This window comes from Streptomyces sp. NPDC026538, assembly GCF_055567535.1.
The window spans coordinates 219,181-329,557 of the sequence record NZ_JBVHQG010000008.1 but is presented as its reverse complement, the minus strand read 5'-3'; the positions used below and the strand labels follow the sequence as shown (position 1 = coordinate 329,557).

At 71.1% G+C, this 110,377-nt stretch carries 106 protein-coding genes and 6 pseudogenes; 50 read left to right on the top strand and 62 right to left on the bottom strand.

The window, feature by feature from the left end; translation table 11 throughout:
* Positions 1-264: 264 nt before the first annotated feature.
* Positions 265-1,938, top strand: coding sequence for an aa3-type cytochrome oxidase subunit I (gene ctaD / locus ACZ4N4_RS31090; protein WP_467594983.1), 1,674 nt, complete (start codon positions 265-267; stop codon positions 1,936-1,938).
* Entirely contained in the window at positions 1,935-2,339 is a 405-nt protein-coding gene (ctaF, locus tag ACZ4N4_RS31085) for an aa3-type cytochrome oxidase subunit IV (RefSeq protein WP_453564458.1), read from the top strand. The genes ctaD and ctaF overlap by 4 nt, the downstream gene beginning before the upstream one ends.
* Here the strand turns inward: ctaF and qcrB are convergent.
* On the bottom strand, positions 2,257-3,792 hold the full coding sequence (gene qcrB / locus ACZ4N4_RS31080) for a cytochrome bc1 complex cytochrome b subunit (RefSeq protein ID WP_467594980.1): 1,536 nt from the start codon (positions 3,790-3,792) through the stop codon (positions 2,257-2,259). The genes ctaF and qcrB overlap by 83 nt on opposite strands.
* On the opposite strand from qcrB, the gene ACZ4N4_RS31075 reads away from it, so the two are divergent.
* Both ACZ4N4_RS31075 and ACZ4N4_RS31070 read left to right on the top strand, forming a co-directional pair.
* Positions 3,791-4,453 (top strand): SpoIIE family protein phosphatase, encoded by a 663-nt coding sequence (locus ACZ4N4_RS31075; protein WP_467594977.1) that lies wholly within the window; start codon positions 3,791-3,793, stop codon positions 4,451-4,453. The two genes, qcrB and ACZ4N4_RS31075, sit on opposite strands and share 2 nt — an antisense overlap.
* The gene (locus tag ACZ4N4_RS31070; RefSeq protein ID WP_467594975.1) at positions 4,450-4,623 is read left to right on the top strand and encodes a hypothetical protein; all 174 of its coding nucleotides are present in this window, start codon (positions 4,450-4,452) and stop codon (positions 4,621-4,623) included. Before ACZ4N4_RS31075 ends, ACZ4N4_RS31070 begins: the two co-directional genes overlap by 4 nt.
* Positions 4,624-4,817: 194 nt before the next feature.
* Here ACZ4N4_RS31070 and ACZ4N4_RS31065 read toward each other — a convergent pair whose 3' ends face one another.
* Entirely contained in the window at positions 4,818-4,946 is a 129-nt protein-coding gene (locus ACZ4N4_RS31065) for a hypothetical protein (protein ID WP_467594972.1), read from the bottom strand.
* Positions 4,947-5,063: 117 nt separating this feature from the next.
* Here ACZ4N4_RS31065 and ACZ4N4_RS31060 point away from each other — a divergent pair, with 117 nt between their 5' ends.
* From ACZ4N4_RS31060 to ACZ4N4_RS31035, 6 genes are all read left to right on the top strand, one after another.
* Positions 5,064-5,297 (top strand): hypothetical protein, encoded by a 234-nt coding sequence (locus ACZ4N4_RS31060; protein WP_450764345.1) that lies wholly within the window; start codon positions 5,064-5,066, stop codon positions 5,295-5,297.
* Positions 5,298-5,500: 203 nt separating this feature from the next.
* Positions 5,501-6,691, top strand: coding sequence for a zinc-dependent alcohol dehydrogenase (locus ACZ4N4_RS31055; RefSeq protein ID WP_453564447.1), 1,191 nt, complete (start codon positions 5,501-5,503; stop codon positions 6,689-6,691).
* Positions 6,692-6,810: 119 nt separating this feature from the next.
* Positions 6,811-7,830, top strand: a complete 1,020-nt coding sequence (locus ACZ4N4_RS31050) for an SDR family NAD(P)-dependent oxidoreductase (RefSeq protein ID WP_467594968.1) — start codon at positions 6,811-6,813, stop codon at positions 7,828-7,830.
* A 722-nt stretch (positions 7,831-8,552) separates the two neighbouring features.
* Positions 8,553-9,545 carry a dihydroxyacetone kinase subunit DhaK gene (gene dhaK / locus ACZ4N4_RS31045; RefSeq protein ID WP_467594966.1) on the top strand — a complete coding sequence of 331 codons (993 nt, stop codon included), beginning with the start codon at positions 8,553-8,555 and terminating at the stop codon, positions 9,543-9,545.
* Between the two features lie 48 nt (positions 9,546-9,593).
* Positions 9,594-10,193 (top strand): dihydroxyacetone kinase subunit DhaL, encoded by a 600-nt coding sequence (gene dhaL / locus ACZ4N4_RS31040; RefSeq protein WP_362564837.1) that lies wholly within the window; start codon positions 9,594-9,596, stop codon positions 10,191-10,193.
* Positions 10,186-10,596 carry a PTS-dependent dihydroxyacetone kinase phosphotransferase subunit DhaM gene (locus tag ACZ4N4_RS31035; RefSeq protein ID WP_453564440.1) on the top strand — a complete coding sequence of 137 codons (411 nt, stop codon included), beginning with the start codon at positions 10,186-10,188 and terminating at the stop codon, positions 10,594-10,596. The genes dhaL and ACZ4N4_RS31035 overlap by 8 nt, the downstream gene beginning before the upstream one ends.
* 127 nt (positions 10,597-10,723) lie before the next feature.
* Here the strand turns inward: ACZ4N4_RS31035 and ACZ4N4_RS31030 are convergent.
* Positions 10,724-10,846, bottom strand: a pseudogene (locus tag ACZ4N4_RS31030) (SDR family NAD(P)-dependent oxidoreductase); the annotation flags it as partial.
* Between ACZ4N4_RS31030 and ACZ4N4_RS31025 the strand changes: the two are divergent.
* A pseudogene (locus ACZ4N4_RS31025) lies at positions 10,842-10,937 on the top strand (3-ketoacyl-ACP reductase); the annotation flags it as partial. The pseudogenes ACZ4N4_RS31030 and ACZ4N4_RS31025 sit on opposite strands and share 5 nt — an antisense overlap.
* A 22-nt stretch (positions 10,938-10,959) precedes the next feature.
* On the opposite strand, the gene ACZ4N4_RS31020 reads toward ACZ4N4_RS31025, so the two are convergent.
* Positions 10,960-11,655, bottom strand: a complete 696-nt coding sequence (locus ACZ4N4_RS31020) for a glycoside hydrolase family 75 protein (protein WP_467594962.1) — start codon at positions 11,653-11,655, stop codon at positions 10,960-10,962.
* A gap of 423 nt (positions 11,656-12,078) precedes the next feature.
* Between ACZ4N4_RS31020 and ACZ4N4_RS31015 the strand changes: the two genes are divergently transcribed.
* Positions 12,079-13,002 (top strand): fibronectin type III domain-containing protein, encoded by a 924-nt coding sequence (locus ACZ4N4_RS31015; protein WP_467595162.1) that lies wholly within the window; start codon positions 12,079-12,081, stop codon positions 13,000-13,002.
* A 167-nt stretch (positions 13,003-13,169) separates the two neighbouring features.
* Positions 13,170-13,724 (top strand): hypothetical protein, encoded by a 555-nt coding sequence (locus tag ACZ4N4_RS31010; RefSeq protein ID WP_453564435.1) that lies wholly within the window; start codon positions 13,170-13,172, stop codon positions 13,722-13,724.
* A gap of 6 nt (positions 13,725-13,730) precedes the next feature.
* Here the strand turns inward: ACZ4N4_RS31010 and ACZ4N4_RS31005 are convergent, their stop codons facing one another.
* The 4 genes from ACZ4N4_RS31005 to ACZ4N4_RS30990 all read right to left on the bottom strand — a co-directional run bounded on the left by ACZ4N4_RS31005 (position 13,731) and on the right by ACZ4N4_RS30990 (position 17,792).
* A complete protein-coding gene (locus ACZ4N4_RS31005) occupies positions 13,731-14,273 on the bottom strand; it encodes a PadR family transcriptional regulator (protein WP_467594959.1) in 543 nt (180 codons plus the stop codon).
* Positions 14,274-14,295: 22 nt separating this feature from the next.
* Positions 14,296-16,311 (bottom strand): FAD-dependent oxidoreductase, encoded by a 2,016-nt coding sequence (locus tag ACZ4N4_RS31000; protein WP_453564432.1) that lies wholly within the window; start codon positions 16,309-16,311, stop codon positions 14,296-14,298.
* A 117-nt stretch (positions 16,312-16,428) separates the two neighbouring features.
* Positions 16,429-16,797 carry a hypothetical protein gene (locus ACZ4N4_RS30995; RefSeq protein ID WP_453564430.1) on the bottom strand — a complete coding sequence of 123 codons (369 nt, stop codon included), beginning with the start codon at positions 16,795-16,797 and terminating at the stop codon, positions 16,429-16,431.
* A gap of 125 nt (positions 16,798-16,922) precedes the next feature.
* Positions 16,923-17,792, bottom strand: coding sequence for a hypothetical protein (locus ACZ4N4_RS30990; RefSeq protein ID WP_467594955.1), 870 nt, complete (start codon positions 17,790-17,792; stop codon positions 16,923-16,925).
* Positions 17,793-18,065: 273 nt separating this feature from the next.
* Between ACZ4N4_RS30990 and ACZ4N4_RS30985 the strand changes: the two genes are divergently transcribed.
* Complete coding sequence (locus ACZ4N4_RS30985) at positions 18,066-20,144, top strand: SpoIIE family protein phosphatase (protein ID WP_467594952.1); 2,079 nt, start codon at positions 18,066-18,068, stop codon at positions 20,142-20,144.
* 136 nt (positions 20,145-20,280) lie between these two features.
* Positions 20,281-21,009, top strand: a complete 729-nt coding sequence (locus ACZ4N4_RS30980) for a hypothetical protein (protein ID WP_467594950.1) — start codon at positions 20,281-20,283, stop codon at positions 21,007-21,009.
* Here the strand turns inward: ACZ4N4_RS30980 and ACZ4N4_RS30975 are convergent.
* Positions 21,006-21,791: a putative protein N(5)-glutamine methyltransferase gene (locus tag ACZ4N4_RS30975; RefSeq protein ID WP_467594947.1), complete on the bottom strand. Its 786-nt coding sequence runs from the start codon at positions 21,789-21,791 to the stop codon at positions 21,006-21,008. The two genes, ACZ4N4_RS30980 and ACZ4N4_RS30975, sit on opposite strands and share 4 nt — an antisense overlap.
* 33 nt (positions 21,792-21,824) lie before the next feature.
* On the bottom strand, positions 21,825-22,877 hold the full coding sequence (locus tag ACZ4N4_RS30970) for an ABC-2 transporter permease (protein ID WP_467594945.1): 1,053 nt from the start codon (positions 22,875-22,877) through the stop codon (positions 21,825-21,827).
* A gap of 167 nt (positions 22,878-23,044) precedes the next feature.
* Between ACZ4N4_RS30970 and ACZ4N4_RS30965 the strand changes: the two genes are divergently transcribed.
* Positions 23,045-23,488 (top strand): MarR family winged helix-turn-helix transcriptional regulator, encoded by a 444-nt coding sequence (locus ACZ4N4_RS30965; protein WP_467594943.1) that lies wholly within the window; start codon positions 23,045-23,047, stop codon positions 23,486-23,488.
* Here the strand turns inward: ACZ4N4_RS30965 and ACZ4N4_RS30960 are convergent.
* Both ACZ4N4_RS30960 and ACZ4N4_RS30955 read right to left on the bottom strand, forming a co-directional pair.
* Positions 23,449-24,198, bottom strand: a complete 750-nt coding sequence (locus ACZ4N4_RS30960) for a GNAT family N-acetyltransferase (RefSeq protein ID WP_467594940.1) — start codon at positions 24,196-24,198, stop codon at positions 23,449-23,451. The genes ACZ4N4_RS30965 and ACZ4N4_RS30960 overlap by 40 nt on opposite strands.
* Complete coding sequence (locus ACZ4N4_RS30955; protein WP_467594938.1) at positions 24,195-25,118, bottom strand: NADP-dependent oxidoreductase; 924 nt, start codon at positions 25,116-25,118, stop codon at positions 24,195-24,197. Before ACZ4N4_RS30955 ends, ACZ4N4_RS30960 begins: the two co-directional genes overlap by 4 nt.
* 416 nt (positions 25,119-25,534) lie before the next feature.
* Between ACZ4N4_RS30955 and ACZ4N4_RS30950 the strand changes: the two genes are divergently transcribed.
* The 5 genes from ACZ4N4_RS30950 (at position 25,535) to ACZ4N4_RS30930 (ending at position 29,959) form a co-directional block, all read left to right on the top strand.
* Positions 25,535-26,122, top strand: a complete 588-nt coding sequence (locus tag ACZ4N4_RS30950; protein WP_453564407.1) for an Rv1733c family protein — start codon at positions 25,535-25,537, stop codon at positions 26,120-26,122.
* A 322-nt stretch (positions 26,123-26,444) separates the two neighbouring features.
* Positions 26,445-27,413 (top strand): acetylxylan esterase, encoded by a 969-nt coding sequence (locus ACZ4N4_RS30945; protein WP_453380847.1) that lies wholly within the window; start codon positions 26,445-26,447, stop codon positions 27,411-27,413.
* A gap of 20 nt (positions 27,414-27,433) precedes the next feature.
* Positions 27,434-27,838 (top strand): nuclear transport factor 2 family protein, encoded by a 405-nt coding sequence (locus ACZ4N4_RS30940; RefSeq protein WP_467594933.1) that lies wholly within the window; start codon positions 27,434-27,436, stop codon positions 27,836-27,838.
* A 90-nt stretch (positions 27,839-27,928) separates the two neighbouring features.
* Positions 27,929-29,095, top strand: coding sequence for a serine hydrolase domain-containing protein (locus ACZ4N4_RS30935; RefSeq protein ID WP_467594931.1), 1,167 nt, complete (start codon positions 27,929-27,931; stop codon positions 29,093-29,095).
* Between the two features lie 120 nt (positions 29,096-29,215).
* Positions 29,216-29,959 carry a GntR family transcriptional regulator gene (locus ACZ4N4_RS30930; protein WP_453564397.1) on the top strand — a complete coding sequence of 248 codons (744 nt, stop codon included), beginning with the start codon at positions 29,216-29,218 and terminating at the stop codon, positions 29,957-29,959.
* On the opposite strand, the gene ACZ4N4_RS30925 is transcribed toward ACZ4N4_RS30930, so the two are convergent.
* Positions 29,929-30,687 carry a class I SAM-dependent methyltransferase gene (locus ACZ4N4_RS30925; protein WP_467594928.1) on the bottom strand — a complete coding sequence of 253 codons (759 nt, stop codon included), beginning with the start codon at positions 30,685-30,687 and terminating at the stop codon, positions 29,929-29,931. The genes ACZ4N4_RS30930 and ACZ4N4_RS30925 overlap by 31 nt on opposite strands.
* Positions 30,688-30,704: 17 nt before the next feature.
* On the opposite strand from ACZ4N4_RS30925, the gene ACZ4N4_RS30920 reads away from it, so the two are divergent.
* The gene (locus tag ACZ4N4_RS30920; RefSeq protein ID WP_467594925.1) at positions 30,705-30,983 is read left to right on the top strand and encodes a hypothetical protein; all 279 of its coding nucleotides are present in this window, start codon (positions 30,705-30,707) and stop codon (positions 30,981-30,983) included.
* A 3-nt stretch (positions 30,984-30,986) separates the two neighbouring features.
* Here ACZ4N4_RS30920 and ACZ4N4_RS30915 read toward each other — a convergent pair whose 3' ends face one another.
* Together ACZ4N4_RS30915 and ACZ4N4_RS30910 are read right to left on the bottom strand one after the other, a co-directional pair.
* Positions 30,987-31,934, bottom strand: a complete 948-nt coding sequence (locus tag ACZ4N4_RS30915; protein ID WP_467594922.1) for a hypothetical protein — start codon at positions 31,932-31,934, stop codon at positions 30,987-30,989.
* Positions 31,935-32,263: 329 nt separating this feature from the next.
* A complete protein-coding gene (locus ACZ4N4_RS30910) occupies positions 32,264-33,517 on the bottom strand; it encodes a cytochrome P450 family protein (protein ID WP_467594919.1) in 1,254 nt (417 codons plus the stop codon).
* Positions 33,518-33,944: 427 nt separating this feature from the next.
* Between ACZ4N4_RS30910 and rho the strand changes: the two genes are divergently transcribed.
* Positions 33,945-35,093 carry a transcription termination factor Rho gene (rho, locus tag ACZ4N4_RS30905; protein WP_467594916.1) on the top strand — a complete coding sequence of 383 codons (1,149 nt, stop codon included), beginning with the start codon at positions 33,945-33,947 and terminating at the stop codon, positions 35,091-35,093.
* Positions 35,094-35,215: 122 nt separating this feature from the next.
* Positions 35,216-36,061: pseudogene (locus ACZ4N4_RS30900) on the top strand (D-alanyl-D-alanine carboxypeptidase family protein); the annotation flags it as partial.
* An 89-nt stretch (positions 36,062-36,150) separates the two neighbouring features.
* On the opposite strand, the gene ACZ4N4_RS30895 reads toward ACZ4N4_RS30900, so the two are convergent.
* The 15 genes from ACZ4N4_RS30895 to ACZ4N4_RS30825 form a co-directional block, all read right to left on the bottom strand.
* Entirely contained in the window at positions 36,151-37,503 is a 1,353-nt protein-coding gene (locus ACZ4N4_RS30895) for a glycosyltransferase family 87 protein (protein WP_467594914.1), read from the bottom strand.
* Entirely contained in the window at positions 37,500-38,894 is a 1,395-nt protein-coding gene (gene mptB / locus ACZ4N4_RS30890; protein ID WP_467594911.1) for a polyprenol phosphomannose-dependent alpha 1,6 mannosyltransferase MptB, read from the bottom strand. Before mptB ends, ACZ4N4_RS30895 begins: the two co-directional genes overlap by 4 nt.
* Before the next feature lie 100 nt (positions 38,895-38,994).
* On the bottom strand, positions 38,995-39,132 hold the full coding sequence (locus ACZ4N4_RS30885; RefSeq protein WP_453564379.1) for a hypothetical protein: 138 nt from the start codon (positions 39,130-39,132) through the stop codon (positions 38,995-38,997).
* Between the two features lie 140 nt (positions 39,133-39,272).
* Positions 39,273-40,211: a glutaminase gene (locus tag ACZ4N4_RS30880; RefSeq protein ID WP_467594908.1), complete on the bottom strand. Its 939-nt coding sequence runs from the start codon at positions 40,209-40,211 to the stop codon at positions 39,273-39,275.
* Between the two features lie 36 nt (positions 40,212-40,247).
* Entirely contained in the window at positions 40,248-41,663 is a 1,416-nt protein-coding gene (aspA, locus tag ACZ4N4_RS30875; RefSeq protein ID WP_467594905.1) for an aspartate ammonia-lyase, read from the bottom strand.
* A 133-nt stretch (positions 41,664-41,796) separates the two neighbouring features.
* Positions 41,797-42,807 (bottom strand): asparaginase, encoded by a 1,011-nt coding sequence (locus ACZ4N4_RS30870; RefSeq protein ID WP_467594902.1) that lies wholly within the window; start codon positions 42,805-42,807, stop codon positions 41,797-41,799.
* A 43-nt stretch (positions 42,808-42,850) separates the two neighbouring features.
* Complete coding sequence (locus ACZ4N4_RS30865) at positions 42,851-44,290, bottom strand: amino acid permease (protein ID WP_467594900.1); 1,440 nt, start codon at positions 44,288-44,290, stop codon at positions 42,851-42,853.
* Positions 44,287-44,964 (bottom strand): FadR/GntR family transcriptional regulator, encoded by a 678-nt coding sequence (locus ACZ4N4_RS30860; RefSeq protein WP_453564540.1) that lies wholly within the window; start codon positions 44,962-44,964, stop codon positions 44,287-44,289. The genes ACZ4N4_RS30865 and ACZ4N4_RS30860 overlap by 4 nt, the downstream gene beginning before the upstream one ends.
* 171 nt (positions 44,965-45,135) lie before the next feature.
* Positions 45,136-45,972, bottom strand: coding sequence for an undecaprenyl-diphosphate phosphatase (locus tag ACZ4N4_RS30855; protein WP_467594897.1), 837 nt, complete (start codon positions 45,970-45,972; stop codon positions 45,136-45,138).
* 72 nt (positions 45,973-46,044) lie between these two features.
* Entirely contained in the window at positions 46,045-46,419 is a 375-nt protein-coding gene (crcB, locus tag ACZ4N4_RS30850; RefSeq protein WP_467594894.1) for a fluoride efflux transporter CrcB, read from the bottom strand.
* Positions 46,420-46,558: 139 nt separating this feature from the next.
* The gene (crcB, locus tag ACZ4N4_RS30845) at positions 46,559-47,020 is read right to left on the bottom strand and encodes a fluoride efflux transporter CrcB (RefSeq protein ID WP_467594891.1); all 462 of its coding nucleotides are present in this window, start codon (positions 47,018-47,020) and stop codon (positions 46,559-46,561) included.
* Between the two features lie 69 nt (positions 47,021-47,089).
* A complete protein-coding gene (locus ACZ4N4_RS30840) occupies positions 47,090-48,043 on the bottom strand; it encodes an SMP-30/gluconolactonase/LRE family protein (RefSeq protein ID WP_453564357.1) in 954 nt (317 codons plus the stop codon).
* A 29-nt stretch (positions 48,044-48,072) separates the two neighbouring features.
* Complete coding sequence (locus ACZ4N4_RS30835) at positions 48,073-48,360, bottom strand: ArsR/SmtB family transcription factor (protein ID WP_467594888.1); 288 nt, start codon at positions 48,358-48,360, stop codon at positions 48,073-48,075.
* 212 nt (positions 48,361-48,572) lie between these two features.
* Complete coding sequence (locus ACZ4N4_RS30830) at positions 48,573-50,132, bottom strand: glycosyl hydrolase 53 family protein (RefSeq protein WP_467594886.1); 1,560 nt, start codon at positions 50,130-50,132, stop codon at positions 48,573-48,575.
* A gap of 148 nt (positions 50,133-50,280) precedes the next feature.
* On the bottom strand, positions 50,281-52,302 hold the full coding sequence (locus ACZ4N4_RS30825) for a beta-galactosidase (RefSeq protein WP_467594883.1): 2,022 nt from the start codon (positions 52,300-52,302) through the stop codon (positions 50,281-50,283).
* Positions 52,303-52,540: 238 nt separating this feature from the next.
* Between ACZ4N4_RS30825 and ACZ4N4_RS30820 the strand changes: the two genes are divergently transcribed.
* The 6 genes from ACZ4N4_RS30820 to ACZ4N4_RS30795 all read left to right on the top strand — a co-directional run bounded on the left by ACZ4N4_RS30820 (position 52,541) and on the right by ACZ4N4_RS30795 (position 57,688).
* Entirely contained in the window at positions 52,541-53,860 is a 1,320-nt protein-coding gene (locus ACZ4N4_RS30820) for an ABC transporter substrate-binding protein (RefSeq protein ID WP_467594880.1), read from the top strand.
* Positions 53,857-54,783, top strand: coding sequence for a carbohydrate ABC transporter permease (locus ACZ4N4_RS30815; RefSeq protein WP_467594878.1), 927 nt, complete (start codon positions 53,857-53,859; stop codon positions 54,781-54,783). The genes ACZ4N4_RS30820 and ACZ4N4_RS30815 overlap by 4 nt, the downstream gene beginning before the upstream one ends.
* The gene (locus tag ACZ4N4_RS30810) at positions 54,780-55,685 is read left to right on the top strand and encodes a carbohydrate ABC transporter permease (protein ID WP_467594876.1); all 906 of its coding nucleotides are present in this window, start codon (positions 54,780-54,782) and stop codon (positions 55,683-55,685) included. Before ACZ4N4_RS30815 ends, ACZ4N4_RS30810 begins: the two co-directional genes overlap by 4 nt.
* Entirely contained in the window at positions 55,682-56,716 is a 1,035-nt protein-coding gene (locus tag ACZ4N4_RS30805) for a LacI family DNA-binding transcriptional regulator (protein WP_467594874.1), read from the top strand. Before ACZ4N4_RS30810 ends, ACZ4N4_RS30805 begins: the two co-directional genes overlap by 4 nt.
* A 122-nt stretch (positions 56,717-56,838) precedes the next feature.
* On the top strand, positions 56,839-57,189 hold the full coding sequence (locus ACZ4N4_RS30800; RefSeq protein ID WP_453564337.1) for a VOC family protein: 351 nt from the start codon (positions 56,839-56,841) through the stop codon (positions 57,187-57,189).
* 97 nt (positions 57,190-57,286) lie between these two features.
* Positions 57,287-57,688: a MarR family winged helix-turn-helix transcriptional regulator gene (locus ACZ4N4_RS30795; RefSeq protein ID WP_360491827.1), complete on the top strand. Its 402-nt coding sequence runs from the start codon at positions 57,287-57,289 to the stop codon at positions 57,686-57,688.
* Here ACZ4N4_RS30795 and pqqB read toward each other — a convergent pair.
* The 4 genes from pqqB to ACZ4N4_RS30775 form a co-directional block, all read right to left on the bottom strand.
* Positions 57,685-58,575, bottom strand: coding sequence for a pyrroloquinoline quinone biosynthesis protein PqqB (gene pqqB, locus ACZ4N4_RS30790; protein ID WP_467594870.1), 891 nt, complete (start codon positions 58,573-58,575; stop codon positions 57,685-57,687). The genes ACZ4N4_RS30795 and pqqB overlap by 4 nt on opposite strands.
* A 62-nt stretch (positions 58,576-58,637) precedes the next feature.
* Positions 58,638-59,750 (bottom strand): hypothetical protein, encoded by a 1,113-nt coding sequence (locus ACZ4N4_RS30785; RefSeq protein WP_453564331.1) that lies wholly within the window; start codon positions 59,748-59,750, stop codon positions 58,638-58,640.
* 49 nt (positions 59,751-59,799) lie between these two features.
* Entirely contained in the window at positions 59,800-60,201 is a 402-nt protein-coding gene (locus ACZ4N4_RS30780; RefSeq protein ID WP_360491821.1) for an SseB family protein, read from the bottom strand.
* 182 nt (positions 60,202-60,383) lie between these two features.
* Positions 60,384-61,859, bottom strand: a complete 1,476-nt coding sequence (locus tag ACZ4N4_RS30775) for a purine-cytosine permease family protein (RefSeq protein WP_467594866.1) — start codon at positions 61,857-61,859, stop codon at positions 60,384-60,386.
* A 190-nt stretch (positions 61,860-62,049) separates the two neighbouring features.
* Between ACZ4N4_RS30775 and ACZ4N4_RS30770 the strand changes: the two genes are divergently transcribed.
* Entirely contained in the window at positions 62,050-63,009 is a 960-nt protein-coding gene (locus tag ACZ4N4_RS30770; protein WP_467594863.1) for an ATP-binding protein, read from the top strand.
* Between the two features lie 52 nt (positions 63,010-63,061).
* Positions 63,062-63,454, top strand: a complete 393-nt coding sequence (locus ACZ4N4_RS30765; protein WP_453564323.1) for an SCO5389 family protein — start codon at positions 63,062-63,064, stop codon at positions 63,452-63,454.
* A 129-nt stretch (positions 63,455-63,583) separates the two neighbouring features.
* On the opposite strand, the gene ACZ4N4_RS30760 is transcribed toward ACZ4N4_RS30765, so the two are convergent.
* A complete protein-coding gene (locus ACZ4N4_RS30760; RefSeq protein ID WP_467594860.1) occupies positions 63,584-64,552 on the bottom strand; it encodes a threo-3-hydroxy-L-aspartate ammonia-lyase in 969 nt (322 codons plus the stop codon).
* A 140-nt stretch (positions 64,553-64,692) separates the two neighbouring features.
* Between ACZ4N4_RS30760 and ACZ4N4_RS30755 the strand changes: the two genes are divergently transcribed.
* Positions 64,693-65,373: a helix-turn-helix transcriptional regulator gene (locus tag ACZ4N4_RS30755; RefSeq protein ID WP_467594857.1), complete on the top strand. Its 681-nt coding sequence runs from the start codon at positions 64,693-64,695 to the stop codon at positions 65,371-65,373.
* Between the two features lie 14 nt (positions 65,374-65,387).
* On the opposite strand, the gene ACZ4N4_RS30750 is transcribed toward ACZ4N4_RS30755, so the two are convergent.
* From ACZ4N4_RS30750 to ACZ4N4_RS30740, 3 genes are read right to left on the bottom strand one after another with little or no spacing between them, the layout of a single operon-like run.
* Entirely contained in the window at positions 65,388-66,629 is a 1,242-nt protein-coding gene (locus ACZ4N4_RS30750) for a vWA domain-containing protein (protein WP_467594855.1), read from the bottom strand.
* Positions 66,626-67,843, bottom strand: coding sequence for an AAA family ATPase (locus ACZ4N4_RS30745; protein ID WP_467594852.1), 1,218 nt, complete (start codon positions 67,841-67,843; stop codon positions 66,626-66,628). The genes ACZ4N4_RS30750 and ACZ4N4_RS30745 overlap by 4 nt, the downstream gene beginning before the upstream one ends.
* Positions 67,844-67,884: 41 nt before the next feature.
* Positions 67,885-69,405, bottom strand: a complete 1,521-nt coding sequence (locus tag ACZ4N4_RS30740; protein ID WP_467594849.1) for a hypothetical protein — start codon at positions 69,403-69,405, stop codon at positions 67,885-67,887.
* Positions 69,406-69,608: 203 nt separating this feature from the next.
* On the opposite strand from ACZ4N4_RS30740, the gene ACZ4N4_RS30735 reads away from it, so the two are divergent.
* From ACZ4N4_RS30735 to ACZ4N4_RS30720, 4 genes are all read left to right on the top strand, one after another.
* Complete coding sequence (locus ACZ4N4_RS30735) at positions 69,609-70,130, top strand: SigE family RNA polymerase sigma factor (RefSeq protein WP_450763921.1); 522 nt, start codon at positions 69,609-69,611, stop codon at positions 70,128-70,130.
* A 10-nt stretch (positions 70,131-70,140) separates the two neighbouring features.
* Complete coding sequence (locus ACZ4N4_RS30730) at positions 70,141-70,686, top strand: hypothetical protein (RefSeq protein ID WP_467594845.1); 546 nt, start codon at positions 70,141-70,143, stop codon at positions 70,684-70,686.
* 102 nt (positions 70,687-70,788) lie between these two features.
* Complete coding sequence (locus ACZ4N4_RS30725) at positions 70,789-71,904, top strand: dolichyl-phosphate beta-glucosyltransferase (protein WP_467594842.1); 1,116 nt, start codon at positions 70,789-70,791, stop codon at positions 71,902-71,904.
* Between the two features lie 2 nt (positions 71,905-71,906).
* On the top strand, positions 71,907-73,166 hold the full coding sequence (locus tag ACZ4N4_RS30720) for a hypothetical protein (RefSeq protein ID WP_467594839.1): 1,260 nt from the start codon (positions 71,907-71,909) through the stop codon (positions 73,164-73,166).
* A 198-nt stretch (positions 73,167-73,364) separates the two neighbouring features.
* Here ACZ4N4_RS30720 and ACZ4N4_RS30715 read toward each other — a convergent pair whose 3' ends face one another.
* Positions 73,365-74,042 (bottom strand): TetR/AcrR family transcriptional regulator, encoded by a 678-nt coding sequence (locus ACZ4N4_RS30715; RefSeq protein WP_467594836.1) that lies wholly within the window; start codon positions 74,040-74,042, stop codon positions 73,365-73,367.
* A 252-nt stretch (positions 74,043-74,294) separates the two neighbouring features.
* Here ACZ4N4_RS30715 and ACZ4N4_RS30710 point away from each other — a divergent pair, with 252 nt between their 5' ends.
* On the top strand, positions 74,295-75,329 hold the full coding sequence (locus ACZ4N4_RS30710; RefSeq protein ID WP_467594833.1) for a type 1 glutamine amidotransferase family protein: 1,035 nt from the start codon (positions 74,295-74,297) through the stop codon (positions 75,327-75,329).
* Positions 75,330-75,617: 288 nt separating this feature from the next.
* On the opposite strand, the gene ACZ4N4_RS30705 is transcribed toward ACZ4N4_RS30710, so the two are convergent.
* Entirely contained in the window at positions 75,618-76,259 is a 642-nt protein-coding gene (locus ACZ4N4_RS30705) for a hypothetical protein (RefSeq protein ID WP_467594830.1), read from the bottom strand.
* Between the two features lie 149 nt (positions 76,260-76,408).
* Here ACZ4N4_RS30705 and ACZ4N4_RS30700 point away from each other — a divergent pair, with 149 nt between their 5' ends.
* The 3 genes from ACZ4N4_RS30700 (at position 76,409) to ACZ4N4_RS30690 (ending at position 80,026) form a co-directional block, all read left to right on the top strand.
* A complete protein-coding gene (locus ACZ4N4_RS30700; RefSeq protein ID WP_467594827.1) occupies positions 76,409-77,056 on the top strand; it encodes a hypothetical protein in 648 nt (215 codons plus the stop codon).
* Positions 77,057-78,070: 1,014 nt separating this feature from the next.
* Positions 78,071-79,636 (top strand): DUF7405 family protein, encoded by a 1,566-nt coding sequence (locus ACZ4N4_RS30695; protein ID WP_467594824.1) that lies wholly within the window; start codon positions 78,071-78,073, stop codon positions 79,634-79,636.
* Between the two features lie 63 nt (positions 79,637-79,699).
* Entirely contained in the window at positions 79,700-80,026 is a 327-nt protein-coding gene (locus ACZ4N4_RS30690) for an HXXEE domain-containing protein (protein ID WP_467594822.1), read from the top strand.
* A 150-nt stretch (positions 80,027-80,176) separates the two neighbouring features.
* Here the strand turns inward: ACZ4N4_RS30690 and ACZ4N4_RS30685 are convergent, their stop codons facing one another.
* Positions 80,177-80,977, bottom strand: coding sequence for an SAM-dependent methyltransferase (locus tag ACZ4N4_RS30685; RefSeq protein ID WP_467594820.1), 801 nt, complete (start codon positions 80,975-80,977; stop codon positions 80,177-80,179).
* Positions 80,978-81,238: 261 nt separating this feature from the next.
* Between ACZ4N4_RS30685 and ACZ4N4_RS30680 the strand changes: the two genes are divergently transcribed.
* The 3 genes and pseudogenes from ACZ4N4_RS30680 to ACZ4N4_RS30670 all read left to right on the top strand — a co-directional run.
* Entirely contained in the window at positions 81,239-81,628 is a 390-nt protein-coding gene (locus tag ACZ4N4_RS30680) for a cold-shock protein (protein ID WP_352221831.1), read from the top strand.
* 669 nt (positions 81,629-82,297) lie between these two features.
* On the top strand, positions 82,298-82,576 hold the full coding sequence (locus tag ACZ4N4_RS30675; protein WP_467594817.1) for a hypothetical protein: 279 nt from the start codon (positions 82,298-82,300) through the stop codon (positions 82,574-82,576).
* Positions 82,573-82,884: pseudogene (locus ACZ4N4_RS30670) on the top strand (RNA polymerase sigma factor); the annotation flags it as partial. The gene ACZ4N4_RS30675 and the pseudogene ACZ4N4_RS30670, both read left to right, overlap by 4 nt.
* A 50-nt stretch (positions 82,885-82,934) precedes the next feature.
* On the opposite strand, the pseudogene ACZ4N4_RS30665 reads toward ACZ4N4_RS30670, so the two are convergent.
* Positions 82,935-83,276: pseudogene (locus ACZ4N4_RS30665) on the bottom strand (UbiD family decarboxylase domain-containing protein); the annotation flags it as partial.
* Positions 83,277-83,359: 83 nt separating this feature from the next.
* The gene (locus tag ACZ4N4_RS30660; RefSeq protein ID WP_467594815.1) at positions 83,360-84,916 is read right to left on the bottom strand and encodes a long-chain-fatty-acid--CoA ligase; all 1,557 of its coding nucleotides are present in this window, start codon (positions 84,914-84,916) and stop codon (positions 83,360-83,362) included.
* 105 nt (positions 84,917-85,021) lie between these two features.
* Here ACZ4N4_RS30660 and ACZ4N4_RS30655 point away from each other — a divergent pair, with 105 nt between their 5' ends.
* The gene (locus ACZ4N4_RS30655; protein ID WP_467594812.1) at positions 85,022-86,284 is read left to right on the top strand and encodes a PucR family transcriptional regulator; all 1,263 of its coding nucleotides are present in this window, start codon (positions 85,022-85,024) and stop codon (positions 86,282-86,284) included.
* A 39-nt stretch (positions 86,285-86,323) separates the two neighbouring features.
* Here ACZ4N4_RS30655 and ACZ4N4_RS30650 read toward each other — a convergent pair whose 3' ends face one another.
* The 3 genes from ACZ4N4_RS30650 to ACZ4N4_RS30640 all read right to left on the bottom strand — a co-directional run bounded on the left by ACZ4N4_RS30650 (position 86,324) and on the right by ACZ4N4_RS30640 (position 89,191).
* Positions 86,324-87,103 (bottom strand): crotonase/enoyl-CoA hydratase family protein, encoded by a 780-nt coding sequence (locus tag ACZ4N4_RS30650; RefSeq protein ID WP_453564271.1) that lies wholly within the window; start codon positions 87,101-87,103, stop codon positions 86,324-86,326.
* Between the two features lie 67 nt (positions 87,104-87,170).
* Entirely contained in the window at positions 87,171-88,388 is a 1,218-nt protein-coding gene (locus tag ACZ4N4_RS30645; RefSeq protein WP_467594810.1) for a CaiB/BaiF CoA transferase family protein, read from the bottom strand.
* A 92-nt stretch (positions 88,389-88,480) separates the two neighbouring features.
* Entirely contained in the window at positions 88,481-89,191 is a 711-nt protein-coding gene (locus tag ACZ4N4_RS30640; protein WP_467594808.1) for an acyl-CoA dehydrogenase family protein, read from the bottom strand.
* A 261-nt stretch (positions 89,192-89,452) separates the two neighbouring features.
* On the opposite strand from ACZ4N4_RS30640, the gene ACZ4N4_RS30635 reads away from it, so the two are divergent.
* Together ACZ4N4_RS30635 and ACZ4N4_RS30630 are read left to right on the top strand one after the other, a co-directional pair.
* Positions 89,453-90,442, top strand: coding sequence for a 3-hydroxyacyl-CoA dehydrogenase NAD-binding domain-containing protein (locus tag ACZ4N4_RS30635; RefSeq protein ID WP_467594806.1), 990 nt, complete (start codon positions 89,453-89,455; stop codon positions 90,440-90,442).
* Entirely contained in the window at positions 90,442-91,362 is a 921-nt protein-coding gene (locus ACZ4N4_RS30630) for a 3-hydroxyacyl-CoA dehydrogenase (RefSeq protein WP_467594803.1), read from the top strand. The genes ACZ4N4_RS30635 and ACZ4N4_RS30630 overlap by 1 nt, the downstream gene beginning before the upstream one ends.
* 5 nt (positions 91,363-91,367) lie before the next feature.
* Here ACZ4N4_RS30630 and ACZ4N4_RS30625 read toward each other — a convergent pair whose 3' ends face one another.
* From ACZ4N4_RS30625 to ACZ4N4_RS30605, 5 genes are all read right to left on the bottom strand, one after another.
* The gene (locus ACZ4N4_RS30625) at positions 91,368-92,510 is read right to left on the bottom strand and encodes an LLM class flavin-dependent oxidoreductase (RefSeq protein ID WP_467594800.1); all 1,143 of its coding nucleotides are present in this window, start codon (positions 92,508-92,510) and stop codon (positions 91,368-91,370) included.
* Positions 92,511-92,550: 40 nt separating this feature from the next.
* Positions 92,551-93,735: an SfnB family sulfur acquisition oxidoreductase gene (locus ACZ4N4_RS30620; RefSeq protein ID WP_467594797.1), complete on the bottom strand. Its 1,185-nt coding sequence runs from the start codon at positions 93,733-93,735 to the stop codon at positions 92,551-92,553.
* Between the two features lie 4 nt (positions 93,736-93,739).
* Positions 93,740-94,294, bottom strand: coding sequence for an NADPH-dependent FMN reductase (ssuE, locus tag ACZ4N4_RS30615; RefSeq protein ID WP_453564255.1), 555 nt, complete (start codon positions 94,292-94,294; stop codon positions 93,740-93,742).
* A 59-nt stretch (positions 94,295-94,353) separates the two neighbouring features.
* Positions 94,354-95,475, bottom strand: a complete 1,122-nt coding sequence (gene sfnG / locus ACZ4N4_RS30610) for a dimethylsulfone monooxygenase SfnG (protein WP_467594794.1) — start codon at positions 95,473-95,475, stop codon at positions 94,354-94,356.
* A 148-nt stretch (positions 95,476-95,623) separates the two neighbouring features.
* A complete protein-coding gene (locus ACZ4N4_RS30605) occupies positions 95,624-95,701 on the bottom strand; it encodes a putative leader peptide (protein ID WP_350786652.1) in 78 nt (25 codons plus the stop codon).
* A gap of 143 nt (positions 95,702-95,844) precedes the next feature.
* Between ACZ4N4_RS30605 and ACZ4N4_RS30600 the strand changes: the two genes are divergently transcribed.
* On the top strand, positions 95,845-96,765 hold the full coding sequence (locus ACZ4N4_RS30600) for a LysR family transcriptional regulator (RefSeq protein ID WP_467595159.1): 921 nt from the start codon (positions 95,845-95,847) through the stop codon (positions 96,763-96,765).
* 469 nt (positions 96,766-97,234) lie between these two features.
* Here ACZ4N4_RS30600 and ACZ4N4_RS30595 read toward each other — a convergent pair whose 3' ends face one another.
* From ACZ4N4_RS30595 to ACZ4N4_RS30560, 8 genes are all read right to left on the bottom strand, one after another.
* Complete coding sequence (locus ACZ4N4_RS30595) at positions 97,235-97,906, bottom strand: enoyl-CoA hydratase-related protein (protein WP_467594791.1); 672 nt, start codon at positions 97,904-97,906, stop codon at positions 97,235-97,237.
* 358 nt (positions 97,907-98,264) lie between these two features.
* Positions 98,265-99,494 (bottom strand): CaiB/BaiF CoA transferase family protein, encoded by a 1,230-nt coding sequence (locus ACZ4N4_RS30590; RefSeq protein WP_467594788.1) that lies wholly within the window; start codon positions 99,492-99,494, stop codon positions 98,265-98,267.
* A gap of 5 nt (positions 99,495-99,499) precedes the next feature.
* Positions 99,500-100,714: an acyl-CoA dehydrogenase family protein gene (locus ACZ4N4_RS30585; protein WP_453564245.1), complete on the bottom strand. Its 1,215-nt coding sequence runs from the start codon at positions 100,712-100,714 to the stop codon at positions 99,500-99,502.
* A 1-nt stretch (position 100,715) separates the two neighbouring features.
* Positions 100,716-100,982: a hypothetical protein gene (locus tag ACZ4N4_RS30580; RefSeq protein ID WP_467594785.1), complete on the bottom strand. Its 267-nt coding sequence runs from the start codon at positions 100,980-100,982 to the stop codon at positions 100,716-100,718.
* A 1-nt stretch (position 100,983) separates the two neighbouring features.
* Complete coding sequence (locus tag ACZ4N4_RS30575) at positions 100,984-101,751, bottom strand: crotonase/enoyl-CoA hydratase family protein (protein ID WP_467594782.1); 768 nt, start codon at positions 101,749-101,751, stop codon at positions 100,984-100,986.
* A gap of 30 nt (positions 101,752-101,781) precedes the next feature.
* On the bottom strand, positions 101,782-102,942 hold the full coding sequence (locus tag ACZ4N4_RS30570) for a CaiB/BaiF CoA transferase family protein (RefSeq protein ID WP_453564238.1): 1,161 nt from the start codon (positions 102,940-102,942) through the stop codon (positions 101,782-101,784).
* A 257-nt stretch (positions 102,943-103,199) separates the two neighbouring features.
* Positions 103,200-104,102 carry a LysR family transcriptional regulator gene (locus tag ACZ4N4_RS30565; protein ID WP_467595157.1) on the bottom strand — a complete coding sequence of 301 codons (903 nt, stop codon included), beginning with the start codon at positions 104,100-104,102 and terminating at the stop codon, positions 103,200-103,202.
* 842 nt (positions 104,103-104,944) lie between these two features.
* Complete coding sequence (locus ACZ4N4_RS30560) at positions 104,945-105,544, bottom strand: beta/gamma crystallin domain-containing protein (protein ID WP_467594779.1); 600 nt, start codon at positions 105,542-105,544, stop codon at positions 104,945-104,947.
* A gap of 410 nt (positions 105,545-105,954) precedes the next feature.
* On the opposite strand from ACZ4N4_RS30560, the gene ACZ4N4_RS30555 reads away from it, so the two are divergent.
* Positions 105,955-106,116, top strand: a complete 162-nt coding sequence (locus ACZ4N4_RS30555) for a hypothetical protein (RefSeq protein WP_467594777.1) — start codon at positions 105,955-105,957, stop codon at positions 106,114-106,116.
* A gap of 142 nt (positions 106,117-106,258) precedes the next feature.
* Here ACZ4N4_RS30555 and uppS read toward each other — a convergent pair whose 3' ends face one another.
* The 3 genes from uppS to ACZ4N4_RS30540 all read right to left on the bottom strand — a co-directional run bounded on the left by uppS (position 106,259) and on the right by ACZ4N4_RS30540 (position 109,608).
* Positions 106,259-108,037 carry a polyprenyl diphosphate synthase gene (gene uppS / locus ACZ4N4_RS30550; protein ID WP_467594774.1) on the bottom strand — a complete coding sequence of 593 codons (1,779 nt, stop codon included), beginning with the start codon at positions 108,035-108,037 and terminating at the stop codon, positions 106,259-106,261.
* Positions 108,038-108,136: 99 nt separating this feature from the next.
* Positions 108,137-109,006 (bottom strand): ABC transporter permease, encoded by an 870-nt coding sequence (locus ACZ4N4_RS30545; RefSeq protein ID WP_467594771.1) that lies wholly within the window; start codon positions 109,004-109,006, stop codon positions 108,137-108,139.
* The gene (locus ACZ4N4_RS30540; RefSeq protein ID WP_467594768.1) at positions 109,003-109,608 is read right to left on the bottom strand and encodes an ATP-binding cassette domain-containing protein; all 606 of its coding nucleotides are present in this window, start codon (positions 109,606-109,608) and stop codon (positions 109,003-109,005) included. The genes ACZ4N4_RS30545 and ACZ4N4_RS30540 overlap by 4 nt, the downstream gene beginning before the upstream one ends.
* Before the next feature lie 98 nt (positions 109,609-109,706).
* On the opposite strand from ACZ4N4_RS30540, the pseudogene ACZ4N4_RS30535 reads away from it, so the two are divergent.
* A pseudogene (locus ACZ4N4_RS30535) lies at positions 109,707-109,928 on the top strand (IS5/IS1182 family transposase); the annotation flags it as partial.
* Positions 109,929-110,377 lie beyond the last annotated feature (449 nt).

Sequence of the window (110,377 nt, the reverse complement as noted above, 5' to 3'; positions counted from 1 at the left end):
GGGGGTGGTCCCCGCGGCGTGAGGGTGGGGACTCCTCGTGTGCATGGCGCCGGCCACCCACCACCCGGCAGCGAATCCCAGGCCCACGGGGCGTGGCTGACGTGGCCCGTGCCTGGTCACCGGTAGCGTCGCGACGGAGCGGGCAGACACCGCGTATCGGTCATTCCGGCGAGTGTCACCCCTCCGCGGGAGCCGGCGGTTTCCCGGGCGGCGGGCAGGGCGCCCGCGAGGCGCTTTCCGCGCTCGGCCCGGCTGAGGAGGACCATGACCGAACTGTCGCAGCGGGTCGGCGGGAAGGCCGGGGCCTCCGCCGCTCCGGCGCCGCTCGGGCGCAGACTGCTGGGCTGGGCCACCACCACCGACCACAAGGTGATCGGTCGGCTGTACATGGTGACGTCCTTCTGCTTCTTCCTCCTGGCCGGCCTGCTCGCCCTCGGCATGCGTGCGGAACTGGCCCGCCCCGGGCTTCAGCTGATGAACCAGGACGTCTACAACCAGCTCTTCACCATCCACGGCACGATCATGATGCTGCTGTTCGCGACCCCGATGTTCGCGGGGTTCGCCAACGCGGTGATGCCCCTGCAGATCGGTGCCCCGGACGTGGCGTTCCCGCGGCTGAACGCGCTGTCGTACTGGATGTACCTGTTCGGCGGGCTGATGGTGGTCTCCGGGTTTCTGGTGCCGGGGGGCGCGGCGTCGTTCGGGTGGTTCGCGTACGCGCCGCTCAACAGCGCGTACTACTCCCCGGGCGCGGGCGCCGACCTCTGGGTGATGGGGCTGGTGGTCACCGGCGTGTCGACCACGCTGGGCGCGGTCAACTTCGTCACGACGATCCTGTGTCTGCGCGCCCCGGGCCTGACCATGTTCCGGATGCCGATGTTCACCTGGAACGTGCTGTTCACGTCGATCCTGGTGCTGCCGGCGTTCCCGGTGCTCACGGCCGCGCTGCTGGCGCTGGAGTGCGACCGGAAGTTCGGCTCGCACGTCTTCGACGCCCACAACGGCGGGGCGTTGCTGTGGCAGCACCTGTTCTGGTTCTTCGGGCATCCGGAGGTGTACATCGTGGCGCTGCCGTTCTTCGGGATCGTCTCGGAGATCATCCCGGTGTTCTCGCGCAAGCCGCTCTTCGGCTATCTGCCGATGATCGGGGCCACGACCTCCATCACCATGCTGTCCGCGGTGGTGTGGGCGCATCACATGTTCGCGACCGGGGCGGTGTTGCTGCCGTTCTTCTCGGTGATGTCGTTCCTGATCGCGGTGCCGACCGGGATCAAGTTCTTCGCGTGGATCGGGACGATGCACCGGGGTTCGCTCTCGTTCGAGACGCCGATGCTGTGGTCGGTGGGTTTTCTGGTGTCGTTCCTGCTGGGCGGGTTGAGCGGGGTGCTCCTCGCGTCGCCCCCGCTCGACTTCCATGTCACCGACTCGTACTTCGTGGTGGCGCATCTGCACTATGTGCTGTTCGGTACGGTCGTGTTCGCGATGTTCGCCGGGTTCTACTTCTGGTGGCCGAAGTTCACCGGGAAGATGCTCGACGAACGGCTCGGCAAGGCGCACTTCTGGCTGCTCTTCCCGGGGTTCCAGCTGACGTTCCTGGTGCAGCACTGGCTCGGCGAGGCGGGGATGCCGAGACGGATCGCCGACTATCTGCCGGCGGACGGGTTCACCCTGCTCAACACCCTGTCCTCGGCGGGCGCGTTCCTGCTCGGGATCTCCACACTGCCGTTCCTCTACAACGTCTGGCGTACGGCCCAACGCGGGCGGCGGGTCGAGGAGGACGATCCCTGGGGATACGGACGCAGCCTGGAGTGGGCCACCTCCTGCCCGCCGCCCCGGCACAACTTCGTGGCGCTGCCCCGGGTGCGGTCGGAGTCCCCGGCGTTCGACCTGCACCACCCGGAGATCGCGCGGCAGACGGCGCAGGAGGGTCCCCGGTGAAGGTCGAGGCACTGCTCTTCGGCGGGGTGGCCGTCTTCTTCGGTGCGGCCGCCGCGCTCTACGGCGTGTGGTCCGACGCCGATCCGGCCGGTACGGCGGCGCTGATCGTGGCGTTCGGGATGGCCGCGCTGGTGTCGTTCTTCTGCGCCACCCACTACGTCCGGCGCGGTCCGCGCCCGCAGGACCGCACGGACGCGGAGGTGGCGGACTCCGCCGGGCCGCTGGAGTTCTTCCCGCCGCACAGCTCCTGGCCGATCGTCACCGCGTTCGGGTTCGCCGTCGCGGCGGTGGGGGTGGTGTTCGGTCTGTGGCTGTTCCTCATCGGCTTCGGCGTTCTGGCTCGGGGTGTTGCGGGGCTGGTGTTCCAGTACGCGAGCCGGGGGGCCGGTCAGGAGGACTGACCGGCCGGCGCGGGGCGCCCGGCCGGAACGACGTGACCGGGCGGTGGCCGCTCTCGTAACCACCGGCCAGGGTCTGCCGTACCTCCCCCGTCTCCTCGCCCTCGGTCAGCAGGTCCTGCTCGGCGTGCAGCAGTGCGCGGCACACCGTGCGGGTCACGAAGAAGGCGGCGACCGGGGCCGCGATCAGGGCGACCCGGAAGATCCACGTCAGGGCGTTCACCGAGATCCGGAAGCTCTGGGCGATGATGTCGTTGCCGCCGGCCAGCAGCAGCACGGCGTAGAAGGTGGCGCCCGCGGCACCGAGGCCGCTACGCACGGGCCGGTCGCGTGGCCGGTCGCTGAAGTGCTGCTCCTGGCCGTCCTCCCCGGTGAGCCGTTGCTCGACGAAGGGGTAGGCGTACAGGACGAGGAAGAGCAGCGCGGGCAGCACGACGGCAGGCAGCAGGACGTTCCACATGAGGGTGTGCCCGGCGAAGTTCGTCTCCCAGGGCGGGACGAGGCGCAGCGAGCCTTCGAGGAAGCCGACGTACCAGTCCGGCTGGGAGCCGGTCGACACCTGGTCCGGCCGGTAGGGGCCGTACACCCACACCGGGTTGATCTGCGCGACACCGGCGAGCACCACCAGCAGCCCGGATACGGCGAGGGACAGACCGATCGAGGAGGCCGCGAACTGGGGGTAGAGCGGCTTGCCGGTCACGTTCTCGTTCGTGTGTCCGGGGCCGCGCCACTGGGTGTGCTTCAGGTGGAAGACCAGGATCAGGTGCACGGTGACCAGGGCGATCAGCGCGCCCGGCAGCAGCAGGATGTGCAGGCTGTACAGCTCGGGAACGATGTCGTGGCCGGGAAACTCGGAGCCGAACGCGAACATGGCGAGGTACGTCCCGACGACCGGGATCGACAGCATGATGCCCTGGGCGATTCGCAGACCGGTGCCGGAGAGCAGGTCGTCCGGGAGCGAGTAGCCGGCGAAGCCCTCGGCGAGGGAGAGTGAGAAGAGGGTGACGCCGATGGCCCAGTTCAGCTCGCGCGGCCTACGGAAGGCGCCGGTGAAGAAGACCCGCAGCAGGTGCAGGCCGATCGCGGCGACGAAGACCAGCGCGGCCCAGTGGTGGGTCTGCCGCATCAGCAGGCCGCCGCGGACGTCGAAGCTGATGTGGAGGGTCGAGTCGAACGCGCCGGACATCAGAGTCCCGCGCAGGGGTTCGTAGGAGCCCTCGTAGACCACCTCCCGCATCTCGGGCTTGAAGAAGAAGGTCAGCCAGACGCCGGTCAGCATCAGCACGGTCAGGCTGTAGAGGGCGATCTCGCCGAGCAGGAACGACCAGTGGTCGGGAAAGGACTTGCGTAGCAGCCGGCCGGCCCCGTCGTGAACGGGCAGCCGGGCGTCCACCGCGTCCGCGAACCGTTCCCCGCGGTGGCGTTCCTCGCCCTCGTCCGGTCCGGTCCCCCTCATGCGGCGGCCGTGGCGCTTCGCGCGCATCGCACTGACCTCACGTGACACCCTCCTCAGGACCGTGTGTCTCGCACTCTGGCCATCCCTTGCCCGGAAGGCGCGGGGCGAGTGCCCCGCCGCCGTGAAACACCCGCGCGGCAGGGCTTCGCTACCCGATCGGATGAGCCGCCGACGTCCGCGCGCCTCCTCGCGGCCCCGCGTGACCTGGCCGGCCACGCCGGCGAACTCCGCGATGCCCCGCCGCACCCCCCTGTGCTCCCGGGCCCTGCGTGAGAGCATCACCGTGCGCCACCACCGGCTCCGGCCCGGCGGCCGGCTCCTGCTCCCCACCGACGGCATCGTCGAAGCCCGGGACGCGGAGGACCGCGAGTGCGGGCGGGACCGCCTCGTCGAGTTCATCGGCCGCCACCACTCCGACCGTCGGACACTCCGCGAGACCCCGCGTCGGCCGATACCCGCAGTCGCTGAACACCATGCGGACCAGCTTGACGACGACGTGCCCGTCCGCCTGGCGAAGCGGCGTGCCGGCCCCGCCCCGCGGGGCCGAACCAGGTTTCACGCCGGGCTCGTTGGACACTCGGGACAAGAAGAAGAACAGGGATGTGTAAGGACGAACCGGACCTCAACAGGCCGGACCCGGAAGGAAGATGATCCGCCGTGACTGCGGAAGCCAGCAAACCGACCGCTGTTCGCCGCCCCGAAACGGGCTGGGCACGGGCGCGCCGCCTGCGCGGGCCAGGCATACGCACGTGCGTGCGCGCGAAGCTCGACAACGACGCGGGACGGTTGCGGCACAAGGACGACTGGAACGTCGTACGGGGCGAGGACTGACCGCCGTCACACGGAGAGCGTTGACATCCGTCACGGGCCGCGGCGAGTCCCGACCCGATCTGACACCTGTCACACCGTTCGACCAGCTCCCGCAAGAGCGAAGGATGCGCCCTCAGCATGGGGCTCGTCGGTCCGCGTCCCCTCGGGCCGGCCGCCCGCGAATCCGGAGCGACGTCCGCCGCCGCCGGTCGACCTCAGCCCTCGACTCCGGTCGAGGTGTACGCGGCGCCCACGAGCTTGGACCCGGGCGAGCCGCGCCGGAGCAGCCAGACGCCGGCGGGGAGCCCGGCTTTCCGCGCCGCCCGCGCTTCCGCGCGCAGCACCCGGCCATGGTGACCGGCGCCCGTGGTGCGTCGTGTCCCTGCGGGGTACTCGGCCAGTCCGGCCGACAAGGCCGGCGGGTCGACACCCGCTTCAACCCAGCGGACGGAGTGACGACGATGGCCAGCGCCACGGAGACCGGAAAGATCACCGGAACCGCCGACAAGGACTACAACCTTCTCTGGTACGTCGAGAGCTGCATGGATAACGCTCTGCGTCTGGACACTTACATCAAGGACGCCGAGCGGGAGAAGGACGCGCAACTCGTCGAGTTGTTCACCAAGGCACAGGCCGACAGCCGCAAGGGCGCGGACCTGGGCAAGGCAATGCTGCGCAGCCGCCTGAGCGGCTGATTCCCGGCAGCGGCGGGGCTCCCTCCGGACCCATTCGGAACAACCCGCCGACGGTCCGACAGCAAGGGCCCCCGAAGCCGAGGCCCCGGGGAAGCCCGGGGCCTCGGCTTCTCATCCCCCCGGAGCGGGTACCCGGCAGGAACCGGCCCGACCCACACACCGCGACGCGACCTGCGCGTTCGGTGAGAAAGGGAGCGTGAGCCATGAAAGCAGTGACCTGGCAAGGTCGGCGGGACGTCCGGGTGGAGGATGTACCCGACCCACGCATCGAGCAGCCGACGGACGCCGTCATCCGTATCACCTCGACCGGTCTGTGCGGTTCGGACCTGCACCTCTACGAGGTGCTCACGCCGTTCATGACCCCGGGCGACATCCTCGGCCACGAACCGATGGGCGTGGTCGAGGAAACCGGCGCGCAGGTCACGAACCTGCGCCCGGGCGACCGCGTGGTGGTGCCGTTCCAGATCTCCTGCGGGCACTGCTTCATGTGCTCGGCGGGCCTGATGACCCAGTGCGAGACCACGCAGGTGACCGGCGAGGGAATGGGCGCCGCCCTGTTCGGATACACCCGTCTGTACGGTGCGGTGCCCGGCGCCCAGGCCGAATACCTGCGCGTCCCACAGGCGCAGTTCGGGCCCATCAAGGTACCCGACGGACCCCCCGACGACCGCTTCGTCTACCTCTCCGATGTGCTGCCCACCGCCTGGCAGGCCGTGGCGTACGCCGCGGTGCCGCCCGGCGGCACTCTCGCCGTCCTGGGGCTCGGCCCCATCGGCGACATGTGCTGCCGCATCGCCCAAGCCCAGGGCGTGGAGCGGGTGTTCGGCGTCGACCTCGTGCCCGAGCGGCTCGCCCGGGCCAATCGCAGGGGCACCGACACCTATGACCTGCGGGTCTATGAAGACGAGAAGGAACTGGTCCAGGCGATCCGGGACGAGACCGGAGGCCGGGGCCCGGACGCCGTCATCGACGCCGTCGGCACCGAAGCCCACGGCGGCGCGGCCGCCAAGCTGGCCCAGACCGCTACCGGGCTGCTGCCCCGCAAGCTCGGCGCACCGCTCGCCGAACGCTTCGCCGTCGACCGTCTCGGCGCCCTCCACATGGCCATCGACCTGGTTCGGCGCGGCGGCACGATCTCACTCAGCGGTGTGTACGGCGGTATGGCCGACCCGATGCCGATGCTCACCCTGTTCGACAAACAGATCCAGCTGCGCATGGGGCAGGCCAACGTCCGCCGCTGGACCGACTCGATCCTCCCCTACCTCGCGGACGGGGACCCGCTCGGTGTCGACGACTTCGCCACGCACCGGCTTCCCCTCACGGACGCCACACACGCGTACGACATGTTCCAGCGCAAGCAGGACGGCGCGGTCAAGATCCTCATGCAGCCCTGAGCAGCACATGTCCTGCGGTCGTGAGCAGAGGTGCGCCGGCGCGTTCTGGGCGCCACCGGCCGCGCGGCCTCAACTGGCCAACGGGCTCTCTGCCTCTCTCCGAAAAGCGAGGTGACGACATGACGGCGACCGACCGACCCGTGCCTGACGGCCTCTCGGCCCTGGTGACCGGCGGCTCCCGCGGTCTGGGGCTGCTGATAGCGGCCCGGCTGGCCCGGCGCGGTTACCGGGTGACCGTGTTGGCCAGGGACACCGACGAACTCGACCGGGCCGTGGCTTGGATACAGAGCCGTACCGGCCGCGCCGCGCGCGCCATGGTGTGCGACGTGCGGGACGAACGAGCGGTGACGGCCGCGGTGCGGCAGACGGCACAGCAGGAGGGCGGCCTCGATCTCGTGATCGCCAACGCCGGAGTGATCCAGGTGGCGCCCGCCGAGGCGGCGGGACCGCAGGCGTTCCGGGACGCCATGGAAACCATCTTCTACGGCACCCTCCACACCGCGTTCGCCGCCCTGCCATACCTGCGGCGCAGCCCCGCGGGCGGTCGCCTGGGCCTGGTGGGCTCGGTCGGCGGACTGCTGGCGGTCCCCCATCTGGTGCCGTACTCCTGCGCCAAGGCCGCGGTGCGCGCGCTCGGCGAGGGACTCCAGGAGGAAACCGCGGGGAGCGCGGTGAGCGTGACCACGGTCCATCCCGGGCTGATGCGGACCGGCTCCCACCTGCAGGCGGAGTTCGGCGGCCGGTCGGAAGCCGAGTTCGCCTGGTTCTCGGCGCTGGCGGGAACCCCGCTGCTGTCGATGGACGCCGAGCGCGCGGCGGACAGGATCGTGTGCGCCGTGGAACGCAGGCGCACCCGGCTGGTGCTCACCCCGGTGGCCCGCATCGCCTCACTCGCTCACGGAGTCGCACCCCGCCTGGTGACGCGGGCGAGCGGACTGGCCGCCCGAGTGCTGCCTCCGGCACCTGACGATGCGGCCGAGCAGACCGGGAAGCGCACGGAAACAAAGCAGGGGCACGCCCTGGACGTCTCCGCTGGACCCGCCTGGCTGCGGACACTCCGCCGAGCGGGCAGCGCGCTCAACGACCGGGCGGCACGCCGCTACAACCAGCGCTGGGCGGGCCCGCCCAGCAGCGCCTGAGCGACGAGCGTCTTCGACAGCCGGCGGCTCCGCTCACGGCGCCGCCGGCTGTCGGCGGATGCGTCTGTCGGCGCCGGTGGAGTGCGGGTCGTCCGGCTCCCGAAGACAGGGGGCGCGTCCGGGGTACCTGCGGCTACGCTCGGCCCGTGAGGGGACGGTGGAAAGGCCACGTCATCCGTCATCCTCTCTGGGGTGCCGGGGAGTTGACCCTCGCGTGGCTTGCCGTGCTGCTGCTGTTCGCCAAGGTGGTGCTTCCTCCGCCGGCTCCGTCGTGGTTCCCGGCTCTCGGCGCCACCTCGGTCAAAACGGCGGGCACCCTGCGGGAGCCGGCGTGCTCGACCGACACCGGCGGCAGGCTCTCCCGACAACCGTGGCGCACGTCGCTCTCCGGTTCACGTACACGCCCTGCACATCCGCCTCGGGAAGCCGTGGGGCCCCGGCAGCGACACCGCCGGCGCCGGCGGAACGAAGGACCCGCAGCGCACATGACCTTCGCTGCCGCAAGGTCGATACTGATGAGCAGGATGCCCGGCCACCGACCTCAAGGGATCCCCGGAGAGACTGATGACCCGTCAGTTGAGTCAGCAGCTGGTCAGCACCAGTGCCGCCAGGACCCGCCGCCAAGCGTCCGGGACCGCCGAGGTCAACACCCGGTTACACCTCGCTTGAGCAGGGAAAATGCCGGTCAGGGAACTACTTGCTAAGCTACATGGGAGACAGCTATGAAGATGCTGATCAACGTCCCGGAAACCGTGGTGGCGGATGCGCTGCGGGGCCTGGCGGCCGCTCATCCCGATCTCACCGTCGACGTGGAGAACCGGGTGATCGTACGGCGGGACGCTCCCGTCGCCGGGCAGGTCGGACTCGTGTCGGGCGGGGGTTCCGGGCACGAGCCGTTGCACGGCGGATTCGTGGGCCCCGGGATGTTGTCGGCGGCCTGTCCCGGTGAGGTGTTCACCTCACCGGTCCCGGACCAGATGGCCCGGGCCGCCGCGGCCGTGGACAGCGGCGCCGGCGTTTTGTTCATCGTGAAGAACTACACGGGCGACGTGCTCAACTTCGACATGGCCGCCGAGCTCGCCGAGGACGAGGGCATCCAGATCGGGAAGGTACTCGTCAACGACGACGTCGCCGTCACCGACAGCCTCTACACCGCCGGCCGGCGCGGCACCGGCGCCACCCTCTTCGTGGAGAAGATCGCGGGCGCTGCCGCGGCCGAGGGACAGCCGCTGGAGCGGGTGGAGGCCATCGGGCGCCAGGTCAACGAGAACTCCCGCAGCTTCGGTGTCGCCCTGAGCGCGGTCACCACCCCGGCCAAGGGCACTCCCACCTTCGACCTGCCGCCCGGCGAACTGGAGTTGGGCATCGGGATTCACGGCGAGCCGGGCCGGGAGCGGCGGGCCATGATGACCTCGGGCGAGATCGCCGACTTCTCGGTCAACGCGGTACTGGAGGACCTGTCGCCGCGCAACCCGGTGCTCGTCCTGGTCAACGGCATGGGCGCGACCCCGCTGCTGGAGCTGTACGGCTTCAACGCCGAGGTCCAGCGCGTGCTCGCCGAGCGCGGTGTCACCGTCGCCCGCACGCTGGTCGGCAACTACGTCACCTCCCTGGACATGGCCGGCGCCTCGATCACCCTCTGCCAGGTCGACGAGGACCTGCTGCGGCTGTGGGACGCCCCGGTGAACACGCCGGCCCTGCGCTGGGGCATGTGAGCGAGGAAAAGCAGCGACCCGCGCCCGTAGCAAAAGCAAGGAGATCCCGTGCTCGACGCCGACTTCTTCCGCCGCTGGATGGCGGCGACCGCCTCCTCCGTCGACCGTGAGGCCGAGCGGCTCACCGCCCTCGACTCCCCCATCGGGGACGCGGACCACGGCAGCAACCTCCAGCGCGGGTTCAGGGCGGTGGTGGCCGCGCTGGCGGAGGAGGCGCCCGACACCCCGGGTGCCGTGCTGACGCTCGCCGGGCGCCGGCTGATCTCCACCGTCGGCGGCGCGTCGGGGCCGCTGTACGGCACCCTGCTGCGCAGTACCGGCAAGGCGCTCGGCGATGCGGCCGAGGTCAGCGAGGCCCAGCTCGCCGAAGCGCTGCGGGCCGGGGTGGACAAGGTCATGGCGCTGGGCGGTGCCGCGCCCGGCGACAAGACGATGATCGACGCCCTGGTGCCGGCGGTGGACGCGCTCGGCGACGGCTTCGGCGCGGCGCGGGCCGCCGCCGAGGAGGGCGCCCTGGCGACCACACCGCTGCAGGCCCGCAAGGGCCGGGCGAGCTATCTCGGGGAGCGCAGCATCGGTCACCAGGATCCGGGGGCCACCTCGTCGGCGCTGCTCGTCGCGGGACTTCAGGAGGCAGCCGATGAGTGACGACAAGCTGGTCGGGATCGTGCTGGTGTCGCACAGCGCGGAGGTCGCCGCCTCCGTCGCCGAGCTGGCCAAGGGCCTGGCGGGCGGTGGTACGGCGGTACCGGTCGCCGCGGCGGGCGGCACCGAGGGCGGTGGGCTCGGCACCAGCGCGGAGCTGATCGCGGCCGCCGCCGCGTCCGTGGACCGGGGCGCGGGCGTCGCCGTCCTCACCGACCTGGGCAGCGCGGTGCTCACGGTGAAGGCGCTGCTCGCCGAGGGCGACGAACTCCCGGACGCCACCCGCCTGGTGGATGCCCCGTTCGTCGAGGGCGCGGTCGCCGCGGTCGTGACGGCGGCCACCGGCGCGGACCTCGGCGCCGTGGAGGCGGCCGCCGCGGAGGCGTACTCCTACCGCAAGGTCTGACACCCCCTGGGGGATTCCGGCGGCTCATGACGGCGCTGCCGCCTGTCCCCCGGCGCCGGTCCCCACCGCCGTGCGGTCAGCCGGCCGGCGAGGGCGACGCGGGGCGCCCTCGCAGGACCGGTACACCCACCGCGTCGGCCCGGATGCCCCTGGTGCGGTACATCACCGCCAGGCTCATGGCCAGACCGACGACACCGTGCTTCGAGGCCGTGTAGGCGGCTCCGGCCGCGCTGCCGCGCAGACCCGAGGAGCAGGCGGCCGTGATCGTCTTCCTGGCCTCGGACGCGGCCGGCGACATCAACGGCGCGATCCTGCCGGTGGACAACGGCTGCGCGGCCGTCTGCCCCCGCCGGGGGCGGCCTGTCAGCCGCCCTCGGCGAACAGCGCCGCCAGGCGCTCCCCCTCCGCCTGCGCCGCGTCGCCGTCCTCGATGGGTTTGACCACGGAGTCCTTGAAGACGATGTAGGTGACATCGGACGGCACCCCGCCGACGCGTGGGTCGGGGTTCACGCCCAGGCCCTTAGCGGTGGCGTACGACGCCTCGCCGATGATGTCGCTCGGTCCGGTGTCGCCGACGACGGCGTACTGCACCCGGTCCTTGTAGATCACGGCGGCGACCGCACCGCCCTGGATGCCGGACTTCCGGTAGTCCCAGCGGCTGCTGGGGCCCGGTACGACGACGTAGGGCAGCGTCTCGGCGTTGAGGTAGCTGCCGTCGGACTGCTGGAAGGCGGTGGCGGCGTAGAACGCCGGGTCGGCGGTGCGGTTGCAGTGAGCGGTGACCTGGCCGTCGCAGTCGATGTCGAGGTCGGCCTCCCAGAAGACGGCCTGGTCGCCGCCGCACACGGGGACGGTGGCGGCGGTTCCGGCGTCGGTGCGATAACGGGCCTTGGAGACCTCGGTGCAGTCGCGCAGCCGGTCCAGTCGGTGCAGCAGGTCGGTGGCGGTGATCCGGTGCCGGGCTCCGGGGGCGGTGAGCGAGGCGGCGGGGGCGGGCAGTGTGGTCGGGGCGAGCAGGGCGGCGCCGGCGGTGGCCAGCGTCAGCGTCTGGAGACGCACGATGAGGGACCCTCTCCGTGGGGGACATGGAGTCAACCGGACCAATGTGGTGGGGGCGGGGCGGCCGGGCCAGGAAGAGGGGGCCGTACAGGGCCGTACGGAGCAACGAAGTGACACTCCGTGAGCATCCGTCAGGGGCCGGGGCGCTGAGCCGGTGTCAGCCCGGTCGCCCCGGCCGCCCGCGTCGGCGCGGGATCAGCGACGACAGCGTTCCGCGCCACGGGCGCGAACTCCCCTTTCCTCTCGGGAAGTTCGGCCGCAGAGCCCTCAGCATACGTAACTCTCCCCCACTGTCTCCAATACGGCCCTCTTGATGTCCGCATCCCGGGCAGGCCATATTGGTCCGGACCTTTGCCGTCCTGCCGTCCCCGGGGAGGCGGAACCGTGCGCCGTGTTGTCGTCCTGGTCTGCGCCCTGCTGTTCATGACGTCCTGCGGCTGGGGCGGGACCGCCGACGGCGACAGCGGCCGGCTGCCCGGCGCCCCGACGGGGGTCACCGCGGCGGCCGGGAGCGCGACGAGTGTGCACGTGATGTGGAACGCGTTGCCGGCCGGCTCGGGCGTCCGCGGCTACGAGGTATATCGCGGCACCACGAAGGTCGTTGAAGTGCCGGGGTCACAGCACATGGTGGACGTCACCAGGCTCAGGCCGTCCACCATGTATGCGTTCACCGTCCGGGCGCGGGGCGACGACGGCAGTCTCGGCCCGCGCAGCCGTGCGGTGCGGGCGACGACCCCGGCGGTGGTCGCGGCGGACCGCTCGGCGCCGACCCGGCCGGCGCACCCGAGCGGCCGGACCGTGGGCAGCCGTGCGGTGCAGCTGTCCTGGGACGCCGCGAAGGACGACCGGGCGGTGGTGTCGTACGACATCTACCAGGGCGGTGCGAAGATCCACAGTGTGGGCGGAAACCAGACCGCGACCGTGGTCACGGGGCTGCGGCCGGGTACGCCCTATGTGTTCACCGTCCGGGCCCGGGACGCGGCCGACAACCTCTCGCCGGCCGGCGCGGCGGTGCGCCTGACCACACCGGGCAGCGACGACGGCCGGAACACCGCGCCGACCGCGTTCACGGCCGGGAGTCATGAGGAGAGCGGGGCGTACTATCTCGACCTGGCCTGGGATCCACCGCGCGTGGACGGAGTGATCACGGAGTACCAGATCCGGCTCGACGGAGGTACGACGACCTCGCTGGTCTGGGGCGGCATCCCACCCAAAGGCCACTCGACCTATAGCTTCTATGTCGGGCGGGACCATGGGGTGTTGCACCATGTGCGACTACGGGCCCGGCTGCCGGACGGGACCTGGGGCGGGTGGTCGGCGCGGCGCGCCGTCACGACGGGGGCGTGAACGGCGTCCCGGCCTGGGCTGCACGGAGGAATAGATCACCTGGACGGCCGCCCCCGGGTGCGGCGCGGGCCGACGCCGCTTTGGCTGACCCTGAGGCAGCACGGGAGTCTCCGATCCTCGGCGGCGCAAGGGACGTTCCGCCTACCGTGCCGCCGGAGGGCAGCCACATGCGAAACTCACGACTTCTCCTCCGCTCCGGCCTGACCCTGGCGGCCGCCGCCGCGCTCCCGACCTGGCTCGCCGGGCCGTCCGCCGCGCTCTCGGGCATCTCGGTGAGCACCACCGGCACCACGGTCTCGGTGGTCACCAGCGCCTGCACGCAGAGCGGCGGCAGCTGGGGCAACGCCTCGCTGCTCAACAGCGGTCAGACCGCCTTCGCCCAAGGGCGGCAGGCGGCTCTGGCAGGCACCACGGTGAGCCAGTCGGCCGCCTGGTCGGGGGTGTCGCCGGGCACCTACACGGTGGTCGTCGTCTGCTCCAACGGCGGGACGGCGGGCACCCAGTCGGTGATCGTGTCCGGAACCGCCGCGGCACCGACGACGCCGACGACCTCCTCCACCACCAGGTCGGCCGCGCCCTCCCGGGGCGTGATGGGCGGTCTGGGCGGTGCCGCCCGCGACTACGGCCCGCTCACGCTGGGCGTCGGCGCGGCGCTGGTCGGCTCGGGCGTCATCGCCACCGGCTGGTACCTGCGCAAGCGCTCGAAGCCGTACCGGCTCTGACCCCGCTCAGGTCTCCGGGAGTTCGCCGAACTCCCGCAGAGCCTGACTGAGCCACCGCGTCCAGAAGGACTCCAGGTCGATGCCGGCCCGCAGCACCAGATGCCGCAGCCGGTCCTCGGGGGCGTCCTTGCCCGGCGGGAAGTCGCGCCGCTGGATCTCCTCGTACTCGGCCAGCTGCCGCCGGTGCAGTTCCAGATGACGGTGAAGATCGGCTTCGAGTCCATCGGTGCCGACCACCGCCGCCGCGCGCAACCGCAGCAGCAGCACGTCCCGCTGCGGCTTGGGGTCCTGGGCGGCGGCGGTCCAGCGGGCCAGTTCGGCGCGGCCCGCGGGCAGCACCTCGTAGCTCTTCTTCTGCCCGCGGGCCGGCTGCTCGGCCGGCAGGGTGCGGATGTAGCCCTCGGCCTCCAGTTTTCCCAGCTCGCGATAGATCTGCTGGTGTGTCGCCGACCAGAAGTAGCCGATCGACCGGTCGAACCTGCGGGTCAGCTCCAGCCCCGACGACGGCTTCTCTAGCAGGGCGGTGAGGATCGCGTGCGGGAGTGACATGGGCTCATCCTAGGGACGGCCCCTACAGGGCGGCCGCCAGCTCGGTGCCCTGCTTGATGGCCCGCTTGGCGTCCAGCTCGGCGGCGACGTCGGCACCGCCGATGACGTGCGCGCTGCAGCCGGCGGCGACCAGCTCCTCGTACAGGTCCCGGCGCGGTTCCTGCCCGGTGCACAGCACGACGGTGTCGACCTCCAGGACGGTGCTCTCCCCGTCGACGGTGACATGCAGTCCGGCGTCGTCGATCCGGTCGTACCGCACCCCCGGGACCATGGTGACGCCCCGGTGCTTGAGTTCGGCGCGGTGGATCCAGCCGGTGGTCTTGCCGAGGCCGGCGCCGACCTTGCCGGTCCGGCGCTGGAGCAGGTGGACGGTGCGCGGGGGCGCGGGGCGCTCGGGGGCGGTGAGGCCGCCGGGGGCCCGGTAGTCCATGTCGACGCCCCAGTGCCTGAAGTACGTCGCCGGGTCCTCGCTCGCCTTGTCGCCGCCGTCGGTGAGGTACTCGGCGACGTCGAAGCCGATGCCGCCGGCGCCGAGGATCGCCACCCGGTCGCCGACGGGGGCTTCGTCGCGCAGCACGTCGAGGTAGCCGAGGACGCGGGGGTGGTCGACGCCCGGGATGTCGGGGGTGCGCGGGGTGACGCCGGTGGCGACCACGACCTCGTCGTAGCCGGTGACGTCCTCGGGCTCCACGGTGGTGTTCAGGCGTACGTCCACGCCGTGGGCGTCCAGCTGGTGGCGGAAGTAGCGCAGGGTCTCGTCGAACTCCTGCTTGCCGGGGACCTTGCGGGCCACGTTCAGCTGGCCGCCGATCTCGGCGGCCGCGTCGAACAGGGTGACCTGGTGGCCGCGTTCGGCGGCGGAGACCGCGCAGGCGAGGCCGGCCGGACCCGCGCCGACGACCGCGACGCGCTTGCGCCGCCGGGTCGGGGCGAGGACCAGTTCGGTCTCGTGGCAGGCGCGCGGGTTGACCAGGCAGGAGGTGACCTTGCCGCTGAAGGTGTGGTCGAGGCAGGCCTGGTTGCAGCCGATGCACGTGTTGATCGCCTCGGGGGTGCCGGCCGCGGCCTTGGCGACGAAGTCGGGGTCGGCGAGCATCGGGCGGGCCACGGAGACCATGTCGGCGCCGCCTCCGGCGAGCAACTCCTCGGCGAGCTCCGGGGTGTTGATGCGGTTGGTGGTGACCAGCGGGACGGAGACCTCGCCCATCAGCCGCCTGGTGACCCAGGTGTAGGCACCGCGCGGCACCGAGGTGGCGATGGTGGGGATCCGGGCCTCGTGCCAGCCGATGCCGGTGTTGATGATGGTCGCCCCGGCGGCCTCGACGGCCCGGGCGAGGGTGATCACCTCGTCCAGGGAGGAACCGCCTGGGACCAGGTCCAGCATGGACAGCCGGTAGACGATGATGAAGTCCGTGCCGACGGCCTCGCGCACCCGCCGGACGATCTCGACGGGGAACCGCATCCGGTTCTCGTAGGACCCGCCCCAGCGGTCGGTGCGGTGGTTGGTCGGGGCGGCGATGAACTCGTTGACGAGGTAGCCCTCGGAGCCCATGATCTCGACGCCGTCGTAGCCGGCCTGCCGGGCGAGGCGGGCGGCGCGGACGTAGTCCTCGATGGTCCGCTCGATGTCCTCGTCGGTGAGTTCACGGGGCGGGAAGGGGCTGATCGGGGCTTGGAGCGGGCTGGGCGCGACGAGGTCCCGGTGGTAGGCGTACCGGCCGAAGTGCAGGATCTGCATCGCGATCCGGCCGCCCTCGCGGTGCACGGCCTCGGTGACGGCGCGGTGCTGTCCGGCCTCTTCCTCCGTGGTGAGCTTGGCGCCCCCCTCGTACGGCCGGCCCTCCTCGTTGGGCGCGATGCCGCCGGTGACGATGAGGCCCACTCCCCCGCGGGCCCGGGCCGCGTAGAACTCCGCCATCCGCTCGAAGCCGCGCTCGGCCTCCTCCAGGCCCACGTGCATGGAGCCCATGAGCACGCGGTTGGGCAGGGTCGTGAAGCCCAGGTCGAGGGGTTTCAGCAGGTGCGGGTAACGGCTCATCGGGGCCTCCGTGCGCGGTGTCGTCGCACCAGTTCTAGAGGACCGCGCACGGATTGTGCAACTAGTTGCACAAAGGCTCCGGGGTTACGTGTCTGAGATCACCGGACAGACCACCGATCACCGGCTTTCCAGCAGGACGTGCAGTTCCTTCTCCTGGTCGCCCGAGGCGGAGGACAGGTTGCGCACCGTGAACAGGGAGTCGAGGGTGTTACGGAGCCGGTCGATCGCCCAGTAGCCGCCCTGCGCGTCGGCCTCGACCGAGGCCGCGAGCCGGGGCGGCGGGGTGCACTCGTGGGCGTCGGTGACCTCGAACGTGCCGAGCCACACCATCGGGCGGCTCTCGTGGAGCTGCTGGGGCACGTCCTCGGCCTCCCGGTCGGACTCGAAGCACTGGCACAGCGCGTCGAAAACGATCCGGGCGTCTTCCTTGCTGCATCCGCTGATCTCAAGCGAGACGGGTTCCTCGTGCAGTCGCTCAGGACCCATGGCGATCGCTCCTCTCGATGGCGATGGCGCGGTGTCACGGGTTCCCCCGCGAACCGCGCCATGCCAACAGAAAAGCACCGATTTCCCCGTGGTGCAGAACCCGGTTCACCACCCGGGCCGGGAAGTCAGCCCCGCGTGAACTTGTACGTCTTGCTGTCGGTGAGGATGCAGAACCCGGGCGACATCACGATGACGCGCAGGGTGCCGGTGCGCCGGTCGTAGTCGATGCCCTCGGCCTCGAAGGTGCCCGAGCAGGAGCTGCGCAGCGGGAGCTGGCGCAGCGCGGTGACATGACCGGTGACGTCGCTCGACCCCGGCTGGGCGGACAGATCGATCTGCAGCAGGGGCTTGGTGTAGCCGAAGAGGCTGCCGTCCGGGTCGTCCGAGGAGCACAGCAGCGTGGTCGCACCGGAGAAGTCGCAGCCCTGGACGTCACGCACGGCGTGGTCCAGGTTGACGACGGAGGCCAGCGGGAGGTTCGCGGACGGCGAGGTGCTCTTGTTGACGCCGGGCGTCGGGAAGACCAGGAAGCGGGTCATCGTGCCGTACTCGCCGGAGAGCATGTACTGGCCGTCGGGTGAGATCGCGTCCCAGGAGTTGTTGAGGGCCTCGCCGGAGGCGAGCGTGTGCACGTACTCCGACCAGGCGCCGCCGGGAGCCTGCACCCGGTACATCTTGGCGGTGCCGGAGTCGGCCTGGTACGGCTCGACGTAGTAGCCGTCGTACGACTCGTCGGGGTCGCCGACGTGGTTCCAGCCGCGGCTGGAGACGCCGATCGGGATGGTGCCGACGCCGGTGTAGCGGTTGGCACTGTTGGCGGGGACCTCGACCGAGGTCAGGCCCTGGCTCTCGGTGAGCGGGTCGGCGCGGTCGGAGCCGGTCTCGGTCCAGGTGTCGGCGGCAGACGCCGGGCCGGTCGAGAGGGCGAGGGCCGCGGCGAGGGCGACCAGGGCGGTCAGGCCTGCGCGACAACGTTGCCGGGTGGACGCGGGCATGGAAGCCTACTCCTCGGTTCGGGGGGTGGGAGGCGCGTGCGGCGGTCAGTCTGGCGTGCCCCTGACAGGCATGTACAGACCAACGACGGAACGGGGAGGTGAACTCACGCCCCTGCCGCACCGGTGGTGGTTTCGCCGTACGGAACCCGCCGTGTTGAGAGATGGTGGAAAAGTCGGCGGCGGCGTCGGAGAGTCAGGTGTGAGCGCGATAGAACAAGGGGAGTCGGCACGGGGGACGGCGTGCCGTGCGCAGGTTCGAAGGCGGTGCGTGGGATGAGTCCAGCCGAGGCGTCAGTGGCCGAGGGCGAGGAGCCGGTGCGCGGACCCGTGCGTCCGGGCGGGCTGCTCGACGTCCTCGGCATGGCCTCGGTCGTGCTGGACGCCAAGGGGCGGATCGTGCTGTGGAGCCCCCAGGCCGAGGAGCTGTTCGGCTACTCGGCCGACGAGGCGCTCGGGCAGTACGCGGCCCGGCTGATGGTGGACGAACGCCACATCGGTCTGGTCGGCAAGCTGTTCGCGGACGTGATGAGCACCGGGCAGAGCTGGGCGGGCGGCTTCCCGATCCGGCACAAGGACGGCTCCACCCATGTGGTGGAGTTCCGCAACATGCGGCTCATGGACGCCCACGGCGACGTCTTCGCACTGGGTCTGGCCGCCGACCAGACGACGGTGCGCCGGCTGGAGCAGGACGTGGCCCTGTCCGAGCGGATCGTGAAGCAGTCGCCGATCGGGCTGGCCGTCCTCGACACGAAGCTGCGGTTCGTCTCGGTCAACCCGGCGCTTGAGCGGCTCAACGGGGTCCCGGCCGAGGAGCACGTGGGGCGGACGCTCCGCGAGGTGCTGCCCCACATGGATGCCGACGCCCTGGAATCGGCGTACCTGCGGGTGCTGCGGACCGGCGAGCCGGTGATCGACCAGCCCGCGGTGGGCAGTACGCCGGCCGACCCGGACGAGGAGCACATCTGGTCGCTGTCGGTCTACCGGCTGGAGGACGCGCTGGACAACGTCCTGGGCGTGGCGACCTCGGTGGTCGACATCACCGAGCCCTACCGGGCCGGTGTCGAGGCCGACAACGCGCGCCGGCGCCTGGCCGTGATCGCCGACGCCTCGACCCGGATCGGCACCACCCTGGACCTGGAGCGCACCGCCGCCGAGCTGGCCGACGTCGCCGTCCCGGAGCTGGCCGACGTGGCGGTCGTGGACCTGCTGGACACGGTGGTCGAGGGCCGGCGCAGCACGCTCGGACCGGCCGAGCCGGCCATGCTCCGCGCGCTGGCCGTGCGCGCGGAGCTGGACGCGGACGCGGTGCAGGCGGCCGACGCGCCGGGCACGGTCGCCCGGTACGCCCCGGACCTGCTGGTCACCTTGTGCGTACGGACCGGTGAGGCGGTCCTGGTGCCGCAGGTCAAGGACGAGGCCCTGCCGAGGATCGCCCGCTCCCCCGAGGCCGCCGAGCTGCTGGCCCGGGCCGGACTGCACTCGTACCTGGCCGTGCCGCTGATCGCCCGCGGTGAGGTACTGGGCGCCCTGGAACTCAAGCGCACACGCAATCCGGCGCCCTTCGACGACGACGATCTGCTGCTGGCCCGGGAACTGGCCGCCCGCGCGGCCGTGCAGATCGACAACGCCCGCTGGTACCAGAACGCCCGCACCACCGCGCTCACCCTCCAGCGCAGCCTGCTCCCCACCCACCCCCGGGTCACCAACGGCCTGGAAGTCGCCTCTCGCTACCAGCCGGCCGGCGCCACCGTCGAGGTGGGCGGCGACTGGTTCGACGTCATCCCGCTGGACGGCGGCAGAACGGCCCTGGTGGTGGGCGACGTGATGGGGAGCGGCATCAACGCGGCCGCGACGATGGGCCGGCTGCGCACCGCGACCAACACGCTGGCCTCCCTCGGCCTCGACCCGGCCGTCCTGCTCGAACACCTGGACAAGACCACCTCCGGCCTCGACCACTCCATCGCGACCTGCGTGTACGCCGTGCACGATCCGCGGCTGCGGCAGTGCCGGATCGCCAACGCCGGCCATCTGCCGCCGGCCCGGGTCCGCCCCGGCCGGCCGCCGGAACTGCTCGACCTGCCCACCGGGGTCCCGCTGGGTGTCGGCGGCATCCCCTTCGCCACGACGACCGTGGACTTCGAGCCCGGCGACGAGCTGGTGTTCTACACCGACGGTCTGGTGGAGACCCGCAGCCACTCGCTGGACGAGCGGCTGGACGCACTGCTGGCCCTCCTGGACGACTCCGCCCGCCCGCTGGAGGAGGTCTGCGACCTGCTGCTGCGGGAGCTGCACCACCCCGACAACCACGACGACGTGGCGCTGCTCATCGCACGGGCGCTGGAACTGCCGTAGCCGCGAAGGCCGGCGGCAGCGGGGCCGGCCGCCCGCGGGTTCATCGAACTTACCCGGCTCTTATCGGCGAACTCCGACAATTCACACAGAGGCAGGCATCGCTGTGCCCCGTGCCGTTCGCCGATGGGAGCGAGCCGTGACGCACGAACCCGAGCAGGAACACCGCCGTGACGGCGACGGAACCGAGCCGTCGATCCCGCCGATGCCGGACCATCCCCCGCGGGCCGACCCGGGGTGGGAAGTGCTCGCCGGACCGGGACCGGACCGCGAGCCGGGTGCGCGGGCGCTCGCCCTGTGGCGCCGGCAGCCGGCCCGCGCGCGTGCCGTGACCGTCGCCTTCGCCGTCGGGGCCCTGGCCCTGGGCGGCGCCGCGGCGTTCGCCGCCGGCTCCGGCGGGAACGGCTCCGACACGTCGCCCGCGGCCTTGGGTGCGCCGTCGGCGTCCTCGGCCCCGGACGGGCACCGTCCCGGGCACGGCCCGTTCGGCATGGGCGTCATGGGCGTGCACGGCGAGGCGACCGTCAAGGACCCGGACACCGGCAAGTACGTGGTACGGGTCTGGCAGCGTGGCACGGTCGGGAAGGTGGCCGACGGCCAGGTCACCGTGAAGAGCGACGACGGCGCGTCGTGGACGTGGACCGTGGGCTCGGACGTCAAGGTGCGCGGCGACGCCGACTCGCTCAAGAAGGACGCGACGGCGTTCCTGGTCGGCACCCGCGGCGACGACGGCAAGCTGACCGCCTCGGCCGCCTTCTCGGGCGACTTCATGGGCCGGGGCGGTATGCACGACCACGGCGGTCCGTGGCAGCGCCCGGGCGACCGCTCACCGTGCCCGAGCCCCTCGGGCAGCGGGGCGACGGCCTAGTCCTGGTCCCGTACGCCGACCACGACGTGGGCGTACAGCTCGTCCGAGACCGCGAGCCGGGCGGTCAGGCCGAATGCGGCGAAGGCCTCGACGGCTGCCTCGGCCTGCCGTTCGCTGGTCTCGACGAGGACGCAGCCGCCGGGCGCGAGCCACTCGGGCGCACCGGCGGCGACCCTGCGCAGCACGTCGAGGCCGTCGCCGCCGCCGTCGAGGGCGACCAGCGGCTCGTGGTCGCGGGCCTCGGCGGGCAGCAGGCCCACCTCGCCGCTGGGGACGTAGGGCACATTGGCCGCGAGGATGCCGACCCGGCCGCGCAGGGCGGCGGGCAGGGCGTCGAACAGGTCGCCGAGGTGTGCGTGTCCGCCGTAGGGGGCGATGTTCTGCCGCGCGCAGTCGACCGCGGCCGGTTCGATGTCGGCGGCGTGCAGTTCGGCGTCCCCGAGGGCGGCGGCGAGGGCCGCGCCCACCGCGCCGGAGCCGCAGCACAGGTCCACGACGACGGACGCGTCCGGGGCCTGCGCCAGGGCCTGGTCGACCAGGAACTCGGTACGGCGGCGGGGCACGAACACACCCGGTTCCACGAGCACCCGCAGCCCGTGGAAGCGGGCCCAGCCCACGACGTGTTCGAGGGGCTGTCCGGCGGTGCGCCGGTCCACCATCGTGGCCAGTTCGTCCGGGGTGCGGGCGGTGGCGAGGATGAGGTCGGCCTCGTCCTCGGCGAAGACGCAGCCCGCGGCGCGCAGCGCGGAGACGACGGCGGTGGTGTCGGAGAGTGAGGGCATCGCCGAGAGCCTATCCGGCCGCCGTTCCGACGGTCACACGCCGACCGATTCCTCCGCCTCCGCGTCGGCCTCGGCCACCTGCGCCGTGAGCCCGGCGGGCGAGTCCGGTACGACCAGGCTCGCGGCCGGGGCCTTGGCCCGTTCGTACACCGCCGCGAGAGCGGTGACCGCGAGGCCGGCCAGCAGCCAGACCGCTAGGGTCCACACGTGGTGGCCCAGGCCGTCGTCGCCGAAGTAGAGCAGGCTGCGGACGCCCTCGACGAAGCCGGCGCCGTTCCAGAAGGCGTGCAGGGTGCCGAAGAACCCGTTCTGCAGGTCGGGCCGGAACAACCCGCCGGAGCTGGTGAAGTTGAGCATCACGAAGAGCACCATCATGGCCAGCGTGGTCCACCGCTTCAGGAAGGTGTGCAGCCCGACGCCGATGAGCAGGATGCCCGCCGAGTAGAGCCACGCCATGCCCCAGACGCCGGCCAGGTCGTGGCGGGCGAGGTGGAACACCGGTCCGGCGAGGAGTGCGCCGATGCCGCTGACGACGGCGGAGACGCCGAGTGCGAGCAGGGCGCGGATCCGCATGGGGAGCGTTCCGCCGGCCGCGCCGAGGGCGGCGACCGAGGCGTAGGAGCCGATGCTCACCGCGATGAGCAGGAAGAACAGGCCCTGTCCCGTGGGGTCGTCGGCGACCGGCCGGGCCACGTCGGTGACCTTGAGCGGGGCATCCTCCTGGGCGGCGACGGGGGTGAAGACCTTCTCGACGGCGGTGGCGTCCATGTCGGAGGCGGCACTGGCGACGATCAGCTCGGGTGCCTTGGCGCTCGGCACATAGGCGCCGGTGACGGTCCGGGACATCAGCAGGTCGACGGCCGCGGCGCGGGTCGGGACGGTACGGACGTCGAGCTGGTCACCGGCGGTGTCCTTGACGGTCTGCGCGAACACCTTCGCCTTCGGTCCGGCGCCGATCACGGCGACGGGCATCTGGTGGGGCGCCGGGTGGACGAACGCACCCAGGTACGCCAGTCCCATGCCCAGGCACATCAGCAGCGGGGTGATCAGGTGCGTGAGCACATGGCGCAGTGCCGGTGACCTCATCGCGTACGACCTCCATATCTTCCGGATCTTCCGGTCTACTGGATCTTCCGGCCAAACTGGTTGGCTTATACAACTCACATTCAAGTTGTACTATACAACTAGAACGTCGGAGGAGGTATTCCCATGAGGGTGTTGCTGGGGCAGGTGCCGCCGTCGAAGGTCCTCCCATGACGGCCGCCGAGGTGGCTGTCGAGACCATCCAGCGCGAGATGACGGCCTTCGCGCGCCGGGCCCGGGCGTCCGCCGGACGCATGCACCCCGAGCTGTCGCTGGTGTCGTACACACTCCTCGGGCATCTGGAGGAGCGCGGCGGCTGCCGGGCGACCGACCTCGCCGCGCACTACGCGCTGGACAAGTCGACGGTCAGCCGGCAGGTGGGGGCGCTGGAGCGGGCGGGGCTGATCGAGCGGCGCCTGGACCCGGAGGACCACCGGGTCCAGGTACTGCATCTCACTGCGGCAGGCCAGGAGATCCTGGCCCAGGTCACGGGCAGCCGCCGGGCCGCGTTCCGGGAGCGGCTGGCGGACTGGCCGGAGGAGGACCTGGTCAGGTTCGCCGGATACCTGGAGCGCTACAACGCCGGTACGTCGGCGGGCACCGGCGAGGACTGACCGAGCGTCTGCGGCACCCGGGCCGCGAGGAAGGCGGTACGGCGGCGCAGCCGGAAGCCCAGGGACTCGTACAGCCGGATCGCGGTGGCGTTCCCCGCGCTGGTGTGCAGGAACGGGGTCTCGCCGCGGGCCCGGATGCCGTACGCGACCGCGCGGATCAGCCGGGTCGCCAGGCCCTCGCCCCGGTACGCCGGGTCGGTGCAGACCGCGCTGATCTCGGTCCAGCCCGGCGGGTGCAGCCGCTCCCCCGCCATCGCGATCAGCCTGCCGTCCCGGCGGATGCCCAGGTAGGTGCCGAGCTCGATGGTGCGGGGCAGGAAGGGGCCCGGCCGGGTGCGCTCGATCAGGTCGAGGATCTCGGGTACGTCGGCCGGGCCGAGGCGGATCGCCTGCGGCTCCGGGACGGCGTCCATGCCCTCGTCGACCAGCTGCACGCCCGCGATGTTCATGGTGAGTTCCCAGCCGTCCGGGAGGTCGCCGCGGTAGCCGGGCAGTCCGACCTCCGTGCCGGGCCCGGCCAGGGCGGCGAGATCGGCCCAGTCGTCGGCGTCGGGCTCGTCGGGCAGCGCCAGCCACGGGGAGACGTCGACCGGGTAGCGCAGGATCCGTCCGCGCCGTTCGGCGAAGAGGGCGTGCGGGCCGGTGAGCGAGGCGAGAGCGGGGTTGTCCAGGATGTGCGGCGCGCTCTCGCGGGGAGTCGGGATGCTCATGCGGCGACCTCGATCACGACCTTGCCGCGCGCGTGCCCGTCCTCGACGGTGCGCAGCGCCTGGCCGGCCTCGTCGAGCGGGAAGGTCCGCGACACCTGCGGGTCGAGCTCGCCGCCGACGACCAGTTCGGCCACCTCGTCGAGAACGGCCGCGGTACGGGCGCGTTCGACCCGGCTGCCGCCCAGCGCGGCGACGGTGTCCGGGGCGGCGCCCGCGGTGATCAGCTTGGTGCGGTCGGCGAGCAGATCGGCCGCCTCGGCGAGCACCTCGCCGCCGACCAGGTCGTACACCGCGTCCACGCCCCGGGGCGCGGCGGCCCGCACCCGCTCCGCCAGGCCGGGCCCGGAGGGCACGTGCACGGCGCCGAGCGATTCGACGAAGTCCTTCTTGGCCTCGCTCGCCAGGCCCACGACCCGCAGCCCCCAGGCGCGGGCGATCTGCACCGCCGCCGCGCCGACTCCGCCGCCCGCGCCGGTGACCAGCAGGGTGGCGCCCTCGGGCAGGTCGAGCTGGCGTACCCCGTCGTAGGCGGTGGCCGCGGCGACCGGCAGGGTGGCGGCGTCGGTGAAGGACAGCGCGGCCGGCTTGTGCGCCGTCACGGACGCCGTCAGCAAGGCGTACTCGGCGAACGCGCCGGCGGGCGTGTTGCCGAAGACCTCGTCGCCGACGGCGAACCCGGTCACGCCGTCGCCGAGCTCCTCCACCACTCCGGCGGCCTCGCTGCCGAGCACGACCGGGAAGCGCGCCTCGCCCTCGCCCGGGCGACGGAAGCCGGTGCGCAGCTTCCAGTCGACGGGGTTGACCCCCGCCGCCCGCACCGCGACCAGCAGTTCACCGGGGCCGGGAACGGGCCGGTCCACATCGGCGAAGGCCTCGGTCTCGGGCCCGCCGTGGCTGGTGTAGACGTACGCCTTGGGCATCGTTCTTCCTCGCTCTCGGATGCTGTCACCGGTGTCCCGGTACCGGCACTCTGGGCCAAGGACGATCGTCCGGCCGCTATTCCCGTGCCCTCGAATCGTTCATACGGCCGCAATGATCGGGGTCCTGACCTGGGCCGGACCGAGCGGATCGGCCGAAGAGCGGCCTGCCCGGCGGCCTGGTGGAGGGCCTGCTGGGGGGCGTGCCGGCCGGGCGGGCCGGGGCGCCGGGGACGGGCACGCGGCGCGTGGCGGAACGTGCGCTTCGGCCGGTGTCGCCCTGGTGGCTCCGGCAGGTGGGCCAGGTACTCCGTACGGGGTAACAGATCGGTGTGGACGCTCGCGTGCAAGGGGGGCACGCTGGGAGCTGCGGACCGGCTGTCCGGCCCTACGGCTCCCGTGGCGGCGAGGAGGTCGACATGCGTACCCGAGTGCGTGGCTGGCGCTGGCGGCACAACCCGCTGCGGCGCAGGTCCGACCTGGTGGAGGCATGGATCGCGCTGTCCGTGGCGGTCCTGTTGTGCGTGGGTGCGCCCCTGGTGGGGGCGGTGGCGGGGCTGTGGGCCCATGAGCGGGCGCGGTCGGTGGCGACGGTGGAGCGGGCCGAGCGGCACATGGTCCGGGCGGTGGTCGTCGGGAGCACGCCGGAGCAGCTCCCGACGGCGGAGGGCGGCGACCGGGAGCACGCCTATCAGACGGACGTCCGCTGGACCGAACCCGGCAAGGGGACGAAGACCGTCCTGGCCCGGGTACCGGCCGGGACCCGGGCCGGTGACACCGTGGACGTGTGGTTCGACCGTCGGGGGCACGGTGTCGCCCCGCCGCCCGACGAGGTCGCCGTCTGGCAGCACACGGTCACCGTGGGCCTGTGCGGGACGGGCGGCGCCGCGGCCGTGGTACTGCTCGGCCACGGTGTCGTCCGCCGGGTCGCGCTGCGGCACCGGCTCGCCGAGTGGGAGCAGGAGTGGGCCCGCACCGGCCCGGACTGGACCCGCGGACGCGCCTGAGCCCCCGGAGACCCCCGCCCCGCAGATCCCCTGCCGCGCTGTCCGCGTACGACGTCCGCACCCCACCCCGCACCACCCCGCACTCGCAGCAGCATCCGCATCCGCAGCCGCGGTGACCCGACCACCTGTGCCGGCGGCCCGGCCGCCCGGGAGCTCCCGGGCGTCGTCGTCGACGAGCGGCTGGCGCCTCTGACCAGCGGATCGACGGCCGAGGGCAGGGGCTCACGGTAGGCGCCGGGTGGTGCGGAAGCCTGGCGACTGGTCCGATGACCGACGTACGGTGTGATCATCCGCACGATCCCTTCGCCAAAGGCGGTTGTTGATGGCTCTGTTCGACCTTCCCTTCGACGAACTCCGTGAGCACCGCAGTGCGTCGGTGGCGCCCGAGGACTTCGACGCCTTCTGGTCCAAGACGCTTCAGGAGGCTCGCGAGCACGATCTCGACGCCCGCTTCGAGCCGGTCGACACCGGGCTGTCCACGGTCGACGTGTACGACGTGACGTTCGCCGGTTTCGGCGGCCACCCGGTCAAGGGCTGGCTGCGGCTGCCGGCCGGGGCCACCGGACCGCTGCCGCTGATCGTCGAGTTCATCGGCTACGGCGGCGGGCGCGGCCTGGCGCACGAGAACCTGCTGTGGGCGTCGACCGGGCGGGCGCACTTCGTGATGGACACCCGCGGCCAGGGCAGCGCCTGGGGCGGCGGGGGCGGCACCGCCGACCCGGTGGGCGGCGCGCCGGCGTTCCCCGGGTTCATGACGCGGGGCATCGACGCGCCGGAGAACTACTACTACCGCCGGGTGTACACCGACGCGGTCCGGGCGATCGAGGCGGCCCGCTCGCACCCGCTGACCGACGCGGCGCGGACGGTGGCGCTCGGGGCCAGCCAGGGCGGCGGGATCACCATCGCGGTCGGCGGCCTGGTGCCGGACCTGGTCGCGGTGGCGCCGGACGTGCCGTTCCTGTGCGACTTCCCGCGCGCCGTCTCCCTGACGGACCGTCACCCGTACCGCGAGATCGCCCTGTTCCTCAAGACGCACCGCGGCCGCTCGGCGGACGTCCAGCGCACTCTGTCCTACTTCGACGGTGTGCACTTCGCGGCGCGCGGCCGGGCCCCGGCGCTGTTCTCGGCGGCCCTGGAGGACCAGACCTGCCCGCCGTCCACGGTGTTCTCGGCCTTCAACGCCTGGGCGCACGAGGACAAGGAGATCGAGGTGTACGACTTCAACGACCACGAGGGCGGCGGTCCGTACCACGAGGCGGCGAAGCTGAGCTGGCTTCGCACCTACGCCTGAGAGCCGGAGGAGCGCCGGAGATGGACACGCGCGAGGCCGCCGAACGGTTCGTCCGGGCCTGGGAGCGGGGCTGGTCCGCGCACGACGTGGACCTGCTGCTCACCCTGTACGCCGAGGAGTGCGCGCACCGCTCGATGCCGTTCCGCGAGCCGCACCGGGGCCGGGACGCGCTCGCCGCGTATCTGCGCTGGTCGTTCGAAGGGGAACGGGTGACGGACGTGCGGTTCTCCGCACCCCTGGTCGGGCCGGACGGGGTCGCGGTGGCCGAGTTCCGGGTGTTCTCCGAGGAGAGCGGTACGGCGGTCACGCTGGCCGGGTGTGTGTTCGTGCGTTTCGACGGGCGGGGTCTGGCGGTGGAGAGCCGCGACTACTGGCACACCGCTGAGGGGCACCAGGAGCCGTACGGGGGTCTCTTCCGCCACTGACCTTCCCTCCAGTCCGACCAGTCGGTACGTTCAGGGTGCCCGGGCCGCAGCGTCGCGGTCCGGGTTTTTCCGGCGTACGACGGAGGACGCATGTCCGAGCACGAGCCACCGGTCCACGGTCACTGCGAGCCGCGTTTCGCGGCGGTGCGGGAGGCCTTCGAGGAGAACTTCCGGGACCGGGAGGAACTGGGCGCCGCCGTGGCGGTGACGGTCGACGGCGAGACGGTCGTGGATCTGTGGGGCGGCTGGGCGGACCCGGGGCGCGACCGGCCGTGGGAGCGGGACACCCTGGTGAACGTCTGGTCGACGACCAAGGGCCCGGTGGCCCTGTGCGCGCACATCCTCGCCGACCGGGGGCTGCTGGACCTCGACGCGCCGGTGGCCGACTACTGGCCCGAGTTCGCGGCGGCGGGCAAGGAACGGGTCCTCGTCCGGCATCTGCTCTCGCACCGCGCCGGACTGTCCGGCCTGCGCGAGCCGCACTCGCTCGAGCAGCTGTACGACTGGGAGCTCACGACCGCCCGGCTGGCGGCGACGGAGCCCTGGTGGGAGCCGGGCACCCGGTCCGGATATCACGCGCTGACCTACGGCTTCCTGGTCGGCGAGGTGGTGCGGCGGGTGTCGGGCCTGCTGCCGGGGGCGTTCCTGGAGCGGGAGGTGACCGGGCCGCTGGGCATCGACTTCACCGTCGGGCTGCCGGAGAAGGAGTCCGGGCGGGCGGCGGTACTGGACCATCCACGGGTCATGTCCGACAGTGAACAGGCCGCGATCTTCAGCCAGTTGGCGCCGGCCGCGGTGGCGGCCCTGGCCAACCCCGGGGTGGGCGCGTCCGCGGCGAACACACCGCAGTGGCGGGCGGCCGAGATCCCGGCGGCCAACGGTCACGGCACGGCCCGGGCGGTGGCCGCGCTGTACGGCGTGTTCGCGGGCCGGGGCGAGTACGGCGGCCTGCGTCTGCTGTCGCCGGAGGCGGCCGAGCGAGTGCGCGAGGGGCAGGGCAGCTGCCGTGACCTGGTGCTCGGGGCGGGTTTCGCGCACGAGACCGAGGTGGCGCTCGGCCTGTGGCTGAGTGGGGCGAACGGCTCCTACGGACCGAACCCGCGGGCATTCGGCCACGACGGGTTCGGCGGTTCGTGCGGGCTGGCCGATCCGGAGGCAGGGGTTTCGCTGGGGTACGTGATGAACCGGATGGGGCCACGGATCGCGGATGATCCCCGGAAGACGGCCCTGGTGAACGCCCTCTACGCGAGCCTGTGAGGCCGGTTCGGTTTCGGCCGAACCTGCGAGCCGCCCTTCCCTGATGGTTTAGACCAATGCTAGATCTGGTCGCGCAATGAGCCCGCACGGCTACGTCTTGTCACCAACAGGAGGCGCGGCATGGTCCGCACCACCCAGCACGACCACTGCGACAGCGAAGGGCAGCCCCTGTACGGGCGGATCGCCGCACAGCTGCTCGGCGAGCTGCGCGCCGGTACCATCCCGCCGGGTGAACGGCTGCCGGGGGAAAGGCAGTTGGCACAGCACTTCGGCGTCAGCCGGGAGACCGTCCGGCAGGCGCTGGAGGTGCTGCGCCACAGCGGCCTGGTCGCCACCGACCGGCGCGGCAGTCACGCCAGGCTGCACGGCCGGCCGGTGGAGAGCCCGGTCTCCCTGGCGTTCCCGGTGGGCGCCGGGGCCACGGAGCACGGCGCGGTCGACCGCGCCACGGTGACCTGGGAGGAGCCACCGCCGCAGCACGCGGCGGCACTCGGCCTCGCCCCGCACCGGCCGACCCTGGTCCACCGCTACGAGTCCGCCTCCCCCGACGGCCGCGCCCTGCGCACCGCGGTGACCTCCTTCTCGGCCGTCGCCCTGACCGAGGTCGAGGAACTCGGCCGCTACCGGGACCGGGCCGACGGTACGGCCGCCGCCCAACTGCGCCGGGCCTACGACTGGATGCGCAAGGCCGGCCTCACCCTGCACCACCGGGACTCGATCAGCCAGGTCGCGGACGCGGCCTCGGTCCTGGTGACCCGCCGGGTGCACGACCAGTACGCCCGCCCGCTGGAGATCACCGACCTCGTGGTGGACGCCCAGCAGGACACACTGGTCTACGAGTTCACGGTCCCGGCCGCGGGCTGACCTCCGCTTGCCTTCCTGGCCACGACGAGCCGGGCGCGCGGGCTGCCGTCCTCGCGCCGGCCGAAATCGGGCAGCGCGCACAGCTCCACCGAGAACCCCGCCCGCTCCAACTCCTCCAGCACGAAGCCGAGTCGGAAGGCCCGGTAGTACATGACGAACGGCGGCCGCCACAGGGCGTTGCGCACCCGCATCACGGCGTCGAAGCCGAGCAGCATCCAGAACCCGAGGCCGGTGGGGCGGGGCGGCGCCGGCACTGGGAAGGCGAAGGTGCCGTCCGGCCGCAGTACCGAGTGGACCTGGCCGAAGAGGCCGGGCAGCTCCCGGGGCAGGAAGTGCCCGAACGCCCCGAAGCTGACGACCAGGTCGAAGGCGGGCCCGAACGGCAGGACCCGGGCGTCCGCGCGCACCCAGCGGACGTCCGGCCCGTCGGGCGGGGGCAGCCGCCGGGCGATGTCGAGCATGCCGGCGCTGAAGTCGACCCCGGTGACGCTGGTCCGGCACACCTGGGCCAGCACGTCCAGGCCGGCGCCGGTACCGCAGCACAGGTCGAGGCCGTCCGTGAACGGGCCGAGCGGGGTGAGCGCCTTGGCGACCGACTCCAGGACCCGGTCCGAGGTCCGGAAGGGGGTGTGGTCGAACTTCGGGGCCAGCAGGTCGTAGCCGCGCTCGACCGAGGACAGGGCCTGGACGGTGAGCTCGCGGAGACTCGGGCCATCGGGGCTGAACATCCGGCCAGCCTACGGGAGTGACCGCCGCCGGACACGGCGAAGGCGCGGCCCGTACGACGGGCCGCACCTTCGGCCGGATGGCGTCACGCCACGGTGAGCGTCAGGGCGCCCGTGTAGGTGGAGCCGACAGTGCGGGCCCAGGGCCGCCCGGCCACGGTCGACGAGGTGGCGCGCTCGTCGTCTGTCTCCTCTCCGACGAGGCGTCGTACGTCAACGGCGCGGAGATCACCGTCGACGGCGGCTACTCGGCGCACGGTCCGGTGAAGGCCATCACCGACGCCCTCGACCAGAACTGAACGTCAGTCCTTGAGCTGCTCCAGCGTGGACCTGGTGTCCGTCTTCAGCCAGCCCGTCACGTCGTCGAGCGTCGGCGGGTCGGTGTCGCTGTCGTACGAGGAGAAGTACGCGCTGTAGTACATGGTGTACGTCATCCAGCCGTCCCGCACCGCGAGCGTGGCGTACCGCGAGCCGCTGGTGGTGGAGCCGTTGCTGGTGTCCTGCGTGACCAGATAGGCCTCGTCGCCGATGCCGCTCACGGGGCTCACGTCGTAGTCCGTGTGGCTGTCGCCGTACTTCTTCCAGGTGGCCGTGAACTCCGGCCCCGGGTCAGTCTTCTTGTGCAGGTCGACCTGTATGGAGAGATAGGCGTCCCCGTAGCTGGAGCCGGTCTTCTTGAGACTGATACTGCAGTAACTCTGGTCCAGCGCCGGGTCCTTCAGCACGTTCTTCGTCGGGGAGGAGTCGTCGACGGGGTACTCGTCCTTGAACGAGGAGTAGTCCGCGCTGGAGCAGAGATTCGCGGGCGCCTGGTAGCCGCGCAGGTCCGCGCCGTTCCCGAGACCGCCGGTCAGGTAGAGGCCTGCCGCCCAGCCCGCGGAGGCGACCACGGCGCCGAGAACCGCCCACAGCACGGCTCTTCCGGCCGTGTTCCCGCCGGCCGACGGCGGTGCGGCGGCGGGCGGGTAGCCGTAACCGGGTTGCACGGCATAGGGGTTGCCCTGCTGCGTGCCCTGTTGCGGCGGCGGCCCGGGCTGGTTGACGAGGGTCGGCTGGGCGTAGGGGTTCTGCGGCGGCGACTGCGGGTTCGGGTACGGGTACGCGGTCGGCTGGGGCTGCTGGGGCGGTGTAGCCGACGGCTGGTCCGGCTGCTGCAAAGGCTGCTGCGGGGGCGCCGAGGGCTGCTGGGGCTGCTGAGGAGTCGACGGCGGCTGCTGCGGAGAGGACGGCGGCTGCGGTGGCGTGGACATGTCGTGAAGATAAGGCATTACCCGACATCAAGTCCCCATCCGGTCGCGACCGTTATCGATTGCGGACATCTGCCGCAGTGCCACGACCCCTCGAGGGAACTCGGAACAGGGCGGCGGCGCCGATGTCGGCGAGGGCCTGACCGATCCAGAGCATGGTGATGTTCTGGGATGGGGCGCTGAGGAGTTCACCGAGCGCCAGCAGCCTCTTACGACCGTCCCTTGTCCCATGCCGCCGAAGTGCGGTGGTGGCAGCGTAGGCAGGGCTTACGGCCAGAACAGGAAATGCGTCGGGGAAGGGCCATCGGGGGTCCGTATGGCTGGTATGCGCCTCAGCCGCCGGTCCGGGACCGCAGCCGTACCGGGAGGGCGCGCACGCTGTTGCCGACGAAGCCGGCTTGCCGGGCCAGGGCGTCCTCGGGGACGGCGAGGTCCAGGGCCGGGAAACGGTCGAAGAGCCGCTCCAGGGCGACCGTGGCCTCCAGCCGGGCCAGCGGGGCGCCCAGACAGTAGTGGGCGCCGTGCCCGAGGGAGAGATGGCGGACGGCGTCGGGGCGGGCGGGCCGGGTGACGTCGAACCGGTCGGCGTCCGGGCCGTGCGCGGCCGGGTCGCGTCCGGCGGCGGAGTAGCCGGCCAGGACCGGGGTGCCCGCGGGGATCAGCGTGCCGTCCACGGTCAGGTCCCGCACCGGGTAGCGGAACGGGAAATAGCTGACCGGCGCGTCCCAGCGCAGCGTCTCCTCCACCACGTCCGCCCAGCTCGCGTCGCCCTTGCGGACCAGCTCGAGCTGGTCGCGATGGCCGCACAGGGCGCGCACGGCGTTGGTGATCAGGTTGAGGGTGGTCTCGTGCCCGGCGATGATCATCAGGACCAGGGTGCCGATCAGCTCCTCCTGATCGAGCCGGTCGCCGCCCTCGTCCCGGGCGGCGATCAGGGCGCTGGTCAGATCGTCGCCGGGACGCTCGGCGCGGGCGGCGGCGACGGCGGCGAGGACGGCGACCAGCTCCCGGTTGGCGGCGACGGCCTCTGCCGGTCCGAGGTCGGTGGCCACGACCTGGTTGGACAGGTGGTGCAGCCGGTCACGGAACTCGGTTTCCACGCCCAGGAGTTCTCCGATCACGCCCATGGGCAGCGGCAGCGCGAAGTGCCGGCGCAGATCGGCGACACCGTCGCCGTCGGCCGCGGCCCGCTCCAGGTCGCCGAGCAGGGCTCCTGTCAACTCCTCGATCCTGAGCCGGAGTTCCTCGACCCGGCGCGGGGTGAAGGCCCGGCTGACCAGCCCGCGGAGCCTGCGGTGGTCGGCGCCGTCGGCGGTGGTCATGCCCCGCACGGTGGCGAAGGTCAGCAGCGGCCAGCCCGCGGGGATGCGGCCTTCCCGCAGCCGCGTGAAGTGCTGTGCGTCCTTGGCTACTTCGGGATGCTGGAGGAACTCCCTGAGCGCCTGGTGCCCGAGCACGACCATGCCCTCGACATCACCGGGCAGCACGACCGGGGCCACGGCACCGCGCGCCAGCAGCCTGGCGTTGTCGGCGTGCGGGCAGCCGCCGGCGGGGTCCGGACGATGCGGCGTGGACGGGGTCTCCACCAGCGGCTCCTGACAGCGGTACGACGCGGACACGGCCGATCGTAGGCGCCGGCGGGCCCTTGGGAAGGTGCGTTTCCCGGCCAGGCGCGTCGGCCTCGGGGGCGGGACCCGGTGTCACTTGCGCGCCGGGGACGGGAATATCGGTGACCGGTGCCATGTTGTCGATCGTGGAACCGTGGGTATAGTGCGAGCAGCACGTGTGGCCGCCCCACTGCCGGGCGCCGAGTGCCGGTTCCACTCCTCCAGCCGCATCGCCCGTCGTTTCCGACCGGCTCACCGGCTTCTCAGCACCACCTCGTGACCTGGGACCTTCTGCCGTTCCCGAGGTGTCGTTCCCCGCCGCACGGAGGCCTGCGCACACGCCCTCCCGCTCGCGGCCCACTCCCCCCTTCGTTCATGTCTTCCGTCCTCGAAAGGACCACCACTCATGACCACCACACTCGAACCCCCTGTACAGCAGCAGGACCGGGCCGCCGCCCGGCCCGTCACCGGTGTCCTCGACATCGACCCGGGCGGGAAGGGCCAGCTGCGGGCCCCGGACTGCCTGCCCTCCCCCGCCGACCTCCAGGTCTCCCCGGCGCTGATCCGCCGTCACGGCCTGCGCAAGGGCGACCTCGTCGAGGGCGTCCGCGGCGACCGGCGCACGCTGACCGAGATCACGCGCGTCAACGGCCGTACGCCCGACGCGCTGCGCGGCCGGCGTCACTTCCGGGATCTGACCCCGCTGCACCCGCACGGGCGGATCCGGCTCGAACATCCCGCCGCCGGGCTCGCCGGACGGGTCGCGGACCTGTTCGCGCCGGTCGGCAAAGGGCAGCGCGGGCTGATCGTGGCCCCGCCCAAGACCGGCAAGACCGTGCTGCTCCAGCAGTTCGCGGCCGCCGTCGCAGGCAACCACCCCGAGTGCCATCTGATGGTGCTGCTGCTCGACGAGCGCCCCGAGGAAGTCACCGACATGCGGCGCTCGGTGCGCGGCGAGGTGTACGCCTCCACCTTCGACCGGCCCGCCAAGGAGCACATCGCCCTCGCCGAACTCGTCGTCGAGCGTGCCAAGCGGCTCGTCGAGGACGGCCAGGACGTCGTCATCCTCCTGGACTCCCTGACCCGGCTGTGCCGGGCCCACAACAACGCGGCCGCCTCCAACGGCCGTACCCTCAGCGGCGGTGTCGACGCCGGCGCGCTGCTCGGCCCCAAGCGGTTCTTCGGCGCCGCCCGCAAGGCCGAGGAAGGCGGCTCGCTCACCATCCTGGCCACCGTCCTGGTGGACACCGGCTCCCGGGCCGACGGCTACTTCTTCGAGGAGCTCAAGGGCACCGGCAACATGGAGCTGCGCCTGGACCGCGAGCTGGCCTCCCGGCGGGTCTTCCCCGCCGTGGACATCGCCCCCTCCGGCACCCGCCGTGAGGAACTCCTGCTCGCTCCGGCGGAGTTGACCGCCGTACGCGGACTGCGCCGGGCCCTGCAGAGCCGCGAGGGCACCCAGGGCGGTCTGGAGACGCTCCTGGAGCGGCTGCGGGAGACCCCGGACAACGCGACCTTCCTGCGGCGCGTGCAGCCGACCCTGCCGGCGGGCTGAGGGCGGGGCCACCCCTCCGGTGGGCCCACACCGGGGCCCGGCGTGCGGCATCCGGGTTGCTCACGGCGCCCGACCGGCCCAGGCAGCGCGCCGTACACCGCCTCCGTTCCTACGTTGATCATATGACGATCGGATTCCCTGACCGATTTCCTCGGCGAGCGGCGGTGTCGACCTGCTCCGTCTGCCTGGCGGCCCTGCTGGCGCTGACACCCGGCACGGCCGCCGCAGGCACCGGGGCGCTCGACCCGGCCCCGCCCCCGAGGGCGGTGGTGCCGGGGCCGTCGCTGCTCTACCACTCCGGCACACAGGTGCGGCCGCACGTCGGGGCCCCGGAACTGCCTGAGCTCTCCGCACTCTCCTGGCTGGTCGCCGACGCGGGCACCGGCCAGGTGCTGGCGGCCAACCACGCGCACCGCAAGCTGCCGCCGGCCAGCACCCTGAAGACCCTGTTCGCGCTCACCGTGCTGCCGGTCCTGCCCGCGGACCTCGAGCACCGGGTGACGTCCGAGGAACTGGCGGACGTCGCCGAGGGCAGCAGCCTGGTCGGCGTCGAGGAGGGCCACACCTACCGGGTGTCCGACCTGTGGCGCGGAGTCTTCCTCAGCTCCGGCAACGACGCCGTGCACGTCCTGGCCGCGCTCGACGGGGGCTGGGACCGCACCGTCACCCGGATGCAGGCCAACGCCCGCTCCCTGGGCGCCCTCGACACCCATGTCGAGTCCCCCGACGGCTACGACGCACCGGGGCAGGTCTCCTCCGCGTTCGACCTTGCGGTGTTCGGCCGGGAGGGGCTGCGCAACCCCGACTTCGCGCGGTACTGCTCCACCGCCGAGGCCCGCTTCCCGGACGGCGCCGGCTGGTCGTTCGGTATCGAGAACACCAACCGGCTGCTGACCGGCGAGGACGGTGTCGGGCGGTACCCCGGCCTGATCGGGATCAAGAACGGCTACACCAGCAACGCCGGCAACACCCTCGTCGCCGCCGCCCGGCGCGGCGGGCGCACCCTCCTCGTGACGGTGATGAACCCCCAGGACGGCGGCGTGTACGACGAGGCCCGTCAGCTGCTCGACTGGGGTTTCGGGGCGGCCGGACGGGTCGACCCGGTGGGCTCGCTGGACGGTCTGCGGGCCAAGCCGCGGCCCCGGCCGGGCCCTAGCACCGTACCGGTGGCGGCGGCCACGGCGCCGGGGGACGACTCGGACTGGTCGGGGACCGCCATCGCGGCGGGCTTCGCGGTACTCGGTGCGGGCGCCGTCACCCTGGCGCTGCGGCTCAGGAGCGAGCGCTCCGGACGGGACTGACCGACCGGCAGGCCCAGCAGCAGGCCCAGGGTGATCCAGGTGTAGATGTTGCTGCCGATGAACCCGTCGATGCCGGACGCGTCGTCGAACCACAGCCACACCACGCTGGTGCACATCACCGCGTAGAGGGCGCCCGCGATCCGCGGGTGCCCGGCGCGGGCCAGCAGCGCGAACGACGGCAGCACCCACACCAGGTGGTGCACCCAGGTGATGGGGCTGACCAGGCAGGCCGCGAGACCGGTGAGCGCGAAGGCGGCCGTCCAGTCGCCGGCCGTCACGGCCTTGCGGGTCCGCCACGCCCACACGGCCAGCGTGAGCAGGGCCACGATCGCCCACAGCGGCTTGTCCGGATGGCCGAGCCGGGCCAGTACGCCCTGCAACGACTGGTTCGAGACGTAGTCGAGCCGGCCGACCCTGCTGGTGTCCCACAGCGCCTGCGTCCAGTAGAAGCGGGACGCCTTCGGGTCGGCCCAGGCCGCGAGCCCGGTCGCGGCGAGCGCCACGGCCGTGGCGACACCGGCCGCACGCCACCTGCGGCCGATCAGCAGCATGCCGATGAACAGCGCGGGAGTGAGCTTGACCGCGGCGGCGAGCCCGATGCCGATCCCGGCCCAGCGGCTCCGCCCGCTGCGCAGCAGGCAGCAGTCGGCGAGGACCAGGGCCAGCAGTACCAGGTTCACCTGGCCGAAGCTGAAGGTGTCCCGCAACGGCTCGAACAACGCCAGCGCGCACAGGGCCAGGGCCCACCGGTACCAGCCCCAGCGCCGCCAGCCGGGACCGGCCAGGATGCGCAGCACGAACGCCAGCGCGGCCAGGTTCAGCAGCAGCGAGGCGGCGATGGCCAGGTGCAGCCCCACCAGCGCCATGGGCAGCATGCCGACGGCGGCGAACGGCGGATACGTGAACCCGTACATCGTCCCGGGCACCCGGTAGTCGTAGATCCGGCCGCCGTGATGCACCCAGGTGTGCACGGTGCCGTAGTACACGCGCAGGTCGAACCAGTCGCGCAGCAGCGGCACGGTGGCCGTGAACACGGTCACGGCGGCGACCAGGACCAGGACGAGCAGCAGCCTCCCCCGGTCGGTCTGCGGTCCCCTCGGGCCTCTCATGCCGTACGTCCCACGGCCGGGGCCTGCGCGGCCTGGTGGGCCTGCCACAGCACGACCACGCCGAGCACCCCGCCGGAGACGGCGAGGACCAGCTGGCCGATGTCGGCGGGACCACCGCTGGGCAGCACGGCGAGGGCGAGCACGCCGGTGACGGCCGCCACCCGGTGCCGTACCGAGGTGCTGGGCGCCGCGGCCGCTATCAGGAACAGGCCCCAGATGGCGTACCAGGGGCGGATCGCCGGCCCGAAGGCGGCGACCGCGGCCAGGCTGAGGCCGAGGGCGTAGACCGGGCGGGGCCGCAGCCGGACCCATATCAGCAGCACGGTGACCGCGGTGAGCGCCAGCCCGAGCAGATGCCAGACCGGGACGGCGAGCGGCGCCAGATCGCTGCCGAGGTGTTCGAGGAGCGCGCCCGTGGCCCGGCCGAGCAGGCTGCTGAGCGCCCAGTTGTGCGGGGAGACGGGCGTGTCGAGTGCCCGTATCCACCCGTACCCCGTCCCGGCGACGGCGGTGGCCACCACCGTCGTCGCTCCGGACGCGATCGCCGTCGTCAGGGTGGCCCGCACGGGACTGCGGCCCCTGTGCGCCTGTACGACGACGACCGCGAGCAGCCCGAGCGCGGCGGGCGCCTTGACCAGCGCCGCGAGCGTGACGAGCACGGCGCCGAGGAACGGCCAGCGGCCGAGCGCCGCGACCAGGCCGAGGCCCAGCAGACCGAGCATGATCGCGTCGTTGTGGGCGCCGGCGACCAGATGCAGCAGCACCAGCGGGTTGAGGGCGCCGAGCCACAGCGCGGCGGCCGGGTCGGCGCCGCTGTGCCGGGCGAGCCGGGGCAGCGCGGCCGCCATCAGGCCGACGCCGAGCAGGGCGACCAGCCGCATCCCGAAGAGCCCGGCCGGGAGTTCACCGCGGGTCAGCCCGGACAGCAGCGAGGCCACGCCCATGAACGCGGGGCCGTAGGGGGCGGCGGTGTTCTGCCACACCGGGGCGACCTCGTCGGCCAGCGGGCCGCCGAGCTGGGCGGGGCCCGACGTGTAGACGTCCATGTGCGCGTCGACCATGGCGCCCTGCGCGAGGTAGCTGTACACGTCCCGGCTGAACAGGGGGGGCGCCAGCAGCAGCGGGGCCGCCCAGACGGCGAGGACCAGCAACAGCTGCCGCGGGGTGGGCGGTTCGGCGCTGCGCACGAGGCGGCCGAGCAGCAGCCACGCCGCGATCAGGAGCACGACGCCGAAGTAGACGCCGACCAGGCCGAACGCCGCTTGCACGGAGCTGGGGGCCAGCAGATCCTCCACGGGCAGGGCACCGGCTGTCTCACCTCCCAGGGCAAGGAAGGCGGTGCCGGCCAGGCCAAGCACCTGGCAGCGGCGTAGATCGACGGGGAAAGCCATGGCCAACACTGGCTCAGCGTGTCAATTGCGGGTGGCCGGAAAGCGACGGGGTGTTTTCTTGGGAGGGGCCTGGTTGTTACCTGTGGGTGGTGGACCGTGGTCAGGCCTGGCCGGCCTCGTCGAGGGAGCCTGCGGATTTCGCGGCGGCCGCGGCCGCGTTCGGGCGCTCGGTCACGGCGAGGAGAAGTGCCGGCAGGGTCGCCGTCACGCCGACGGCCGCCACCCCGCCGAAGGCCACAGGCCGACCTGCCGCTCAGCCGACCCCCCCGCAGTGAGTGACAACCCGGGTTCTCGGCTCACCGCCGCGCACGGGGTGTCCCGCCGGGAACGTCCGGGTGCGGCGGGCAGAAGGACAGAGGCTTCGGTGAAGCGGTGGGACTAGAACACGGACAGGCCGGTGAGGGTCGTGAACCTGTCCAGCGCCGCCACTCCCGCCACCGAGTTGCCGCGCTCGTCCAGCCCCGGGCTCCACACGCAGAGCGCGCAACGCCCCGGTACCACGGCGACGATGCCGCCGCCCACCCCGCTCTTGCCGGGCAGTCCCACCCGGTACGCGAAGTCGCCCGCCGCGTCGTAGGTCCCGCACGTCAGCATCACCGCGTTGACCTGTTTCGCCTGGCTTCTGGTCAGCAGGCGGGTGCCGTCGGCCCGGATGCCGTGGCGGGCCAGGAAGGTGGCCGCCAGGGCGAGGTCGGCGCAGGATGCGGCGACGGAACACTGGCGGAAGTACTGGTCGAGGAGGACCGGGATCTCGTTGTCGATGTTGCCGTAGGACGCCATGAAATGGGCCAGCGCGGCGTTGCGGTCGCCGTGCTGGGACTCGGAGGCGGCCACCTCCATGTCGAACTCCAGCGAAGCGTTGCCGCTCTCGGCGCGCAGGAAGGCCAGCAGCTCGCCGGCCGCGTCTCCGGTACGGGTCTGGAGCCGGTCGGTGACGACGAGGGCACCGGCGTTGATGAACGGGTTGCGCGGGATGCCCTGCTCGTACTCCAGCTGGACCAGGGAGTTGAAGGGGTTGCCGGAGGGCTCCCGGCCGACGTGCTCCCAGAGTTCGTCGTCCTCGCGGGCCAGGTCGAGGGCGAGGGTGAAGACCTTGGTGATGGACTGCGTGGAGAACGGCTGCCGCCAGTCGCCGACGCCGTAGACCGTACCGTCCAGCTCGGCCACGGCCATGCCGAAGCGGCGCGGATCGCAGGCGGCGAGCGCCGGGATGTAGTCGGCGGGCCGCCCGCGGCCGGGCGTCCGCTCGATCTCCTCCGCGATCCGCTCCAGGACCGGCAGAAAGGCCGGGGACGACGTCATTGTCATGATCACCATTGTGCCTCCCGGCCGGTCCTGGTGCGTACTCGCAGGTCAGGCGAGGGGCGATCCGCTGCCGGCGACGACCTCGGGACGCAGCAGGTCGGCGAGCCGCTCGGCGGGCAACAGCCCCTTCTCCAGGACGAGTTCGGCAACTCCCCGGCCGGTGACGAGGGCCTCCTTGGCGATGTCGGTGGCCGCCGTGTAGCCGATGTACGGGTTGAGGGCGGTGACCAGGCCGATGGAGTTCTCGACCGTCGCCCGCAGCACCTCGGTGTTGGCGGTGATGCCGTCGACGCAGCGCTCGGCCAGCGTCAGGCAGGCGTTCCGCAGATGCGTGATGCTCTCCGAGAGGGAGTGCAGGATGATCGGCTCGAACGCGTTCAGCTGGAGCTGCCCGGCCTCGGCCGCCATGGTGATGGCGACGTCGTTGCCGATGACCTCGAAGGCCACCTGGTTGACGACCTCGGGGATCACCGGGTTGACCTTGCCCGGCATGATCGACGAACCGGCCTGCACCGGCGGCAGGTTGATCTCGCCGAGCCCGGCACGCGGGCCGGAGGACAGCAGCCTCAGGTCGTTGCAGCTCTTGGAGAGCTTGACCGCGATCCGCTTCAGCACGCCGGACATCTGGACGAACGCGCCGCAGTCCTGGGTGGCCTCCACCAGGTTGGCGGCGGTCACCAGGGGCAGTCCGGTGATCTCGGCGAGGTGCCGGCGGGCCGACTCGGCGTATCCGGCGGGCGCGTTGAGGCCGGTGCCGATGGCGGTGGCGCCGAGGTTGATCTCGTGGATCAGCTCGACGGCCTCGGCGAGCCGGCTGCGGTCCTCGTCGAGCATCACCGCGAAGGTGGAGAACTCCTGCCCGAGCGTCATGGGAACCGCGTCCTGCAACTGCGTACGGCCCATCTTCAGCACGTCACGGAACTCGACGGCCTTCCGGCCGAAGGCGTCCTGGAGCACGGCCATCGCCCGGAGCAGCCCGCGCACCGCGAAAACGGTCGCGATCTTGACCGCCGTCGGATAGACGTCGTTGGTCGACTGACCGAGGTTGACGTCCTCGTTGGGATGCAGGTACCGGTACTCGCCCTTCCGGTGCCCCATCAGCTCCAGCGCCCGATTGGCGACGACCTCGTTGGCGTTCATGTTGGTCGACGTCCCGGCACCGCCCTGGATGACGTCGACGACGAACTGGTCGTGGAGCTTGCCGGCCCGTATCTCCCGGCAGGCGGCCACGATCGCGGTGGCCTTCTCCGGCGCCAGCAGCCCCAGTTCCTCGTTGGCGAGGGCAGCGGCCTCCTTGACGGCGGCCAGGGCGTCGATCAGATGCGGGTAGGCGGAGATCGGCGTCCCGGTGATGGGGAAGTTCTCCGTGGCACGGAGGGTGTGCACACCCCAGTAGGCGTCGACGGGCACATCACGGTCACCGAGCAGATCGTGCTCGCTGCGGGTGACGAGGGCGGTGGTCATGAGGGGAGGAATTCCTCTTTCGGAGGTGGTGAACTTTCAAGCCCGGAACTACAGCGCCCCGTCAGGGGCGCGAGGAACTGCGCGACCAGCCACGGACGACCCGCAGCCGCCCACGACCTGGCCACCCAGCCCACTAGGCGCAAACCGCAACCGGCTCCAGCGACCGGACGGGCCGCACGCACCCGACCTCCCGGCCCCCGCCGAGCAACGCCTCGCCCTGGAACTCCGTGAGCAGAGCAGGATCGACCCCGGCCCTGGCCAACGCCGCCGCCGCCACCGGGATCCGCGCCCGGTTCGCCCCGTCGGCGATCTTCACGGCCACGGCCCGCCCGTCCGGCAGCGCCGCGACCTCGACGCCCTCGAAGCCGTCCTTGGCCAGCAGCCCCGGCACGGCCCGCATCAGCGCGGCCACGTCCCGGCCGGCGCCGGACGCCATCTCCGCGTGCTCGCGCATCGCATCGGCGACCCGCGCCTCCGGCGTCCCCGGCACGGCGCTGACGATCCGCGACACCGCACGGGCCAGGCCGTGCAGGGAGATGGCGAACAGCGGCGCCCCGCAGCCGTCCACGGTGGTCCGCGCGATGCGCTGCCCGGTCAGGTCCTCGACGATCTCGGCGATCGCCTGCTGGAGCGGGTGCGCCGGGTCGAGACAGTCGTCCAGGGACCACCCGTTGAGCTTCGCGGTCCACAGCATCGCCGCGTGCTTGCCGGAGCAGTTCTGGGCGAGCCGGGAGGGCTGCCGGCCCTCGCGGATCCAGGTGTCCCGGACCGCGGGGTCGTACGGCAGGTCGGGGACGTTGCGCAGGTCGTCCTCGGTGAGGCCGGCGAGGTCGAGGATCCGCCGGGTGCCGGCGAGGTGGCGTTCCTCGCCGGAGTGGCTGGCGGCGGCCAGCGAGAGCAGCTCGCCGTCGAGCGGCAGCCCGGCCCGCAGCATGGCCACGGCCTGGACGGGCTTGACGGCCGAGCGCGGGTAGAACGCGGCCTCGATGTCGCCGAGCTGGAACTGGACCTCGCCGTCGGCGCCCAGGACGACGACGGAGCCGTAGTGGATGCCCTCGACGACCCCGCCGCGTATGAGGTGGGCGACGGGGGCGTACAGGGGTTCGCGGACGACGGGTGCGGCCGCGGGGGAACTACTGAACATCACTGCCTGGTCTCGGGTGAGTCGGGGCGGACCGGTACGCGGTTCACGCGTCGGTTCCGGCGGACGGGCGCGCGAGTCGGCCGCGGATGGCGTACCAGCCGGCGACCAGCGCTGCGACGATCAGCGGCAGGCACAGCACGGTGGTGCGTCCGGCGCCGCCGTCGGCGTACATGAGGACCAGGACGGCGGCGAGGAACGCCAGCGTCACGATCTCGGTCCAGGGGGAGCCCGGCAGTCGGTAGCCGGGGCGGGTGAGCTCGCCCTTCTGGGTCTTCCGCCAGAAGAGCAGGTGACACAGCATGATCATGCCCCAGGTGGCGAGGATGCCGATCGCCGCGAAGTTGAGGACGATCTCGAACGCGTCGGCGGGGACGACGAAGTTGAGGCCCACGCCGAGCACACAGATACCGCTGGTCAGCAGGATTCCGCCGTACGGCACCTGGCTGCGGCTCATCTTCGCGGTGAACCCGGGGGCGGAGCCGTTCACGGCCATGGAGCGCAGGATGCGGCCGGTCGAGTAGAGGCCGGAGTTGAGGGAGGACATCGCCGCGGTGAGGACGACGAGGTTCATCACACCGCCGGCGGCCGGGATCCCGACGTGGGAGAGGACGGTGACGAAGGGGCTCTCCCCCGCCGTGTACTTGTTCCAGGGCAGCAGCATCGACAGCAGGACCACCGAGCCGACGTAGAACAGGCCGACCCGCCACATGATCGAGTTGATCGCCTTGGGCATGATCTTCTCGGGGTTCTCGGTCTCGCCCGCCGCGACGCCGACCAGTTCGACCGACGCGTAGGCGAAGACGACGCCCTGGATGATCAGCAGCATCGGCAGCAGGCCGTTGGGGAAGACGCCGCCGTTGTCGGTGACCAGGGAGGGGCCGGGGGCGGCGCCGTCCACGGGGTGCTGGGTGACCAGAAGGAAGATGCCGATGCACATGAAGATCACCAGCGCGCTGACCTTGACGATCGCGAACCAGAACTCCAGCTCGCCGAAGATCTTGACCGAGATGAGGTTGACGGTCAACACGACGGCGAGGGCGATCAATGCGATCAACCATTGCGGGATGTCGGAGAACATTCCCCAGTAGTGCGTGTAGGTGGCCACCGCGGTGATGTCGGCGATGCCGGTGGTCGCCCAGTTCAGGAAGTACATCCAGCCCGCGGTGTACGCGCCCCTCTCGCCGAGGAACTCCCGGGCGTACGAGACGAAGGCGCCGGAGGACGGGCGGTACAGGACGAGTTCGCCGAGGGCGCGTACGACGAGGAAGGCGAAGACCCCGCAGACCGCGTACGCGACGAAGAGGGAGGGGCCGGCGTCGGCGAGACGTCCGCCGGCGCCGAGGAAGAGGCCGGTGCCTATGGCGCCGCCGATGGCGATCATGTTGACGTGCCGGTGCTTCAGCGACTTGCTGTAGCCGTGGTCTCCGGCGTCGATGTGACGGGACGAGGGGCGCGTCTCGTCTTTGAGGTGCTGTTCGCTCACGCCTCGGTTCCGCCTTCCGTGTGCTCGTCGGTGCGCGCGGGGCGCACGATGCGGGTGAGGGTCGTCTCGACGCGGTCCAGGTGGTGGCTCATGGCGTCCACGGCGTCGCGTTCGGAACCGTCGGTCAGCGCTTCGACGATGGCCCGGTGCTCCCGGTTGGACTGCTCGCGGCGGCCGCCCAGCTCGTTGAGGAAGGCCGACTGACGCGCCAGTGCGTCCCGGATCTCCTCGATGACCCGGCGGAAGACCGGGTTCTGGGCGGCCTCGGCCACGGCGAGGTGGAAGAGGGTGTCCATCGCGACCCACGCGGTGGTGTCCGTCTCCCGCTCCATGCGGTCGAGCAGATGGGCCAGGTGGTCCAGGTTCTCCGGGGTGCGGCGCAGCGCCGCGTACCCGGCGACCGGGATCTCGATGTGCCGTCGCACTTCGAGCAGGTCGCTGGCCGCGTAGTCGCCGAAGGTGGGGTCCTCGACGGCGCTGGCGACGACGAAGGTGCCCTTGCCGGTCTTGGAGACGGTCAGGCCCATCGTCTGCAGGGCCCGTAGGGCCTCGCGCAGGACGGGCCTGCTGACCTCCAGGGAACGGCACAGCTCCGCCTCGGAGGGGAGCTTGTCGCCGATGGCGTACTCGCCGTGCTCGATGGCACCGCGCAGGTGCGCCAGTACCGCCTCCATGGCGCTCACGCGCCGCGGCGGCTGTCCGGCTGTCCGGCTGTCTGACAGGTTCACGGGTGAGATGTTCCGGGCTGCGGGGCGGAACTGTCAAGGCGTCCGGAAAGAAAACATTCACGGGGTGCGACACCTGAATGGACAGGTGTCACACCCCGTGGCGGTGCGATGAACGGGTCAGGCGCTGATCGTGTTCGTGGCGAGCAGTCCGAAGAGGGCCAGGCCGATGACGAGCCGGTAGATCACGAACGCGTTGAAGGAGTGCTTGGCGACGAACTTCAGCAGCCAGGCGATGGAGGCGTAGGCGACCACGAAGGAGACGACCGTGCCGACGACCAGCGGTGCGGCGCCGACGCCCGCACCCAGGGCGTCCTTGAGCTCGTAGAGGCCGGCGCCGGTCAGGGCCGGGATGCCGAGGAAGAAGGAGAGGCGGGTGGCGGCGACCCGGTCCAGGTCGAGGATGAGCGCGGTCGACATGGTGGCGCCGGAGCGGGAGAAGCCGGGGAAGAGCAGGGCGAGGATCTGCGAGCTGCCGACCAGCATCGCGTCCTTGAAGGAGGTGTCGTCCTCACCGCGCTTGTGGCGGCCCATCTGGTCCGCCGCCCACATCACCCCGGAACCGACGATCAGCGAGCCGGCCACCACCCACAGCGAGGCGAGCGGGCCGTCGATCAGCGGCTTGGCGGCGAGGCCCACCAGGACGATCGGGACGGTCGCGGCGATCACCCACCACGCGAACTTGTAGTCGTGGTGGTAGCGCTCCTCCTTGTTGACCAGCCCCCGGCCCCAGGCGGAGACGATCCGCCGGATGTCCTTGAAGAAGTACACCAGCACGGCGGCGATGGCGCCGACCTGGATGACGGCTGAGAACCCGACGACGGACTTGTCGTCGACGGGGATGTTCATGAGCCCCTCGGTGATCTTGAGGTGGCCGGTGGAGGACACCGGGAGGAACTCGGTCACCCCCTCGACAACCCCGAGGATGGCGGCCTGACCGACGGAGATGGCGCTCATGGGATCCAGTTCTGCAGAGTTTGGTCGACAGTGCTGTAGACAGTCTTACAACGCGCGGGTGTGAGGCAAGTCCTAGGCCCACACCGCCTGGGCGATCGCCACTCCGGCGAAGGCCGCCCCGAGTCCCGCCGCCACGCTCGCGACGACGTTGGCCGCAGCGTAGAGGCCGGCGCCGGTCTCGGTCAGCCGCAGGGTCTCGTAGGAGAACGTCGAGTAGGTCGTGAGCGCTCCGCACAGTCCGGTGCCGAGCAGTAGCTGGAGGTGGGGACTCGCCGCGCCCGCCGAGGCCGCGCCGGTCAGCAGGCCGAGGATCAGGCAGCCGACGACGTTGACCACGAAGGTACCCCAGGGGAAGACGGAGTCGTGCCCGGCCTGCACGGTGCGGTCGGAGAGGTAGCGCAGCGGAGCACCTACGACGGCCCCGGCGGCGACCAACAGCCAGTTCACAACGACTTCTTACCCTTCGCGTCCGTTTTGCCGGTTTCTTCGTTCCGGCCGACCTACCGGACGACCTCGCAGTCGTCCAGGGTGACGAAGCCCTCGGCGCCCCGCAAGACGCCGGCGCCCGCGCGGCCGGCCGGTCTTGTCATCGCTGCCTCCGGGTGAGGACACGGCGGGTCGCGGTGGCCGCGCACCACACCGCGGCGAGGGCCGCGCACAGGGTCGCGGCGAGGTAGGCCAGGCCCGTGCCGGGCCGGCCCTGGTCGACCAGCTTCTGGATGTCCACGGCGTAGGTGGAGAAGGTGGTGAAGCCGCCGAGGACGCCGGTCCCGAAGAAGGGGCGGACGAGTCGGTGGGCGGGCGGTCCTTCGGTGACCAGGACCAGGAACGCGCCGATCAGCCCGCAGCCGACGACGTTCGTCCAGAAGGTCGCCCAGGGGAATCCGCCCGCCGCCGTGGGCAGCGCCAGGGCGAGTGCGTAACGGGCCACCGCCCCGATCGCGCCGCCGGCGGCGACCACCGCGACGACCGGCGCCTGGGCACGCCACTCGGACCGGCGTCGGGGGCTCGGCTGGACACGGAGGCTCTCGGCTTCCGGGGCTGTCATGGGTCGTGGGTCTCCTGTTCGGCACCGCCCCGACGGGTGCACCAGGGTACCGCCGGGTCTACCCGGCGGTCACTTCGCGGTGGGAGCCGTACAGACCGCGACACCGGGCTCCCAGACGCTGCCGAGGACCAGGTGGCGGCCGGTCACACAGACACTGGTGGCCATGCGGAAGCCGGAGTGCTGCCGGGCGAGGTGGTGGACGACCCTGCCGTGGTCGTCGAGTGCCGTCACGGCGATGGTGCCGGCGGGGCGGTAGGGGGCGTGTACGGCGGCTCGCGCGGCGGCCCGGCGGACGGCGGCCGGAGTGCGGTGGAAGAGGTCGAGCGGCGGGTTGCGCGGCCCGGCCAGGGCGACCCAGGTCAGCTCGCCGTCGCGCCACATGTTGTCGGGCATACCGGGCAGCTCGGCGAAGAACTCGGCGCGGCCGGCCCGCGGGCCGGTGAGCCAGTAGCGGGTGAGACGGTACGCGCCGGTCTCGGCGACGATCAGGAAGGTGCCGTCGCCGCTCACGGCCAGCCCGTTGGCGAACTGGAGTCCGTCGCAGACCACTTCGGCGCTGCGGGCGCCGGGCGCGAGGCGCAGCAGCCGGCCGGTGCCGCTGTGCTCGACGATGTCGCCGATCCACCGGTCCAGCGGGAACCGGCGGCTGGAGGCGGTGAAGTACACGGTGCCGTCGGGCAGGGCCACCACGTTGCTCGCGAACCGCAGCGGCTCCCCCTCGGCCGAGTCGGCGAGGACGCGGACGGCACCGTCGGCGAGGCCGACCCGCAGCAGCCCGCGCTCCGCGTCGCACACCAGCAGGTCGCCGTCCGGGAGGAGTTCCAGGCCCAGCGGGCGGCCGCCGGTCCTGGCCAGCTCCCGGACCCGGGCGGTGTCCGGGTCACCGAGCCCGTCCAGGCGCAGGATGCGGCCGTCCTCGACGCCGGTCAGGACCCCGCCGTCCGGATCCGTGACCACGTCCTCCGGGCCGCGGCCGCCGATGGCGACGTAGTGGAGCGGGACGAGGCGCGCGGGTCGGTCCATGAACCCCATACTGACAGGCATGACCGGTCTCACCAGCCCTTCTCGAACATCCGGGCCACCTCGGCGATCCGGATCTCGTCGCGCCGGTAGTAGGTGCGGTGCCGGATGCGCCGGGTGCGCAGCAGACCGAGCCGGGTCAGCATGCCCAGATGGGTGCCGGCGACCTTGCGGGAGACGCCCAGTTTGGCGGCGACGGCACGGACGGTGACGCCGTTCTCGGTGAGGTCAGCGGGGCGGCGGGACGGGAAGTGGGTCGCCGGGTCCTTGAGCCAGTCCAGAATGTCCAGGCGGCTCACGCTCTGGGAGTTCCTCAGCATCCGACCGGCCTCCGTCCGTCCGCTGCCTCCTCGTAGTTGGTTTTCCCACTGTTCCGCAGCCGAAGCCCCCACGTCAGGGAGTCGGCGAGCCTTGTCCGAGACCGCACGGCCGTACGAGATCGGCCGACGGGGGCCTTGCCCTCGCGGCCTGCCCGGGACAGGGCTGAGGGGCCCGGCCGTCCCCTTGTGGCCGGGCCCCCGTCAGTGGTGGTTCAGCGGTGGCTGAACCACGCCATGGAGGAGAGTGCCTTGTCGTCGTAGCCGAACAGGGCCTGGTTCTCCCAGCCGTTGCCGGAGGTGGCGTCGGTCGGGTCCCAGCCGTTTCCGGTGACGGCGGTCCAGGTCGCCTCCCAGTAGAAGACGCCGAGGCCACGGCCGTTCGGGACCGCCTCGACGATGTTCGCGACGGCATTCATCCAGGCCAGCTGGCCGGCCGCGGTGGCCGGGTAGCCGGTGACCAGTTCAGCGCTGGTGTCGATCTGGTTCTCCAGCGAGTCGTCCTGGGCGAGGGTGAACGGGTAGGCGGTCTCCGCGATGTAGACCGGCTTGCCGTAGCGGGAGGCCGCGTCGTCGAGGGTGGCCTGGGCGGCGGCCAGCGAGCCGTGCCAGTAGCCGTAGTACGACAGCCCGATCACGTCGTAGTTGATGCCGTAGGTCTTGGCGTTGTCGAACCACCAGCGGACCGTGGCGTCGTCGCCCGCGTTGGCCAGGTGCAGGGCGACCAGTGTGCCGGAGGAGACCGCCTTGGCCGCGCTGTAGCCGGAGTTGATCAGGCCGGCGAGCTGGGACCAGTTGTCGGTGGAGCCCTCGGACCAGAGCATGCCGCCGTTGATCTCGTTGCCGATCTGGGCCATGTCGGCGGTGGTGCCCTGCGCCTTCAGCGCGTTGAGGACGTCGTACGTGTGGTTGTAGACGTCGGTCTTGAGCTGGCTGTAGGAGTGGCCGGACCAGGCGGCGGGCTTGGTCTGCTTGCCCGGGTCGGCCCAGCTGTCCGAGTAGTGGAAGTCGACCAGCAGCTTCATGCCGGCCGCTTTGACGCGCTTGGCCATGGCCAGGACGTGCGCCTTGTCGTTGTAGCCGTCGGCCGGGTTGACCCAGACCTTCAGGCGCGCGTAGTTCATGCCGGCGCTCCTGAGGATGGTGACCGCGTCCCCGGTGGTGCCGGAGCCGGTCTTGTAGACGCCGCCCTTGGCCTCGCTCTTGGCGAGTGACGAGATGTCGGCGCCCTTGATGGCCAGGCCTGTCGAGCCGGAGGCGAACGTCAGGTCGTCGACGTTGATCCAGTTGCCCGCGTTGGCATCGGAGTTGATGCTGATCGTGCACTGGTTGCCGGTGACCGCCACCGAGGTGACGATCCGCACCCAGCTGCTGGTGGAGACCGGCAGGTCGGTCCGCTGCTCCGAACTGCCGCAGTTCTTCAGGGATATGTAGGCGGAGTTCTGGCCGCCGCTGGAGCGGACCCAGGCGGTGAGCGTGTAGGTGCCGTTGGTCAGGCCGGAGAGGTACTGGTACGTCTCCACCTTGTAGGCGGCGGCCGAGTAGTGGCTCAGGCGGTAACTGCCGCTGTGGCCACCGGACTCGGTGTAGGAGGCGCCCGTGTCGCCGTACTCCGACCAGCCGGTGGGTGCGGCCACACCGGCACCGTCCGACTCGAAGCCGCCGTTGGTGAGGGTGCTCGCGGCCTGGGCGGTCCCCGCGGGAAGGGCGGTGAGGGCGAGCCCGGCCAGCAGCGGCAGCAGCAGGGCTCTGATGGTGCGTCTGGGATGGAACATCATCGTCCGTCGTCCCTTCGACGTGACTGGAGAGGGGTGTCCTCCGGCGGGGCCGGAGGAGGCCCCTCCGCCCACGGCTCTCGTGGCACTCGCGGGCGGAGGGGAGTCTCGGCGGACCGGGTGCGGCGGACCGGTCCTCGGCCTCGGCTCAGCCGTCGAGCCGGACGACCCGGACGGCGCCCGCGGGGACCGCGAGGCGGCCGGCGGCGCGTTCGCCCGTCAGCAGTTCGGTGCCGTGTGTCTCCAGGGTCACCTTGGCGTCGGTGGCGGTGTGGTTGATCGCGAAGAGGAACGTGCCGTGCTCGCCGGCGCGGCGGACCACCTCGACATCGCGGGGCAGGTCGGCGCGGGGCGCGATCCGGGCGTCCTCGGCGGCCAGGCCGAGCAGCGCGTCCAGGCCGTGCGCGTCCAGGCGGGTCGATACGTACCAGGCGGTGCCCTCCCCCGACCGGTGCCGGGTGACCGCCGGGTGGCCGGCGGTGAGGCCGTCGGCGTAGGTCCAGACGGTCTCGGCGCCGCGCGGGGCGACGAACTCGGTCCACACGTCGCCGGTCGGCCCGGAGCCCTCCGGCCCGGTCAGCCGTACCCGCTGGTCCTGGAGGAGCGGCGAGAACTCCTCGACGGTGAGGCCGAGGACGTCGCGCAGCGGACCCGGGTAGGCGCCCTCGTGCACGGCGTCGTGCTCGTCGACGATGCCGGAGAAGTAGGAGACGACCAGGGTGCCGCCGTTCTCGACGTACTCCTTGAGGTTGTTCCCGGCCGCCTCCGTCATCAGGTAGAGGGCCGGTACGACGACAAGGGGATACGCCGACAAGTCGCTTTCCGGGTGGGCGAAGTCGACCGTGAGGTGGTGGTCGTAGAGGGCCTCGTAGAAGGCGTCGGCGCGCTCGCGCGGGTCGTGGTCCTCGCTGGGGCGCCACTGGAGGTTCTGCGCCCACCAGGACTGCCAGTCCCACAGGACGGCCGCGTCGGCCTGCGTGCGGGCGCCCTTGACCTGGGCCAACGAGTCGAGGGAGGCGCCGAGTTCGACGACCTCGCGCCACACTCGGGTGCCGGTGCCACCGTGCGGGAGCATCGCCGAGTGGAACTTCTCGGCGCCGCGCCGGGACTGCCGCCACTGGAAGAACATCGCGCCGTCGGAGCCGCGGGCCACATGGGCCAGGGAGTTGCGGGCCATCTGCCCGGGCGCCTTGGCCGGATTGCGCGGCTGCCAGTTGACACCCGAGGTGGAGTGCTCCAGCAGCAGCCAGGGCGTACCGCCGGCCACGGAGCGGGTGAGGTCGGCGGCCATCGCGAGGTTGACATGGGTCCGGCGGCCGTCGGTGATCAGGTAGTGGTCGTTGGTGACCAGGTCGACCTCGCGACCCCAGGCCCAGTAGTCCATGGAGTCGCACTGGCTGAGCGCGGTCATGAAGTTGGTGGTCACCGGGACGCCGGGCGAGAGGCGGTGCAGGATGTCCCGCTCCGCGCGGAAGTTCTCCCGGATGGTGGCGTCGACGAACCGCTTGTAGTCGAGGGCCTGGCCCGGGTTGCCGACGGTCGGGGTGGCGCGCGGCGGGTTGATCTGCGAAAGGTCGGTGTAGTGCTGGCCCCAGAAGGCCGTGCCCCAGGCCTCGTTGACGGCGTCGACCGTGCCGTGGGTGGCGGCGAGCCAGCGGCGGAAGTGGGCGGCGCAGGAGTCGCAGTAGCAGGCCGAGACGGGGACGCCGTACTCGTTGTGGACGTGCCACAGGGCGAGCGCGGGGTGGTCGCCGTAGCGCTCGGCGAGGCGGGTGGTGATGTTCCCGGCGGCCGCGCGGTAGTCGGCGTTGGAGTGGCAGATGGCGCCGCGTGAGCCGAACTCGTACCGCACACCCTCAGCGGTCACCGGCAGGGCCTCGGGGTGGGCCCGGTAGAACCAGGCGGGCGGCACCACGGTGGGCGTACCGAGGTCGACGCTGATGCCGTTCTCGTGCAGCAGGCCGATGACCCGGTCGAGCCAGCCGAAGTCGTACTCCCCCGGCGCCGGCTCCAGCAGGGCCCAGGAGAAGATCCCGACGCTCACCATCGTGACCCCGGCCTCGCGCATCAGCCGGACGTCCTCCTGCCAGACGTTTTCCGGCCACTGCTCGGGGTTGTAGTCCCCGCCGAAGGCGAGCCTGGTGAGGCCCCTGGGGGTGGTGTCCGGCATGGGTCTCTCCCGTTTAGTCGATCATTTGGGAACGTGCACACACATCAATCGTGGCGTGAGCCCAACATAACCGCACAGCAACAACCATTGACAAGTGTCCGGGATGTTTCTCTACTGTGAACGCTCACAGAGCATGACACGGACTCGCGACGGGCGAGCATCCAGGTCTGAGAACGCTCACACATCTGCATGGCAAGGTCCCCGCGTCGGGCGGGGGCCCAGGTCAGGGGAGAGATCCATGCCGCACACGAAGCGCCGCCGCCTCGTGACAACCGCCGTCGCCGTCTCGCTCGGCGCCACCGCCCTCGCCGCCTGCGGCTCGTCCGACGACGACAGCAAGGCCGACTCCGGTCCGGTCTCGCTGACGTACTGGGCCTGGGCGCCCGGTATGGACAAGGTCGTGGACCTGTGGAACAAGGGCGAGGGCAAGAAGGACCAGATCACCGTGACGGTGAAGAAGCAGGCGTCCGGCGACACGCTGGTCACCAAGATCCTCACCGCGCACAAGGCGAAGAACGGCCCCGACCTGGTGCAAGCCGAGTACCAGGCGCTGCCGACGCTGGTCAGCAACGACGCGGTCGCCGACATATCGAAGAGCGTCGGTGGGGCGAAGTCCAAGTTCGCCGACGGCGTCTGGCAGCAGGTCACGCTGGGCACGGACGCGGTGTACGCGGTGCCGCAGGACATCGGCCCGATGATGTTCTACTACCGTGCGGACCTCTTCAAGAAGTACGGCCTGACGGTCCCCACCACCTGGGACGAGTTCGCGAAGACCGCCCGCGCGCTGAAGAAGAAGGCGCCGGACACCGACCTGACCACGTTCTCCGCCAACGACTCCGGTCTCTTCGCGGGCCTCGCCCAGCAGGCCGGCGCCAAGTGGTGGACCACCTCTGGCGACAAGTGGAAGGTCGCCGTCAACGACGCGGCCACCCAGAAGGTCGCCAAGTTCTGGGGCGGCCTGGTCAAGGAGGGCGCCATCGACAACCAGCCGATGTACACCCCCGCCTGGAACAAGGCGCTGAACACCGGCAAGCAGATCGCCTGGGTGAGCGCGGTGTGGGCGCCGGGCACGCTGACCACGGCGGCGCCGGACACCAAGGGCAAGTGGGCGATGGCCCCGCTCCCCCAGTGGTCCACGTCCGAGGACGTCACCGGCAGCTGGGGCGGCTCCTCCACCGCCGTCACCACCGACTCCCAGCACCAGGAGGCCGCCGCCAAGTTCGCCGCCTGGCTGAACACCGACGGCGACGCGCTCAACGCGCTGGCCAAGCAGAGCGGCATCTACCCGGCGTCCACCTCGGCCCAGCTCAGCGGCGCCTTCGCCAACCCGCCGGAGTACTTCTCCAACCAGGCCGACTTCTACACCGAGGCCGCCGAGATCGCGAAGACCACGGCGCCCTCCGCCTGGGGCCCGAACGTGAACGTCGCCTACACGTCGTTCAACGACGCGTTCGGCGCCGCCGCCAAGAACAAGTCGGACTTCGTGACCGCCCTGAACACCATGCAGGACGCCACGGTCGCCGACATGAAGAAGCAGGGCTTCGAGGTCTCTCAGTGACCAGCCCCGCCAGCCGGAGGTCGTACGGGGTCAAGGGGGCCCCGTACACCTTCCTCCTCCCCGCCACCACCCTCTTCGCCCTGTTCTTCGCGCTGCCCATCGGGTACGCGGTCTGGCTCAGCTTCCGCAAGGTGCACGTCTCCGGGCTCGGCCTGGGCGCGGGCGCCCGCAGCGAGGTCTGGGCCGGACTGGAGAACTACCGGGACGCCCTCACCGACAACGAGTTCTGGGCCGGCGCGGTGCGCGTCGTCGGCTACGGCTGCATCGTCGTCCCGGTGATGCTGGGCCTCGCCCTGCTGTTCGCGCTGATGCTCGACAGCGAGCGGGTCCGGCTGGCCCCCTTCACCCGGCTCGCGATCTTCCTGCCGTACGCCATCCCCGGCGTGGTGGCCGCGCTGCTGTGGGGCTTCCTGTACCTGCCGGACGTCAGCCCCTTCTACTACGTGCTCGACACACTGCACCTGCCGCAGCCGAACCTGCTGGACGGCGGCCCGCTCTACCTGGCCCTCTCCAACATCGCGGTCTGGGGCGGCACCGGCTTCAACATGATCGTCATCTACACCTCGCTCCGGTCCATCCCGGCCGAGGTCTACGAGGCGGCGAAGCTGGACGGCGCCACCCCGCTGCAGACCGCCCTCCGGATCAAGATCCCGATGGTGGCGCCCTCGCTGGTGCTGACCTTCTTCTTCTCGATCATCGCGACGCTCCAGGTCTTCAACGAGCCGACCACCCTCAAGCCCCTCACCAACTCGGTCAACACGACCTGGAGTCCGCTGATGAAGGTGTACGAGGACGCCTTCCGCAAGGGGGACATCTACTCGGCGGCGGCCGAGGCGACCCTCATCGCCCTCGCCACGCTGGTGCTGTCCTTCGGGTTCCTGCGGGCCGCGAACCGCCGTGACAAGCAGGAGGCAGCAGGATGAGTTCTCTTGCCGTCCGCAAGGCCGCCCCGGCGGCCGGTACGACTCCCGGTACCGCCCAGGGGCCGCCGCTGCGCCGCCGGATCGCCCTGATCCCGACGCTCACCCTGCTGCTGGGTGCGATCTACACCCTGCTGCCGGTGGCCTGGGTGGTGATCGCGTCCACCAAGTCCGGCAGCGAACTGTTCTCCACCTTCACCTTCCTGCCGGGCAGCGGCTTCCTGGACAACCTCAAGGACCTGAACGCCTACCGCGATGGCGTCTACTGGACCTGGATGGGCAACTCCGCCCTGTACGCCGGTCTGGGCGCCCTGCTGTCGACCTGTGTCTCCGCCTTCAGCGGCTACGCCCTCGCCACCTACCGCTTCCCGGGCCGCGAGTCGATCTTCAACGTGCTGCTGGCCGGCGTGTTGATGCCCCCGGTCATCCTCGCCATCCCGCAGTACCTGCTGCTGGCCAAGGCCGATCTCACGGACTCCTACTGGTCCGTGCTGCTGCCGCAGATCCTCTCCCCGTACGGCGTCTACCTCTCCCGCATCTACGCGGCCGCGGCCGTGCCCACGGACGTGGTCGAGGCCGGGCGGATGGACGGGGCCGGCGAGTGGCGGATCTTCACCCGGATCGCGATGCCGATGATGATCCCCGGCATGGTGACGGTGTTCCTCTTCCAGTTCGTGGCCGTCTGGAACAACTTCCTGCTGCCGTACATCATGCTCAGCGACGACGAGAAGTTCCCGCTCACGCTCGGTCTGTACACGCTTCTCGAACAGGGCGCCAACACTCCCGCGCTGTACACCCTGGTGATCACCGGGGCGTTCCTGGCCGTGCTGCCGCTGATCGCGCTGTTCCTGGTCATTCAGCGCTTCTGGAGCCTTGACCTGCTGTCCGGGGCCGTAAAGTCATGACCATGGGCAGTAATGCGGGGGGCCGGCGCAAACCGCCGACGATTCACGACGTGGCGCGCGAGGCCGGTGTCTCACGAGGGACCGTCTCGCGTGTGCTCAACGGCGGGCACTACGTCAGCCCCGCCGCCGAGCAGGCGGTGAACGACGCCATCCGCCGCACCGGGTACGTGGTGAACCGGCACGCCCGTTCGCTGATCACCGGACGTTCGGACTCGGTCGGCTTCCTGCTGACCGAGCCCCAGGAGAGGTTCTTCGAGGACCCCAACTTCAACGTGCTGCTGAGCGGTTGCACCCAGGCGCTGGCCGGGCACGACATCCCGCTGCTGCTGATGCTGGCGGGCACCAAGGACGAACGGCGCCGCATCACGCGGTACATCACCGCCGGGCACGTCGACGGGGTGCTGCTGGTGTCCAGCCACTCCGGCGACCCGGTCGCCGAGGAGCTGCGGGCGGCGGGTGTGCCCCTGGTCGCCTGCGGCAAGCCCATCGGGCTCGGCTCCAAGGTGAGTTACGTGGCCGCCGACGACCGGGACGGCGCCCGGGACATGGTCCGGCATCTGCTGGCCGTGGGGCGCCGCCGGATCGGCATGATCACCGGTCCGCTGGACACCCCCGGCGGTGTCGAGCGGCTCGCCGGGTACAAGGAGGTCCTCACGGAGGCGGGCGTCGGGATCGACGAGTCGCTGATCGTCTCCGGGGACTACAGCCGGGCCAGCGGCGAGGCCGGCGCCGAGCGGCTGCTCGCGCAGGCCCCGGACCTGGACGCCGTGTTCGTGGCCTCCGACCTGATGGCACAGGGCGTGCTGACGGTGCTGCAACGTGCCGGCAAGCGGGTCCCGGATGACATCGCTGTCGGCGGTTTCGACGACTCCCCGGTGGCGACCGCGGTGTCGCCGGCGCTCACCACGATCCGGCAGCCCTGGGACCGCATCAGCACCGAGATGGTCCGCGTCCTGCTCGCCCAGATAGGCGGCGAGGACCCGGCGGCGGTGATCCTGCCGACGGAGCTGGTGCGGCGCGAGTCGACCTGAGGCGCGGACGGGCGGCCGGCAGCCGGTCAGTTTTCGAGAAGCCGTGCCGCCCCTCGCCCTCCTAGCGTGGGAACCACCGGACGGACCGCGCCGGGCAGCCAGGTACGAGGAGCGAGAAGACCATGACCGCAGGCATCCAGACGATCATCTACCCCGTGAAGGACGCGGAGCGGGCCAAGGCCCTGTTCACCGCCCTGCTGGGCGTCGAGCCGTTCGCCGACGAGCCGTACTACATCGGGTACAAGGCCGCCGGGCAGGACGTCGGCCTGGACCCGAACGGGCACGCCCAGGGGCTGACCGGGCCGACGCCGTTCTGGCATGTCACCGATCTGCGGGAGCGGCTCGCGACGCTGCTGGCGGCGGGTGCGGAGCTGGTCCAGGACGCCCGGGACGTCGGCAACGGCCGGCTGGTCGCCTCCGTGAAGGACGCCGACGGGAACATGGTGGGGCTGCTCCAGGACCCGGTGGCCTGACCGTCGGACTCGTCCTTGCACGACCCGACGGAACGCTGCTTGCACCCGCACTAGTTGCACACTCAACGATTGGCCGGATCGGTGCTACGGTGCGGGTATGGCAGTCAAGACGGCCGAGGCCCGGCTGGAGGAGCGCTGGCGGGACATCCTGTCGGTGCACGCGCGCACGATGTGCGAGATCGACCGGGTGCTGCACCCGCACGGGCTGGGCGCGAGCGACTTCGAGGTGCTCGACCTGCTGGCGACCGAGTCGCCCGCCGAAGGTGACCACTGCCGGGTGCAGAACCTGGTGGGACGGGTGCATCTGAGCCAGAGCGCGCTGTCCCGGCTGATCGGACGGCTGGAGAAGGACGGCCTGGTGGAGCGGTCGGTGTGCGTCGAGGACCGGCGGGGCGTGTGGGTCGCGCTCACCGCCAGGGGCCGCGCCGTGCACGCCGAGGTACGACCGCTGCAGCGGGCCGCGCTGGAGCGGATGCTCGAGGGTCCGGCCGCCGGCTAGAGCGCGAACTCGATGCCGTCGGGCAGGACTTCGATGCCCTCCTCGGCCAGTTGGGCGCGGGCCCGGGAGGCCGGGTCCACCAGGGGGTTCGTGTTGTTGAGGTGGGTGTAGATCCGCCGGGCGCGGGGATGCCGGGACAGGGCGGCGAGGCTGCCGTGCGGACCGGAGACCGGGAGGTGGCCCATGGCGGCCTGCCCGGGCCCGGACCGGACCGTGGTGCCCATCTCGTCGGCGGTGAAGAAGGTGCCGTCCAGCAGGACGCAGTCGGCCTCCGCGCACAGGTCGTCGAGTGTGTCGCTCCAGGCGCCGACACAGGGTGCGTAGAGCAGGACTCCTCCGGTGGCCAGGTCCTCGACGCGGTATGCCGTGACCCAGCGGCCGTCCGCCTCGGCGAGTGCGGCCGGCACGTACTTCGGGGCCTTGGCGCTCACCGGGTGGGCGGTCACGACCAGGCCGCCGGAGAGCACGAAACCGCCGTCGGCCAGGCTGTCGGCCCACTCCCAGGGGGCGTAGCGGTCGAGGGCGCCGCGGGCCGGGGCCAGCAGCGTCCGCACCGGCGGGGCCGCGTACACCTTCAGGTCCGGTGCCCCGCGCAGCACGGTCAGACCGGTGACATGGTCGGCCTCCGCGTCGGTGAGCAGCACTCCGCGCACCGGGGTCTCCCGGGGGCCCGGACCGGGCCAGAGCAGCGCGGTGGCGGTGAGCTGGGCGCGGATGTCCGGCGAGGCGTTGAGCAGCCACCAGTCCCGGCCGTTGCCGGTCAGGGCCAGGCACTCCTGGGTACGGGACGGCAGCTTGCCGTCCCGGGCGGCGGCGCACAGCACGCAGGCGCAGTTCCACTGCGGGAATCCGCCACCGGCTGCGGTGCCCAGCAGGACGACCCTCACGACGATCCGCCCCTCTCGGTCTCCCCGGCCCCTGCTGGGATCTTCCCTCAGGATGGGCCGCGCTACCCGTGGCTGGGGGGAACTTCCGGCTGTCCTTCGGGGGGCTGCCGGTCCACCGGGCGCATCGGCGGGATCGGTTCCGACGGGAAGTCGCGCCCGCCGGTCCACAGCGCCGGTACGGCGTCGCACCGGCGGCACAGTTCGTAGGCCACGGCCTCGTAGTTGACCCGCCAGCCGTGGAAGTGCGGCCAGGCCTCCCGCGTGCCGCGTTCCGCGCGGAAGCCGCTCTTCTCCAGCATGGCCACGGCCGCCTCGAACTCGCCGTACGTCAGGTCGATCGGGGCGTCCGGGGGCGGGTCGGAGTCGAAGGTCGCCCGTACCGAGGCGGCGATGTCGCGCAGGGCCGTGAACCCCGCGCGGAGCACCAGGCGGGCCTCCGGCGGGGCGGCGCGCGGGCTGAGCGCGAGCTGCAGGGCGGCCGCGTCCATGACGGCGACCAGGCCGACCAGCCAGCTGCGGTAGGGGCGGGGTGAGCGGAACGCCAGCAGCACCGGGTAGGTGGCGTGGCTCTCCCCCATGTCCGCGGCCAGCCGCTCCCAGGCCCGGTACAGCTGGGGCAGCGCGACCTCGGTGTCTACCAGCCACTGCCGGGCCAGGATCTCCGGGCCCCAGGCGGGTTCGCCGGCCCGGGACTGCAGGAGGGTGACCTCCAGTTCGCGCCGGTTGTAGGCCGCGTACAGCGTGGGGAGGTAGGCGATCTGCAGGGCGATGACGACGGGGCCGGTGGCGGCGGCGACGAAGTCGAGCGCGGTCAGCCGCAGCCGGGCTCCGCTGGCGAACCCGAGGGTGAACAGGCTGGAGCCGGCCTCCCGGAACGCGGTGCTCCAGGACAGCGGGGAGAACGCGTAGAGCAGCAGGCCGAAGCCGAGGAACGCCCCAGCGAGCCAGGCGGCGAGCATGCCGATCAGCATCAGTGGGGCGAGCCAGGTCTCCGCCCGGTCGATCGCCCGGTAGTCGCGACCGCGCACGGTGAGGCAGAGCAGCTTGCGCAGGGTCCACCACAGCCGGTACACCAGCACGGAGTACAGGCCCCGGGGAACCACGAGAGTGCGCAGGATGCTGCGCAGGACCAGGATCAGTACCAGTCCCCCGGCCACCCCGGAGATCCATTCCATGGGGCCATTCTGACCCGCACGGCGGCCTCCCGGTGACCGGGACCCGTCGTCAGCCCGTCGGCCGGGCCAGCAGGGTGCGCACGCCCTCGGAGGTGAGCGTCAGCGCATGCGTCGAGCTGCCGTCGATGGCGAGCGACAGGTTGTCCTCGGGCCACTGCTGGGCGAGCGCGCCCAGCGGCACCAGGCGGTAGCGGGAGACCGTCGGCAACAGGCCGGTCAGCTCTCCCTCCGAGGTGAACACGGGGACGACGGGGTCGCCGTCGGGGCGTTCCAGGACGGGCAGCGCGATCATGGCGGGGTCGGCCGCCTCCGCCGCGTCGTCCGGCACCGGGACCAGCACGTCGCTGTGCGCGAGCGTGTCCAGTGCGTCACGGTCCTCGGCGTTCACGGCCAGCGTGTCGAGCGCCCGCTGGGCCGGCGTCGGAAAGTCGTCGTGTGCGGGTGTCTCCATGACAGATCCCCAGATAGTGGTGGTACGGGCCGCAGGGACCGGCGAGTGCCGGGCGGCCACGGCACGCGTACCCGATCGGCGCCGGGCCATGCGTCCGGGCTCTCGCCCCCGGACGGCCGAAGGGCGGCTCCGGCCTGGTGACGGCCTGGACGGTCCCGCGGGCCGCGGGCCTGGCCGGGTGGTCAGTCCGGCGGCGCCGGAGTGGTCGCGGTGCGGGTCTCCTGGGCGCGGATCCGGCCGCGGCTCAGCGCCAGGGTGCCGGCGAAGCCGAGTGCGAGGGCGGCCAGGACGCCCAGATTGGCGTACGCCCACGCGCCCGATTTTCCGCCGAGGCCGAGCGGGCCCAGCAGATAGCCCTGCCAGGTCAGCCAGCTCGCGGCGGTGTTGGTGACCAGGCCCCAGCCGAGGGCCGTGGCGGCCGGCGTGAGCAGCAGGGGCGGCAGCGGTACGTCGCCGTAACGGCCGGCCGGGCGGTAGAGGTCGGCCTCGTCGTAGTCGCGGCGGCGCAGCGCGAGGTCGGCGAGCATGATGCCGCACCAGGCGGCGATCGGCACGCCGAGTGTGGTGAGGAACCCCATGAACTGGCCGAGGAAGTCGTCGGCGAAGAAGACGATGTAGACCGCGCCCGCGGTCATCAGGACGCCGTCGACCAGGGCGGCCAGGTAGCGCGGCACCCGCAGGCCCGCGGAGAGCAGCGCGAGGCCCGAGGAGTAGATGTCCAGGACCGCGCCGCCGACCAGGCCGAGCACGGCGACGACGGCGAAGGGGACCAGGAACCAGGTGGGCAGGACGGTCGTCAGCGCGCCGATGGGGTCGGCGGCGATCGCCTTGTCCAGCGTGTCGGAGGAGCCCGCGAGCAGCAGGCCGAAGATCAGCAGGAGGAGCGGGGCGAGGGAGCTGCCGAAGGTGGTCCAGCCGATCACGCCCCGGCCGGAGGAGCCGCGGGGCAGGTAACGGGAGTAGTCGGCGGCCGCGTTGACCCAGCCGAGTCCGAACCCGGTCATCATGAACACCAGCGCGCCGATGAACTCCTGGGCGGAACCCGACGGGATCGCGCGCACCGTCGCCCAGTGGATGTGGTCGGCCACCAGCCCGACGTAGCCGAGGGTGAGGACGCCGGTCACCACCGTGATCACGGTCTGCAGCCGCATGATCAGGTCGAAGCCCATCACTCCGCCGATCACGGTCAGGGCGCAGACCACGACCAGGGCGACCACCTCGGTCCCGGTGCCGCCGCCCCGGCCCAGCCGGGCGAAGACGGTCGCGGTGGCCATGGTGGCGAGGGCGATGAGGACGGTCTCCCAGCCGACGGTGAGCACCCACGAGACCGCCGATGGCAGCCGGTTCCCGCGCACGCCGTACGCGGCCCGGCTGAGCACCATCGTGGGTGCCGACCCGCGTTTCCCGGCGACCGCGACGAAGCCGCAGAGCAGGAAGGAGCCGAGGATGCCGAGGACTCCGGCGGCCAGCGCCTGCCAGAAGGAGATGCCGAAGCCGAGCGCGAAGGCGCCGTAGCTCATTCCCAGGACGGAGACGTTCGCGCCGAACCAGGGCCAGAACAGCGTGCGCGGGGTGCCCTTGCGGTCGGCGTCGCCGATCACGTCGAGGCCGTGGGTCTCCACCTGGAGCCGCCGGCCGGGTTCCCGCGTGTCCGCCATCGTCGACCATCCGTCCAGGTGTGTTGGCTGGAGGCTAGGTCTGCCGCCGACGGGGGTCAAGGCAGGATCTGGGGCTCCGTCAACTCCTCCGGGCCGCCACCCGGTTGGGTCACCCCGATTTGACAGCACCCGGCCCCCTCCCCAATCTATGATCATGACATCCATTTTCAACAGGACGGGATGACCAGCGATGCGTGTGGCTTTCGTCGGCAAGGGCGGCAGCGGCAAGACCACCCTGTCGGCCCTCTTCACCCGTCGGCTGGCGCGGTCCGGCGCGCCGGTCGTCGCGATCGACGGCGACATCAACCAGCACCTGGCCCACGCCCTCGGCCTCGGCGAGGACGAGCTGTTCACGGTGCCGCCGCTGAGCGCGCGGACGGATGCGATCAAGGACTGTCTGCGCGGTACGAACCCCCTGATCGCATCCGGGGAGGCGATGGTCAAGACGACCCCGCCCGGGCGTGGCTCGCGGCTGCTACGGCTGCTCGGCGACGACGAGGTGCACTCCCACCACGTCCAGGAAGTCGACGGGGTGCCGCTGATGGTCACCGGCGCGTTCACCGAGAGCGACCTCGGGGTGGCCTGCTACCACTCCAAGCTCGGCGCGGTGGAGCTCTATCTCAACCATCTGGTGGACGGGCCCGGCGAGTACGTCGTCGTCGACATGACGGCCGGCGCCGACGCCTTCGCCTCCGGCCTCTTCACCCGCTTCGACATGACGTTCCTGGTGGTCGAGCCGACCCTCAAGAGCCTCTCCGTCCACCGGCAGTACCGGGACCACGCGGCCGAGTTCGGCATTCCGGTCGCCGTGGTCGGCAACAAGGTGACCGGCGCCGACGACCTCGCCTTCCTGCGCGAGCGGGTGGGCGACGACCTGCTGGCCCACTGCGAGCTGTCGTCGTACGTCCGCGCCCAGGAGCAGGGCCGGGCCGGCGGTGCGCTGGAGCCGCACAACTCCCGGGCCATGGACCGGCTCCGGGCCGCCGTGGACGCGCGGACCAAGGACTGGGACGCCTTCCAGCGGCATGCCGTGGAGTTCCATCTACGCAACGCCACCGCCTGGGCGAACGCGGCCACCGGCCGGGATCTGGCCGCCCAGGTCGACCCGGACTTCCGGCACGGTCCGGCGGCCCTGCCCGCCTTCGCCTGAAGCCCGCTCCCCTCTCGATCCACCCACCTCGAACAGAACAGGACACAGCCCTATGTCGCTCGACGTCTCCCCGCAGCTGCTCGCCGAAGCCGAGAACGGTGCGGTACGGGAGGAGGACTTCGTGGCAACCGTCCGTACGTCGCTGCCGTACGCGTACCACCTCATCGCCCGCCTGACCGGCGAACTGCGCGACGGCACCCGCGAGTTCGCCGACAACCAGACCCCGCCACCGTCCGAGAGGGAGCGCGGGCAGCTGCTGCGGGCGCTGTCCTCCGACGCGATCCGGTCCAGCCTGGAACGGCATTTCGGGGTCGCCCTCGCCTTCCAGAACTGCCACCGGGTGGCGGTGTTCCCGCCCGAGGCGCGGGGCGGCCGGACGCACACCCGCTTCACCTCGACGCGCTCGCAGATCCTCAACCAGTCACCGGAGTTCCGCGACTGCTGAACCGGGCGGGCGGGAAGCGACGACCCGACCTCCGCGGGAACTCACCGACTCCTGCTCCTCCGAGCCCCCTTGGTCAAAGGCCCTCCGCCTTGCCCCGGCCGGCGGGGCCGGCGGGGCCGGCGGGGCTGCTCAGCCGGTGACGATCTCGGCGAACCGCTCGGCGCCCACGTTGCCGCCGGAGAGGATGACCCCGATCCGGCGCGGCAGCGGCGCCACCCGCTGGGCGAGCAGCGCGGCCAGACCGCTGGCGCCGCTCGGCTCCAGGACGGTCTTCATCCGCTCGAAGGCGAACCGCATCGCGTCCCGGATCTGGTCGTCGCTCACCAGTGAGATGTCGTCCACCAGACGCCGGTTGACGGAGAAGGTCAGCTCACCGGGGATGTCGGCCGCCTGGCCGTCGGCGATGGTCCTCGGCACCGGGATGGACACCCGGTGCCCGGCCTCCAGGGACCGCCTGGTGTCGTCGCCGGCCTCGGGCTCGACCCCGACGACCCGGATCCCGGGCAGCAGGCCCTTCGCCGCGGTGGCGCTGCCGGCGATCAGCCCGCCACCCCCGACCGGCACCACCAGGGCGTCCAACTCGCCGACCTCCTCGATGAGTTCGAGGGCGGCCGTACCCTGTCCGGCGATCACATGCGGGTGCTCGTACGGCGGCACCAGGGCGAGTCCGCGTTCGGCGGCGAGGGCCTCGCCGATGGCGACGCGGTCGCCGGTGTACCGGTCGTACGTCACGATCTCCGCGCCGTATCCGGCGGTCGCCTCCAGCTTGGCGCGTGGGGTGTCCTCGGGCATCACGATGACGGCGGTGGTGCCGAGTTCGCGGGCGGCGAGGGCGACGGCCTGGGCGTGGTTGCCGGAGGAGTAGGCGGCGATGCCCTTGGCCAGCTGTTCGGCGGAGAGCCGGGACGCGGCGTTGTAGGCACCCCGGAACTTGAAGGCGCCGATGCGCTGGAGGTTCTCGCACTTCAGGAACACCTCGGCGCCGACCAGTTCGTCCAGGGTGCGCGAACGCAGCACGGGGGTGCGGTGGGCCACTCCCTTGATCCGCGCGGCCGCGTCCTGCACGTTCTGAAGGGTCACGGGCGGGGTGTCGGGCATGTTCGTCCTCCGTTCTGGGCGCCGCCGGGCGCCGGCTGGGCGTCGAGCACAGCCGTTCGACGCCGACCGCATGGAATTATTGTCTATCATCTGGACGTGAAGTCCAGACCCGGTCCGGGCGGGGACACGGAGGCGAGCGGATGGCACAGGAACCGACGGGGACGGCGGGCGGTGCGGCGGCGCGGGCCGAGCAGGACGCGATCATCGCCGCGCTGGCCCCGGTCGTCGAGGGGATCGTGGCGACCTTCGGCGCCTTCTGCGAGGTCGTCATCCATGACTTCCGCCGCCCCGAGCGCTCCGTCGTGGCGATCGCCGGCTCGGTCACCGGCCGCGGGGTCGGCGGATCGATGAGCGAGATCGGCATGAAGCTGCTGGCGGCCGGCGACGCGGCGACCGACGAGTTGAACTACCTCACCCGCACCCGGGACGGGAAGCTGGTCAAGTCGTCCACGATGGTGCTGCGCGACTCGGCCGGTACGGCGTTCGGGGCGCTGTGCGTGAACCTCGACGTCACGGCCGTGACCCAGGTCCACGCGCTGGTCGGCGACCTGGCCGGGGTCGCGGCCCTGCCCGGGACACCGCCGACCACGACGTTCGGCGACGACATCACCGCCGTACTGGACTCCATCGTCGACACCCGCCAGCTGCGCGAGGCCAGGCCGTGGCCCCAACTCACCCGCGACGAACGCCTGGAGCTGTTCCGGGACCTCGACCGACAGGGTGTCTTCGCGGTGCGCGGCGCGGTCCAGCAGATCGCCACCCGGCTCGGCATCTCCCGCGCCTCCGCGTACAACTACCTGGCGGCGACCCGGGCGGAGTAGCCCCGAAGGCAGGGTCATCCGATGTGTACGACCCGGGCCCAGGCGGGCGGTTCGTCCGGTACGTAGTCGGAGTCGTCCTCGTCGTACGACGTGCCGGTGCAGTGGCGGGGGAACAGGCCGACCACCGTCCGGCAGGGCGGCTGGGTCCCCGGCCAGGGTGTCTGTCCGTCGGTCAGGGCCACCACGACGTCCGGGGCGGGGCGGGCCCGCAGCGCTCTGGCGAAGCCCGCGCGCAGGTCCGTTCCGCCGCCGCCCACCAGCGCGATGCCCTCCGCACGGCACAGGGGGTGCACGGTCCGGGCGGCCGCGTCACAGGAGACCACGCTGACCAGGTCCCGGCGGCCGCCGACGGCGCGGGCGATGGCGGCCACCTCCAGCAGGGCGCTGCCCAGTTCGGCGTCGCTGACCGAGCCGGAGGTGTCGATGACCACGGAGACCCGGGGCGGCCTGCGGCGCAGGCTGGGGAGCACCACGCCGGGCAGACTTGCCGAACGGCGCGACGGGCGACCGTAGTCGTAGTCGTCGCCCGCACCCGTGGCGGAGGTCGCCGAGCGGACCGCCGCACCCAGCAGCTCCCGCCACGGCTGCGGCGGGTGGAATGCCTCCTCCGCCCAGCGCCGCCAGCCGTCCGGGGTGCTCCCCGGGCGCCCGGTGATGGCCTGCGCGACCCGGAACCGCACCCCGTCCCGCTCCTGCTCGCTGAGGCCGTGCGCGCCGTCCGGCCCCAGGTCCCAGTCCCGTGCGCGGCCGTCGGCGCCGCTGCCGCAGTCCAGCCAGGTGAGGGACTGGGTCAGCGGTCCCAGCCGGAACCGCCGTAGGTAGTCCTCCATCAGCAGGCCCTCGTCCAGCTTCAGGTTGCGTGGGCGGACGGCGCCCTGGGGCCGGGCGAGTCCGTCGCCGTACGCGTCGTCGTTGATCTCCAGGTCCGCCGCGATGTTCATCCGCAGCCGCTCGCCGGCCCCGGTCAGCCCGCGTTGCACGGCGACCCGGTCGCTGCGCCCGTGGTGGTCGCGCAGCAGGTGCGACACCTCGTGCACCCAGACCCCGGCCAGGTCCTGCACCGGCATCCGGTCCACGAACGCCGGCGAGACATAGCACCGCCAGTGGGCGTCGACGGCCATGGTCGGCACCTGCCGCGACTCCACCACGTGCAGGGCGAACAGCGCGGTGGCGAGGTAGGGCCGGGCCCGGGCGGCCTGCAACCGGGCCGCGTACAGCTTCTCCAGGTCCAGTGTCCCGGCCGGTGCGGTGCTCATCGGGAGGCCTTCGCGGCGACGCGCTGGGCGGCCCGTTCCGCCCGACGGGACACCGAGACGGCTCCGGCGAGGCGTTCGACGGCGTCGGGCACGTCCCAGTCCTCCCGGCGGAGCGAGGCGAGGGTGGCGGCGGGTACCACCACCAGATCCGGGGCACCGGTGTCCAGCGCGCGGACCAGCAGCGCCCAGGCCGCGTCCCAGCGGGCCCGGTCGGGCCGCTCGCGCACGGCGGCGACCACGCCGTCGAGCACGGCCTGGCGCAGGTCGCCGCGCTCGGGCAGCTCGGCGGCACCCGGATCGGCGAGCAGGATCTCGGGATCCGGCAGCTCCATCCGGTCCACGCTCGCGAGGAGTTCGAGCCCCGGTCCGTCCCCGACGGTGCCCCGCACCAGCAGGGAGAGCACGTCCCGGGAGGAGCCGGCGGCGTGCGCGAAGGCGACCAGCCGCAGGGTCATGTCCCAGCTGCGGGGCGAGGGCCAGGCGCCGCCCTTGCGCGTCTCGCCGCTGGGCAGCCGGTGGACGAGCGTGGGGCGGGTGGCGAGCAGACCGCACACCGCGCGGCGCGCGAAGTCCACGGCGGCGGAGAGCCTTTCCGGGTCGAGCCGGGGCAGGGTCGCCCGGGGCCAGGTGCCGCCCAGACCGCGTACCACGACCTCGTGGTCGTGGGCCCACTGCAGATGCACGAACCGGTTGGCCAGCGGCGGGCTCAGCTCCCAGCCGTCGGCCGCCGAGGACCGCGGGTTGGCCGCCGCCACGATCCGTACCCCCGGCGGGAGTCGCAGCGCGCCGACCCGTCGTTCCAGGACGAGCCGGAGCAGGGCGGCCTGCACGGCCGGCGGCGCGGTGGACAGCTCGTCGAGGAAGAGCAGGCCCCGGCCGGCCTTCACCAGCCGTACCGCCCAGTCCGGCGGAGCCATCGGGACGCCCTGGACGGCGGGGTCGTCGCCTACGACGGGCAGTCCGGAGAAGTCGGACGGCTCGTGCACGCTGGCGATCACCGTGGTCAGCGGCAGGTCGAGGGAGTCGGCCAGCTGGGTCAGGGCGGCGGTCTTGCCGATGCCGGGCTCGCCCCACAGGAGGACGGGCAGGTCGGCGGCCACGGCGAGGGTGAGCGCCTCCAGCTGGGTGTCGGGGCGGGGTTCGGTGGCGGAGTCGCCGAGCAGCTTCAACAGGTCTTCCGCGACGTCGAGTCGGGCGGAAACGCGCATGGGCATGTCTGATCACCTTGGGGTGTGAGTGAGCAAGTGGGTGTGGGTCAGCGCCAGGTGGCGGGGCGTGGGCCGAGGCGCGGGTCGCGGGAGCGCGGTCGCCGGCGTTGCCGGGTACGGACGGGGCCGGTTCCGGGTCCGGCGAGGCCCGCCCGGTAGAGGCCGTACGCGATGCGCCGGCGCGCGGCAGACTCCAGTTCGTCCTTCAACGGCCCGTCACGCAGCACGGCTTCGGGCCCCAGCAGTCCTTCGACGACGGCGAGCGCACCGGCGATGTCCCCGTGGTCGAGCCGTTCGCGTACGCCGGTGAGGCAGTCCGGGCGGCGGTGTGCCTCGTCGATGACGCGCAGGCAGGGCAGTGGCGGGCCGCCGAGCGCCACCAGCAGTTCCTCACGCCGCAGTTCGTCCGGGGCGTGGTCCAGCGGGGACAGCACCCCGTCGACCAGTCCGATGCGGTGGAGGACGCCCCGGCACTCCACGAGGCGTGGCTGCCCGGCCGGATCGGGGTGCGGGAGACGGGCGGCCGGTGTGTATCCGGGTACGAGCGCCTCCGCGACCAGCGGATGCAGCCGCCCGGCGTCGATCAGCCCGGCGCGCAGCAGCTCCAGGTCGGGGAGGGTCCAGGTCGCCGCGTCGGGCAGCACGGGCAGTGAACCGGTGTGCCCGCCGCGGCTCGTGGTCGCCGTCCCGTCGGCCGCGAGGTGCAGGGCGAGCCGCTGCCGGCCGCGCAGGTGCACGGCGACGGTTCCGCTGTCCCGCCCCTCGGCACGCAGCACGATCCGCCCCTCGTCCGCCCAATGGTCGGTGGCACACGACGAAGACAACGGACCGGGACCGGAGTGCGGACGCCGTTCGACGGCGAGGTCCGAGTGGGTGCGCGGTTCGACGACGAAGTCCCAGTGGGTACGCGGTTCGACGACGAAGTCCGAGTAGGTGCGCGGTTCGACGACGAAGTCCCAGTGGGTGCGCGGTTCGACGGCGAGGTCCGAGTGGGTACGCGGTTCGACGGCGAAGCCCGTGTGCGCCCCTTCGCCGCCGGACCGGGTCCGTAGGTCGCCGGCGGCGCCCGCGTCCCACAGATGGCGGTGCAGGTCGAAGCGGAACCGGCGGCTGGGGCGCGGATGCGGATGCCCCCGGGCGGCGGGCTCGCGCAGGTTTCCGTCCCAGAGCGCGAGGCTGACCCGCTGCCCGGCGTCGGCCCAGGCCGGCGGTGTCCGGGCCACGAGCTCCACGGATCCCTGCCCGACGTCATAGCGGGCGAGCGGCATGGTCAGCCCGGGCCGCAGCAGCCCGTCGGGCGCGATTCTCGGCAGGTGCCAGCGCAGCAGTTCGGGGGCGAGCCGCCGCAGGTCGGCACGGACCCGTTCCATGACGTCCCGGCCCCGGGTACGGGCCAGGTCACGCAGGTTGAGGTCGACGTCGAAACCGGCGGCGGCACACGCCCCCGCCCAGTCCCCGGCAGCGCGCCGGGCGGTCGCGGTTTCGATCATGGCGGGCGGCACTGCGAACTCGCGCACCCGCCGCCAGAGGAGAAGCCGGGTGTCCTCGTACACGGGGTGAGTGGCCATCAGCACTCACCTTGCGCGGACGGGACCCCCGATCTGTGATCAGAGTGAGTGGTCATCGCGGGCAGCATACGGCGGCGGCTCCCCGGTCGGCCACGCAATTACGCGGCGGCCCGCACGTGACGGGGATCACCTCGGCCGAGTGCAGCGTTCCGTCGCTCCCAGGGCCTTTTCCCAGGTGTAGGCAGCCGGGGAGAGCGGGGACCGTGGGAACCGAGGGAACGGAGCAGGCTCGGGCCGGTGAGTACGACGAGTTCGTGGCGGCCCGCTGGTCGGGGTTGTTCCATCTGGCCCGTCTGCTCACCGGTGGCGACCGGCATCGGGCCGAGGATCTGTTGCAGGAGTCCTTGGTCAAACTGTGGTTCGTCTGGCCGAAGATCGCCGACGAGGCACCGGAGGCGTACGTCCGCAAGGTGCTGGCGCGTGCCGCCGCGCGCTCGGCACGGCGCCGCTGGTGGGGCGAGCGCCCCGTCGAGGATCTGCCCGAGGTCGCGGCGGCCGGCGACCTGTCGGCGGCCGTCGCCGAGCGGTCCCGTCTGGAGGCCGCGCTCGCCCTGCTGACCCCGCGCCAACGGGCCGCGGTCGTCCTGCGCTACTACCAGGACCTGCCCGACCGGCAGGTGGCCGAGGTGCTGGGGTGCCCGGTGGGCACGGCCCGGTCGCACGCGGCACGCGGTGTGGCCCGGCTGCGCCGGCTGCTGACCGACGTCATCGAGCCGGTGGGGTGAGGGAGAAGCCATGGATCACTTCGAGCGGCAGCTGACGCAGTTGATGCACGGCGAACGGGAACCGGCGGCCTTCGAGCCCAGGCACCGGGACCGGCTGCGGGCCGGTGTGCAGGCCCGGCGGCGGGCCCGCGCGGCCCGGCGGGCGGCCGGGGGTGTCCTCGCGGCCGCGGGGCTCGGCCTCGGTCTCTTCCTGTGGCCCCATTCCGGCGTTCGTGGCGAGCCCGGCGCGCCCCACCCGTGGCCCGCGACCAGCCCCGGCCCGAGCACGGGCACGACACCGGGGCCGAGCCTCTCCCCCACCGCACCGGTCACCGGCGCCACGACCTCGGCCCTGCCACCCGAGGACACCTCCACGCCCTCGGCCCCCGTCTCGGCCACGAACGGTCACTCGGCCTCGTCGACGCCGTCCGGGACGACCACCAAGGATTCGGGCGCGACCTCGTCGGAGAGCGCGTCCACGGACACGTCCGGGGACTCCACGCCCACCTCGTCCCCTCCGTCGCCGCCCGTGACCGAGGGAGCCGACCCGTCGACCTCGGCCGGCTCGGCCGGATAGCGAGCAGCCCTCCGTCTCTCATCCCACCCCGCCGGGTGTGCCTTCGGCGCGCCCCGAGAACGAGTACGAATGCGAAAAAACATCATGAAACGCACTCAGTTCATGTCTCCCAAAGCCACCTCGCCGACCCCGGCTCCCCCACTCCCGACCTACCACGACGAGCCGGTCCTGGACCTGGCCGTGCCGGTGTTCAACGAGGAGACCGACCTGGAGCCGAGCGTGCGACGGCTCCATGCCCACCTGCGGGAGACGTTCCCGTACCCCTTCCGTATCACCGTCGCCGACAACGCCAGCACGGACGCCACCCCGCTGATCGCCGCCCGGCTCGCCGGTGAACTGCCCGAGGTGGAGTGGATACGGCTGGCCGAGAAGGGGCGCGGCCGGGCGCTGCGGGCCGCCTGGTCACGATCGCGGGCACCTGTCCTCGCCTATCTCGACGTGGACCTGTCGACCGGGCTCGCGGCGCTGCTGCCGCTCGTCGCCCCCCTGCTCTCGGGCCACTCCGACCTGGCCATCGGCACCCGGCTGACGCCCGGCTCCCGAGTGGTGCGCGGCCCCCGGCGGGAGATCGTCTCCCGCTGCTACAACGTCCTGCTGCGCTGCACCCTTTCGGTCCGGTTCTCGGACGCGCAGTGCGGTTTCAAGGCGGTACGCCGGGACGCCGCCGAGCGGCTGCTGCCGCTGGTGCGGGACTCCGGCTGGTTCTTCGACACCGAGTTGCTGGTCGTCGCCGAGCGGGCCGGGCTGCGCATCCACGAGGTGCCGGTCGACTGGGTGGACGACCCGGACAGCCGGGTCGCGCTGCTGTCCACCGCGGTGGCCGATCTGCGCGGTGTCGCGAGGGTCGGCTGGGCACTGGCCCGGGGCGCGCTGCCGACGGCCCGGCGAGAACGGCGGTCCGCGACACCGGCGGTCGTCACGGCTCTCGGGCATCTCCTGCTGTACGCGGCCGTACGCCCGGTCACCGGCGAGCAGGTAGCCAACTCCCTCTCGCTGCTTGCCTGTTGGACTCTCGCCCAGACGGCCCTCGGCGCGCTTCCACTGCCCGCCCTGGCCGTCCGGCTGGCCCTCTCCGCCGGCTCGCTCGCCGCCCTGCGGTACACCGTGCCCGCCGCCGGGCACCGCGCCGAACTCGCCGTACTGGCCGCCGCCCATCTGGCCCTCATGCCGGCGCTGTTGCCGCTCCGGCGGAACCGGACGGAGTCCGCGGCCTCGTGAAAATGCCTGTGACGACACTCGTGACCATCACGCCCCCGGTCCTGCCCGAGACCCCCGCTCCGGGTGCTCCGGAGACCTCTGTTCTCCGGCGGTGGCTGCGCCGTTACGGCCCGGTCCTCGCGGTGTACGGGGTCCTGAAGCTCATCGGCTTCGGCTCGTTCATGTATCTGCTGGACTCGGCCGGGGACTTCCGCAGGAAGCATCCGCGCTTCGGGGGCGGCGCGCGCACCTGGGACGTGCTGGGCACCTGGGACGGCTGGTGGTACCAGCAGATCGCCCTGCACGGCTACCACCCCGCGCTGGTCCCGGTCCCCGGCGCCACCGGCCTGATCACCCTCCAGGGCAACTCGGCCGCGTTCTTCCCGCTGTACCCGGCGCTGATGCGGCTGGTCATGGAGGCCACCGGTCTCGGCCCGTTCGGTGCCGGGCTGCTGGTGTCGGTGGTGGCCTCGTTCGTGGCGGCGCTGGGGATCCATGCCGTCGCCGCGTGGTTCGGCGGCCGTCGGGCGGGGCTGGCGGCGGCCGGACTCTGGGCCGTGTGGCCGGGCTCCGGCGTGGAGTGGGCGGTCTACTCGGACTCGCTGTACGTGGCTATCGCCGCGTGGGCCCTGTACGCGGTACTGACCCGCCGCTGGCTGACGGCCGGTGTGCTGACCTTCGCGGCCGGGCTCAACCGGCCCACCGCCGCCGCCCTGATCGCCGCGCTCGCCCTGGCCGGGCTGCTCGCACTGCGCCGCCGCGAGGACGGTGTGGCCCGTCCGCTGACCGCGATGCTCGTGGCCCCACTGGGCCTGCTCGGCTACCTCGGCTGGGTGGGCCACCGGATGGGCGACTACGGCGGCTACTTCAGGCTCCAGTCGGCCGCGTGGGGGCACGAGTTCGACTACGGCAGGCAGACTCTGGACGTCCTGACGTCGGTCGCCGTGGGCCACTTCGGCTATCTGTTCGCGCTCCCGTTCGCGGACGTCATCGGTGTCGGTGTCGTGCTGCTGGACCTCGCACTGCTGCCGTTGCTGATCCGGCTGCGGCCGCCGGCGGTGGTGGTCGTGCACACGGTGCTCACCCTGGCGCTGGTGCTGGGCAGCCAGCAGTACTTCGCGAACGTCTCGCGCTATCTGCTGCCCGCCTTCCCGCTGTTCGTGCCGCTCGCGGTCGCGCTGCGCCGGGTCGGCCCGCCCTGCCAGTGCCTCGTGCTGGGCCTCGCGGCCCTGGCCTCCGGCTCGTACGCGGGATACGCGCTGTTCGAACTCGGGGTGCCCTAGGGGGTGTCCGGCGGCTCAGAGACGGAGGGGAGAAGGACGGGGCGCCGCGTCCCACGCCGGCACCGGTTCACCAGCTCACCAGCTCACCAGCCTCCGCCGGACGAGGTCTCTCCGGCGGAGGCCACGAAGAGCATCGGGCTTGCCGACCCCCTCCGGTTGCACAGCGCTTGAGCCCGCGCCCGGCCGGTCCGGATGGGGTCACCGGTCGGGATTGGCCATCAGGCCGATCAGGAAGATCGTGATCGCACGTCCGAGCGTCGCAGCGAAGGGCGTACGGAGGAACACGAGACTCGGGTCGGCGGCGTAGGCGGCCCGCACGGCCGCCGCCGGATGGCTGTGCGTCCACAACGCGCCGACGAGAACGATCGTCATGCTGGCCGCTTCGGCGGCCTCTCGCTCGCCGAGTTCGGGCAGGACCTCCTGCAGCATGCCTGCCAGACCGGCCAGACCGTCGTGCGCCGCCCGCTTGTATTTCGCGGCCACCTCGGCGGAGACGTTGTGCTCCAGGATGCCGGCCTGGGCGCTGAGCAATTCGCAGAGCATCTTCCGGGACGCGAACGATGTGGCCAGACCTGATGCCACCGACTCGGCTCTCGCGATCGCGGAACCCGTCCGGTCGACGCAGGCGGGCAGCTGATCGACCACCTCTGCCAGAAAATCGCGGGTCAGGCTCTCCAGGAGGTCCAGCAGGACCGCCTCGCGCGACTCGAAATAGCGCATGACGTTGGACTTCGCCAGTCCCACGCGGCGGCTGAGCTCGTTGAGGCTCAGGGCTGAGACCGGCATCTCGCTGAGCATGGTCGCCGCTGTCTCCAGGATGCTCCGGCGGCGGACTTCGCGTTGCTCCTCGCTTCTGGCGCGCTGGAACGTGTTCATATCCACATGTTACAGACCAGCGGTCCCTTGCGTAGAGACCAAGGGTCTCTTATCCTCGAAGAGGCCGCCGGTCTGTTAGGTGGGACCCGGTTCGACGTCAGATCCCACGCGTTCTCGGGACGGGAGGCCGGCCGGACATGCGGCGGACGCACCGTGAAAGCCACGGCAGCCGCCGATCACCCCGGATCGGTCTCCGCCCCCGAGCCTGCGTGACAGCCCCCCTCTGACCAACTCCTGAGCAAAGGAAAGATCATGACTGAATCCACCCCCGCGCGGCCCAAGGCCCTGATCGTCCTGTCGTCGGCGCGCCGGCTCCCGCTGAGTGAGCCCGTCGGCCACCCGGGGATACCGACCGGGTTCTTCCTCGTCGAACTCGCCGCCGTGATGGCGGAGTTCGAGCGCGACTACGACTTCATCCTGGCCACACCGGACGGACAGCTGCCGCAGCTCGACGTCAACGGGCTCGCTCTCAACTTCCAGGCGGGCGGAAACCTCGGTCCCGCCACCGCCCGCACCACCATGCAGCGTGGAGTCGAGCGCTTCAGCCCCGAGAAGCTGCGCCAGAAGAATCCGGACCTCCTCAAGCGTCGTGAGACCGAACTCGCCCTGGCCCACCGGCTTCTCGGCCGCATCCCGGTCTCCGACCCGCTTCCCAGGACCGACGCGGAGGCCACCTCCATCCGAGGCGATGTCGTCACCGGATTCGAGGCATTGCCCCAGCGTGAGTACCTGTCCATCCAGCAGCTGATCGAACGGCACCGCGATCCCGCGTCCGGCTTCTCGCTGGCAGACCTGGCCTTCGTGCACATGCCCGGCGGGCACGCCCCGATGGTCGACTTCCACGACAACCCGTGGATGGGCGAGTTGCTCCACACGCTGCGCGAGGCCGACGTCCCGATATCACTCATCTGCCATGCCCCGGTGGCCCTCACTTCGGCGCGCTACCGGGTCGACGGCGACGGGGAGGTCACGACCGATCTCGACCATGCCTTCAAGGGGGCACGGATCACCACCGTGCCCAAGTACGGCGAAAGGGCGATGCTCGGGTTCCAGTACCCCAAGGTGCCCGGCGAGCGCACGCGCCTGACCTACTACGTCGACGTGGCGCTCAAGGAGGCCGGTTACGACGTCAACCTCACCCTCAATCCCGCGGCCGCCAAGGTGATCTGGGACGCCGACCACTCCCTGCTGACCGGCAACGGACCCCAAGCCGCGGATGAGCAGGCCGCCCGCCTGGCCGAGATCGTGCGCGACCGGGCGCACAACTCCCTGTCGCACACGCGCTAGTGCCGCGTCAAACGGCGTTCGCCCTGTAGTGCCGCGCTATTTGAAGGCCGTGGCCGACAGTCGTCATCCGTCATGCCGTCCTCGTGGCTGAGCGTGTGCGGGTGCGAGAGATCGATCGGTGGCGCACTCATCGTGCCGTCAGGAACGTGATCGCCCATCGCCGGGCCGCCTCGCCCGCTACCGGGGACACACAGCCGGTACGTCGACCTCACATCGTCCGCAGGACCCGCTCGGACGCCGCGTCGCGGCCCGGCTCGTACTCGAAGCGTGCCGGCTCGGTGTTGCGCGTCAGCGGTGGTCGACGTAGGCGACGAGCCCGCCGATGGTCAGGCCCAGCGCGCATCCGCGGCGGAAGGACTCGTAGCGCATGAGCGGGGTGTGCTGGGCGTCGGTCATCGCGTACGGTGCGCGGATCCCCAGTTCCACGCCGCACAGGCACACGACGTAGCCGTGACGCAGGGCGGCGGCTGCCCACTCGGGGTCGTGCGGGACCCAGGTCCGGGAGTAGATCTCACCGTCGGGCGTCCGCAGTTCCAGCCGGGAGTAGGTGTATCCGTAGCACTGCGCCAGTTTTGGCTGTTCATCGGGTATCTCGTGCAGCTCCCATCCGGGGATCGAGGGCAGGTCGCAGAAGACCTCGGGCGGTAGGCGCCTCATGCCGAACAGGATGGCGCCTTCGAGCTGCGGTTCCTCGGGTATCTCGTCGAGCGAGGCTCCCTTCGGCACGACGGACCCGAAGTGGCCCACGCCCACGGCACGCCTGAACTCGAAGAGGGCAGTGGGCATGCGGGGCGTCTGTGCGGGATCGATGGTGACTGTGCCTTCCGCGGTCTCCAGGCCGCCCAGCACGCACTCGAGCTGCAGCGCGGGGTCGTCGCAGAACAGGATCTGCCCGAGGTCGTCGACCTGTTCGAACTGATACCAGCTCATCTCCTGCAGCCCTTCGGTTGGTTGCGGTTCCGCGTCCGCGAAGCAGACGACTCGATGTTGAACCATCCTATTGAAGGATCGTTGAACAATCCATACATTGGAATGCGTGCACCACCAGGCCGGCGGTCTCGTCGAGAGCAGGGGTGAGGGTGAGCGCGGAGGAAGCAGGCAAAGGGCGGACAGGCGTGGGGCGGCGGGCGCTGGTGGGCGCCGCAAGCACCGGCGCGGCGTTGGCGCTGTGGGCGATCGTGCGTTTGATCGGGCGCACAGCCTTCGTCGCGCACGCCCAGTGGATCGACGCGCTGTGCGCGCTGGCGATCCTCCTCGGCTCCGTGTTCCTGTGCACGTGCTGGTACTTGGACCTCCGGTGGCTGCTGTGTGCGGTATGCCTTTTCGGGGTGCTGATCCTGCAGAACCTGGAGCTGGAGCAGCAGGCACTGCACCAGCACGGGCGTACCGAACACGTCAGGGTCCGACAGATTCAGTGGTCCGCCGGGGACGGCATGGATCCGGGCGTCCACCGCTACACGGTCACCGTCATCGACGGCCCACCGCTGGCTCCGTTCGAGGAGAACGGGCTCATGGGCTGGAACTGGGTGGTAGGCGGCACTTACACGGTGACCGTCGATCCGCAGGGCAGTGCCCCGCTCAGGCGGGGGGACAAGCCCGGGCCTCCGGTGATCCAGCAGTTTCTGCAGATCCCGCTCGGCCTCGGCGTGGCCTTCGCCCTGTGGCGGCCCGCAGGGCTGCTCCTGCTCCGACAACGCGTCCCGTCAGCCGGACCCACTCAGCCATAGGGGGCTGTGATCGAGCGGCGCCGGGGCGCGGACAATCTCACCCGCCGGTCCCGGGAGTGCGGATGGTCGGCGTCGTCTCGGTTGATCTGGTCCCGCTCGCTGTCGTGACGACCGGCCTCAAATACGCCGGCTTATCGGGCTTTCTGTCACCCACGGCGGTTCCAGTCCTCGTGACAAAGCGACAATTGTCGTCCCCGCTGCCCGGCGGCCTCGTGCCCGACACCGACCGCTGACCAGGGCAAGCCCAGCACTTTTGTCAGGAGTCCTAAGCGACCCAGGACGGCGAAACCTCACCACGCACACCACCGCCGGCCCCACAGCCCTCGGCCCCACCTCCGCCGGCTCCACGGACGGCAACCGCTGACCTCATGACCGTTCCGGTAGCAATGGAGCGTCCGGCCTTCGGAGTTGGTGTGGCTCTCTCCCCCCTTGGGGCCACGCCTTTCACATAATGCGGCGCCTGCCAGGGGCGACCGGTCACGGGCGACGCCTGCGTCGAGCAGTTCGGCCTGTGGAAGTAGGACATCGGCCTGATCGCCGCCGAGTGCCTTCTGTCTCCGGCAGCCAATCGCTGCCGGCGGGGCATAAATGCTGGGGCGGTCGTCGCCGGGTCGGCGTGGTACTTCTCCTCGAATTCGACGGAACTGAGATGACCGAGCCTTTCTGGATGCGGCGGGGATTGCGAAAGCCGTCGACGTATTCGAAGAGGGCGAGGTTCGCCTCGGCCCAGGGGGTGAAGACGCGGCCGCGGGGAAGCTCGTCCTGGACGAGCCGATAGGTTTTGAGCCGCGCCCGGTCGGTGTTGGCTCAATAATCCAGGCCGCGTGTTGGCTTCAATGCCCCAGGCCGCGTGTGGTTGTATCGCGGCATCGAAGGTGATGGTGATGGCGATTAGCCCACCAGGCTAATCGGGCGCCGGTCCGCACTTTCTGTTTCAACCCCTGCCTCCTCCGACGCGCAGACCTCGATGCCGGCTGATGGCGGACGTCTACTCCAGTAGGGTGAATACGTTTCATGAAAGACAGCGACGAAAACGAGCGTACGGGGCGACCACGCGGGATCCTGAGTAGGCGACGCCTCTTTCAAGGGACAGCGGGCACTTTCGGTGCCGCTCTGGCATCCGCCGGCATCTACGAGTTGATCGACACCATTGCAGAACCACCATCCCGGCCCACTGCCACCGACAGCCCGCCCAGCCAGGAACAATATATCCTGCAGAACGAGCAAGTGGTCATGGTCAATGGCTCGGGTGTGAAGAGCAGCGATGGCAAGATTGCGGTCCGGGTGCCGGCCCTGCACGATCATGTCATTACCGCAAGGCTGAATGTGTCGGCGAATGCCAAGGCGTTGCAGGAGGCGCAGCACCACCTCGAGTCCGTCCTCCTGGATTTGGAACGACAGTTCCCGCCCACTCCCACAGGAGTGGGCATCACGGTAGCCTGGGGACTTCCCTACTTCCACCACTACATCCCGACCCTGGGAAAGACGTCGGACTTCTTCAGAGCGGGAACCTCCTACCCTGCGTATCTGCCGGTCGATTTGGAGACCTCCAAGAAGGAGGGCCGTACCGTATATGCGGTGCAGGAGGCCAGGACGTTCCCCAGCGACCAGCCCCCGCCCGGCTTCGGACCGGTCCGCCTGGAACAGAACGACGTGGCCGTGCTGCTCCGCAGTGACTCGCTCGCCTATATCAAAGCGGCCAGCAACACCCTTTTCGGGGCTGGAAGCAACCGGGCGGGCAGCCTGTTCAAGGTGACGAGTATCCGCCAGGGATTCTCCGGGGGCGGTTTCTACGGGCAACAGGGCCTGCCGAGCAAGCTGGCGCTGGCAGCCGACATCCCCGGTGCGAAGTCGATTCCTCGAGTGGCACAGGGCTTCCTCGGCTTCGCTACCACCCTGGATTCGAATATGGGACCTGGCGTCATCGCCAATCTGGAGACCCTGCCCGGCCTCACCGATCAGTGGCCCAACGGGTACTTCAAGCAGGGGACCACCATGCATCTCTCGCACCTGTTCCAGGATCTGGTGACCTGGTACGAACAGAACTTCCCTCAGTACTCGGATCGCGTCCAGGCCATGCTCCATCCCGGCCTCTCACCCGCGCCCGCACCGGGTACGCTCGCCCTCCAACCGCCAGGTCAGAGTGAGGCCCAAGTGGCACAGGGGGTCCAGCGGTACCACGGGTACGGCCACACCGGGAGCATGTCGGAGGTGGACAGCACCACGTCGCCGCAGACCAGCAACTACGGGAAGGCCTATCCCACGGGTACGACCATCCCCGTGCGCGGCGATTTCGACACGCTGGACAATCCGTTCCACTACACATCCGATCCGACGGGAGACCACTACAGCAAAAAGCCGGCGGCCGGTTTGCACTTCATTCAGTTCCAGCCGACGACAGCGTTCTTCAATCTCGTTCGGCTCTCGATGGACGGCCACTATCCCGGTAGGACCCTCCCTGTCGCACCGCGCAGTTCCCACGCCGGCATCAACTCGGTCCTGAACACGACCCACCGGCAGAACTATCTGGTTCCGCCACGTCGTCATCGCTCCTTCCCGCTGGCCGAGTTCCTCGTCTGACACAAGCCGCGCGGCGTCCTGAGCTTCTCTCTCAACCTGAGACCCGTTGCCGGGGAGCCCACCGTGTCAGGAACTGCCGACGGGCACCGCACGGGTGGACGCTCCGGCTTCTATCAGGGTGCTCTCAACGGATTCGGGCTGCACGCACTGGCGCATCTGGCCCAGGCCGCCGTCGTCCGTGGATACACGACCGGTGCGGTCACCTCACCGCTGGTGGTCATCCCCTTCACGCTGTGGGCTCGCGGCCGGCTGCGGCGGGCCGGTGTCCTGCCGTCCCACACGCTCACGCGAGGCGCTGCAGGGGCCGGCGCCGGCTGCGGCGGCCACGGCGGCCGCGGCCGGGACGCACCTGATGGCGCGACGGCTTCTGCGCCGGGGGCCGGACAATGACCGAACCTGATCACTCACTTGGGGATTCGCCGGACGAGGCACGGCCTTCGGCTGATTCCGTGCTCCGACCAAGGACACACTGACCAGCACGAAGGCCGTGGGGGAGGTCAAAAGAAGACCAGGCGCGGCGCCTGGCACCCCGGGGGCGGGTCAGCCCTTCTTGACGGCCACTCCGCCGTAGAAGCCGATCTCCTGGGAGCCCTCCGGCGGGGTGGTGTCCGGGCGCCAGAACGGGACCTGGATCAGGCCGGGTTCGACCAGCTCGAAGCCGTCGAAGAACTGCTCGATCCGGGGGCGGGGGCGCAGGTTCATGGTGGCGGTCGCGTTGTTGTAGACGGCCTGGGCCTCGCTGCGGTCGTCGGCGAAGTCGTCCGTGGCGTGCGAGAGCACCAGGAAGCTGCCGGCCGGGAGCGCGTCGCGCAGGGTGGCCACGATCCGCTCGGGCTCCTCCGCGTCGCGGATGAAGTGCAGGATGGCGACGAGGAACAGGGCGACGGGCTGGTCGAAGTCGATGATCCGGCGGACCTCGGGGTGCTCGACGATGGACTTCGGGTCGCGCAGGTCGGCGAGGACGATGCTGGTGGTGCCGGCCCGGTTGAGCAGCGCGTCGGCGTGCGCCTTCACGATCGGATCGTTGTCGACGTAGGCGACACGGACGTCCGCGGCCGCCTTCTGGGCGATCTCGTGCACGTTCGGCGAGGTGGGCAGCCCGGTGCCGACGTCGAGGATCTGGCGGACCCCGCTGTCGATGACATGCCGGACGGCGCGCTGCAGAAAGCCGCGGTTGGCCCGCACCGAGATCCACACCTCGGGCGCGACGGCGGCGAGCTGGTCAGCGGCCTTGCGGTCCACCTCGTAGTTGTCCTTGCCGCCGAGCAGGTAGTCGTAGATCCGCGCGGGATGCGGCTTGCTGGTGTCGATCTCCACGAGGCGATTACCGTCCTGCGTCACGTGCGCTCCTCTCGATGACCGCCCCGGCCCCCCTTGGCACACCGACGGCTGGCGACAGCTTTCCATATCAACTTCGGTGTTCGTGCACGGAGTTCCGGCTGGGGACCGCACGGCGTCCGCCCCTGTCGCGACGTCACGGTCGTCACCGGTGGTGCCACCCGCCCGACCGGCCGGTGGCGTAGTCGCCCGACCCGGGCCGGCCTGGCTACCATCTGGCCCAGGTGTCCGGGCAGGTGGTCCGGGTTTGGTTGGGGGTTTCTCATGGTTACTGGTCGTGTGGTGCGGTTCGACAGCACCCGCGGGTACGGGTTCATCGCTCCGGACGGTGGCGGAGAGGACGTCTTCCTGCATGTGAACGACATGCAGATGCCGGAGTCCTACGTCCGCCCGGGCGTGGCCGTGGAGTTCGAGATCGAGAGCGGCGAGCGCGGACCGAAGGCGTCCGGCGTCCGGCTCGCCCGGGGAGCCGACGTCCGGACGCTCGGTCCTGACGACGACTCGCTCTGCGATCTGCTGAGCGCCGACGAGTTCACCCGCGAGGTCACCGAGACGCTGCTCGCGTCCGCGCCCACGCTCACCGCCGAGGAGATCGTGCGGGTCCGCGGCGCACTGGCCCAGTTCGCGAAGAACCACGGCTGGATCGAGGGCTGACCCGCCCACGGCGGTCAGGGCGGCCGGCTCAGGCCTCACGGGACCGGCTCCGCCCCCGAAGTCGACCACGGCGCGCCTGCACCGCGCTCGTCCCGTTCGCCGCGATCGCCACCGCGGCCGCCTTCCTGACCGCCCGCGGAAGCGACGCGCACCGGGCGCGGCGGCCGACATCGGCAAGCGTCAACGGGCGCGGAAACACCGGTGGTAGTGCTGTCGGCAGGCGGAACAGCCCTACGAACAGAGCCAATTGCATGCCATAGGCGGCTCCGCAGGCGCGGGCCCGCGAACATCCGGGGGACGGAGCCGTGCCCCCTGACTGACTCCGCGACGGACCCGGGGACCCCGAGAAGACCGATCAACACGGCGCAGGTGTAAGGCCGTTACGCGATCCGCCGTAGCGTCGGACGCCAGGCCGTCCAGCCGTGACCCCGCACGCGTCTCACCGGTCAACAGGACAGCGGACGCATCCGCCGGGCCCCAGCGGCACCTTCCGGGCCGTCGCCTGGCCACCGGAACCACGCTGTGCCGAGGGTCACACTTCAGCCGTCGAACTTTGAGTCTCGCCCTGCATCTAGTCCGCGTCGGTTCACCGAGCGGCTGCGGAGCAACCCCCCTCCGGGGCCGCCCGGACTCCGCACGCCGGGCGAACGCTGCCACCCCTTCCCGGCCATGGAGCGGACCCGGCGGAGCGGGATCACCCAGCACCTGCGCCACGTGGTGGCCAGTCCGGACATCACCATCTGGGAAATGACGACCGCCAACCCCGACGGCATCCCGAATCCCTGCCCCGCGAACCTCGCCTGGCTCATGATCCGCGAACCCGACAGAAGGGTCCGGAGCCTCCGCGTGGTCTTCCCGCGGCGGACCGCCGCAGACACCGACGCCTCGCCCGCGGCGGACACCCCCGCCGGTTCGGCGCGCTCCGCCGGCACCGGGCGGCCCGCATGATCAGGGAGACCGCCGAGGCCGCGCTCGCCGAGGACGCGGCGCTCACCCTTGCCGCGCAGGGCGGCGAGGTGGCCGCCCTCGGCCTGCTGCTCGAACGCCATCGTGCGGGCATGCGCGCGGTGGCGCTGAGCATCCTGGGACCGGGCCCGGACGCCGAGGACGTCCTGCAGGAGGCGGCTCTGACCGCGCTGCGGCGGATCGGCGACGTCCGCGATCCGGGGGCGGTCGGCGCCTGGTTGCGGATGATCGTCCGCAACGCCTCCCGCTCCCTGCTGCGGGCCACGGTCCCGACCGTTCCGGTGGACGAGGGACAGCCGTGGAACTCGGCGAACGGACGCTCGACCGCGTCCCGCGTCGCGGACGGGTACCCCTCGATGACGACCTCGGCGGAGGCCGGTACCTCGAGGTCGTCGGTCTCGCACTTGACGACGTCGACGGGGCGGCCGAGCGGTGCGCCGAGGTAGGCACCCTCGTCGACCTCGGTGGGTACGGTCATGCCTCCGACGACGGCGGCGCCGGGGTCACCGCCCTGGAACAGGGCGTAGGGCATCGGCCGGCCGAGGGCCTCCCACTCGCGCCAGATCATGCCGAGGTGCTGGCCGGGCAGTACCAGTCCGGTCATGTGCCGGCCGTCGATCATCATGATCCGGGAGATGGACCAGTTGGTCCACCGGCCGTCGGGGGTCCGGGCGACGATCACTCCCCAGGTTTCGGCGCGCCGGGCAGAGGGCCGCGGGACCGGTTCGAGCCCGGCGCCACACCGACCGGGCACGGACCGCTCGATCACCTCGGATCACTTGCCCCTTCATGTGATCGCGGTGTTCGAGGCCGGCCCGGCGCGTCGAGGACGCCGGACGGCGGAACGATCTCCTTCTTGAGGATCTTGCCGGTGGGTCCCTTGGGCAGGGCGTCCACGAGCCACACCTTCCGCGGGTACTTGTAGGCGGCGACCCGCCCCTTGACGTACGTACGCAGTTCCTCGGCGGTCGTCCGGGCCCCCGGCCGGAGCACGACCGCCGCGCCCACCTCCTCGCCCAGATCGGGGCTGGGGATGCCGACGACCGCCGCGTCGGCGACCGCCGGGTGCTCGTACAGCACACCTTCGATCTCGCGGGGGTACACGTTGTACCCGCCCCGGATGATCACGTCCTTCTGCCGTCCGACGATCCAGAGGTACCCGTCCTGGTCCAGCCGGCCGAGGTCGCCGGTGCGGAACCAGCCGTCCCTGATCGCGGCGGCCGTCTCCGCGGGGCGCCTCCAGTACCCCTTCATCACGTTGGGCCCGCGGACCGCGATCTCGCCGGCCTCCCCCCGCGGTACCTCCCGGCCGGTGTCGGCGTCGACCACGCGCACCTCGACACCCGGGATCGGGACGCCGACCGACCCGGGCCTGGGTCCGGCCCGCAGGGTGTTGGCCGCGACGACCGGCGAGGTCTCCGACAGCCCGTAACCCTCGAGTACGGCGCAGCCGAACGCGGCCCGGAAGTCGAGCTGCACCTGGACGGGCAACTCGGCACCGCCGGCGAGACACACCCGCAGCCGGGAGACGTCGTAGACCTCCTTGCCGGGCTCCCGCACCAGCCTGCTGTACACCGTCGGCACCCCGGCGAAGACCGTCACCCCGTGTTTCTCGACGATCTCCAGGGTCCGCGCCGCGTCGAAGCGCGGCAGCAGCGTGAGGCACGCGCCGGAGGCCACGGCGGCGTTGAGGGTGCAGGTCTGCCCGAAGGCGTGGAACAGCGGCAGCCCGCCGAAGATCACGTCCTCGGCCGTGAGACCGAGCAGCTCGGTGGCCACGATGTGGCAGTTGCCGGCGAGGTTGGCATGGGTCAGTTCGGCACCCTTCGGCTGACCGGTCGTCCCCGAGGTGTAGAGAACGACCGCGGTGTCGTCGTCATGACGGTCCACCATGTCCCCCGACGGCGGGGCGGAGTCCGGCAGTTCGCCGAACGAGTCGGGACCGACGACGACCGCCTCCGCGTCGGCCTGGCGCGCACCGGCGCGTGCCTCGTCGGCGAAGTCGTGCCATGCGAACAGCAGCCGGGCGCCCGAGTCGCCGAGGTGATAGGCGACCTCGCGGGACTTGAGCAGCGGATTCATCGGGACGACGACGCCACCGGCCCGGAGTACGCCGTAGTACACGAGGGCGAACTCCGGCACGTTGGGCAGCATGATCGCGACCCGGTCGCCGGGCCGCACGCCACGATCGCGCAGCAGCTCCGCCGTCCGCGCACTCCGCCGGTCCAGCATGCGGTAGGAGAGGGTGGCGTCCCCGAGGCGGAGCACGGGGCGGTCCGGATACGTCCGAGCGCCGTCGACCACGTGGTGTGCGAGGTTCATGTGAGCCGACGCTAGGCGTGCGGCGCCCGGAAATCACTGGGCCCGCGATACGACCCCGGGGCCTGAATTGGTGCCGCTGGAACATTCCGCGGGTAGCTTTGAGGAATGACTCCGGAGCATCCAGAAGCCGCAAGGCAACTGTCCGTGGTCGCGGCGAACGTAGGGTCACATCTCCCGGAGGTCGGCAACGACATCGGGCAGTATGTTCTTGCCGAGATCGCGGAACTCAGGGGCGACTCGGCCATTGTCAAAATGATGCAGGCGAGCGTCACGGAAAACGTCGGCACGCTTTTGCATGTCTTCGAGAACGACATCTCCCTGGAGAAGGTGGAGGCGCCCGCGGCCGCGCTTGAGTACGCGAGGAGACTGGCTCAGCGGGGCATTCCCCTCAGTGCGTTGATCAGGGCCTACAGGATCGGGCACTGGCGTTTTCTGCAGTGGTGTCTGGACGAGCTCAACCGGCAGAACGCCGACGACGAGCTGGCCGTCACGACCAACCGGCGCATGCTGCACGTGAGCTTCGGTTACATCGACCGGGTCACCGAGCAGGTCATCGCGATCTACCAACATGAACGGGACAACTGGCTGCTCAGTCAGACCGCGGCGCGCGCCGCCCGCGTGCGCGACATCCTCGCCGCGAGCGACGTCGACCTCAACTGGGTGGAACCCTCGCTCGGTTACCGGCTTCGGCAGAATCATCTCGGGCTGGTGGCGTGGCTGCCCACCCTGACCGACGAGGGTGCCGGACTCGCCCGGCTGCACCGGATCACCGACGAGATCGCCCAGCGGATCGGCTGCACCTCCAGGCCGCTGTTCGTCCCCCGGGACGCGATCGTGTCCTGGGCCTGGCTGCCGCTGGGCCCGAACAGCGTCGTCCCGTGGAGCGAGGTGTCGGACGTGCTGGAGCACGCCGATCCCTCCCTGCACATATGCGCCGGGAGCGTGGGGTACGGCGTCGAGGGATTCCGCACCACACACCGGCAGGCACTGCGCGCGCAGGAACTCGCGGCGGTGGCCGACCCGGTCCCCCGGTTCACCGAGTTCTCCACCGTCGCCCCCATCGCCCTGATGGCCACGAACATCGACGACATCCGCGCCTGGGTGTGGTGCATTCTCGGTCCGCTGGCCGTCGACGACGAGAACAGCGCGCGGCTCCGGGAGACCGCTCAGATCTTCCTTGACAGCGGCTGCAGTTACACCGCCACCGCCGCCGCGCAGATTCTGCACAAGAACACCGTGCAATACCGCATCCGGAAAGCCGAGGAAATGATCGGTCATCCGGTACAGAAAGAACACACGGATCTGGAGATCGCTCTGCGCGCCGTCCGGTACCTCGGCTCCGCGCTCCTGCGCACGAGCGCGGACTGAAGGACTGAAGTGGCCGCACGCTCAGGGGTTGTTGCCGAATCAGCGGCCCTGCCAGTGCGGTTGGCGTCGCTCCGCGAAGGCGTGTGCGCCCTCCTGGGCGTCGTGGGAGGCCAGCACGGGTGCGGTGATCAGGTCCTGGTCGGCGATGGCGTCCTGCTCGCTGAAGGCCCGCCGTTCGTTGACGACGCGCTTGACGGCCTCGATGGCCAGGGGTGCGTTGAGCGCGATGCTGCTGGCCAGATCCAGGGCCCGCGTCAGGGCCTGGCCCGGCTCGGTGAGCTCGTTGACCAGGCCGAACCGCTCGGCGCGCTCGGCGGGCAGCGACTCGCCCGTGAGCAGGAGTTCGAGCGCGATGTTGTGCGGGATGCGCTCGGGCAGCCGTACCATGCCCCCTTCGGGCGGCACGATGCCGTAGCGGACCTCGGTCTGGCCGAAGGTGGCGTTCCGGGCGGCCACGATCATGTCGCAGGCGAGCGCCATCTCGGTGCCGCCGCCCAGCGCGTAGCCCTCGACGGCGGCGATCAGCGGGGTCGAGATCTTGGCGCGGGTGATGCCGGCGAAGCCCCGGCCCTCGATGATGGGCAGGTCTCCGGCCGCGAAGGCCTTGAGGTCCATGCCCGCGCTGAAGACACCGCCGGCGCCGGTGAGGATGCCGACCCTGAGGTCCTCGTGGGCCTCGAGCTCGTCGACGGCGGCGGCGAGGGCCCGTGCGGTGGCCCCGTCGATGGCGTTACGGGCCTGGGGCCGGTCGATCGTGATCACGAAGATGCCGTCGATCTCCTCGGTCCGTACGGTCGGTGTGTTCGAGTCCGTGGTCATGACGTGTTTCCCTTCTGTCCCTCACGCTGCTGGCCGTGACGTTCCCTCGCGCCGTGGGACCCCGGTTTCAGCCGACGGCCGCGGCCTTGCGCAGCTCCTCGATCCCGGCGGTGTCGAAGCCGAGGTCGTGGAGCACCGAATCGGTGTGCTCGCCGAGGTCGGGGGCCGGGCGCGGGGGCACCTTCGGCTCCTGGTCGAGTCGCACGGGGCTGTCGATCGTCAGGTGCGGTTCCGTGTTGCCGTCGTCGATCGGCACAAGGATCCGGTTGGCGACGAGCTGGGGGTCGTGGGCGAACTCCTCGATCGTCTGGGCGACTCCGTAGGTGAGTCCGGCGGCGTCGAGCACCTCACGCCACTCGGCCAGCGGACGGGCGGCGAACGTCTTGTCCAGCACGCCGACGATCTCGGCGGCGTGGGCGCGGCGGCTCTGCGAGTCGGCGTAGTGCGGGTTCTGGATGGCTTCGGGATGTCCGATGGCCTGGAGGAACAGGGGGACCTGCTTGTCCTCGTTGGCGAAGGCCAGCAGCAGCCAGCGGTCGTCCGCGGTGCGGTAGGTGTTGGCGAGCGCGTTCGGCGGGTCGGTCCGGTCGATCGGACGGGGTGCCTTGCCGCCTACCAGTACGGCCTGCAGCCACATGCCCGCCGCCCAGGCGCCCTCGGCGACCAGGGACGCGGTGACACGTGCGCCCTCGCCGGTCCGCTCCCGCCGGTACAGCGCGGTCATGATCCCGGCGAACAGACTGATCGCCGTCGGGTGGTCGCCCGATCCGAACGCGTTGATGGCCGGCGGTGCGTCGAGCTGGCGCGTCACGTCCATGAGGCCACTGCGCGCCCAGAACGCGGTCACGTCGAACCCGGGCAGGTGGGCCTCCGGGCCCCCCTCGCCGAAACCGGTGACATCGGCGTAGATCAGCCGGGCGTTGAGCGGGGCCAGGTCGTCGTACTCCAGCCCCAGCTTGGCGCGGGTGTGCGGCGGGAAGTTGGTCACCAGGACGTCCGCCCAGGTCACCAGCCGCTCCAGGACGGCCCGGGCGTCGGGTGACTTCAGGTTGAGGGCGATGCTGCGCTTGTTGCGGTTGTCCAGCTGCCAGGGGTAGTTGACGCCCTCCACACGGGGGTTCGGTGGCATCCGGCTGAGCGACCGGTAGGCGTCGCCGGAGCCCGGTGGTTCCACCTTGACGACGTCGGCGCCGAAGTCGCCGAGGATGGTGGCCGCGGCGGGCCCGGCTATGAAGCTCGCGAGGTCGACGACGTGCAGTCCCTGCAGCAGGGGCGTGTTGCTCATGACGACTCCTTGTCCTCGATGTGTCCTCGGCAGGTCGCGCGCGGCCCCCGAGGGGGTGAGCGCCCTGGCGGGGCGCCGCGGCACGCGCCGGGTCAGTGGTGGCCGGGCGCCACGGGCACGAAGGCGCTGTAACCGGTGATGTCGCGGCCGACGATCAGCGCCTGCACGGTGTCGGTGCCCTCGTAGGTGTCGATCGCCTCGATGTCGCACAGGTGCCGGGCCACGTGGTAGTCGAGCAGGATCCCGTTGCCGCCGAGCACGTCGCGGGCGTCGGCGAGGATGGCCCGGGCCCGTTCGGTGTAGTGCATCTTGGCCAGCGCGACCCGGGGCATCGAGTACTCGCCCTCGTCGAGGAGCTGGCTCAGCCGGAACTGCATGCACAGCATGTCGGTGATGTCCGCGAGCATCCGGGACAGCCGGTACTGGATGAGCTGGAACGCGGCCAGCGGCATCCCGAACTGCTTGCGCTGCTTTGCGCAGGCCAGCGCTGTCTCGTAACCGGCGACGGCGGCGCCGATCGACTCCCAGGCGACACAGAAGGGCGAGGCCAGCAGGACCTTCTCGGTGTCACGGAAGGTGTGGACGTTCGCCAGCCGGTTCGCGGACGGGATGACCTCCTGGTCCATGAACTCGCGGACCTTCTTCTTCAGGGCCCGCTGCTCGTCCGTGAGCAGCTTGTCGAGAAGGAAGCAGTCGGAGTACTCCGGTCCGCCCAGCACGGGCGGTTCGATCCCGGACGAGTTGCCGTTGGGGCTCGGGAGAGCCTGGCCCTGGCCGATCGGTGCGCCCGGTGCCGCCTTCATCTGCCGTTCCTTCCGATCGGAGGTCCGATGGAGTCAGTACGAACGACGCTAGGAGGGTGCGCGGGCACAGCCACTGGGCGCGGAACACCACGTTGCCCGCCGATTTGGTGTCCGGGTACCAACACGGAACACCCCATGTGCCGCGGTACCAAGGAAGCGTCGGAAACCTGGGCGCGCGGCCCGATGTGCCCGCCCTCCGGTCGGTCGAGGGTTGCCTAAGGCACACCGCCCTTCTCGGACCGTCAGGAGCAGTGATCACTCATGGCAACGCACAGGCCCGTCCACCGTGTGGCGATCGTCGGGACCGGGACGATCGGTGCGAGCTGGGCGACGCACTATCTCGTCCGTGGTTTCGACGTCACGGCGACCGACCCGGCCCCGACCGCGGAGGCGGGCCTGCGGTCGTACGTGGAAGGCGCGTGGGACACGGCCGCCTCGATCGGTCTCGCACCCGGCGCCTCGCCCGAACGCCTCGGTTTCACCACGGACATGCGTCGGGCCGTCTCGGACGCGGACTTCGTGCAGGAGAACGCCCCCGAACGCCCGGAGCTCAAGGTCAGGCTGTTCGCCGACATCGACGATGCCGCACCGCCGGACGCCGTCATCGCGTCGAGTTCGTCGACGATCACGATGAGCGTCATGCAGGCCGAGTGCCGGCATCCGGAACGGACCGTCGTCGGTCACCCCTTCAACCCCCCGCACGTCGTGCCGCTGGTCGAGGTCGTCGGCGGCACGCGGACCGCTCCGGAGACGGTCCGTGACGCCATGGAGTTCTACGCCTCGATCGGCAAGAAACCGATCCACCTGAAGAAGGAGTTGCCCGGGCACGTCGCCAACCGCATCCAGGCCGCGCTGTACCGGGAGGTCGTGTACCTGGTCCAGGAGGGCGTGCTCGACGTGGCGGACTCCGACGACGCGGTGTCCTGGGGGCCGGGGCTGCGTTGGGGCGTCATGGGTCCCCATCTGCTGTGGCACCTCGGGGGCGGCGCGGGCGGCATCCAGCACTTCATGGAGACCCTCATGCCGGTGATGGTCGAGTCCTGGGAGAAGTTGGGCACCCCCGAGTTCACGCCCGAACTCCAGGAGACCATCGTGAGCGGTGTCCTCAAGGAGGCTGACGGCCACTCGGTCGACGACCTGGCCGGCCGGCGTGACGCCATGCTCTCGGCCCTGCTGGCCGTGCGCGCGCAGCACGACCCGTCGGGTCCGACCGACACGGCGGCCACCCCGGACGCGAAGGAGGGAACGTGATGGGCGGGAACATGGCGGGCGGGAACATGGTGGGCGGCCGGGAAAGGCTGTTCGTGCTGGAGGCGAGTGGCGGCGGCCGGCTGTTCTCCGTGAACCCCGACGGCTCCGACAAGCAGGTTCTCGTCACCGGGTGCCGGATCCCCGACGGGGTGGCCGTCGACATGTCGGCCGGGCACATCTACTGGACGAACATGGGTGTGCCGTCGGAGAACGACGGCTCGATCGAGCGCGTGGACCTGGACGGCGGCAACCGGACGACGATCGTCCCCGAGGGCGCCACGCACACGCCGAAGCAACTCCATCTGGAGGCCACGGACCGGAAGCTGTACTGGGGTGACCGCGAGGGCATGCGGGTCATGCGCTGCGACCTCGACGGCTCGAACATCGAGACCCTCGTACAGGCCGGGCAGGGCGATGAGGACAGCCGCGACGAGACCAACTGGTGCGTGGGCGTCGCCGTCGATCCCGTCGGCGGAAACCTCTACTGGTCCCAGAAGGGCCCCAGCGACGCGGGACTCGGCAGGATCCTGCGGGCCGGACTCGCCGTGCCCGCCGGGCAGACGGCGGCCCGGCGCACCGACGTCGAGGTGCTGTTCGAGGAACTGCCCGAACCGATCGACCTCGAAGTCGACCTCAATGAGCGGACGTTGTACTGGACGGACCGCGGGGACCCGCCGAAGGGCAACACCGTCAACCGCTCCCCGCTCGATCCGCCGGACGGCCGGTGGACGTCCGAGATCCTTCTCACCCACCTCATGGAGGGCATCGGCATCGCCCTCGACCCGGACGGCGACCACATGTATGTGACCGACCTGGCCGGGAGCGTCTACGCGGCCGGCCTCGACGGATCGGACCGGAAGGAGATCCTCGCCGCACAGGGCAACCTCACGGGCATCGCCCGCGCCGTGCTGCACGCCTAGGGCCGTCAGGACGCGAACGGCACCTGTGCCGACGGGGCGTCGCTCCTCCCGAAGGGATGGCGCCACAGCCCCTCCGCGGCCAGGCGGGGAAGCACCCCTTCCCCGAACCAGTACGCCTCCTCCAGATGTGGATACCCGGACAGCACGAACTCCTCGATGCCGAGGGCCGCGTACTCCTTGATGCGCGCGGCGACCTCCTCGTGCGAGCCGACCAGGGCGGTGCCCGCGCCGCCGCGCACCAGCCCGATGCCCGCCCAGAGGTTGGGATGGATCTCCAGCGCGTCCCGTCGGCCGCCGTGCAGCGCCAGCATCCGCTGCTGCCCCGCGGACTCGCTGCGCGCGAGCCCGGTCTGCACCGACCGCACGGTCTCCGGGTCGAACCCGTCGAGCAGCCGGTTCGCCTCGGCCCAGGCCTGCTCCGAGGTGTCCCGGGTGATGACGTGCAGCCGGATCCCGAACCGCAGTGTGCGCCCCTGCTCCGCCGCCAGCTTGCGGATCCAGGCGATCTTCTCGGCGACCTGCGCCGGCGGCTCGCCCCAGGTGAGGTACACGTCCACGTACCGGGCGGCGACCTCCCCTGCGACCGGCGAGGACCCCCCGAAGTACACCTCGGGAACCGGGTCCGGTACCCGGGCCAGCTTCGCGTCCTCGACCCGAAGGTGCTCGCCGTCCAGGTCGACGGTCTTTCCCTCCCACAACTTCCGTACGACCTCCAGGAATTCTCCGGTACGGCGGTACCGCGCGTCCTTGTCGAGGAAGTCGCCGTAGGCCCGCTGCTCGTGGCTCTCACCCCCGGTCACCACGTTGAGCAGCAGCCGTCCCCCGGTCTGCCGCTGGAACGTGGACGCCATCTGCGCGGCGAGCGTGGGCGAGACGAAGCCCGGCCGGAAGGCGACCAGGAACTTCAGCCGTTCGGTGTGCTGGCTGACCATGGCCGTGGTCAGCCAGGCGTCCTCGCACCAGGCGCCGGTGGGGGTGAGCGCCCCCGCGAAGCCGAGGTCCTCCGCGGCCTTGGCGATCTGGCTCAGGTAGGCGACCGTCGGTGGCCGGTCCCGGCCGGAGGCCGTCGCCGGGGTGCCGTGACCGCCGCCGACGACGTGGCGGCTGTCTCCGTTGGTGGGCAGGAACCAGTGAAAGGTGAGGGACACGAGGGGTTTCTCCGATCGAGCGACAGGGGGCCCTGGGGCGTCACAGCAGGCCGTGGCGGGGCGGCAGGGTGCCGCTGAGCACGTACCGGCCGATGTGCTGGAGCTTCCAGCGCGGCGGATCGTGCAGGGTGTGGGTGCGGGCGTCCCGCCAGTACCGGTGCAGATTCAGGGAGTTGAGCGCGGAGCGGGTCCCGGACACCTCGAAGAGTGCCCCGGCGACGGCCACGGCCGCCTCGGCCGCCTGCACCTTCGCCGCGGCCACGGCGATGGACGCCTCGGCGGCCGTCTCGTCGGTGAGCCGGGCGGCCGCCACGTCGACGGCGCGGGCTCCCTCCCGCAGCAGCGCCTCGGACGCCCTTGCCTGGAGGGCCAGTTCACCGAACCGCTGGATCAGCAACGGGTCCTCGGCGGCGGTCTCCGCGCCGCTCTCGAACCACGGCCGGCTCTTGGTCCGCACGAACTCCGCCGCCTCGGCCAGCGCCGCCCCGGCGATCCCCACGTCGATGGCGGCATGCAGCAGCTGGGCCACCGCTCCGTGGAGTTGCGGCCCCTGGAAGGTCAGATGGTGGGGCAGCACCCGGTCGGCCGGCACGGGCACGCCGTCCAGCCGGACCGTCCCGCTGGCGGTCGTCCGCTGCCCCATGCCGTCCCAGTCGTCGACGACGGTCAGGCCGGGCGCGTCCCGGGGGACGTACGCGACATGCAGGTTGTCGTCCTCGGCGCGGGCGAGTACGGGGATCCAGTCGGCGAAGAGGGCACCGGTGGAGTAGTGCTTGACTCCCCGCAGCACGTACGATCCGTCGGCCGCGCGCTCCAGCCGGGTCCGGATGTCCTGGACGTGCTTGGTCCCCGCCTCGGACTGCGCGTTCCCGAGACGGCCGCCGGCGAGCAGCTCGGCGAAGAAGAACTTCCGCTGATCCTCGGTTCCCTGACGGCGGATCACGTTGACGTACACGAAGTGGCTCTGCGGAATCTGGGCGAGGCTCGCGTCGGCCGAGCCGAGCAGCCGGAAGATCTCGGCGAGGGCCGGCGCGCCGATGTCCGCTCCCCCGTACTCGGCGGGGACGGTCGCGGCCAGCAGGCCCGATGCCGACAGGCGGTCCAGTTCGGCGCGGGGCAGGCGGCGTTCGGCGTCCCGCTCGGCCGCCCCTGACCGGAACTCCTCGGCCAGGGCCGCCGCGACGGCGAGGGCCTCCGCCTCGTCGGTGATGACATGCGCGGTCATCGGTTCAGCCCGCCGCGGCGAGGACGGCCCGCCGGCCGAGCGCGGCCGAGAACTGGTCCACGATCGGGTGGAGCGCCTCGGTGACGGCCGGTGCGAGGGCGAGTGCGCCGTCCTCCCGGACGGTGATGTCCTTGTCGAGGGTGAACCAGCCCTGGACTATATGGGCGGCGCCCATGGAGCTGAGCACCGGGCGGAGCGCGTAGTCGATGGCGAGGACATGCGCGGTGGAGCCGCCGGTGGCCAGGGGCAGCACGGTCTTGCCGGTGAGCGCGTACTGCGGGAGCAGGTCAAGGAGGGCCTTGAGCACACCGGAGTACGACGCCTTGTAGACCGGGGTGCCGACGACGACCCCGTCGGCGCGGGCGAACAGCTCGGTCGCCTCGACGATCGCCGGGTGCCGGAAGTCCGCTCCGAGCAGCGCCTCGGCGGGGACGGTGCGGATGTCGAGCGGGATGACCTCGTGCCCGTGGGCGATCAGCCGCTGGTCCAGATGGCGCAGCAGCCGGGCGGTGCGCGAGGAGGCGGAGGGGCTGCCGGAGACGGAGAGGACGGTGGCCATGAGTGCCTCTTTCTGGGAGCCCGGGTACCCGTACGGGACGGGCGCCCGGCGGGGGACGGTCAGGCGTGGGCCGGGGCGGGCTCGGGCGCGCGGTCCGGGAGCCCGGCCTCCAGTTCGCGGACCAGGGGCAGCACGCGCTTGCCGAAGTACTCGACCTCCTCGTGGTAGTGAAGGAAGCCGAGCAGAAAGAGGTCGACACCGAGTTGCTTGTAGGCGACGATGCGCTCGGCGATCTGCTCGGGGGTGCCGATCAGCCCGGTGCGGAAACCGTCGTTGTACTGGACGAGGTCCTCGAAGGTGGAGTCCTGCCACATGCCCTTGCCGTCCGCGCTCGACTGGCCGGCCTGCTGCACAGCCGCTCCGAAGCCCTCGACGGCCTCGCTGTCGGCCTTGGCGATGATCTCGCGGAGGGTGTCGCGGGCCTCGGCCTCGGTGTCACGGGCGATGAGGAAGCCGTTGAGACCGAACCTCGGTGGCGTACGGCCTGTTGCGGCGGCGGACTTGCGGACGTCGTTGATCTGCTCGGTCACCCCGTCGAAGTCCTTGCCGTTGGAGAAGTACCAGTCGGAGACGCGGCCGGCCATGGCGCGCGCGGCGGTGGAGTTCCCGCCCTGGAAGATCTCGGGGTGCGGGCGCTCGGGGGTGTTGAGCGGCTTGGGCTTGAGGGAGAAGTCCCGCAACCGGTAGAAGTCGCCGGCGAGTTCGGTGTGGTCCTCGGTCCAGACCTGGCGCAGGGCGCGGATGAACTCCTCGGCCCGGCGGTAGCGCTCGTCGTGCTCCAGCCAGGGCTCGCCGAGCGCGGTGAACTCCCCCTTGAACCAGCCCGACACGACGTTCACGGCGAACCGGCCGTTCGAGAGGTGATCGGCGGTGGCACCGAACTTGGCGAGCACACCCGGATGCCAGAGGCCGGGGTGGACGGCGGCGATCACCTTCAGGCGCTCGGTGGCGAGCAGCAGCGCGAGGCTGAAGCCGGTCGACTCGTGCTGGTACTCGGCGTCGTAGCTGGCCATGTAGCGGACCTGGCTGAGCGCGTACTCGAAGCCGTTGTTCTCGGCGAGCACGGCGAGTTCACGGTTGTAGTCGTACCCCCAGTCGGTGCGCTGCTCGATCTTGCTGGTGACGAGTCCTCCGCTGACATTGGGGACCCAGTAGGCGAATTTCAAGGGCGCGGCGGGCATACGGAACTCCTGTTGCGAGTTTTACGGGCACACCGGAATTCAAGGGGCGCACCATGCGATCAATACGATCGACGCGATGGGCGCGCAGGCACGGTGAATTCAGGCGGAAGGGAGCGGAAGGCGGGTGCGGCGGATCGTGGGCCGGTGATCAGGCCGCGGCGCAACAGGAGGCGCTGGAGACGCGCGCGAGGTCGACGTGGCGTCGCCGCGTGAGGTCCAGTCGCATCTTCATGCCGTCGATGGTGGCAGTCGGCGTCGAGAGCCGTCAAGGAAAACCCGACCGGTCTCGTATCGCGGACCATTGAATTTCACGAACGTGTGACAGGGAAACCCTTGAACACGCGCCGAATGGCGACGCATTCTGCCGGGGTGCGGACCGAACAGCTGGAATACATAGCGGCCGTGACCCGGCTCGGCTCACTGCGCCGGGCGGCCGACGAACTGCGTCTGTCGCAGCCCGCGTTGAGCGAGACCGTCCGGAACCTGGAGCGGGAGCTGGGCGTCGACCTGCTGGAGCGCAGGCGCACCGGGGCGACCATGAGCGCCGCCGGGCAGGAGTTGCTGCCACGCATCGTCGAGGTGCTGGAGGCGGTGGACCGGCTGCGGGTGGCGGCGGGCGAGCAGCACCGCATCAGCCGGATGGTGCGGGTCGGCACGGTCAACGCGGCGACCGTGCCGCTGCTCATCCCGGTGCTGCGGGACTTCCGGGCCAGGCATCCGGTCACCCAGGTCGAGGTGGTGGGCGCGCAGCAGACGGAGATCCACCGGGGCCTCGCCGAGGGCGGTTTCGACCTGGGACTGGTGAACCACCTCGACGGCGACGACGTACCCGCCGGCTTCGAGGCCACCGAGCTGCTGCGCGGCCGGCCGGTGGTGTGTGTACGGCCGGACAGCCCGCTCGCCGGCCGGGCCGAGGTCCCGGTCGAGGACCTGCTCACCGTGGAGCTGATCGCCATGCGCACGGGCTATGTGATGCACCGCTATGTGCACCGGCTGCTGGCGGACCGTACCCCCGTCTTCTCGTACTCGACCGACGGTGCCGAGATGGGGAAGCTGATGGTCGCGGAGGGGCTCGGGGCGACGGTGCTGCCGGACTTCAGTGTGATCGGGGACCCGCTGGAGCGCGCCGGGACGATCGTGTACCGGCCGCTGGCCGGGGACACCACCGAGGTGGTGCTGACGCTCCAGCGCCGACGGGCCGAGGCGGTGCCGCAGGCGGCGCGGGATCTGCTGGAGACGTTCGTGCACCGCGCCCGCGAACTGGGCGGAACGGTCGCACGACGACCCTGACCCGCCTTTTCCTGGCGTGTGCCCTTTCTCGACGCGGAGACGCCGTTGGAGATCTTCCGCCGGTTGCTCGTCGGTTGGAAGGAACCTGGCCTTCACGGCCGAGGTCGTGTTGGACACCCTCCCCGACCCGGGCTGACGACGGTGACGTGGATCGCCACCGAATCCGTCGACGCGGCGGCACGTCTGGTACCCGCGCTGGTCGGCCTGGGAGCGGAGGCGCCACGACCTCCAACAACCGCTCGGCAGGCACGGGTTCCTCCCCGGGACCGCCGGCCACGCCGCCTACGGCAACCTGCGCTTCACCTTGACGCGTCCTGAAAGCCGTTGCCGTCACCCACCGGATGACCGGCGCGCCGATCACCGTACACACCGGTGTGGCGAACCGGTCGGGTCCGGTAGCCCTTCAGCGTCGCCGGTGGCGCGTGACCGCCTAGGCGTTCGCGGGTGCGGTGACGGAGTGCGTGGGCGGTCAGTCGGCCAGGCCGTCCGTGCGGGGCAGGGTGGCCAGGACCGAGGCGTACATGCGTGCCTTGATGGTGCCGAGGGTGTCGCCGGCCTTGCTCAGCTGTGCCTCGGCGATCGCCACGGCCGTGGAGCGCACGGCGTCCTCGGCAACCGCCTGGTCGACGATGCCCACGGCCGCGGCATCCGACCCGCCGTAGCGGCGACCAGTGACCATGGCCTCGTGCGCGGTCTGCGGCGCCAGGCGGGACCGGATCAGGGCGCACATGCCGGGCGTGAAGGGGATCTTGATATCGGCCTCGGGCAGACACCAGAAGCCGCGGTCCGCGCGCATGACACGGAAGTCGTGCGCGAGGGAGAGCATCGCACCGGCGGCGAAGGTGTGCCCCTGCAGGGCGGCCACGGTGATCACCGGCAGAGACAGCATGCGGGCGAAGAGCTTGTGGACGGAGGTGGTGTAGCTCTCGTGCTGGTCGGGGTGGGCGCTCAGCCACTCCAGGTCCAGGCCGTTGGAGTAGAACTTGCCCGTCGCGGCGGTCACCAGGGCCCGTGGCCCTTCTGCCTTGTCGACCTCGTCCAGAGCGGCGTCCACGGCGGTGAGCCAGTCGGGGTGGAAGCGATTCTCACCGTCTCCGAGATCGAGTACGAAGACGTTTTCCTGACGGTGGAGGATGGGCATGCGCTGCTCCCGGGGGTGGCGCCGACCTCACGGCGAAGCCGGACTCGATGACTCCACCCTGCGCGCTTCCCGCGCGGGAGGGAATCACCGACTCGCTTCCACCGGTATGACCGCAGCAGTCAAAACCCATACCCGCTGTCACCTTGCCGCCCCATCCGGACACGGCAACGGCACCTTGCCCCCTCATCGTGCGGGGAGGTGCCGTTGGCTTTTCCTGCCGGCGCTGTCGGTCAGCCGGGTCTCGTGCGCCGCCCGGCCGGGGGGCCATGGCCGGTTGCCGGGCGGTCGCCGGTGTTCGCCGGCTGGCCATCGCGGCGCTGGCGGCGCGTGACACCGGCCGCTGCGGGCGCCGTGCTCGTCACGCGGCTTCCGCTTCCGGTCTGCCGGGGATCGCTCCCCTGGCCCGCAGCAGAGCGATGTCGGCGGCGGCGAATCCCAGCTCGGCGAGGATCTCGTCGTTGTGCTCACCCAGCTCCGGGGCCCGCTTGGCCGGGACCTTCGGCACCCCTCGGAGACTGACGGGGTTGCTGACGGTGTACTCGAGCCCGCTGACCCCTTCCAGCGGGACGACGATGTCGTTCGCGCGCAGCTGCGGGTCCCGCGCGGCCTCTTCCGGTGTCTGGATGAGGCCGTAGGTGACGCGCTCCTGGGCCAGAGCGTCCTCCCAGTCGGCGAAGGGCCGGGAGCGGAACTCCGCGTCGAGCAGTGCGCTGAGCGCGGCCGCGTTCTTCACGGCGCTCTCGGCATCCATGAAGCGGGGATCCCCGATCAGCTCCGGGCGTCCGATGGCCCGCGCCAGTGCCGGCCAGTGCACCGCCGAGGTCGCCAGCATGATCCATCGGCCGTCCGCGGTCCGGTAGGGGTGGGTCAGCGCGTTCACCGGGGTCTTGCGGTCGTGCAGTTCGAAGGGGGTGCCGTGGGCGAGCGCGCCGGCCACCAGGGTTCCGGTGGCCCAGACGCCCGTGGCGAGCAGTGACGTCCCGACGTTGGCCCCTTGTCCGGTCCGCTCGCGGTGGTAGAGGGCGGTCGTGATCGCCGCGTAGATGGCGATCGCCGTCGTGTAGTCGCCGCTGCCCCAGACCGGGACGGTCGGCGGGGCACCCGCGTCGCGGGTGGAGGCCAGCAGTCCGCTGCGTGACCAGAAGGCGGTCAGGTCGAAGCCCGGCTGCCGGGCGTCGGGACCCGTGTCCCCGAAGCCGGTGAGGTCGGCGTAGACGACCCGCGGGTTCCAGCCCGCGACCTCCTCGTAGCCGAGGTGCAGCTTCTCGCGCGTGCCGTGCGGGAAGTTGGTGATCACCACGTCGGCCCACTCGACGAGCCGCTTGAGGATCTCGGTGGTGGCCGGCGCCTTCAGGTCCAGCACCATGCCCCGCTTGTTGCGGTTGGCGAGGTGCCACCCGTAGTTGGCCTCGGCCCGGGGGCTGGGCGGTACGGAACTCAGTCGCCGCTGGGGGTCGCCCGTCCCCGGCGGCTCGATCTTGATGACGTCCGCTCCGAAGTCGGAGAGCATGGTCGCCGCGGCGGGCGCCGCGATGAAGGTCGACGCGTCGAGTACCTTCAGGCCGGTGAAGACGGATTCGGTGGTCACGGTCGTCACCCCACGAAGGCGCTGTGGCCGGTGATGGACTTGCCGACGATGAGCGTCTGCATCTGGTGGGTGCCCTCGTAGGAGTAGAGGGCCTCGGCGTCGGAGAAGAACCGGGCGACGTCGTACTCGACGACGATGCCGTTTCCGCCGAAGAGTTCGCGGCTCCAGGCGACGACCTCCCGCATGCGGGCCGCGACGAACTCCTTGGCGAGCGCGGAGTGTTCGTCCCGGAAGATGCCCTGGTCCTGCAGCCGGGCGAGCTGCACCAGCATGCCCCAGCAGGAGGTGATGTTGCCCAGGCTCTTCACCAGCAGGTCCTGGACCAGCTGGAACTGGGCGATCGGACGGCCGAAGGCGACGCGCTCCTTGGCGTAGTCCAGGGCGAGTTCGTAGGCGCCGATCATGACACCCAGGGCCTGCCAGGCGACGCCGCTGCGGGTCTGGCGCAGGACCTCACCGACGTCCCGGAAGCCCTTCATGTTCTGCAGCCGGTTCGCCTCCGGCACGCGCACGTCGGTCAGGGTGATCTCGGCGTTCTGGACGATCCGTAGCGCGATCTTGCCCTCGATCTTCACCGGCTCGAAGCCGGGGGTGCCCTTCTCGACGACGAAGGCCTTGACCTTGTTGTCCTCCACGTCCCGCGCGAAGACCACCACGTAGTCGGCGAAGGTGGCGTTGCCGATCCACTTCTTGGCGCCGTTGAGGATCCATGTGTCGCCCTCACGCCTGGCGGTGGTGCGCATGCCGCCGGAGACGTCGGATCCGCCGTCGGGTTCGGTCAGGGCGAACGCGCCGATCTTCTCCATGGTGGCCATGGCGGGCAGGAACCGGTCGCGCTGTTCCTGGTCGCCGCCGTAGTAGATGGAGTAGAAGCCCAGCCCGTTGTGGACACCGAAGAAGGTGGCGCACGAGGCGTCGACGCGGCCCAGCTCCATGGCGAGCATCCCGCTGAGCAGGTGGCTGACGGCCGGCTGGTGCTCGCCGTAGCCCTCGTAGGACAGGGCGACCAGACCGCTGCCGCGGAACTTCTCGATCAGTTCCTGAGGCAGCTCGGCCTTGCTCCAGGCCTCGTTGACCAGGGGCTTGACCTCATCACGCATGAACGTACGGGCCTTGAGCAGTATCTTGCGCTCCTCGTCCGACAGCAGCGACTCGTACAGGTAGAAGTCGGCGGTGAGCTGGTCGTCAAGCTGAGCAACGGGTGCGGCGGTGGTGGTCATCTCAGTTCTCCTTCGTGCTGCGGTTCTTGAGCTGGTTCTCGTTCTGGCGGATGTCTTCCGGAACGGACAGGACGGCGAGCTGCCGGTGGTCGCGGGCTTCGGCGACGTCGGTGTACGACATGGAGGCGTACGCCTTCTCCACCGCCTGGGACTCGCTCCCGGTCCTCCGGGTCCTGCGAGGGTCGGCCGAGGACCAGGCGGTGGAGCGGGGAATCGCCGGGCGGGTCGGCTGGGTGGTGGCCTGACGGCGCGCGTCTTCGATCCTCATGTCACTTCCCCGTCCACTTCGGGGCGCGGCGCTCGGCGAAGGCGGTCATGCCCTCGCGTGCGTCGGCCGAGGTCATCAACGTGCCCAGCGCCTTGCGCTGTATGTCGAAAGCCTCCGACTCCGGCACGCCTTCGGCGGCCTTCACCACGCTCTTCACCGTGGCCAGCGCGAGCGGGGCGTTGGCCGCGACCTTGTCGGCGAGTTCGAGGGCGACGGCCGCCGCCTCGCCCGGCGGGGTGACCCGGTTCACCAGGCCCAGCTCTCCGGCACGGCCACCGCTCACGGGCTCACCCGTCAGCAGGAACTCCATCGCCAGGTGGTACGGGATGCGCTTGGGCAGCCGGATGACGCCACCCCCGCCGGCGATCAGACCGCGCTTGACCTCCGGCAGGCCGAACCGCGCGTCCGCGGCGGCGACGATCAGGTCGCAGGCCAGGGCCAGTTCGAACCCGCCGCCCATGGCGGGGCCTTCCACGGCCGCGATCAGCGGCTTCGTCGGTTCGGCTTCGGTCAGGCCGCCGAACCCGCGGCCGGGGATCGCGGGCGACTCGCCGATCAGGGCGGCCTTGAGGTCCATGCCGGCACTGAAGGTGCCCTTCGCTCCGGTCAGGACACCGGCCCGCAGCGCGGGGTCGGCCTCCAGTTCGTCCAGTGCCGCGGCGAGTCCCGCCGCGACGGCTGCGTTCACCGCGTTTCGCGCGTGGGGGCGGTCGATCGTGATCAGCAAAGTGGATCCGACCCGCTGGACGCGGACTTCCTTGGTGCTCATGACTGTGTTTCTCCTGATGCTTCGTGGGGCTCAGCGGGCTGCTGCCAGCTCGGCGAGGACGTCCGCGGTGTCCTGGCCCGGCACGGGAGCCAGGCGGCGGATCGAGGCGGGGGTGGCGGAGAACCTCACCGGGATACCGGTGGTGCGGACCGGGCCCTCGGTCCGGTGCACGACGGTCTCGATCAGGTGACCCTCGCGGACGTAGGGATCCTCGTGCGCATGGTCCAGCTCCAGTACCGGTCCCATCGCGATGCTGTGCTTCGCGCATGTTTCGGCCCACTCGGCCGTGGTCAGTGCCGGGGCGCACTCGTCGACCAGGACGGACAGGTCGTCGGCGTCGAGCGGGTCGATGACGGTGCCGTTGACCCGTGGGTCCGCGACCAGGTCGGGACGGCCGGCGGCAGCGAAGAAGTCGCGGTAGTTCTGCGGGTTGGACGGGATCAGGGCGGCCACACCGTCCTTGGTGCGTCGCGGGGTGTGGTGCTCCGCCAGCGACCGCGGATAGCCGGTGGGTCCCGACACCGGCTCGAACGTGTGCCCAGCGAGATGCTCGACCAGGTTGAAGGCGATCATGGTGTCGGTCATCGGGATCTCGACCTGCTGACCGTGGCCGGTCTTGTTCCGGTGCACCAGGGCGGCGAGCACGCTGTAGGCGATGGTCAGGCCGCAGATCTTGTCGGCGAGGATGGTCGGCAGGTAGAGCGGCGTGCCCAGCGTGCGGTTGACGATGTCCACCAGCCCGGAGGCGGCCTGCACGGTCTCGTCGTAGGCGGCGATGTCGGCGCGGTCCGAGTCGCTGCGGAAGCCCGCTGCCTGCGCGTAGACGAGGCCGGGGTTGGCGGCGGCGAGGTCTTCGTAGGTCAGGCCCAGTCGGGCGAGTGCGCGGGGGCGCATGTTGGTGATCAGCACATCGGCGGTGTGGATGAGCTTCACGGCCTGGGCGTGCTCGCCGTCGTCCTTCAGGTCGAGGGTCACGCTGCGCTTGTTGCGGTTGACGTTGAGGTGCAGCGGGGTCATGCCCGGGGTGTTGCGGTACTCACCCACCCGAAGGGAGTCCGTGGGGGATTCGATCTTGATGACATCGGCGCCCAGATCTCCGAGGATTCGGGCGGCGTACGGACCCATCACCACGGTCGCGAGGTCGATGACCCGCACGCCGGCGAGCGGCCCGGAGGTCTCTGCGTCCGCCATTTTCGCGTCCTTTCGTGCCTTGGTCGGCTATGGGAAAGAACGCTAGTCGCGAATAACGGATCACGGAATTATCGAGTTGCGAATATCGGCGTGACCGCAGCGGTCACACCGATATAGGTGGCCACTGGGAGCTTAATTCGGGCGGCCCGGGCGGAGATCGCCTCAACCGCGAATGGCGGCGCATGCCCCCGGCGTTCGAGGGTCCCTCCTGGGCGACGAGCGCGGAACCGGTGCCTGACGTGTGCGGGCCACTCGGTTCAGAGGTGGAGCGGGGTGCCGAAGACCTCGCGGGCCGCTTCGACGAGTTCATCGAGGTCGCCGCCGTGGGCCCGGTCGCGGCGCCAGATCAGCACGGTCTCCAGCCGCGGCTTGAAGTCCGTGCACGGCAGAACCTTCGTATTCGCCTTCGCGTAGCCGTGCATCGGGCTTTCCGGGTCCATTATCGTGAAATAGAAGGCAATCCCGCTGGAAACAATTTCAGCGATTCCACCGTACCCGGTGTCGTTCAATGTGATGCGTCTTTTGATGCCCCGCTCAGCCATTTCCCGGTCGAGCTGATCGAAATAGGCGAGGCCGATCTCCTTGGGTGGGACGACGAAACGGAGGTCGGTCAGTTCGGTCAGCGCCACGGAGTCCCGCCCGGCGAACCGGTCGGCCGGCACCAACGCTCCCAGCCGCTCCGACAGGACGGACAGCTGATCCAGCGCCGGATCACTGATCGGTAGATGGACCAACGCGAACGGGAGTCTGCCCTCGTGCACACCGACGACCAGGGCTTTGGAGCTGCCGGGCCAGCGCAGGAGCTCGCACCTCTCACTGACGCGCTCGGCAAGCGTGTCGACGCGCGACCTGAGTGCGGGGTGCACCCCGGGAGGGATGCCCACGAACATGGTGCTGCGCTCGGTCCGGGTCAGCTCGCGCAGCCGCCACGGAATGGAGTTGAACTCGTCCAGTACGTTCCGGGCGATCGGCAGCAGCGCCTCACCCGCGGGCGTGAGCGAGACGCGATGCGTGTCGCGCTCGAACAGCCGCTGGTCCAGCTCCCGCTCGAGGTCCCTGATCCGCTGGCTCAGCGGTGAGGTGGCCATGTGCAGTCGGCGGGCCGCCGCGGAGAAGTTCAGCTCCTCGGCGACCGCCACGAAATATCGCAAATGGAACATCTCCACTCAGTCACGGTAACCCCAGCCGCCGGTCCGTTTTTGGGGAGCAGCAGAGCACCCGAACCTGCCTTCCGCGAGTCGGCATGGTGGCCGCACGCATACCCAACCCTCGAACTATGTCGCCCCTCCACATGTGCGCCTGACCTGCATGTTTCTACCGTGTGCCGACACGTACCCGTCCCCACCGCACACAAGGAAGTGGCGCACATGGCATCCCAGGCACCCTCCGCTCCCCCACCCCCCCGCCCACCTCCCCCGCATCGTCGCCGCAAGCCTCATCGGCACCACCATCGAGTGGTACGACAACTCACTCGAACAGAGCTAGGACCAGCTGGTTTGGCTGATCTCGGGCGTTCGAGCCAGCACCGGGATCGTGCCGTGCCGGTAGAAACCCACTCGACGTTCCAGGACACAGCCTGTGGCGCTCCAACCAGGCTCGTCCAGCGGTTACAGCATGTGTTCCCCTTGCGGAAGCGGCCGGCGCAGCCAGCTTCCACCTGGGACATGTCCGACACGCCGCCGTTCCACCTTTCCGCGACCACGGTTCACACGACCGAGCCGTCCTGGTCCGTGAGAGGCGAAGACCCGCCACATGTCGCGTGTCCGTCCCTCAGCAAGGAGAAACGGCCTCGTGCAGCGCCTCGAACCGCAGTGGCAGGACGAGCTGGGTCTTGAGGCCGAGCACATCGTCCATCACCGACCGCAGCGGGCTGCCGGGGCGGTAACGACGGTTGGCCGCTTTCTTCAGAGATACTCGGCCACTGCGGTCTCGGCTTCTGCGGGAAGAGGTCGGAGCGCGAGACGCTCCGGCCCCTTCGTCGTCTGCGCGACGCCGTCGGCTCCTAGTCCCCGGTGAGCTTGAAGGTGAACTGGTTGCGGCCGTCTCGCGAGTAGTCCAGATTCTCGGGGACATTCGAGGCGTCGGCGACGTCGATGGACTTGGTGTCGGAGTTCCAGACGAAGTAGATGGCGCCCACAGCGACGTAGACGCCGGAGTGCTCGTCGCGGACGTAGATGGCGGTGGTGACCGGCGGGCCGTCCTCGGGCATGACGCCGACGAGCCCGTACTCCGGGTCGCCGGAGCGGACGATGGTGTCGCCGACGTCGTAGGAAGCGGCCTTGAGGCTGTACCGTCCGGCGGGAGCGCCGGTGAGGTCCTGGAGCCGGACCGCGACGGGCAGCGTGGTGCTCTCGACGACCTTGAACCGGGTCAGCCCGCCGATGTCGGAGATGTCCGGCTGGTCGAGGTCCCATTCCCGGTACTTGCCGCTCTGATTGCCGTGCTGCCAGGCCAGGACCTTGGCTTTCCGGCCGACCTTGACGGACTTGAACTTGTCGTTGAGTCCGCCCGGGTACAGGTTCTCGTCGGTTCCGACTGCGTAGGTGTGGGCGTCGCCCGTGTAGTTGGGCTGGGTGTAGAAGGTGACTTCTTGCTCGCTCATGTGCCCCTCTGGTGAGGATCGCATAATCACGCGGACGACACAGAGTTACCCTCTGATTACCCTCGGACACTGGGGCGGCTGGTTGTGAAGGAGCAGCACACCGGGTACGGAACGCGCTGGCATACGCCCTCGCTTCGGCCGGGCCGCCCCTGTGGCGGCGCCCCCTTCGGCTGAGAAAGGCGCCGAACGGGGCGGAGGCGTGAGGTGCCGGCTCGTGGCCGCCCGCACCCGAGCAGTGCACAAGCCGCTGCGGTCCGCCGCCAGGCCGTGCCTCCGTACGTCCTGTCATCACCCGTTCGGCCTATGCGGACCCTTCCCCGTGTGCGGCCTCCCCCGTTCGGCCGCACGGTGAACATGGCCGGCTTGCCGTCAAGTCTCAGCCGTGATCGCCAGCTTTCCAGGGAGGCGTCGTGATCGTGATAGCCCTGCTCGGCCCGGCGATACCGCTTCTCATCCTGTTCGGGCTGCCCGCTCTGGAAGACCACCTCTTCCCGCCGGCACCGCCTCTGCCGGAACAGGCGAACCCGGAACAGGCGCAATCTACGCTCCACACCCCACCCGGCCACCCTTGAGGGGCCTCGGGCTTCGAGGTTCAGGACGGCCTGAGCGGACGTGCGGCGCGGAGAAAGATCGCATGCGGCCCTCTACGGCCGTCACCCGACACACCAACCGCTGATTCCGGGGTGGAACAACGGGTTACTCCGAGCTGGGACGTCAGTGGCAGGGGTCAGGTTGGACGTGAGGGGACGGGCTGTGGTTTTCGGGGGAGACGAGGGGCGCGGGGACGGCGCCGTGGCGGCGTTGGCGTCGGCTGTACTCGGTGATGGCCTGCCACAGGTCACGTCGGTCGTTGTCGGGCCAGTAGCCGGGGGTGAAGTACAGCTCTGCGTAGGTGGCGTGCCAGGGAAGGAAGTTGGAGGTGCGCTGCTCGTTGCCGGTGCGCCACAGCAAGTCCACGTCCGGCATGTCGGGGTGGGGCAGATGGCGAGCGAAATCGTCCTCGCCGAGGAGGTGGGGGTCTACTTCACCTTCTCGGGCTGCATGGGCGAGTGCCGCGGCGGCCCGGGCAATCTCGTCGCGTCCGCCGTAGTTGATGCAGATAGTGAGTGTCAGTCCGGTGCGGTTGCGGGTGCGGTGCTCTTCGCGCCTGAGGGCATGGACGAGTTCCTCGGGCAGTTTGTCGGGCCGGCCGGACCAGCGCTGGCGCACGTCCAGGTCACGGAGGGGGCCCTCGTCGAGTTCGCGTTGGACTGCCTCCAGGATCGCAGTGATCTCCTCTGTGCCGCGTTGCCAGTTCTCGGTGGAGAACGCGTAGAGGGTCAGGTGGCGCAGGCCGATCTCCAGGGCGCCGTAAACCATCTCGTGCGCGACGGCGGTGCCGACGCGATGGCCTTCATGGCGGGGCAGGCCGCGCTGCTCTGCCCAGCGGCCGTTGCCGTCCATGATGACCGCCACGTGGCAGGGCATGTGGTGGGCGGCGATCTGCGGGGGCCGGACGCCGTCGCGGTGCGGTGGCGGAGGCCGGAGCCCGGCGGAGCCGCCGGCTGCCGGGTCCCTCACGCCCACCGCAGGTGGTCGAGGGCCCGGCACGGTCAAGGGGGTCAGGCTCCAGGCCAGGGCCGAGCGGAGGCGGGCGGGCCCCAGCACGCGGGTGCGGGCCACGGCGGAGAGGCGCGGAGCGCGTTTCAGCAGGGTGGGGCCGGCCGCGTCGATGGCGTCGAGTTGGGCGCGCATCAGTTCTGCCGCCGTGTCGAGCACGGTGGCGGCGCCCGGGTGCATTCCTTTCGTCATGGCGGGCTTGGTTACCCGTCGGCGCGCAAGGGCGGTCAGCTCGGCGACCAACGCCGCCACGGCCGGACTCCAGCGCCCCTGCACCAGGTCCGCTTCCGCGCCGGGGAAGGGTTCCAGCGCTTCCTGTGGCACGAGGAGGTGGCCGTCGGCGAGGTCGGTGCTCAGGTCGGTGAGAATGTCGGTGAGCTGGGCGCCGTCGACGAAGTGTTCGTAGTCGGCTTGCCGGTCCAGCCGTAGCGTCATCGGCGCGCCGGCTTGCTCGAACAGCTGCCGTACTTGGTCGACCCAGGGCACGATTTCTTCGTTGCACCGGGCCCGCCACGCGGCCCAGTCGGGGAGACGCAGACCGTGGGCGTCGTCTCGCGTCCTGGCCATCGCGCCCTGCAGATTGGACAGGTCCAGATGCCATCGACCGGCGGTGTCCACCAAGGCGTACCGGATTGGATCGGTGCTCGTGCCCGCCCCCAGGTCGTGCTTCAGTGCCCTGGTCCACGCCTCGACGCGCGCCGCGCGCTCGGCTGGCTCCGCGCCGCGTTCGTCCCCCAGGTCGTCGAGAGCGTTGGCAGCCGCCCACAAGGTCCAGCACGCCGGGCGCAGTACGGCCGGCATCAGTTGGATGAGGGCGTAGATCCCGGGATCGTGCTGCCGTGTGGTGCGGCGGCACAGCCGGTACGCCGCCCGCAGAGCGGGGTCCTCACCCATCAGTGCACGGGCGGTCGCTCGGCCCCGCCACGCGTGCGTGGCCGAGTCGAGGGGTGCACGGGTGGGCTGTGTTTTCGTGCGCATCTTGGGACGTGGACCTCAGGGTGCTTCCGTGTCGGGCGCCGAAGCCGATGGCGCGACAGTTCGGCGCGGCGCGGGAAGGGAGGGAGCGCCGCTTCCCGGCACAGGCTCAGGGGACTGTGTGTTGACGGGCAGGGTGCTGCGGGTGCTGCGGCAAAAGCCCATCAGGGCGATCAGGGCCGCTCCGGCGAACCAGGTGAGCTGGATGGCCAGATGGCGCGGCACGGGGTTGGTGGAGAATCCGGCCGCCGTGCTGGCCTGCATGGCTCCGTAGGAGGGCAGGTAGCGCATGACCGGCTTGTCGGCTCCGGAGCTCGTGACCGGGTTCTGCAGCGCGAGGTCGATGATGCTGGTCATCACGATGGCGAACATGCCCTCGACCTCCCGGCGCAGCACCGAGCCGAAGCCGACGCCGAAGGCACCGTAGGTGAGCCCGGCGCTGAACAGCGCGGCGGCGAGCAGCAGAGGCTGCCGGGGTGTCCAGACCAGGCAGGTAACCGCGGTGGCGTAGGCGGCGACCGCAGCCGAGGCCAGAGCCAGTGCGGTGACCTTGGCCAGGACGAGGTGGGCGCGGGGGTAGCCGGCCATCGCCAGTCGGCGGTCGAAGCCGTTACCGGAGAAGGCGGCGGCGAACATCATGAAACCGGTGATCAGGGTGACCGCGTTGAGCGCGCCGCTGATCTCGGTCAGTTCGTTGCCGTGGGGGGCCAGCGTCTCCCCGGTGGCGCGCAGCCGCATGTGCGCCGGGGTGTCGGGCATCGCCAGGTAGGCAAGGGTCGTCCACAGAGGGACGAACAGGGTCACAAGGACTATGGCGAACCGGTTGCGGCCGTGCTCGGTCAGCGCGAATCCGGTGGCGAGAGCGAACCGAGTCAAGTGAAACCTCACGCGGCCACCGCCTGGTCCGGGCGGAGTACCCCGCCGTCCAGACGCCACAACTCGTCCAGGCGCTCGGTGTCGTACGCCAGGTGGGAGATGACCAGGACCGAACGTCCCGCATCACGCAGCCGCACAGCGAGATCCCAGAACCGCTGGTAGGTGTCCCAGTCGAACCCCTGATACGGCTCGTCCAGCAAAAGCACCTGAGGATCGTGCATCAGCGCCAGAGTCACGTTCAGCTTCTGCCGCGTCCCGCCGCTGAGAATCCCTGCCCGCTCATCGGCGTAACCGGCGAACCCCAGCACGTCCATAACCTGCTCGGCATACCGCAGATCGGTCAGACGATAGGTCCTCTGGAAGAACCTCAGGTGCTGCCGGACAGTCAGCGCGTCGTTGAGGACCACGTGCTGCGGGCAGTAACCGAACCGACCACCATGACGGACCGTGCCGCGTGAGGGCCGCAACTCACCGGAGAGGATCTTCAGCAGAGTTGATTTACCGGCGCCGTTCTCCCCGACGATCCCACACAACGTCCCTGCCCGAAGCCGTATATCAATGCCCCGCAGGACCACACGCTGACGGTAGGCATGATGCACACCCCTGACCTCCACGCCCGCCTCCCCCATACAACCGGACTAACCACGACCGAGATTCCCAACGACCATGGCGCGGAGAAGATACGGGACCCCATGTCAACGGCTCGACGTCGGTACGCGGCAAGCGCATTGGAGTCCGGATCGCCCGCAAAGGCATCGAGGCCAGCGAACGACTGGGGCGCCGTGGATGGGTGATCGAGCGCACGATGTCGTGGCTGTCCGGCTACCGCAGACTCAGCCCCCGCTACGAGCGCAATCCCCGCAACTACCTGGCCTTTCTCGGACTCGCCGACGCCCTGTGCTGCTCCAAGCGACTCGTCTGCCTCACCACATAGGACACGGTGTTAAGCGGCAGCGAGGACCTCAAAGGCATGGTGTCGCCCCGCCCCTGAGATGTCATCGACGGCGACACCGTGAGCTTCCCCGCATACAGTGGTGAACAAGCTGGTCATCGGGGTTCGCCTCCCGACTGCTTCCGAAGGTCCTTGACCCCCGAACCCGCCTCGTGTCACGACGCCGCTGGTCGGGCCGCGGCTCGAAGTCGCTGTAGCTGTTGCCGAACGGGTTGACCGTAATGCCGGGGCCACGATGGCGTCGAGCACGTCGGCCGGGAGCGTGACGCCGGTTGCGGGCAGGAACGCCTCCAACTGCTCCATGGTCCGCAGCCCGGTGATCCCCGAGGTGACGCCGGGGGGATGACGAAGGCGAGGTACGCCCATCGCTGTCCTTTCGGCAGAGACGTCACCGCCTTCTTACAGCCTCCCGCGCAGCCCGGCGTATGCGG

Coding starts and splice junctions, on each gene's coding strand:
- ctaD (WP_467594983.1), top strand. CDS start 265: ATGACCGAACTGTCGCAGCGGGTCGGCGGGAAGGCCGGGGCCTCCGCC.
- ACZ4N4_RS31075 (WP_467594977.1), top strand. CDS start 3,791: ATGCGGCGGCCGTGGCGCTTCGCGCGCATCGCACTGACCTCACGTGAC.
- qcrB (WP_467594980.1), bottom strand. CDS start 3,792: ATGAGGGGGACCGGACCGGACGAGGGCGAGGAACGCCACCGCGGGGAA.
- ACZ4N4_RS31060 (WP_450764345.1), top strand. CDS start 5,064: ATGGCCAGCGCCACGGAGACCGGAAAGATCACCGGAACCGCCGACAAG.
- ACZ4N4_RS31055 (WP_453564447.1), top strand. CDS start 5,501: ATGAAAGCAGTGACCTGGCAAGGTCGGCGGGACGTCCGGGTGGAGGAT.
- ACZ4N4_RS31050 (WP_467594968.1), top strand. CDS start 6,811: ATGACGGCGACCGACCGACCCGTGCCTGACGGCCTCTCGGCCCTGGTG.
- dhaK (WP_467594966.1), top strand. CDS start 8,553: ATGAAGATGCTGATCAACGTCCCGGAAACCGTGGTGGCGGATGCGCTG.
- ACZ4N4_RS31035 (WP_453564440.1), top strand. CDS start 10,186: ATGAGTGACGACAAGCTGGTCGGGATCGTGCTGGTGTCGCACAGCGCG.
- ACZ4N4_RS31015 (WP_467595162.1), top strand. CDS start 12,079: ATGACGTCCTGCGGCTGGGGCGGGACCGCCGACGGCGACAGCGGCCGG.
- ACZ4N4_RS31010 (WP_453564435.1), top strand. CDS start 13,170: ATGCGAAACTCACGACTTCTCCTCCGCTCCGGCCTGACCCTGGCGGCC.
- ACZ4N4_RS31005 (WP_467594959.1), bottom strand. CDS start 14,273: ATGTCACTCCCGCACGCGATCCTCACCGCCCTGCTAGAGAAGCCGTCG.
- ACZ4N4_RS31000 (WP_453564432.1), bottom strand. CDS start 16,311: ATGAGCCGTTACCCGCACCTGCTGAAACCCCTCGACCTGGGCTTCACG.
- ACZ4N4_RS30995 (WP_453564430.1), bottom strand. CDS start 16,797: ATGGGTCCTGAGCGACTGCACGAGGAACCCGTCTCGCTTGAGATCAGC.
- ACZ4N4_RS30990 (WP_467594955.1), bottom strand. CDS start 17,792: ATGCCCGCGTCCACCCGGCAACGTTGTCGCGCAGGCCTGACCGCCCTG.
- ACZ4N4_RS30985 (WP_467594952.1), top strand. CDS start 18,066: ATGAGTCCAGCCGAGGCGTCAGTGGCCGAGGGCGAGGAGCCGGTGCGC.
- ACZ4N4_RS30975 (WP_467594947.1), bottom strand. CDS start 21,791: ATGCCCTCACTCTCCGACACCACCGCCGTCGTCTCCGCGCTGCGCGCC.
- ACZ4N4_RS30970 (WP_467594945.1), bottom strand. CDS start 22,877: ATGAGGTCACCGGCACTGCGCCATGTGCTCACGCACCTGATCACCCCG.
- ACZ4N4_RS30965 (WP_467594943.1), top strand. CDS start 23,045: ATGACGGCCGCCGAGGTGGCTGTCGAGACCATCCAGCGCGAGATGACG.
- ACZ4N4_RS30960 (WP_467594940.1), bottom strand. CDS start 24,198: ATGAGCATCCCGACTCCCCGCGAGAGCGCGCCGCACATCCTGGACAAC.
- ACZ4N4_RS30955 (WP_467594938.1), bottom strand. CDS start 25,118: ATGCCCAAGGCGTACGTCTACACCAGCCACGGCGGGCCCGAGACCGAG.
- ACZ4N4_RS30950 (WP_453564407.1), top strand. CDS start 25,535: ATGCGTACCCGAGTGCGTGGCTGGCGCTGGCGGCACAACCCGCTGCGG.
- ACZ4N4_RS30945 (WP_453380847.1), top strand. CDS start 26,445: ATGGCTCTGTTCGACCTTCCCTTCGACGAACTCCGTGAGCACCGCAGT.
- ACZ4N4_RS30940 (WP_467594933.1), top strand. CDS start 27,434: ATGGACACGCGCGAGGCCGCCGAACGGTTCGTCCGGGCCTGGGAGCGG.
- ACZ4N4_RS30935 (WP_467594931.1), top strand. CDS start 27,929: ATGTCCGAGCACGAGCCACCGGTCCACGGTCACTGCGAGCCGCGTTTC.
- ACZ4N4_RS30930 (WP_453564397.1), top strand. CDS start 29,216: ATGGTCCGCACCACCCAGCACGACCACTGCGACAGCGAAGGGCAGCCC.
- ACZ4N4_RS30925 (WP_467594928.1), bottom strand. CDS start 30,687: ATGTTCAGCCCCGATGGCCCGAGTCTCCGCGAGCTCACCGTCCAGGCC.
- ACZ4N4_RS30915 (WP_467594922.1), bottom strand. CDS start 31,934: ATGTCCACGCCACCGCAGCCGCCGTCCTCTCCGCAGCAGCCGCCGTCG.
- rho (WP_467594916.1), top strand. CDS start 33,945: ATGACCACCACACTCGAACCCCCTGTACAGCAGCAGGACCGGGCCGCC.
- ACZ4N4_RS30895 (WP_467594914.1), bottom strand. CDS start 37,503: ATGAGAGGCCCGAGGGGACCGCAGACCGACCGGGGGAGGCTGCTGCTC.
- mptB (WP_467594911.1), bottom strand. CDS start 38,894: ATGGCTTTCCCCGTCGATCTACGCCGCTGCCAGGTGCTTGGCCTGGCC.
- ACZ4N4_RS30880 (WP_467594908.1), bottom strand. CDS start 40,211: ATGGTGATCATGACAATGACGTCGTCCCCGGCCTTTCTGCCGGTCCTG.
- aspA (WP_467594905.1), bottom strand. CDS start 41,663: ATGACCACCGCCCTCGTCACCCGCAGCGAGCACGATCTGCTCGGTGAC.
- ACZ4N4_RS30870 (WP_467594902.1), bottom strand. CDS start 42,807: ATGTTCAGTAGTTCCCCCGCGGCCGCACCCGTCGTCCGCGAACCCCTG.
- ACZ4N4_RS30860 (WP_453564540.1), bottom strand. CDS start 44,964: ATGGAGGCGGTACTGGCGCACCTGCGCGGTGCCATCGAGCACGGCGAG.
- ACZ4N4_RS30855 (WP_467594897.1), bottom strand. CDS start 45,972: ATGAGCGCCATCTCCGTCGGTCAGGCCGCCATCCTCGGGGTTGTCGAG.
- crcB (WP_467594891.1), bottom strand. CDS start 47,020: ATGACAGCCCCGGAAGCCGAGAGCCTCCGTGTCCAGCCGAGCCCCCGA.
- ACZ4N4_RS30840 (WP_453564357.1), bottom strand. CDS start 48,043: ATGGACCGACCCGCGCGCCTCGTCCCGCTCCACTACGTCGCCATCGGC.
- ACZ4N4_RS30835 (WP_467594888.1), bottom strand. CDS start 48,360: ATGCTGAGGAACTCCCAGAGCGTGAGCCGCCTGGACATTCTGGACTGG.
- ACZ4N4_RS30830 (WP_467594886.1), bottom strand. CDS start 50,132: ATGTTCCATCCCAGACGCACCATCAGAGCCCTGCTGCTGCCGCTGCTG.
- ACZ4N4_RS30825 (WP_467594883.1), bottom strand. CDS start 52,302: ATGCCGGACACCACCCCCAGGGGCCTCACCAGGCTCGCCTTCGGCGGG.
- ACZ4N4_RS30820 (WP_467594880.1), top strand. CDS start 52,541: ATGCCGCACACGAAGCGCCGCCGCCTCGTGACAACCGCCGTCGCCGTC.
- ACZ4N4_RS30810 (WP_467594876.1), top strand. CDS start 54,780: ATGAGTTCTCTTGCCGTCCGCAAGGCCGCCCCGGCGGCCGGTACGACT.
- ACZ4N4_RS30805 (WP_467594874.1), top strand. CDS start 55,682: ATGACCATGGGCAGTAATGCGGGGGGCCGGCGCAAACCGCCGACGATT.
- ACZ4N4_RS30800 (WP_453564337.1), top strand. CDS start 56,839: ATGACCGCAGGCATCCAGACGATCATCTACCCCGTGAAGGACGCGGAG.
- ACZ4N4_RS30795 (WP_360491827.1), top strand. CDS start 57,287: ATGGCAGTCAAGACGGCCGAGGCCCGGCTGGAGGAGCGCTGGCGGGAC.
- ACZ4N4_RS30785 (WP_453564331.1), bottom strand. CDS start 59,750: ATGGAATGGATCTCCGGGGTGGCCGGGGGACTGGTACTGATCCTGGTC.
- ACZ4N4_RS30780 (WP_360491821.1), bottom strand. CDS start 60,201: ATGGAGACACCCGCACACGACGACTTTCCGACGCCGGCCCAGCGGGCG.
- ACZ4N4_RS30775 (WP_467594866.1), bottom strand. CDS start 61,859: ATGGCGGACACGCGGGAACCCGGCCGGCGGCTCCAGGTGGAGACCCAC.
- ACZ4N4_RS30770 (WP_467594863.1), top strand. CDS start 62,050: ATGCGTGTGGCTTTCGTCGGCAAGGGCGGCAGCGGCAAGACCACCCTG.
- ACZ4N4_RS30765 (WP_453564323.1), top strand. CDS start 63,062: ATGTCGCTCGACGTCTCCCCGCAGCTGCTCGCCGAAGCCGAGAACGGT.
- ACZ4N4_RS30760 (WP_467594860.1), bottom strand. CDS start 64,552: ATGCCCGACACCCCGCCCGTGACCCTTCAGAACGTGCAGGACGCGGCC.
- ACZ4N4_RS30755 (WP_467594857.1), top strand. CDS start 64,693: ATGGCACAGGAACCGACGGGGACGGCGGGCGGTGCGGCGGCGCGGGCC.
- ACZ4N4_RS30750 (WP_467594855.1), bottom strand. CDS start 66,629: ATGAGCACCGCACCGGCCGGGACACTGGACCTGGAGAAGCTGTACGCG.
- ACZ4N4_RS30745 (WP_467594852.1), bottom strand. CDS start 67,843: ATGCCCATGCGCGTTTCCGCCCGACTCGACGTCGCGGAAGACCTGTTG.
- ACZ4N4_RS30740 (WP_467594849.1), bottom strand. CDS start 69,405: ATGGCCACTCACCCCGTGTACGAGGACACCCGGCTTCTCCTCTGGCGG.
- ACZ4N4_RS30730 (WP_467594845.1), top strand. CDS start 70,141: ATGGATCACTTCGAGCGGCAGCTGACGCAGTTGATGCACGGCGAACGG.
- ACZ4N4_RS30725 (WP_467594842.1), top strand. CDS start 70,789: ATGTCTCCCAAAGCCACCTCGCCGACCCCGGCTCCCCCACTCCCGACC.
- ACZ4N4_RS30720 (WP_467594839.1), top strand. CDS start 71,907: ATGCCTGTGACGACACTCGTGACCATCACGCCCCCGGTCCTGCCCGAG.
- ACZ4N4_RS30715 (WP_467594836.1), bottom strand. CDS start 74,042: ATGAACACGTTCCAGCGCGCCAGAAGCGAGGAGCAACGCGAAGTCCGC.
- ACZ4N4_RS30710 (WP_467594833.1), top strand. CDS start 74,295: ATGACTGAATCCACCCCCGCGCGGCCCAAGGCCCTGATCGTCCTGTCG.
- ACZ4N4_RS30705 (WP_467594830.1), bottom strand. CDS start 76,259: ATGAGCTGGTATCAGTTCGAACAGGTCGACGACCTCGGGCAGATCCTG.
- ACZ4N4_RS30695 (WP_467594824.1), top strand. CDS start 78,071: ATGAAAGACAGCGACGAAAACGAGCGTACGGGGCGACCACGCGGGATC.
- ACZ4N4_RS30680 (WP_352221831.1), top strand. CDS start 81,239: ATGGTTACTGGTCGTGTGGTGCGGTTCGACAGCACCCGCGGGTACGGG.
- ACZ4N4_RS30675 (WP_467594817.1), top strand. CDS start 82,298: ATGGAGCGGACCCGGCGGAGCGGGATCACCCAGCACCTGCGCCACGTG.
- ACZ4N4_RS30660 (WP_467594815.1), bottom strand. CDS start 84,916: ATGAACCTCGCACACCACGTGGTCGACGGCGCTCGGACGTATCCGGAC.
- ACZ4N4_RS30655 (WP_467594812.1), top strand. CDS start 85,022: ATGACTCCGGAGCATCCAGAAGCCGCAAGGCAACTGTCCGTGGTCGCG.
- ACZ4N4_RS30650 (WP_453564271.1), bottom strand. CDS start 87,103: ATGACCACGGACTCGAACACACCGACCGTACGGACCGAGGAGATCGAC.
- ACZ4N4_RS30645 (WP_467594810.1), bottom strand. CDS start 88,388: ATGAGCAACACGCCCCTGCTGCAGGGACTGCACGTCGTCGACCTCGCG.
- ACZ4N4_RS30640 (WP_467594808.1), bottom strand. CDS start 89,191: ATGAAGGCGGCACCGGGCGCACCGATCGGCCAGGGCCAGGCTCTCCCG.
- ACZ4N4_RS30635 (WP_467594806.1), top strand. CDS start 89,453: ATGGCAACGCACAGGCCCGTCCACCGTGTGGCGATCGTCGGGACCGGG.
- ACZ4N4_RS30630 (WP_467594803.1), top strand. CDS start 90,442: ATGGGCGGGAACATGGCGGGCGGGAACATGGTGGGCGGCCGGGAAAGG.
- ACZ4N4_RS30620 (WP_467594797.1), bottom strand. CDS start 93,735: ATGACCGCGCATGTCATCACCGACGAGGCGGAGGCCCTCGCCGTCGCG.
- ssuE (WP_453564255.1), bottom strand. CDS start 94,294: ATGGCCACCGTCCTCTCCGTCTCCGGCAGCCCCTCCGCCTCCTCGCGC.
- sfnG (WP_467594794.1), bottom strand. CDS start 95,475: ATGCCCGCCGCGCCCTTGAAATTCGCCTACTGGGTCCCCAATGTCAGC.
- ACZ4N4_RS30605 (WP_350786652.1), bottom strand. CDS start 95,701: ATGCGACTGGACCTCACGCGGCGACGCCACGTCGACCTCGCGCGCGTC.
- ACZ4N4_RS30595 (WP_467594791.1), bottom strand. CDS start 97,906: ATGCCCATCCTCCACCGTCAGGAAAACGTCTTCGTACTCGATCTCGGA.
- ACZ4N4_RS30585 (WP_453564245.1), bottom strand. CDS start 100,714: ATGACCACCACCGCCGCACCCGTTGCTCAGCTTGACGACCAGCTCACC.
- ACZ4N4_RS30580 (WP_467594785.1), bottom strand. CDS start 100,982: ATGAGGATCGAAGACGCGCGCCGTCAGGCCACCACCCAGCCGACCCGC.
- ACZ4N4_RS30575 (WP_467594782.1), bottom strand. CDS start 101,751: ATGAGCACCAAGGAAGTCCGCGTCCAGCGGGTCGGATCCACTTTGCTG.
- ACZ4N4_RS30570 (WP_453564238.1), bottom strand. CDS start 102,942: ATGGCGGACGCAGAGACCTCCGGGCCGCTCGCCGGCGTGCGGGTCATC.
- ACZ4N4_RS30565 (WP_467595157.1), bottom strand. CDS start 104,102: ATGTTCCATTTGCGATATTTCGTGGCGGTCGCCGAGGAGCTGAACTTC.
- ACZ4N4_RS30560 (WP_467594779.1), bottom strand. CDS start 105,544: ATGAGCGAGCAAGAAGTCACCTTCTACACCCAGCCCAACTACACGGGC.
- uppS (WP_467594774.1), bottom strand. CDS start 108,037: ATGGGTGAGGACCCCGCTCTGCGGGCGGCGTACCGGCTGTGCCGCCGC.